This is a genomic window from Flavobacterium lacisediminis (genome assembly GCF_025909975.1).
Lineage (GTDB): Bacteria > Bacteroidota > Bacteroidia > Flavobacteriales > Flavobacteriaceae > Flavobacterium > Flavobacterium lacisediminis.
In genome coordinates this window covers 403,701-519,043 of the sequence record NZ_JAPCIO010000001.1, presented here as the reverse complement: position 1 = coordinate 519,043, position 115,343 = coordinate 403,701, and the positions used below count along the sequence as shown (strand labels likewise).

Genomic DNA, 115,343 nt, shown 5'->3' with positions numbered 1-115,343 from the left:
AACAATTCCATTCGGACCAAAAGATCTAGCTGCGGAAATGCCATTTTTAAACGTTTCATCTGATTTGACTAAATCTTTAGTTTTTAACTGTTGAGAAAAACCAAAAAAACCAGAAATCAACATAAAACATAATAGTAAATTTTGTTTCATAATAAGGTAGTTTTTAGGTAAAGAGCAAAGATACTAATTTTTAGATATTTAACAAATAACTTACGTGTTGTTTGATTTTTTTTAAAATAAATTCATTTAAAAAATTTTAATTCAAGCCCTTTACAATCAATACATGGTAAAAATCAAATAATATATATTAATTTCAAAACTATTTAAACAAGACAAAATACAAGTTAGAAAATAATTTTATTTATCTAAATTGCTACTAAATTTAACAAAGTCAAATTATATTTGCACAAACAATTTAATTTTGAAAACTCATTTTTCAGTATACACCTTCAAACCTTTAAAACCATCGATTATAACTATCGGTACTTTTGATGGTGTTCACTTAGGTCATCAATCAATACTAAAAAAAATAGTTGATGCTAAGAATTTAGAAAATACAGAAAGCGTATTACTTACTTTTTTTCCGCATCCTAGAATGGTTTTACAACAAGATGCTTCTATTAAATTGTTAAATACTATTGATGAAAAAGCGGAATTACTTGATAAATTCGGCATCGACAACCTAATTATTCATCCTTTTGATGCGGCATTTTCAAATTTATCTGCTGAAGAATTTGTGAAAGAAATTTTAGTTGACAAATTAAACATTCATAAAATTATTATTGGTCACGATCATCGATTTGGAAAAAACAGAACAGCTGATATTAGCGATTTAATTTCTTATGGAGAAAAATATGGGTTTGAAGTTGAACAAATTAGCGCTCAAGAAATTAACGAAATTGCGATTAGTTCTACTAAGATTAGAAAAGCTTTATTAGAAGGAGAAATTCAATTAGCCAATCAATATTTGGGCTATTCTTATTTTATTACAGGAAAAGTTGTTGAAGGAAAAAAAGTAGGCAGAACTATTGGATTTCCAACAGCTAACATTGAAATTAAAGAAAATTACAAATTACTTCCAAAAAACGGTGTTTATATTGTATCAAGCCAGATTAATGATGTGATGCATTATGGCATGATGAATATCGGCAACAACCCAACATTAGGTGAAAATGAACAATCAATTGAAGTACATTTTTTTGGAATAAATGAAGATATTTATAACGAAAAATTACAAATTTCGTTTTTAGAGCGTATACGCGAAGAACATAAATTTGAATCTATAGTAGAATTACAAGCCCAACTTGAAAAAGACAAAATCTTTTCTCTTGCATATATTCAAAATTTAAAATGAAAACATTATTCAAAGAAATAGATAACAGTCCATTAATTGTTTTCCGAATTTTCTTTGGATTTTTAGTTGCTTGTGAAAGCTTTGGCGCAATACTTACAGGATGGGTTAAACGAGTTTTGATTGATCCACAATTTACTTTTTCTTTTATTGGTTTTGAATGGTTACAACCTTTTCCTGGCAATGGAATGTATTTTTATTTCATTACAATGGGTGTTTTTGGATTAGCTATTATGCTCGGATATCGATATCGAATAGCTATCATTTCATTCACCATTTTATGGGCTGGTGTTTATTTCATGCAAAAAACAGCTTATAACAATCATTACTATTTATTACTTTTAATAAGTTTCCTGCTGATTTTTCTTCCAGCAAATCGATATGCTTCTATAGATGTAAAGCAACAAAGAGTGAAAGAGGAAAAAACAATGCCTTATTGGATTAGTCTTTTATTTATAGTTCAAGTTGCTATTGTTTATGTTTACGCATCCATTGCTAAATTTTATCCAGATTGGTTGGACGGCACTTTTACAAGAAACTTATTAGTAAATTCTACAGAAATCAGAGCCTTAAAAAAACTATTTATTCAAAAATGGTTTTATTTGTTTATTGCCTATATGGGAATTATTTTTGATTTACTAATTGTACCTCTTCTTCTTTTCAAAAGAACTAGAATTATTGCATTAATAGCTTCTTTATCTTTCCATCTTTTTAATGCAGTTTTCTTAGAAATTGGCATTTTTCCTTTCTTTGCTCTAACTTTTGCTTTATTTTTTTACGAACCTGAAACCATCAGAAGAATATTTCTTAAAAAGAAAACAAGTGTTGAAAATGAAAATTTACACCAAAATTTCTACGGAAAAAGAATTGTTTACTTTTTGATGATTCCTTATTTAATTATTCAACTTTTACTCCCACTTCGTCATCACTTTATTGAAGGGGATGTGCTTTGGACAGAAGAAGGGCACCGATTAAGCTGGCGCATGATGCTTAGAGAAAGAAACGGATACATTATCATTAGAGTAAAAGATTTAAAAACCGGAAAAGAATCAATTTATAATTACGGTAAAGAGTTAACAGAAAAACAAGCTCTGAACTTAGCAACCAAACCCGATTTCATTTGGCAATATTGTCAACGTATTAAAGAAAATTTCAAAGGAAAACCTATAGCTATTTACATCGATTGTAAAAACAGTATTAACAGAAAAGAATATAAAACACTTATTGATCCAAAATTTGACATGGCAAAAGCTAAATGGGATTATTTTGGTCATAATGAATGGGTTTTACTTCATTAAAACAAAAAATCCCGATTTTCATCGGGATTTTATTTTATTTATTCATTTCTGTGAAATATTTGTAGAATAACGGGATCGTTTCAATTCCTTTTAAATAATTGAAAACTCCAAAATGTTCATTTGGCGAGTGAATGGCATCACTATCTAACCCAAAGCCCATTAAAATAGTTTTACTCTTTAATTCCTTCTCAAATAACGCTACAATTGGAATACTTCCCCCAGAACGAACCGGAATTGCAGGAACACCAAAAGTTTCAGTATATGCTTTGTTTGCTGCTCTATATCCTACACTATCAATAGGCGTAACATAACCTTGTCCACCATGATGCGGTTTTACTACAACTTTCACTGATTTAGGAGCAATACTTTCGAAATGTTTTTTAAACAATTCTGTAATTTCTTCCCAATCTTGGTTTGGCACTAAACGCATCGAAATTTTAGCAAAAGCTTTGCTTGCAATAACCGTTTTAGCTCCTTCTCCTGTGTAACCACCCCAAATTCCATTTACATCTAATGTTGGACGAATCGAATTTCTTTCATTGGTAACATAACCTGCTTCTCCGTGAATATCTTCGATATCTAAGGCTTTTTTGTATTTCTCTAATGAGAAAGGCGCTTTTGCCATTTCGGCTCTTTCATCAGCAGATAATTCTTCTACTTTATCGTAAAAACCAGGAATCGTAATATGATTGTTTTCATCATGTAACGAAGCAATCATTTTGGTTAATACATTAATTGGATTCGCAACCGCTCCACCATATAATCCTGAATGTAAATCTCTATTTGGCCCGGTAACTTCAACCTCAACATAACTTAAACCTCTTAATCCAGTTGTGATTGATGGTTGTTGGTTAGAAATCATTCCTGTATCGGAAATTAAAATTACATCATTTGCTAATTTCTCTTGATTTCTTTCTACGAACCATCCTAAACTTTTTGAACCTACTTCTTCTTCACCTTCAATCATGAATTTTACGTTACATGGCAAGCAATTGTTTTGAATCATATACTCAAACGCCTTCACATGCATGTACATTTGACCTTTGTCATCACAAGCACCACGAGCAAAAATGGCTCCTTCAGGGTGAATTTCTGTTGTTTTAATTACAGGTTCAAAAGGTGGCGAAGTCCATAATTCCATTGGATCTGGTGGTTGTACATCATAATGTCCGTACACTAAAACCGTTGGTAAATTTTTATCGATGATTTTTTCTCCGTAAACAATTGGATAACCTGGTGTTTCGCAAAGCTCTACGAAATCGCAACCTGCTTTTTCTAAACTTGCTTTAACTGCCTCGGCTGTTAATACAACATCGTGAGCATAAGCGCTATCAGCACTTACTGATGGTATTTTTAAAAGTTCGATTAATTCGTTTAAAAAACGTTCTTTATTTTCTTGAACGTATTGTTTTATATTGTCCATTGTGATTGTTTGATAAAGTTCAAAAATACGAAATTGATTTTAAATGAAATAAAAAAAGCCCAATCTTTAATCGATTGGGCTTTTGAATAAAAGTATTTTGAATTTAAAAAACTATTTTCTTAGTTACTTTAGTTCCGTTTTCAAGTGTAACCTGAACTAATAAAGCAGTGTTGTTTTTTTGAATTTTAGACGTTTCAAATGTATTAGAACTCATAACATTAGAATCGAAAAGTAATTGACCTAAAACAGAATAAACTTTAACATTAGCAATTAGTGCTTTATTTGAAACTACTTGAATAGCATTGTTTGAAACCACCATTACTTCATTACTTGAAACAAAATCATTATTTCCTAATGTTTCATTGTTATATCGTAACACAAATCTATTATTCAATATACCTGCATTAGCTGAGAAAGAATATGGAGATTGTCTTAAATCATGAATAATATTTAAATCTTTATCCTCTAAATAAATTGGTAAATCAGAAGCAACACCATCTAATGCAGCAATTGCAATTGAATAATTACCGTTTGCTACGATATTAACCCCTAAAGCCACTCTATCATTTGTGTCAATTGGATACGATTTTCCTTGTATAGTTAACAAATCATCTTCTAACAAAGAATAAATTTTCATTGTTAGTCCAGCAGCAGTAACAGCATCAAAAAGACGATCTTTTGCTGCAGTTGCACCTTCAGCATATCCTACTAAAGTTCTATCTGAATTATTTTCATTATCTACAATATCTAACCAAATTCTTGAGGCTACTAAACTAGGATTGTCTTCTCCTTGAGCATTTCTATAAAACTGATTATTAGCATAAGAAGCACTTCTTAATGCATTATTAAAAGTAATATTTTGAGTTGCTGCAGCACCATCATTCATTTGAACAAAGAAACCTTGTCCACCAGCAATATAACCATTAAAGCCTACAGGACCACTTACTGTACCTAAACCATTATACGTTATATAATCTGCAGGTGTATAATTTGATGGAGAAGTTCCATAAAAAGGAGAAGAAATTGCTGAAGACGGCAAACTTGTATGCGTCCACAAACGTACTGCTCCTTCAATATTTGTGTTCAAATTCAAGAAATCTAAAGCACGAATAGCTGATGGATATGGATTACCAACTAAATTCCAGTTATCATCAAACTTTGTTACCTGAGTTCCATTAGTTCCATTGTAATTTGCTCCAGTAAAACCACCTCTAGAAATAGGAATTGTTATTATACCGTTGTTAGGAGTACCATTATTAAAAGTTGCAGTAAAATTTTGAGCTACATTTGTAAAACTTTCTGGACCTTTAACGATATATCCTTTTCCTAAAACCATAGTTTCTCCACTTCCTGAAACCCAATTTCCAAAACCACCATTAGTATTAACAATGGTTGGATTCCATTTAAAAATAAACAAAGTATTTGTCAAGGGAGAAACTCCATTTACATTGAAAGCGCTAATTGGTGATGACCAATATACATAATCATTTTTACGAATAGAAACCGTTCTCTCATATGAAATATTTCCAGTATTAACAGCGGCGTCATCAATTTGAACCAATGATCCATTATTTAAAACATTCAAAGTTCCATTTACTGTGATATTACCCGAAACAGTAATATAATTATTAGCTCCAATATTAGCAGTTCTACCTGCATTTACAGTTAAACTACAACATTCAAAACTTCCGTTTGTTGCTGTATTATAATTCCCGTCAATAACAACTACTTTCTTTTTATCTGGCGCTCCATTACTCCACGCTGCACCATTCCAAGTAGTAGTTGAACTTCCACAAGTCCAAAACTCACCAGTAAACATGCCTCTTCCAAAAGTTGCCGCTAAAATTGTATTATCTGAGCTTCTATAATCAAAAGATAACACCTTAACATCTTTCATTCCATTATTTGATCGAACCCAGTTTGGAGACGCTGCATTAAAATTTGTAGTAGCCCAAACTCCTAGTTCTGTCCCAACAATTACCTCATTTAAAGCGAAAGGGTTTTGTAAAATACATTTAACTGGTAAATTAGGTAGATTCCCTTCTTTGTTTTGCCATGTCGTTCCACCATCTGCAGTGTACCATACACTAACTACACCATAATTATGAAACGTAACAAAAATATCGTTTTCAGATTGTCCATAACGAATATCAGAAATCGCACCCAACCAAGCTCCATTTCCAATAGATGCCCACGTTGGTGTCCCATTCGCACTATTTAATCTTAACAATCTACCATTAGCAAGTCCAACCAAAAGTCTATTTGCAGTATATGGCGAAGGTTGTAAATACGTAGGAATATCATTTAATAAAGCATCAGACAAAGTAGCCTGCGTTGTTAAAGTAGCGCCTGAGAATCTGTATATTCTATAATTTGTACCATTTGTACCATTTGTGTATAAGATATTAGAATTACTATCATACCCACTTTGGTTAACAAAATCTCCATCTGCCGTATTATTAACAATAGTATTTAATGCAGCACCATTCATGTCTTTTCTATAGTAAACATTATATACGTAAGAAGAAATCATAAAATCATCTTGCTTATCGATAAAAACCCAACATCCATCTCCACCAGAAACAGCAACTGAAGAAGCTGGTGATCCAGGAGCGTTATTAATAAACTGCGAACCATTATCCTGAGCTCCAGCTAATAATTTTTGTGTAGCACCTGTTTGATTAATAGCTGCTTTATAAAACTGTGTAATGTTTAAACCGTTATTTCTTGATGCAATTGAAGCAGCTCCAACAGCCCCAGTGTTTGAATAAAACACACCACCATCGTTTCCTAATACCAATCGAGATGAATTTGCAAAAGCAATACAATGATGATCCGCATGTACCAATGGCACGTTTAGTGCAGCTAAGTTATTATTGTTAGACCATTTTGAAATTTGAGTAAAATTAGTCCCTCCATCAGCAGTTCTAAATAAGTCGATTCCACCAATTATCAATGTATTATCATCATTAGGGTCAATACCTATTAATAAATCATAAAAACTTTGTCCTCTTGTAAAATCATTTGCTGGGATTCCGGTATCAACGTCATCTGGAATTGCTCTAAAAGTTGGAGCAGTAGCAAAACCATCTGTTGTTACGGCAAAACGAGCTAAATCTCCAGCTCCAGATCTATTTTCCAATAACACATATAGCTTATTAGCGGTTTGCTTTGATGCTACAATTTCCACTCTACCATTGTTACCTAAATTTCTAACATTTGTCCAAGTACCACCATTAGTAGTAGAAAACACCATTCCGCCAGCAGCTCCAAAAGCATAACTGTATTTTGTTCCCATCCATAATTTCCCATCGGCACCAATTGCGAATTTATTTGGGGCATAAAATTGATTAGATGCATTTTTAAGCACTGCAACATTTAATCTTGCAAAATTTGTTCCATCTGTACTTCTGTATAAACCTATTGAATTAGACCCTAAATAGGTAAACCCTGCTGTCCCACCAGAAGCCGCAGTAACCTCTTCTGTATATGCCATAGCATCAACACCAATAAAAACTTCCGTTTGATTTGTTCCTGGGTTATTCCAAGCTACTATATCTTGAATGTAAACTATATTATCCGCCACATTCGCTGTTGCTGCACCAAAAATATTTACCCAGTTTAGGCCGCCATCTGTAGATTTATAAACACCATTCCCGTTTACAGCACCCCATGTATATACTTCACCAGTGCCTAAATACATGATATTTGAATTATTTGGATCAACAGTAATACACGAAACCGCCAAATTTCCTGGAACTCCATTAACTTGTTGCCATTGAGTGGCTGCTGAAGTTATATCATTATTAACCCATAAGCCGCCACTTACTCCACCTGCAAAAACCTTGGTAGTGCTTCCTGGAGCAAACATAAGAGTACGAACTCTTCCTCCAACATTGTTTGGACCTCGTTCTACCCAAGCGTTATCTACAGCATCTCCCGGAACTCTATTCGTAAGTTCAAGTGTTTTTAATCTTTGTTGTAACTGTAACGTTGCTTCTGGCTCTGGTCGCTCTAAATGTGGATTAGCAGTATATAACCATTCCTGCTCATAAAAAGCATTAGGAGGTAAAGACAACTCTTTTCTTTCACTCTTAGATAATTGTTTCGTCTTGGCAAAAGGGTGATTACGAAGAAAAGATGCGTATTTCCTTTTTAACTCTTCAATGGAGTCTAAATCTTTTAAAGAAGAGTGATTCTCAATCGTATTTTCAACAGTCGTTGATTGTTTTGATTGATTTTTTAAAGAACCATTTTTAGAATTATGTCCTTCTAAAATTTTAGATTCTTCGATTTTTAAATCTGATTTTATACTAGAAGTATTAATTACAGATTTTTCAATTCTTTGTTTTTCAGTTTTTTGTTGCTCATTATTATTTGAGCTTAAAAAAGCAAACGCAACAACAACTATTACAAAAGCTGAAGCGTAAAGTAATTTTCTTTTCATTTTAGGTAAGATTGGGGATAACAAATATAATAAAATAACCTAAAAAACAACTTTTATTAAAAAGAAAAAGCGACTATATCTAGTCGCTTTTTCTTTTTAATCTTTAATTTATTTAGTAAATAAGTTTCTTAGATACTTTTTTACCATTTACCAATGTTACTTGAATAATTAAAGGTGCATTATTTTTTTGCAAAGTATTAATTTCAAATACCTCTGAATCGATATCGGTTTTGTTTATTAATAACTGACCTAATACATTGTGAACTTGAACACTTTGAATGCTCTCATTATTCGAGTACACTTTGATTATATCTGTTGACGAAACTAAAACATCTGAATCATTATTAAAATCTTCGCTACTTAATGTTTCATTTGTATATCTAATAACAAAACGATCACTAAAAATTCCTGCATTTGACACAAAAGAATATGGTGATGCAGATAAATCATGAATAACATTTAATAATTTATCTTCTAAATAAATTGTTTGACCTTGTGCAAATATCCCATCTGCTTTTCTTATAGCAATTGTAACATTACTGTTAACACCAACACTTAATCCCATAGGAACTTTATCATTAATATCAAACGGGAGACTTCTACCTTGAATAATGAAAGGCTCTTTGTTAATTAATGAATAGAAACTAATAGTTGTATTCGGTTTATGAATACAATCGTAGAAATGATCCCTTCCATAAGTTGCATTTGAAGCATACCCTAATAATGTTCTATCAGATTGACCTGTGGTTGTATTAACAACATCTAACCACATTCTGTGCTTTTCCTGATCTTCAAATGATTCAGCAACAGATGAATTTCTAAAGAAATCACTATTGTTATAATTTGCATACCCTACACCAGTTCTAAAACTATTATTAAAATCGATTGTATTTGGTGTAGAAGCAACATGCAACATATTAACCATAAACCCTTGTCCAGAAGCAATTTTTCCAGCAAAAGTATCAGGATCTGTAGAACCTAAACCGTTATATTTTATATAATCAGTTGCAGAGTAATTGTATTGATAGTTGTTATAGAATGGATCAGTAATAGATGTTGGCAACAATCCATGTGTCCAAACCCAAACAGCACCTTCAATTTTTGTTTGATTTGCTACTAAAAACTCTTCTGCGTCAATAGCAGAAGGATAAGGGTTTCCAACTAAATTCCAGTTATCATCATATTTAGTTGTTAATACGTTGTTAGTATTGGCCGGCTCCGCATCATAATCAGCTCCATCAAAAATTCCTCTTTGAATAGGTAAAGTAAATGCGCCGTTATTTGGTTTACCAGAAAAAATAAGATTCATTGCTTGAGCTGTTGCAGCACCATTAGACGCTCTTGCTATATATCCTTGTCCTTTGGTCATGTTACCAGATGCATTTGCCCAATTCCCTAATGTACCATTCGCATTTGCTGCTAAAGTATTCCAATAATAGCGGTATGCATTTGGTAAACTCGCCACTGCAAAATTCTCAACTGGCGAACTCCAAAATACATAATCCAAATTACGTACTTGTGCCGTTCTATTTACTTGGAATTTTGTTCCCGTGTAAACACCATCATTAGTATCGGTTTCGTTTACTTGAATAAATTGACCATTATTTTGAATGGTTAAATCACCATTATGAGTTAATCTATTATTTACTCTAACATAACCAGTGCCATCAATATTTAAAACTCTTCCTGAATTAATTACTAAATTTCCTTCCGCAACTAAATCATTGGAAACACTAGTGTCAAAAGAATTATTTAATATGACATTATAGAAAACTTCCGTTCCTAATGGTGTTACGTTATTTATTATTTGCGGAGCTGTTCCCGTAAAGTAAACGGTTCCATTTCCTTCTGAAAATGCTGCATTTCCAACACTATTTGTCCAATCTCCAAACAAATATAACTGACCATCAGCAGTGCCAGCATTACTGTCGTCCATATCTAAAACTCCAGATCCTGAAATTTGAAGATTTCCATGAACTTCTAAAACATTATTTGAAGATGCTTGTATTTGAACTGTACTTCCAGAAATATTTAAATGATTTGAATACGCAATATCTGAATACTCATTTGAATATGGTGCTGTGTAATCTATAACTGCAATATTCATTGCTGTTGCATCAACCGTAACATCTGTAGTAACACTTGGAACTGATAAACCTTCCCAGTTTGCACAATTAAACCAGTTCGTATCTACATTTCCTACCCATTGTCCTGAAGGATTGCTTGGGCCAATTTGAAATGTTTTTCCAGCTCTATTTGCAGCACTACTTGTGGCATCTAAAGTATATCTTCCTGTGCTTAAAGTCCAATTATTTGTAACATCAGATATTCCTTGCACAATTTGTCTTACAGTTGCAATACCATGTTGTTTATCATTCTCATAATATCCACTAATTGCAGAAGTACTAGCACTTTCAACATTAAAACAAGTTAATGCTGCAGGCAATCTCGATTCTCTTGAATTTCCTCCAGAAGCATCTCCATTACAAGCACTAGTAATAGGAACCCAAGCCGCACGATTCGTTAATCCGTGTAAAAGTGTTCCACTTAAATAATAATTTGCTTGTCCTATATCTAACGTACCATCAAAAGTAAACGCTCCTTGTGCTAAATACATTTGATCAGAACCACTTGTAGTAATGTTTGGCGAAAAGAAAACACCATTTAAAACGCTTCCTGAAAAATCTGCTGTTCTGTTTGTTGTAGTAACTCCTGTTATTATATTAACACTTCCGAACCAATTAATTGTTCCATTGGTTCTAAACACTAAAACAGAACCTGCCGGAATATTTGCAGCACCCGTGTAAGTAATTGTTGCTTGATAAGGCTGTTCATCAGCGTTATCTCCTCCACCTCCCCATTTATCGGTTCTAACATTAGCTGCTGCACCCGCTTCATATCTTGAGTTTACAATTAAAAAAGACGTTCCTGGTGCAATATCAACCAAAGTTGCAACTAAATATTCATCTTCAGCCCCTGCACCTAAACATTGACCATCATACCCTACAAACACCAATTCTCCTGGTTTAAATACAGTTCCCACTGCTGGATTAACTGTTAATGTAGCAGCGTTGGAATTCAAATTACTACATGGAGCAGAAGCAATTACAATGCAACGATATTGATAACCACTCATAGCTAATGTAGCAGCCGAAATATTCAACGTTGCAGTAGTAACATTTGAATAAGGCGCAATATTTGATAAATTGACAAAACCACTTCCGGTATCTACTTGCCATTGATAAGTTAAACCTGAGCCTGTTGCAGCAACTGTAAAACTTGCATTTGCATTAACAATAGTTGATGCATTAACCGGCTGAGTAGTAATAACTGGTGTATTATTTATGGTTACAGCATATGGACCGATAGCATTTACTGACCAACACATTGCTACTGAATCATAAGCTCTTACATAATAATTACCTGATGTAGTAACATTTAAATTGGCATTTGCATTATTTGTTTGACTAATTCCTATAGCTGTTGTTTGCCAATAATAAACAACTGGTGCAGTAGCATTACCTGAAAAACTCAATGTTGTACTATCACACGCTGGAGTTGTTCCAGAAATAGTCCCAGTTGGATCGGCTGGTGGGGTACACAATAAACCACAGTATACTTTAAAATCATCAATAGTTCTTTGAGCGGTACCCGAAGATCTGCTATCTAAAAGTCTTATGTAGTATGTTCCGATATTGTATGCAGTTAAATCAATAGTTTCTAATTGACACGTTCCTGTAATTGTATTGATAGTAGCAACATTTGTCCACGGTCCTGCATTACTAGTAGAAACTTCAACATTTAAAACCCACGCATCAGTTGTTCCACTTCTTCTCTTGTAGAAAGTAAGTGTTTGTGGATTTACAATAGCAGGTGAAACAACAAAATCTCCTGTATTGTTAAAAACCACACCTTGGGCTCCTTCACAAAATTGACCACCTAAAATTGTTCCGCTATTTATCCAAGTTCCTGGTAAACCAGACTCAAAACCTTCACTTAAACATGGCCCAACCGCTAATGTGATTACCAATGTTTGAGTATCTGTTCCCGCAGCATTTGCAGCAGTAATAGTTACATTAAAAGTTCCTGTCACTGTTGGTGTACCAGAAATAATTCCTGTCACCGTATCTATAGATAAACCTGCCGGTAAACCAGTTGCATTATAACTCGTTGGCGAATTAGTTGCTGTAATTGTATAGGTAAAAGGCGAACCTTGATTACCAGAAGCAGTTAAGCTACTTGTAATTACGGGCGCACTTATTCCATTTCCTTGAATAGCGAAAGTATATGGGTTTTCATTGCTATCATTATTTGCAATGCTTAAAGTTGCCGTTCTTAAACCATCTGCTGATGGATCAAAAGTGATTTGAAAAGTTGTGCTTCCAGAAGCTGCGATACTATTTGACGGTATTGCAGTAACAGTAAAATCAGCTGAATTAGTACCTGAAATAGTAATGAATGGACTAACCCCTGTTAAACTTAAAGTAGCGTTTCCTGTATTTTGAATAGTGAAAGTCCTAACTATAGTTCCAGAGGTAGTTGCAACAGAACCAAAATCCGTATGGTCAGCTAAAGCAGGTGTTGCATCTCCTGAAACTATTGAAACTGCATTTCCTTGTAAATTTATTTCTGGAGCTGTTACTGTAAGCACACCATTTACATTGGTAGTACCATTCCAAAATCCGCCATTAAATCCACCATAACGGAAAGCGCCTGTACCTAATTGAAATCTTGAAGCGTAATAGTACGTTCCAGCTGGTAATGCCGAACCTATTTCTGCTTGATATTCATCATTATTTCCTGATTGTACATTGAATGTAGCTGGAATCCATGTCCAACCAACCGTACTTGGGTCATTATTGGTTGTATTATAACCTATCCAACCTTGAATTCCTGCTCCTTGACCAGCTGCTTCAGTAACACCCGGCTCATAAACTTGCGCATATACTGTAAAAGTTCCACCTGCTAAAATAGTTCCTGTAGCTGGAAATTGAACGTTACAAAAATCAACTACTGATGGATTAACAGTTAAAACACCATTCACGTTAGTTGTACCATTCCAAAAACCTCCATTATAACCTCCATATCGAAACGGACCTCCATTTAATTGAAAACGTGAAGCATAGTAGTAAGTCCCTGGCGCAAGTGCAGAACCAATATCCGCAACCAACTCATCATTATTTCCAGATTGCACATTAAATGTTGCAGGTACCCACGTCCAACCAGCTATACTTGGATCATTATTGGTTGTGTTATATCCTATCCAACCTTGAATTCCTGTCCCTATACCAGCAGCTTCTGTTACTCCTGGCTCATAAGTTTGTGCATATACATTAAAAACTCCTCCTTGAGTAATTGTTCCATTTGCTGGTGATTGTAAATTACAGTAATCAACTGCATCGGTCAAAACTGCACTAGTCGTTCCATTTAATTGAACATTTACTGAATTAGTTGAAGTATCAAAACCACCAGTTCCTCCTGTTCCAGTTGCTCCATATCCATAAATCCTAAAAGTAGTAGTAACTGTTATATTCGACAACCCGCTTATTGTTATCGTATTCGATGTACCAATTGCTGCTGTTGGCGCAACAATTCCAATATTACTAGCAAATCCATCTACAGAAGATCTTAAAACTACATTTTGAGGACCAGTCCCTGACTTATCCCAGTTAAAAACTAATGATGTTGGAGTAAAAGAAAAACCAGCGTTTGGAGTAACTATAAATTGTATATAATCATTTCCAGCTACAGCCTCTGCTATAGTATTTCCTGCAGCTGTATTCCCAGTATTAAACCATCCTGTACCACCAAATCTATTTGCATTAGCAGCAGGAGTTATAGTACCTTGAGTAAGATTTGATGCAGCGACATTAACATTATTGAAGACACTTGGCTCAGTTGTCTCAGTACCAGTATTACCAAAGGTATTCCATTGTAACAACTGAGAATACGAATCCTGATTTTTTAAAAATCCTGACACTAGAATAAGCGTAAATAGTAATTTTAATTTCATAACTTTGAATGAAAATATTAGATTTGGTTAAATTTTACCTTCTTTGATTAAAAAAAAGCCTACAAAGATAAATCATAATTTTTTGATTTTAAAATATTTACTGCATTATTAAATTGTTAACGAATTGAAAACTAATAAATCCGCTTTTTCCTTGAAAGAAATCTATGCTAAGATGGAATACTATTGCGCCTATCAGGAGCGATGTTACAAGGAAGTAGAAGAAAAATTATACTCGTTTTCTGTTAGTCAATCTGAAAAAGACGAAATTTTGACTTATCTTATTGAAAATAATTTTATTAACGAAGAACGCTTTGCACAAAGTTTTGTTCGTGGCAAGCACAATTATAAATTTTGGGGTAAAAATCGCATCGTAAACGAACTAAAATTTCGAAATATCTCTTCTCGAAACATTCAAACCGCATTAAAGGAAATCCCAGAAGCTACTTATTTGCATAACTTTCACACCTTGGCAGAAAAGAATTGGGAAACCTTCGCAGCACCAAAAGGACAAAAAAGAAATAAAAAATTCGTTGATTTCTTACTTCGTAAAGGATATGAAACGAGTTTGATTTATGAGAAGTTGAACGAATTGACTAAAGATTAGATTGCTTCGTGTCTCGCAATGACTATCTTTGCAAAAAAAATAATCAATGTTAGAAAATAAAGACCAGTCAAGAACCAGCTTATCACAATTAGGCGAATTTGGTTTAATTGAACACTTAACTAAAAACTTTAGTATTACTCACGAGTCTACACTTAAAAGCATTGGAGACGATGCTGCCGTTTTAGATTTTGGAGATAAAAAAGCGGTAATTTCCACCGATTTATTAGTGGAAGGCGTTCATTTTGATTTGGCTTACATGCCGTTAAAACACTTAGGATACAAAGCGGTTGTTGCCAATGTGTCTGACATTTGTGCGATGAATGCTACTCCAAAACAAATTACAGTTTCGATAGCGGTTTCAAATCGTTTTCCTTTAGAAGCTTTGGAAGAATTATTTGAAGGAATTACGTTAGCCTCAAAAATTTACAATGTAGATGTAATTGGTGGCGATACGACTTCTTCCCAAAAAGGATTAATTATTAGCATTACCGCTATAGGTGAAGCGAATTTAGAAGATATCGTATATAGAAACGGAGCGAAAGAAAACGATTTATTAGTGGTTTCGGGTGATATTGGTGCTGCTTACATGGGATTACAAGTTTTGGAACGCGAAAAACAAGTATTTCAAGTAAATCCAAACAACCAACCGGTTTTAGATGATTACACGTATTTAATTGAACGTCAATTAAAACCAGAAGCACGTAACGACATCAAAGAATTATTGGAGAAATTGGAAATCAAACCAACATCAATGATTGATATTTCGGACGGTTTGTCGTCGGAGATTTTACATTTGTGTAAGCAAAGTAATGTAGGTTGTAATTTATACGAAGAAAAAATCCCAGTTGATCCGCAGTTGATTAATGTGTGTGAGGAATTTAATTTAGACATCACAACTGTAGCATTAAGCGGTGGCGAAGATTACGAATTGCTTTTCACTATTAAAATGGAAGATTTTGACAAAATCAAAGGCAATCCAAACTTCACCGTAATCGGACATATGGTTGCGGCTACCGAAGGAAATCATTTAATTACAAGAGCAAATACTAAGATTGAATTAAAAGCTCGTGGTTGGAATGCGCTTTCTGAATAGTTTACAGTCTCAGTATTCAGTCTCAGTATTAATAACTTTAAAAAGTAAAACCCCAGATTTCAATTGAAATTTGGGGTTTTTATATTTACTTTGAGCTTTTTACTTCAAAACTACATTTTCATCAACCAATTTCTCATGGAAACTTCATTATTGATGATATCTCGTAATTCTGAAATTTTCACTCTGTCTTGTTGCATCGAATCTCTGTGACGAATAGTTACCGTTTCATCTTCTAATGTTTGATGATCAACCGTAATACAGAATGGCGTTCCAAGAGCATCTTGTCTTCTGTAACGTCTTCCTACCGCATCTTTTTCATCATATGCTACATTGAAATCCCATTTTAAATCTTCTATGATTTTGTTAGCAACTTCTGGCAAACCGTCTTTTTTAACTAAAGGCAAAACAGCTGCTTTTGTTGGTGCTAAAACAGAAGGCAAACGTAAAACGGTTCTTGTCGAACCATCTTCTAAGGTTTCTTCTTGTAACGCTTTAGAGAAAACAGCTAAGAACATTCTATCTAAACCAACTGAAGTTTCTACCACATAAGGCGTGTAATTTGAATTGGTATCGTTATCAAAATATTGTAATTTTTTACCTGAGAATTGTTCGTGCGCTTTCAAATCGAAATCAGTTCTTGAGTGAATTCCTTCCAATTCTTTGAATCCGAATGGGAAATTAAATTCGATATCAGCAGCTGCATTAGCATAATGAGCTAATTTTTCGTGGTCATGGAAACGATAATTTTCTTTTCCTAAACCAAGTGATAAATGCCAATTTAAACGTGTGGTTTTCCAGTATTCGTACCATTTCATTTCTTCACCTGGTTTCACGAAAAACTGCATTTCCATTTGTTCAAATTCGCGCATACGGAAAATAAATTGTCTTGCTACGATTTCGTTTCTAAACGCTTTACCCGTTTGAGCAATCCCGAAAGGAATTTTCATACGACCGGTTTTTTGAACGTTTAAGAAGTTTACGAAAATACCTTGAGCAGTTTCTGGACGAAGATATAAATCCATTGCGTTTTCAGCAGAAGCACCTAATTTTGTTCCGAACATTAAGTTGAATTGCTTTACATCAGTCCAGTTTTTTGAACCGCTATCTGGACAAGCAATTTCTAATTCTTCGATTAAAGCTTTTACATCAGCAAGGTTTTCTGTCTCTAAAGAGCGAGCCATTCTTTCTAGAATTTCTTTCTTTTTAGACAAATATTCCATCACACGTGGATTGGTTGTTTTGTATTGCTCTTCATCAAATGAAGCACCAAAACGCTCACGAGCTTTGTCAATTTCTTTTTGTGCTTTTTGATTTAATTTCTCGGCATAATCCTCAATTAAAACATCGGCACGGTATCTTTTTTTAGAATCTTTGTTGTCGATTAATGGATCGTTAAAAGCATCAACGTGACCTGAAGCTTTCCATGTCGTTGGATGCATTAATATTGCAGCATCTAAACCTACAATATTCTCGTGCATTTGCACCATTGCTTTCCACCAGTATTCACGGATGTTTTTCTTTAACTCCACACCATTTTGAGCGTAGTCATATACTGCGCTTAAACCATCGTAAATTTCGCTTGACGGAAATATAAATCCGTATTCTTTTGCATGCGAAACTACATTTTTAAAAATATCATCTTGTTTTGCCATACTGCAAAAGTAAAAATAGGAATGAAATAAAGAAAAGAAATTAAGGAATAAAAATAAGAATTATTAATATTCGAAAATTGTAGTGCCAATTTTAACAAAATCGTGGTAAATATTAATTTTATATTTACCTTTTATAGTTTTCTTTTGCTCCAAATTAACATAAGTACAAACATCAGTGTCTTGTTTTTGATAGTTTGCGTTTACTGAAGCACTATATTGTAATTTAACATTAGTATCTGATTCTACAGAAGTATTTCCTGATGAAATAATTTGATTTTTAGGATTTACTACCTGAACATAAATAGTTTTATTACCTGAATTAACCAATTGGTTTTCTTCCAAAGTAAAACAAACTCTTAACTGTTGAATTTTAGACTCACTTAAATTATAGCTATCAGAATAAATTTTAACCCCTTTTGCATTTACATTTAATGCTGACAATTGAGAAGTTTTAGGAGCTGTTTTAGAATTAGAAACTACTAAAGGATTCGTATTAGTGTTTGAACCAATACTTTTTTCATTTTGCTTTTGTTTTGCAAAGAAAACTATTGAATCTTCGATCGAATTAAATTTTGAGTCTTTTCTCTCTGATTTATTACCAGATTTAACTAAACTAAACTCTTCATTAAAACGAATACTATCTATTTTATTTTTAGCACTAACCGAATCGTATTTATGCAAAATCTCGGTTAACTGACTTTCAAGAACTTTGTTTTCTAAATCAGAGCTCTCCACATAAGCATTAAAATCGTCTGAAATTTTATAATATTTGACACCTAAAAACAACGACAATAGCATCAATATCAAGATGCTAATTTTTGTTATTTTATTTTTTCTACGTGTCATTTTATAAACTTTTTTATAAATTTATTTAAAAATGTTAATGTTGCTATAATTAATCGATAAAATGCTAAAATATCTGATAAACTTACTTTTTCCAAAACTTTGCATGGGTTGTGACTCATTATTACTTCAAAATGAAAAAATCATTTGTACAGAATGTAATCACAATTTACCTTTTACCAATCATCATATTTTGGAGGGCAATGATACAACAAAAAAATTTTATGGCATAATTCCGATTGAATTTAGTGCATCAATGCTTTATTTTCACAAAAAAGGAATTGTTCAAAACTTAATCCATAATCTAAAATACAAAAAACATCAAGAAATTGGAACCCTTTTAGGAAAATGGTACTCAAAAGATTTAGAATCAATTGCAAAGATAAAAACAGTTTCTGAAATAATTCCAGTTCCACTTCATAAAAAAAGATTAGAAGAAAGAGGTTATAATCAAGTTACGACTTTTTGCGAAGCGCTTTCAAATGAACTTAATATTCCACATAATACTTCTTTACTATATAGAAGCAGATATTCTAAAACACAAACAAAAAAAGACAGAGAAAACAGAAAAGAAATAACTAAAGCCTTATTTGATGTAAATTTCACTGAAGCAGACTACAACAAACATTTTTTGCTTGTAGATGACGTAATGACATCAGGCGCTACCCTAGAGGCTTGTGCAAAAGCATTATTAAAAATACCAAACAGTAAAGTGAGTATTGTGACCATTGCTTATACGCTATCATAAAAATTACTAAAAGTTGTATGTTTGTACTAATTATAGTCGTTATTTTGCAACACCATTATTTAAGAAAATGACAAAATTTAAACACATAGCCTTTTTACTGGCAAGTCTTTTATTATTAACTAATTGTGCAAAAAGAGGCACTATTACTGGTGGCGACAAAGACACAATTGCGCCTAAAATCATCAATAGTTCACCTGATAATTTTACTACCAATTTCAAAGGAAATGAAATCAAAATCAATTTTGATGAATTAATTAAAGTGAAAGACATCAACAAACAATTGATTATTTCGCCTCCAATGAAAAAACAACCTATAATTGTACCGCAAGGAAGTGCAAGTAAATATATTTCAATTAAAATTCTGGACTCTTTAGCACCTAACACAACTTACAGTTTCAACTTTGGGCAAAGTATTACGGATAACAATGAAGGAAATCCTTACTCTCAATTCAAATATGTATTTTCAACTGGAAGTTATGTAGACTCATTAACAGTTGTAGGAAAAGTTAAAGACGCTTATGAACAAAATCCAGATAGTTTTGTTAGTGTTATGCTGTATGACGCTAAAACATTTACTGATTCAACAGTATATAAAGAAACACCTCTATATATCACAAACACTTTAGATAGTTTAAAAGCGTTTTCTCTTGAAAACTTAAAAGAAGGCTCTTATAAGATTGTTGCGTTAAAAGACAAAGCAAACAACAACAAATACAATCCAGATACTGATAAAATTGGGTTTATCGACTATCCAATTACTGTTCCAACGGCAGATATGTTCGAATTGGAATTATTCCAAGAAAAGAAAGCATTTAAAGCTGTTAAACCAACACAAGAAAGCAATAATAAACTTTTCTTAGGTTATGAAGGAGATTTTAAAAACACTTCTATCACGGCCACATATAACAACAAAGAAGTGCCTATTAAAATTAGTAAATTCCCATCAAAAGATAAAGATTCTGTTCAAATTTTTTATCCAAATGTAAAAATGGATTCTATCCAGATTGCTGTCAAAAATGGAGCTTATTCTAAAAATTTTACCTCTAAACTCAAAAATTTAAAAGAATCAGACTCTTTAGATATTGAAAACAAAACAGGTGCTGTATTAGCATTTAGAAACACTTTCGTTTTGAAAACAACTACACCTATTTTAACAATTGATGAGTCGAAAATTATATTGAAAAATAAAGATTCTGTAGCAGTAAAGTTTACCTCAAAATACCATGATTTTGATCAAGAAATTTCTTTTGATTTCAAAAAAGAGGAAGACGAAAAATACACAATAGAATTGCTTCCGGGTGCTATAAAAGACTTTTATGACAAAGCAAATGATTCATTAAAATTCAATTTTGCCACCAAACAACTTTCCGATTATGGGAACTTAAAAATCAATTTAACAAACGTAAAACGTTTTCCTTTTATAATTGAATTGTTAGATAAAAATGAAGTTTTATATACCGCTAGTTCTGCAAAAGAAACGAGTATTTCTTTTGAAACCATTGAACCAAGATTATACACTATCCGAATTATTTATGACGACAATGCTAATAACGAGTGGGATACTGGAAATTATTTAGCCAAAAAACAAGCGGAAGAAATCATTTACTTTCCAAAAGTAATTGATGTTAGAGCCAATTGGGATGTAGAGCAAGATTTTATTTTGGATTAGAGAATAGTAAAACCATCTCTATCATTTAAAAAATTCAATTTTTGACGGGTTTCTTGTTGAGCATTTTTGTCTAATTCGAAGATAAAAACTCCTAATTCATCTTCGCAATCCAAAATTGTATTTCCTAAAAAATCAATCGCTTTAGAATGACCAGGATACTCCAAATGATTAGCATCTTCACCTATTCTGTTAACTCCAATGGTGTAGCACATATTTTCTATGGCACGAGCTTTCAACAGCGCATCCCAAGCATTAATACGTGGTTTTGGCCAATTGGCAACGTATAATAACAAATCGTAATTCTCAACATTTCGAGCGAAAACTGGGAAACGTAAATCGTAACAAATTTGTAGGCAAATGTTCCAATTGTTATAATTTACAATTACTTTATCATTCCCTTTTGTATATACTTTTTCTTCCCCAGCTAAAGTAAACAAATGGCGTTTGTTGTAAAACTGCACTTCTCCAGATGGAAAAACAAAAACCATTCGGTTATAGAAATTGTCATTCTCTTTAATGACTAAACTTCCCGTTATGGCACAAGTTTTCTTTTTAGCTAGTTCTTTTAACCAATTAATTGTTTCGCCTTCCATGGTTTCTGCAACAGCGGATGGATTCATGGTAAAACCTGAAGTGAACATTTCAGGTAACACAAATAAATCAAACGATTCGTCTTCGTTAAGAAAATATTCTTCAATAAATGTTCGATTGATTACAGGATTTTCCCAAGCTAATTTGGTTTGAAAAAGGGCTACTTTCATCAGATTTGAATTTGGTTTAAAAATACAAAAAAACGCATCCAAATGAATGAATGCGTTTTATTATTTTGAAGTTTCAATGAATTATTTCAAAGAAGCTTTTAAGTATTCTCTGTTCATACGAGCGATATTCTCTAACGAAATTCCTTTTGGACATTCTATTTCACATGCTCCAGTATTCGTACAATTTCCGAAACCTTCTTCGTCCATTTGACGTACCATGTTTAAAACACGTTGTGTAGCTTCAACTTTACCTTGTGGTAATAAAGCATATTGCGATACTTTAGCTCCAACGAATAACATCGCTGAACCGTTTTTACAAGTCGCCACACAAGCTCCACAACCAATACAAGCTGCTGCTTCAAACGCTTTATCTGCATCAACTTTAGGAACTGGAATTGAGTTAGCATCAATTGTATTTCCAGAAGTGTTTACCGATACGAAACCTCCAGCTTGCTGAATTCTATCGAAAGCACTTCTATCAACCACTAAATCTTTGATTACAGGGAAAGCTTTACTTCTCCATGGTTCGATGTAAATTGTATCACCATCGTTAAACATTCTCATATGTAACTGACACGTTGTAATTCCAGTATCAGGTCCGTGAGCACGTCCGTTGATGTATAAAGAACACATGCCACAAATACCTTCACGACAATCGTGGTCAAATGCTACTGGCTCTTTCTTTTCGTTAATTAATTGCTCGTTTAATTGGTCTAACATTTCCAAAAACGAACTTGCAGTAGAAACATTATCTAATTTATAAGTTTCCATGCTACCTTTAGAACTAGCGTTCTTTTGACGCCAAATTTTAAGGTTTATATTGATATTTTTTGCTGCACTCATAATATTTTATTTGTAATTTCTAGCTGCAATTTTAATTTCTTCGTATTTCAATTCTTCTTTGTGAAGTTCTTCTTTATTGATGTCATCACCTTTGTATTCCCAAGCTCCAACAAATTTGAAGTTTTCGTCATCACGTAATGTTTCACCTTCTGCATCTTGATATTCTTCACGGAAGTGACCTCCACAAGATTCTTTACGTTGTAAAGCATCCATTGCCATTAATTGACCTAATTCGATGAAATCGGCAACTCTTAATACTTTTTCTAACTCAGGATTTAATTCATCTGCACTTCCCGGAACGTAAACATCTTTGTAGAAATCTTCTTTTAATTGAGCGATTTCAGCAATAGCTTCTTTTAAACCTGCTTCATTTCTTCCCATTCCAACTTTATTCCACATAATTAAACCTAATTTTTTATGGAAATAATCAACCGATTTTGTACCGTTGTTGTTTAAGAATTTGCTAATTGAATCTTTAACTCTAGCTTCTGCTTCTATGAATTCTGGAGAATCTGTTGAGATTTTTCCAGTTCTAATTTCGTCAGCTAAATAGTTAGAAATTGTATAGGGTAACACAAAATATCCATCTGCTAAACCTTGCATTAAAGCCGAAGCTCCTAAACGATTAGCTCCGTGGTCAGAGAAGTTAGCCTCACCAGCAACGAAACAACCTGGAATTGTAGATTGTAAGTTATAATCAACCCAAACACCACCCATAGTATAGTGAACAGCAGGGTAAATTTTCATTGGTGTTTCATAAGGATTTTCATCCGTGATTTTTTGATACATAGTAAACAAGTTACCATATTTCTCTTCTAACCACTGTTTTCCTAAAGCAGTAATTTCTTCTGGAGTTGGATTATGATTTCCTTTCGCGTAAGCAGATTGTTTTCCTTTAGTTTGAATTTCTGTTGAGAAATCTAGGTAAACTCCTTCGTTAGTATCATTTGCTTCGATACCGTGTCCAGCGTCACAAACTTCTTTTGCAGCTCTTGAAGCCACATCACGAGGAACTAAATTTCCAAAAGCTGGATATTTTCTCTCCAAATAATAATCTCTATCTTCTTCTGCAATTTGAGTTGGTTTTAACTTACCTGCTCTGATTGCTTCTGCATCTTCTTTTTTCTTTGGAACCCAAATACGCCCTGAGTTACGTAACGATTCAGACATCAACGTTAATTTTGACTGATTTGTTCCATGAACTGGAATACATGTTGGGTGAATTTGTACATAACATGGGTTTGCAAATAATGCTCCTTGTTTGTGGATTTTCCATCCAGCCGTTACATTACTTCCCATTGCGTTTGTAGAAAGGAAATATACGTTTCCGTAACCTCCAGAAGCAATAACAACAGCATGTGCTGAATGTCTTTCGATTTCTCCTGTAATCAAGTTACGAGCGATAATTCCACGAGCTTTCCCATCTACTTTAACCAAATCTAACATTTCGTGACGGTTGTACATTTTTACACGACCTAACCCGATTTGTCTTGATAAAGCTGAATATGCTCCTAATAATAATTGTTGTCCTGTTTGTCCAGCAGCGTAGAAAGTACGTTGTACTTGTGTTCCACCAAATGAACGGTTATCTAACATTCCACCATATTCGCGTGCGAAAGGAACTCCTTGCGCCACACATTGGTCGATAATATTTCCTGAAACTTCTGCTAAACGGTGAACGTTTGCTTCACGCGCACGGTAGTCACCACCTTTAATTGTATCATAAAAAAGACGGTAAATACTATCACCATCATTTTGATAATTTTTTGCTGCATTGATACCTCCTTGAGCTGCAATTGAGTGCGCACGACGAGGAGAATCTTGAAAACAGAATGCTTTTACGTTGTATCCCATTTCTCCAAGAGAAGCGGCAGCAGAAGCACCTGCTAAACCAGTTCCTACCACAATAATATCAATTTTTGGTCTATTATTTGGAGCAACTAATTTCAAGTGATTTTTATGATCGGTCCATTTATCTTTTAATGGACCAGCTGGTATTTTAGAATCTAACTTCATAATATATACTGATGTTGATTATTTTTTAAGATGTAAGAAAACTGGAATAATTGCAAACAATAGTGGAACTATAATTGCAAATGCTCTTCCGAAAAACTTAATAGCCGGTGTAAACTTATTATTAACACCTAAAGATTGGAAGGCACTTTGAAAACCATGCCACAAGTGAAATGCTAAAGCTAACATAGCTAAAACATAACCAATTGTAAAATACAATCCGTATTTTGCATCTTTGAAGAAATCTACCGTTAATTTGTGTAAATCTTTATAACCGATAAATACAACTTCACCTGTTTTCTTATTTACAATTTTAGTCATGTCCTGAACTTCCAAATCGTATTGACCTTGTGTCTGTGCTTTAATCATCTCGAAAAACTCTTTAGAAAGTTTTCCTGTTTGATCTAATTGCATAAATGGCATTTGAGAATCTTTTGTACCAACTAACTGAATTTGTTTTCCGCCCATTCCATTGTCAATTTCTTTTTGAACCAAAGGCATGTTTTTATCAAAATGCATTTTTGCCCAAAAATTCACCATGTGAGTAGCGATGAAAACCAAAATCACAGTTCCTAAAACAGCCATATTTCTTGAAGCTAAACTACTTGAAGAACCATCTGTTTTAGCATAACCAATTGGTCTTGCTTTTTTGTTTTGAATAGTCAACATAATCCCATCAATAGCATGGAATATAATTGAAATGTAAGTAACATAAGAAAGTAACTTAACTGCAGGATTGGTGGTCATGAATAATGCATATTCATTGAATTGCTGACTGGTTCCGAAAATCAATTGAAGATTTCCTGCCAAATGCCCCGCCAAAAACAAGCATAGAAATAAACCTGTAAGAGCCATCCAGTATTTTTTTACGATAGATGACTTTAATAGTGCCGATTTTGCCATAATTTTTATTTGATTGTACTAGTTTAATAAAAAATCAAACAAAAATAAGGCTATTTGAAATTAACTACAACCTTTTCGAGCTAATTTATAATGATTTTAAAATGAATTTAACTATCGTTGAATATCAAGGGATTAAAGCAACTGAGTCATGTAAATATATACTATATTAGCAAATATATTTATTTTACATAAGAAGGTATCAATCCTCTTAGCCCCATATCTACTACATTTTCCCCTATTGAAGGTTCATATTTACCATCTGCAGTTACTTCTTGCCATTCAAAACTATTATTAGTAGAAAGTGATAAAGTAATAACAACATCACGAGTTTCATTTCCGTTAATTACTAAGTTTTGAGCAAATTTACGCGTTACCACACACGACCCTGGTGGAATTGGCGAAGTAGCAGCAATAGGGTTTGGAACTGTTGTAGCGCCAGCAGGGGCTTGGCCTGATGTTGCGTATGGAAAATCATTTAAAGCAAAAGCCCAGTATCCTTGCAAGCGATTCCCGTTTACTGGAAACGAATTGTTTCCTATGGAATGTGTTGTAATATAAGTATTATACCCAACAAAACTTGCTAACTTCCCTAAATAATCATTCCCTGCATTTCTAACCGAAATAGTATATTCTTGATACGCTAAAGAAACTCTTACATATTCATAATTTCCTTGCGCCACTTGACTTAATGGAATTCTTAAAAAAGCTTCACCTTCTCCTACAATGACAGCCTTACTGAAATCAATTGCTACTGAACCTCCCTGAGTAGTTTCATCTGCATGATATAATATTGTTCCATCTCCTAATTGTGTGAAAGCTGTAGGCGCCAATTCAAAATAATGAGCACTTATTTTTTTAAAATCCGGAGATTGAGCAGCATGACCCGTTGGAATTGCAGCTGGTTGACCCAAATTATTCAAACGCACTTGATCAGGATCAAACTTAAATTTAATAATTAAAGAAGGTTCTTCAGCAGCAGTATTATCTTCGTTTTCACAAGAAAAAAAAGAAACAACCGAAACAAGAACCAAAAACATTCCAACTATTTTTTTCATGACACTAGTTTTATGTGTAACCGAACACTCCTATTCGAATCACTTTATCTTAACGAAAAATTAACAGCAAATAGTATGCCTTTTTTACTATTTTTTTGAATTTAAAATTTCAAATGATTTACTTTCCGATGACTTATCTTTAGAAATAGTTAGCTTGTACTTCCCAACGGGTAAATAAAACTTCTTATTTTCAGCTTCTTTGATTTTGATATTTTTATCTTTTTTATTCCAATTATCAGCTACATTTTTAGTCATTGAATAATCAAATTCAAATGTATTCAATCCTTTTTTTGCAGCTACTTTTTGAGTATGAACTACTATTCCTGCTTCATTTGTAACAGAAACATTTACCATTCCATCAGCGTTTGAATAAAACCAAATTGTTTGCGAAGGCTCACTTGGTTTCCCCCACGCGTAATTTTGAGTTCCCCATCGGTCTGATTTTGTTCTATCATTTACTTTAAATAAATGTAGACTTTTAGCCAAAACGTCTTTAGTCAATTCCTGAACTTTAGAAATATCCATTTTATAAACCGAACGACCATGAGTTCCAACAATTAATTCTTTTGCTTTCGTTTGAATTACCGCATCATGAACCGCAACATTCGGCATTCCGTTTGAAAAATCTTGCCATGTGATACCTTTGTCTATTGAAATGAATAAACCATTATCCGTTCCAATATATAAAATGTTTTCATTTGCAAAATCTTCAACTATGACATTTACCGCTTGTGTTAATCCATTCGAAATTGAAGTCCAAGTCGCACCAAAATCTTCCGAAACATAAGCATAGCTTACAAAATTATCGTTTCTATACCCATTCAAAGTCACATAAACTCTTTCTTTTTTATGAGACGAAGCGACAACTCTTGAAACCCATAAATTTTGAGGCAAATTACCCGAAATCAATTGCCAAGAAACACCGCCATCTTTTGAAACATGAATTTTTCCATCATCGGAACCTACATAAAGTAATCCAAATTGGAATTTACTTTCTGAAATAGTCGAAATAGTTCCAAAAGCTACATTTCCTTCTTTAGCTCCGTTTGTTAAATCACTTGAAATTCTTTCCCAAGTTTCGCCTTGATTCATAGAACGGTGTAAAAACTCAGAACCCATATACAAAATATCTTGATTGTGCGAAGACAATAAAATAGGTGTTTGCCAATTGAAACGATATGGTTTTTCTCCTTTTGGTGCTTTTGGCGTGATGTAATCAAACTTACCTTCTTTCTGGTTGATTCTATAGTAGTTCCCAAATTGATAACCTGTAAAAACCACATTTGGATTGCGACTATCTATTTGAATTTGCATACCATCGCCACCAATTAATTCCTGATACGGATATCTCCCTTCTTGATGCCAACCAACACTTTTCTCATAATTATTATTTCCAAACCAAACACCATTATCTTGCAAACCTCCATATACATTGTAATTTTCTTGATAGTCCACATTCACCGCATATAATTGGCCTAATGCTTCATTATTGCATTTTATCCAATGTGCTCCGTTATCATACGAAATATTTACACCGCCATCATTTCCGTTAATAATATGATTTGGGTTTTCAGGATTTACCCAAGTAACGTGATGATCCGCATGCACATTTTCTTTTGAAATTACAGTAAATGTTTTTCCACCATCTTCAGAAAACAATAATGGAACACCACCAATATAAACACGATTTTGATTTTTCTCATCTACCGAAATGTTCGCAAAATAGTATCCGTAAGTATAAAACATGTCGTCAATATACTTTTCATGTGTTCGCTTCCACGACTTTCCACCATCTTCTGACTTGTATAACTCACAACCTATTACTTCTGTTTGAAACAAAGCTTCGTTAGCGTCTTTTGGCTTATCAACTTTACTATTTGGCCTTTTATTTTGATTATCTACAATCGCATAAATCAAGTTTTCATTAATCATTGCCAAACCAATTCTTCCCACACCTTCATTCGATGGAAATCCGCTTTCTTTGGTTGAAATTAATTTCCAAGAAGTTCCGCCATCTTCACTTTTATAAATGCCTGATTTTTCTCCATCACCATCAAAATGCCACGCTTTTCTATCTTTTTGCCAAGACGCTGCAAACATGATTTTTGGATTGTTTTTAGAAACGGATAAATCAATAATTCCAGTATCTTCCGCAACAAACAATGTTTGTTTCCAAGATTTACCACCATCAGTTGATTTATAAATACCTCGTTCTTTATTCGTTGTATATAAATGACCAACAGCTGCTACTACAATTTCATTCAAGTTACTTGGGTTGACCCAAATTCGGCTAATATGATGCGAATCTTTTAATCCTAAATTTTCCCAAGTTTTTCCTTTATCCGAAGATTTTAAAACCCCAACTCCAGAATAAGACGAACGCGAAGCATTCACTTCACCAGTTCCTACCCAAATTGTTCCCGAATTCCAATCCACAGTAACCGAACCACAATTAACCGTTTCTGCCGAATCCATCAATGGAGTGAAAGAAGTTCCGTTATTATTGGTATACCAAAGTCCGCCTGTAGCATACGCAACATAAAATTCAGTAGGATTTTTTGGATTTACTGCTAAATCTACCACACGACCACTCATAATCGTTGGTCCGATATTCTTAGCTTCTACTTGATTAAACAAAGAATTTTGAGCGATTGTAGATTGCACAATCAATAAAAACAGGATAGTAATTTGCTTCATCTTGAAAAAATTTGTTGAAAATTAGCCAAAACATTGCACTTCTACAAAATTTCTAAAGTATTTAACAACTTTTCATTTTTATCTTTTTATTTTTGGAAATCGAAAAAAATCATAAACCATGAAATACCATCAAATAGACCGCGATTTATACGTTAAAAACAGAGCTAAGTTTACAGCTCAAATGAAACCTAACAGCGTTGCGGTATTCAATTCAAACGATATTTATCCGGTAAGTGCTGATAGTACTTTGCCTTTTGCACAACATAGAGATATTTTATATTTATCGGGAGTGGATCAAGAAGAAAGTATTTTATTGCTTTTTCCTGATGCGCCTTACGAACATTTGAGAGAAATTTTATTCTTAAAAGAAACAAACGAGCATATTGCTATTTGGGAAGGTGAAAAACTTACTAAAGAAAGAGCTTTTGAGGTTTCTGGAATTAAATCGGTGATTTGGTTACAAGATTTTCACAAGACTTTGAAAGAAATCATGGCGTATGCCGATACGATTTACATCAATACTAACGAACATTATAGAGCCGTTATTGAAACTGAAACTCGTGAAGCGCGTTTTATCAAATGGTGGAAAGAAAATTATCCTGCACATAAAGTAGAAAAATCGAATCCTATTTTACAAAGATTGCGTTCGGTAAAAGAAAGCGAAGAATTGGATTTAATCCAAAAAGCATGTGATATTACTGAAAAAGGTTTTAGAAGAGTATTACAATTCGTAAAGCCAAACGTAATGGAATACGAAATCGAGGCTGAATTTGCGCATGAATTCTTAAGAAATCGTTCGAAAGGTTTTGCTTACACGCCAATTATCGCTTCTGGAAACAATGCAAATGTGTTACATTACATTGAAAACAACCAACAATGTAAAGCCGGTGATTTGATTTTATTAGACGTTGGTGCAGAATACGCTAATTATTCAAGCGATATGACGCGTATGGTTCCAGTTTCTGGTCGTTTTACAGACAGACAAAAAGCGGTTTATCAATCGGTTTTAAATGTGAAAAATGAAGCCACTAAAATGTTGGTTCCAGGAACTTTATGGAAACAATATCATGTAGAAGTGGGTAAAATCATGACTTCTGAATTACTTGGTTTAGGGTTAATCGACAAAGCCGATGTACAAAACGAAAATCCAGATTGGCCAGCGTATAAAAAATATTTCATGCACGGAACAAGTCACCACATGGGATTAGACACTCACGATTACGGATTATTACACGAACCTATGCAAGCCAATATGGTATTCACCGTTGAGCCAGGAATTTACATTCCGAAAGAAGGTTTTGGTATTCGTTTAGAAGACGATATGGTGATTCAAGAAAAAGGTGCTGCATTTAATCTAATGCGTAATATTCCAATTGAAATTGAAGAAATTGAATCGATAATGAATAGTTAGTTTTCAGTCTCAGTTTACAGTATAGACGGTTTGCAGAAATGTGAGCCGTTTTTTATTCTTATTTGTCAAGCTGAACTCGTTTCAGCTTCTCATCCTCATTTAAAGATTCTGAAATCGAAGATTCAACGAAGTTAAACGAGTTCAGAATGACAGAAACTAAACCGAAGGAATTATTTCCACCACCATTTCATTCCCGGCTTTGTCGTAATAACTGCAAATCATTTTATCCATTACTACAATCCATTTTTCAACACCTGATTTGGCGCAGTCGTTTAAAAAAGTCATATAATCAGTGTTGCCTTGTTGGTGCGATTTTAAGTCTAATTTGAATTGCTCAACGTTACTTTCATCAACAATAGTTAAGGTTTCTGAAAAACCTTCTGAAGATATTTGAAAATCATTAGCACCATAATAATTAGTATGATTATCAAACACAAACGTTTCGAAAGAAGTCACACCAAGTGCAATAATGTCTTGCATGTATTTTGGAAAATCGGCACCACTTTTTACTTTGGCGTGTGCTTCGTGGATTTGTTGGATGGTGAACATGGAGGATGATTTTATAGTGCTAAAATACGTTTTTTTACACAATTATGTCATTCTGTAGGAATCTCTTAAAGAGATGCTTTCAATATGACAAACTAATCGGAAAAACTTAGCGCACTTCGCGAAAAAACTTTGCGCCCTTTGCGTTTAAACTTTACCTTTGCCCACATGAAAACCACGAACTTCAAAAACACTAAAATCAGTTACACCGACCAAGGAAAAGGAACGGCAGTGGTTTTATTGCATGGTTTTTTGGAAAATCAATCGATGTGGAAAGCGTTTATTCCTGAATTAGTTAAAAAGCATCGCATCATTACTATTGATTTATTAGGTCATGGTGAAACAGAATGTCTAGGTTATGTCCACACGATGGAAGACCAAGCCGATATGGTGCATCATGTGTTGCACGAATTAAAAATCAGGAAAGCGGTTTTGATTGGACATTCGATGGGCGGTTATGTGGCGTTGGCTTTCGCCGAATTATATCCCGATAATGTTAAAGGAATTGTATTACAAAATTCCACTTCAAGAGCTGATAGCGACGAACGAAAAACAAATCGCGACCGTGCTATTGTGGCGGTGAAGCAAAATTATTCGGCTTTTATTCGCATGAGTATTGCTAATTTATTTAGCGAAGACAATCGCGAACGCTTAGCAGATATTATTGAAGAAGTAAAATTAGAAGCTTTAAAAACACCACTTCAAGGTATTGTTGCTGCGTTAGAAGGTATGAAAATTAGAAAAGACCGTGAAGTTATTTTACATTTTGCTCCATATCCAATTCAACTAATTTTAGGCAAAAAAGATCCCGTTTTAAATTACGATGACAATCTAGAACAAATCGAAGGTACACAAGTGCAACTCACCACTTTTGAAGACGGCCATATGAGTCATTTTGAAAACCAAGCGGAATTGTTAGGAGTTTTGAGTGGTTTTTTGAAAAGGGTTTAATTTAACCGCAAAGCACGCAAAGTTTTTTCGCAAAGTTCGCAAGGTTTTATTTCAATTATACTTTTTCTTTAAACGGAATTTCAGCATTAAAAATTTCCAAAATCAAAGTTTCTAATTCTGCTTTAAAATCTTCTAAAATTTCACTAGAAATAGCTAATTCGGTGTCTTTTCCTTTTCCTAATCCAAAAGGTAAAAAACCACTTTTCATGTTTTTGAACGAAACAATTCCCGCTGAAACTTCTCGGTTTTGTTTTAATTCGTGATTTTCAAACATCAACGCATAACACAACAACTGAATAATTTTTTCATTTTTAATATCCGAAGTCAAATCAGTAAAATCGTTAATTTTTAAGCTATTGCCCAATACTTTACCCGTTTTGTAATCGATAATTCTGATAGTTCCATCTCGCTCTTCAATTCGGTCGACTTTACCTGCAATTTTTATTGGAAAGGGTAATGATTTCACTTCTATTTCACAAGACAAACTCGCTTCTAACAATAGTACTTTTATCGCTTGACCTTCTTCGATATCTTTCTTTTCTATTTGTAGAAAATTGTAAACATTTCGTTTCGCCACTTCAAAAGCTAACAGGTTTTTACCTTTTGTTATTTCACCTTCTTTGTATATTTCTTTGAAATGTTTTAGAATAACCTCGTCAATTTTTGTTTCCATCGCTTCAATATGATGCAATGCCAAATACTGATTCAAATAAGGTGTATACAATTCTTCCAAAGCATTGTGAATGATGGTTCCCAACGTATTCACTGCGATATTTTCCTCCACTTCATCGGCTTCATTAATACGTAAAATACGTTGCATGTAAAACTGTAATGGATTTCGAATATAATTCGTTAAAGACGATGGCGAAAACCCTTTATCCGTTGCGATTTCGTGTAAACGGGTTAAGATTTTATCTGTTTTTGGAATGGTTACGGGTTCGTATGCTTTTTCAGGTAAAACGGCATTATAAATTGTGCTAGTGATGTTGTGTTTTGGTTGTTTCTCGATTTCCAATTGGGTAATGAAACGGCTTTTTTCACCCGCATCAATTCCTTCATTGTCGGTATTATAAAGCAACCAAACATTTTTCGCGCGCAACAACAAATGATAAAAGTGATAGCAATAAATCGCATCTTTTTCTTTGTACGTTGGTAAGCCAAGTTCTTTCTTCACATCATAAGGAATGAATGAATTCTGTGATTTCCCAGCTGGAAATTTACCTTCGTTTACTGAAGTGATTATCACGTTTTCAAAATCCAATACGCGGCTTTCTAAAACACCCATTACTTGAAGACCACTCAAAGGTTCGCCTTCGAAAGAAACTTCCGCTAAATCGATAATTTGCTTATAAATTGCCTGAAGTGATGGCAAACTTTCGATTTGATTATAGGTTTCGTGATAATTGGTTAATTTATTTATCGTTTTAAACACTGAATACACGAAAGCTTTTGTTACTTTCTCTTCACTATCATCGTTACTTAAATAGAATTTTATGGTTAGTAAAATCGAATTCAAATTCGCTAAAATATCGGAAATTGAATCATCCCAACGTGTAAATAATAATTTGAAGAATTTGTTTTCTGTGTTTGGATATTTTTCTTCGAATAAACTGAATAATTTTTGATTGGAAAAGAAAGTGAAATTGTTGTTGTTAATCACTTTTACAACTTCTTCCACTTTACAATAGGGTTCCACCAAAGGATGATTTAAAATATCTAAAACTTCTTTGTAATAGAAGGTGTAGCTTTTTTCGTTTCGTTGTTTGGCATTGGTATGCAACTTGAACAACTTACTAATCAACAGATGCGCCGGATTATTTTTACTTGGATAACCCATTGTAATATTCAACGCCTCAACCGATTCTGGCAAACCATATAAAACAGGAAGCAGCAGGTTTTCATCCCCAAGAACAACAGCTGTTTTTTCTAAATTTGGGTTTTCAGATTGAATTTTTTCAATAATGGTTCCTACAATTTTAGCTTGACCGATGCTTTTTGGCGTACCAATAATTTCGATATTTTTTTCCTCACTAAAGTGATTCACTACCCATTCAAAATCTTGATTAACGAAAGTCATCCATTCTTTTTTGAACTTTCGAATGAATAGACCAGCGTCATGATAGGAATCATTCAAAAACACCTCATCGATATCCCAATAAATTTTGGCTTTGTTTTCGTTAGCTAGGTGCTTGAATATACGTTCTTCCGCTTGATTTAAAGCATTGAACCCAGCGAAAAAGATTTGATTGGTAATGGTTGTGGTAAACGTAGCTAGATTTTTAACTGCTTCTCTATATAATAACCCTTGATAACCGATTCCTTTTTTTAATAAATGATTATAAAAAGATTCGTAGTATAAAGGTAATTTAGCCCAAAACTCTAAATGTGTATCTATTAGTTTGGTGGTATTTGATGGTTCTAAATTCCAACGTTTCAAAGCTTCAATATCTTCTAAATAAGAAAACACATGGCTTGGATCTAATAGATATCTATCGATTTCATTAAAATCTTGAATAGCAGTTTTTGCCCAAGTAGCAAATTCTTCAAATGTTTGTTGTTTGGCTTTTTCGGTAACGGAGAGATAGACTTCGTAGAATTCAAATAACAATTCAATAGGATCAATCGTGCGAAAACGAGAAATTTCTTGAATAAAATCTTCAATACTTATTATAGTTGGCGCAAATGAAGTGGTTTCTAATTGATTTTTTAAACATTCCAAAAGAAACACTTTGGCTCTTTTATTAGGTAAAACAATCAAACAATTCGATAATTGAATATCAGATTGCGATAAAATAGTTGCACTTAACTTATCTAAAAAAGTATTTTGTTTCATTTTATAAAAATAAAAAAACGCCCCGATAAATCGGGGCGTTTCCTATTATTTTTTTGAAAGAAATTATTTAACTAATTTCACTTCTACTCTTCTGTTGTTAGCTTTACCTTTAGAAGTTTTGTTAGAATCTACTGGCATAGACTCACCAAAACCTTTAGAAGATAATCTAGAAGCATCAATACCGTTTTCAACTAAGAAGTTTTTAACAGCAGCAGCTCTATCTTCAGATAATTTTTGGTTCATTGCATCTTTACCATCTGAATCTGTATGACCTTCTAATGAGAATTTAGCAGTTGGGTACTCTTTTAAGATAGCAGCCATTGCTTGTAAAACTGGGATTGTTTGTTTTTGGAAAGAAGCTTTACCAGAGTTAAACAAGATAGTTTTACCATAGTCATTTAATTTTTTCATTGTATCGTCAGATACTTCTGGACAACCATTGTTAGCAACAGTACCAGCTACAGTAGGACATTTGTCATCTTTATCAGCAACACCGTCACCGTCAGTATCAGGCCATGGACAACCAGCGTTATCTTTAGCTCCAGCTACAGTAGGACATTTGTCATCTTTATCAGCAACACCGTCACCGTCAGTATCAGGCCATGGACAACCAGCGTTATCTTTAGCTCCAGCTACAGTAGGACATTTGTCATCTTTATCAGCAACACCGTCACCGTCAGTATCAGGCCATGGACAACCAGCGTTATCTTTAGCTCCAGCTACAGTAGGACATTTGTCATCTTTATCAGCAACACCGTCACCGTCAGCATCTGGACATCCATTCATCATTTTAGTACCTTTCTCATCAATACAAGAATCTTCTTTGTTGATAATACCGTCTCCGTCGTTATCAGGACAACCGTTTAATTCTTTAGTACCTGGCTCGTCAATACAAGCATCTTCTGAATCTTGAATACCGTCTTTATCTGTATCAGGACATCCTTTGAATTCTGGTAAACCAGCAACCTCTGGACATGCATCATCTTTGTCATAAATACCATCACCATCTGTATCTTTACCTCCAAATTTGAAAGTTAAACCAGCAAAATGTTGGATATGAGTTGGGATATCAGCGTTTGGCGTTCTATTATCATCAAATGAATGTTTGTAAGTAGATTGGAATTGTAAACCAACTCCTTCAGTTAACCAAAAAGTTAAACCTAAACCTCCATTTACAGTACCTGCAGAAGCATCACCAATAAAGTTATAACCTCCACCAATGTTGATAGATGGATCTAACCATTTAGATTTTAACAAATCCATGAAGCTGTATTTAACCACAGCATCAAAAGCATAATAAGATAAGTTTCCTGGGTTAGAAACAACATCAGTTCCTTCAGTTCCTGGAACTCTAGTAACCCATTTGTCGATTCTGTTTACAGAACCTGTTAATCCGAAAGAAAATCCATCTCCAACGTATCTAGATACGTTTAAGTAAGAAACTGAAGGTAAAATGTTCCAGTTTTTTTCTACGTTAATTAATTGGATGAATTTTGGACTGTCATTACCAACAGCACTAACTTTAGTGTCAACTCCATTTACCCCAAAAGACACTGCCCATGGGTTGTTGCTATCTTGTGCTTGTGATGTTAAACCAGCAAACAACAAAGCTGCAGCAAATAATTTGTTAAGATGTTTCATACTTGTTTTATTTAATTACAATGCGTTATAATTGGAACAAAAGTAATACGTTTTTTTTAACTACAAAAAGTTTTGTTAAAAAAAATTACTTTTTTATAGGATTTTACTTGATTATCCCTAATTTTTTGGCAACTTCTGTAAAAGCTTCAATAGCTTTATCTAAATGTTCTTGTGTATGTGCTGCTGATAATTGTACGCGAATACGAGCTTTATCCTTTGGAACAACTGGAAAGAAAAACCCTATAACATAGATTCCTTTTTTTAACAGTTCTTCCGCCATTATTTGCGATAATTTGGCGTCATAAAGCATAACTGGCACAATTGCAGAGTCTCCATCAATAAAATCAATACCTGATTTTCTTAATCCAGCTTTGAAATAATTCGTATTCCATTCTAGTTTATCTCTTAAAGTCGTGTCTTTTTCTAATAGCTCAAAAACTTTTAATGAAGCTCCTACAATAGATGGCGCTAAAGAGTTTGAAAATAAATATGGACGCGAACGTTGGCGTAAAATTTCAATCACTTCTTTTTTTGCCGTTGTGTAACCACCCATTGCGCCACCTAAAGCTTTACCTAATGTTCCTGTAATGATATCTACTCTTCCCATTACGCCTTTAGCTTCTAGTGTACCTTTTCCAGTAGCACCTATGAAACCAGCTGCGTGACATTCGTCAACCATTACTAAAGCATCATATTTATCTGCCAAATCGCAAATTTTATCTAATGGCGCTACTAATCCGTCCATTGAAAAAACGCCGTCAGTTACAATTAATTTAAAACGATGACCTGCTTCAGTTGCTTTGATTAACTGTTGTTCTAAGTCTTCCATGTTATTATTTTCATAACGGTAACGTGCTGCTTTACACAAACGAACTCCATCGATAATCGAAGCATGATTTAAACTATCAGAAATAATACAATCTTCTTCTCCTAATAAAGGTTCAAAAACTCCGCCGTTAGCATCAAAAGCTGCTGCGTATAAAATTGTATCTTCTGTTCCGTAAAAATTTGCGATTTTTTGTTCTAATTCTTTGTGGATATCTTGAGTTCCGCAAATAAAACGCACTGATGACATTCCGAAACCATGAGAATCTAAAGCATCTTTCGCCGCTTGAACCACTTCTGGATGTGATGACAATCCTAAATAATTGTTCGCACAAAAATTCAAAACCGTTTCGCCAGTTGAAATTGTAATTTCCGCTCCTTGTGGAGAAGTAATAATGCGTTCTTTTTTAAATAATCCGTTATCTTGAATCGTATTTAATTCGTTTTGTAGGTGTTGTTGGATTTTTCCGTACATAATATATTAATCGTTTATGGTTGTGTTAATGGTTACAAAGTTACTATTTCTATACTTTCTCCTATATATATGAGTGCTTTTTTTGCAACTGTAAAATTCATTTCTTGTAAAGCCAATTCATATTCTTCTAATTGCGCTTTGTGTTTGTTGTGTTTTTCTCCTGTTTTATAATCTAACAAATACGCTAAATTATTTTTAATTACAACCCTATCTGGTTTGCTGTTTTTATTGGCTTTTTTAATGATATTTTGCTCATTAAACACTTTGGCATCAGGTTCAAAATATTCTTTTAATTCCGAATGATTGACAATGTTTTGAATCGTTTCTTTGAAAACTTCTTGTTGAGAAAACGTAATCAATCCTAATTCAGTTGATTTTTGAATGGCCAAATCCACATCGTCTTTCGTATGAATAAACGCCATGATTTCATGCAAGATATTACCGAAATTAATCGCATCTTGCTGAATGGTTCCCCACATTAAAGCTTCGCGTTGTGCAATTTTGATATTTTTTGGATTTAACTTATGGGTTACAATACCAATTTGATTGTTTTTACCTTCGTGAGCTTTGTTGGTTGAAATTCGGGTTGGATTTCCGAATTCGTATTCCAATTTTGTATCTTCGTATTTGCCTGAATTCTGTAAAAACTCTATAAAATAATACGATAAATTATTGGTAACCAAATCGCCTTTTTTGGTTGTAAGTTTATTCGAAATCACATACAATTGTTCTTCAGCTCTCGTTAATGCTACATATAAAACGTTAATCGTATCTAAAACTTCTTCTTGATTTTTGGTTTGAAAAATGCTTTTAGCTTCGTTCCCGTAACTTTCGACTTCTTTTCTGTTATTGATTAACGCTTTTGGCAAATCAATATTCGAATCTTCAAGCGGAATCCATAATTTGTCTTTAATTTTTCTCGAAAAATCTTCTTCGGCAAACGGAAAAATCACAACCGGAAATTCTAAACCCTTCGATTTATGAATCGTCATTATACGAACGGCATTGGTTCCCTCTGGTGACGGAATACTTTTTTGGTAGCCAATTTTGTCCCAATATTCCAAGAAATCAGCAATGCTCGATTGTACTTTTACATCTTTTTCCAACACCAAATCCAAGAAATATTGCAAATACGAAGTATTCACTTTGTCATTTAAAAACGTCGCAATCAAAATTTCGACTGCTTCATACAACGATTTTTTCTTGCAATTTTTGAACGAAATTTCAATACCAATGGTTTTCAAAAACGTTTCTAATTCTTCCGAATTTTTATCTTTTGCAGTCAAAATAAAATCATGAATTGCTACTTCCGATTGCAGATATTTCGCAATAAAATACAAGAAATAGACTTTTGACTCATCATCTTTTGGATTTTTTAAATAGCGAAGCAATGCAATCAACAACTTTACTTCAGTCGCATTTTGAATCAATAAAGTTTCCGAAGATAAAATCGGAATGCTGTTTTCGGTTAAGAAATTCGCCAACTTAATTCCAGGTGCTTTTGTTCGCGTAAGCAAAACGATATCTTTGTATTCAAATCCGTTTGCGATACATTTTTCAATAGTTCTTAACGTTTGATTCAAGTAAAATTTATCTTTTACCGAAATCGAATCGTTGTCTGAATCAAAACCTTCAACTTCGGTTTCATCTTCTGGCACTTCGATAAACGACAAATTCACATAACCTCCGTTTTTGGAATTGATTTCTTGATGTGAAAGATTTTCGTATAAATTTTTATAATCTGGATTTTCAAATTTATCTGATAATTGCTTAAAAAACGCATTGTTAAACTGAATGACTTCGCTGTAACTTCGGTAATTCGTTCCTAAACGAAGTGTTTCTTTGTCTTTATTAGAAAACGGATTGTGTTTTTTATCTTCTTTAGCTAAATCGATAAATTGTTCGGCTTTTCCGCCACGCCAACGGTAAATGGCTTGCTTTGGATCGCCCACCAACATCAAAGTTCCTTGCTGACCAAAATCGTCTTGACCTGATAAAGCATTATCGATTAACGGAATCAAATTTTGCCATTGCATTACCGAAGTGTCTTGAAATTCATCGATAAAATAATGACGGTATTTTTCGCCCAAGCGCTCATAAATAAAAGGCGCTGGCTGATTTTGTATTTCGTTGTGAATAATTTTATTGAAATCGGAAATCGAAACTAAATTTTGTTCTTCCTGAATTTGTTTGAATTCTTGATAAATCGTGTTTAGTAACGAAAGTGGATTTAGGTTTTGCAGAAAAGCTTCGTACATTGAAATTTTTCCTGATTTTTCATTGATTGAAATAACCGAAGCTAAAATTTCGGAAGCGTTTTCATCAATAAAATCTTTATCGGATTGTGGAACGGTTTTGGAATAACCACTTTCTGAACCATCTAAATATTTGATTACAGTTTCATTAATCGCAATTTTCTCATCAACGATTTTCTCTAAAAAATTAGGAACCAAACTTCTGTAAAACGATTTTCGAGAAACACCATTCGTATCAATTTTATCCAAAATAGTTTTAGCAACAGCTTTACATTCCGATTTTAACTCTTTAATTTCTTCCTGCAATTTCTTTTTGATGACACCAAAATCAGCCAAACTCTTATCAGCCATTTCTTTGATTTCTTCCGAATTATTTTCGTTTGTAATCAGTTGGGCAACCTTTAATAATTCGGCAGAAATATCCCAATTTTTATCGTCGTCGGTTTTTTCTTTTGAAAATTCGATTAATAATTTAGTCAGATTTACATCATCTCCGGCTTTAGAAATTACCAAATCAATGGCTTCTTGCAAAAGCGAATCGGTTTCCAATGAAACTTCAAAATTCGGAGGTAAATTCAAATCTTGTGCAAACGTTCTGATGACTTTATGCGTGAATTTATCAATCGTAGAAATATCAAACGCCGCATAATTATGAATGATATTTTTGATTATGGCTTTCGATTTATCTTTTAAGGTAGCGATGCTTAATTTGGTTTCCGAGGCAACATCTTTTAGCAATTCCATCGCTTTATCGGAAGTGGTATCAATGGAAAACTCGTACAAACTGGAAACAATTCGGCTTTTCATTTCTTCCACCGCTTTGTTGGTAAACGTAATGGCGAGAATTTTTCGATACGCATCATCATTAGTGGCTAAGAAAAGAATTTTTAAATACTCTTTCGTTAGCGTATAGGTTTTTCCAGAGCCAGCCGAAGCGTCGTATATAGTAAATGCTGCTGTTTTCAAATGTTATATTTATCTTAATAATAGTGGTATAGAAACTATCTATTTTTGATTCCGAAGTTTAATTTGTAAATTTGGTGAAAATATTACTAATCTAAAAATAAAATATCATGGCTTTTGAATTACCACAATTACCTTATGCATACGATGCATTAGAACCACATATTGATGCAAGAACAATGGAAATTCACCATTCTAAGCACCATAATGCTTACGTTACTAACTTAAACGCTGCAATTGCCGGAACAGATTTAGAAGGAAAATCTATTGAAGATTTAATGAAGAATTTAGATATGAACAATATGGCAGTTCGTAACAATGGTGGTGGACATTATAATCACACAATGTTTTGGGAAATTATGTCGCCAAATGGTGGTGGATTACCAACAGGTGATTTAGCTAATGCTATTGATGCTGCGTTTGGTTCATTTGATGCTTTTAAAGCAGAATTTTCTAAAGCGGGAGCTACTCGTTTTGGTTCAGGATGGGCTTGGTTATGTGTTAAAGATGGAAAATTAGAAATTTGTTCTACTCCAAACCAAGACAACCCAATTATGCCAGGTGTTGCTTGTGGTGGACAACCAATCTTAGGAATGGATGTTTGGGAACACGCTTATTATTTAAATTATCAAAACAGACGTCCTGATTATATGGAAGCATTCTTTAATGTAATTAACTGGACGGAAGTAGCAAAACGTTTTGCTGCAGCGAAATAATTCAGAATAAATAAAATTAAAAAAGGCGAGGATTAAAAATCCTCGCCTTTTTTGTTACCAAGTTTATTATAATAAAAAAGGTGAAATTGCTTTCNAATAAAATTAAAAAAGGCGAGGATTAAAAATCCTCGCCTTTTTTGTTACCAAGTTTATTATAATAAAAAAGGTGAAATTGCTTTCACCCTTTTTGCCCCAAATCTACCATAAAACTTAACCTACTAATTTTCTGGTAGGGCTAAAGTAGTATAAGATGTTAAGTAAGCATAAAAAAATTGTTGAATAACACAAAAAGTCGATGAAATGCATCTAAAAAAACAAAACAGTTATTTTTTTAATTTTTTATAACAAATTCGATGTGTTTAAGGTAAAAAAAAGGCACGCATTGCGTACCCTTTTTGCCCCAAATCTACCATAAAACTTAACCTACTAATTTTCTGGTAGAGCTAAAGTAGCACAAGATACTATGCTTGCATAAAAAAATTGTTAAACGAATAAAAAAGTCGACGAAATGCAATTTTTATTAAAATACTTATATCATCAAGCTAAAAACTTAGTTTTTGGGCAAAAAAAAAGGCACGCATTGCGTACCCTTTTTGCCCCAAATCTACCATACAACTTAACCTACTAATTTTCTGGTAGAGCTAAAGTATGGTGAGATTTTGTATTACTATAAAAAAATTGTTAAACGAAATAAAAAGTCGATGAAATGCGTTTTTTAATACGCTCTAGCATCTTTTCCTTCATAAAAATTCATGAATGCTCGGTTTACTACACGATTTCCTCCATCAGTTGGATAATCTCCTGTGAAATACCAATCGCCTAAATTCTTCGGACAAGCAATGTGTAAATCTTCAACTGTTTGATAAATGATTTTTACTTCAGCTTTTGTGTCTTCTGGCGTAAGCATTTCGGCAATTTTATCAGAAATTTCTTGATCAGTAAATGGTGCATAAATTTCTTTTACATAATTCACTACATCAGCATCACTAAAATCTTCTTGTGCTTTCGATTTTTGGTAGACTTCTTCTACTATATGATATAAATTGCGTTCTTTTAATAAATCTAAGGCCGCTCTAAACGCTACTAAGCCTTCTAATTTAGCCATATCAATTCCGTAACAATCTGGGTAACGAATTTGAGGTGCAGATGAAACTACGACGATTTTCTTTGGATGCAAACGATCCATCATTTTAATGATACTTTGTTTTAAGGTAGTTCCTCTCACAATACTATCATCAATAATTACCAAATTATCAGTAGGTTTCACAACGCCATACGTTACATCATATACGTGCGCTACTAAATCATCGCGACTGCTATCTTCAGTAATAAACGTTCTTAATTTGGCATCTTTAATTGCGATTTTTTCCGTTCTGATTTTAACTGAAAGCAATTCTTTCAAGGTATCTTCAGTCAATGTATCTTTTTGCTCGATAATCATTTTGGCTTTTCTCTGATTTAAGAAATCTTGAGCCGCTTCTGACATTCCGTAAAAAGAAGTTTCTGCTGTATTTGGAATAAACGAGAAAACGGTATTATCGGTATCGTTATCAATTGCTTTTAGAACACTTGGAAAGATTAATTTTCCTAATTCTTTACGTTCTCTGTAGATTTCAGCATCGCTACCGCGAGAAAAATAAATGCGCTCAAACGAACATGCTTTTTTGATTAATGGTGTTCTTACTTCCTGAATAGAAACATTTCCGTTTTTCTTGATGATGATAGCGCTTCCTGGAGTTAATTCTTGTACTTTTTCGAAAGGTACATTGAAAACCGTTTGAATTACCGGACGTTCTGAAGCGACTACTACAATTTCATCATCTTCGTAGAAATACGCAGGACGAATTCCGGCAGGATCGCGCAAAACAAACGAATCGCCATGACCAAAAAGTCCAGCCATTGCATAACCTCCATCGAAATTACGAGAAGCACGTTCTAAAATGCGTTGTACATTTAATCGTTCGCCAATAATTGGAGAAGCTTCTTGTTTAGAAAAACCTTCTAATTTGCATTGTTTGTATAATTCGGTAACCTCATCATCTAAGAAATGTCCGATTTTTTCCATTACGGTAACGGTATCGGCCATTTGTTTTGGATGTTGTCCTAAGTCAATTAAGTTTTGAAACAACTCCTTTACGTTAGTCATATTGAAATTTCCCGCAACAATTAAATTTCGGTGCATCCAATTGTTTTGACGTAAAAATGGGTGAACACTTTCGATACTATTTTTACCGAAAGTTCCATAACGAACGTGACCTAAAAACACTTCTCCCAAATATGGGATATTTTGCTTTTGAAGTGCCACATTGTTTTGATATTCTGGATGTTCTTCTAACTCGCGACTGATTCTGTCGTTAATTTGAGCGAAGATATCCTTAATAGGTTGCGGGTCGTTTGAACGAATACGGCTGATGTATCTTTCGCCTGGATTTACATCCAATTTAATACTCGCTAATCCAGCTCCGTCTTGACCGCGGTTGTGTTGCTTCTCCATAAGTAAGTACATTTTTTGTACACCATAGAAAGCGGTTCCGTATTTTTCTTTATAGAATTCTAACGGTTTTTTTAATCGTAGTAATGCAATTCCACATTCGTGTTGTATAGCGTCACTCATAAGTTGTTGTGTTGTTGTAGGTTGTTGTATTTTCTTTTTTTAACACATAGATTCATAGTTAAACTTAATGTAAAAAAGTCGCTTCACTCGAAATAGATGACATAGCTATGTGTGAAATTTATTTCTTGTAATCAACTAATTCATAAAAACTTAAACTATCTGCCTATGTGTTTTTATATTTATTTTTGAAACAAAAAATGCCCCGAAATTTCGAGGCACGTTTTTATTCTTCTAATTCTATTTCAAATTGTGTTAAGGCTTTGAATTGTTTCAAACGCGCATTCACTTCATTTTTATCTAAATTCTCCATTCGTTCTGTTCCAAATTTCTCCACACAGAAAGAAGCTAAATTTGAACCGTAAATAATAGCGTTTTTCAAATTGCTAAACGAAATGTTTTCTGATTGTGCAATGTAGCCTGCGAAACCACCTGCGAAAGTATCACCAGCTCCTGTTGGATCAAACACTTCTTCTAATGGTAAAGCTGGAGCAAAGAAAACCTCTTTGTTGTGGAACAATAATGCACCATGTTCTCCTTTTTTGATAACCACATATTTTGGTCCCATGGTATGGATTTTAGCCGCTGCTTTTACCAAAGAATATTCTCCTGATAACTGACGCGCTTCTTCATCGTTGATGGTGATAACATCTACGCGTTTGATAACGTCTAATAATTCTGGTAAGGCACAATCCATCCAAAAGTTCATTGTATCTAAAACAACTAACTTTGGTCTTTCAGACATTTGGTTTAAAACACCTGATTGTACAATTGGGTGTAAGTTTCCTAATAAAACTACATCCGAATTTTTATACGCTTGTGGCACAACTGGATTAAAATCAGCCAAAACGTTTAATTCAGTAACTAAAGTATCTCGAGAATTTAAGTCGTTGTGGTATTTTCCACTCCAAAAGAAGGTTTTTCCACCTTTTACGATTTCGATTCCTTCTATATTTACTCCTTTATTTTCTAATAAATCTAAATATTCCTTTGGAAAATCTTCACCAACCACAGAAACTACTGCTGCATCTACATTAAAAAAGTTAGACGCTAAACCAATGTAAGTCGCGGCTCCACCTAAAATTTTGTCTGTTTTTCCGAAAGGTGTTTCAATAGCATCAAAAGCTACTGTTCCTACTATTAATAGTTTGTTCATTAAATTGAATTTGAAATAAGGTGCAAAGATAAGTTTTTGTTTAGAAGTTTAAAAGTTTATGAGTTTAAAAGTTTAAAAGGTTTTGAAGGTTAGGATTTTGCGCATATTTATGCTCAAAAACCTTATTCATAAATTAATTTTATGACTATCATAATTTAATACTTTCTAATTTTTTAACAATTTTAATAGCTAAAGAATATTTTTGAAAAATTTTAATAAATAAAAAATATGAAAAAAATTAAATTATTAATGCTTTTTGCACTTTTCACAGTTTCTGTAAACGCGCAAGACTATGTTGATATTTTTAAATTATCTTTAAATAATGCGACATTAGGAAATGTAGACAATGACTACGAAACAAGTGTAAACAATCTAAATATGGAAGTTTACTATCCTAAAAAGTTATCTGAAAAAGCTGTTTTATTAACTGGATTTACGGTTGAAAACACACGATTAAATTTTTCCCAAGCTTCAGAAAGAACTAGTTTAACTATGACACGTTTAAACTTAGGAATGAAATACCAACATTCTGAAAAATGGTCGGGTACCTATGTTTTTCTTCCAAAAATAGCATCAGATTTTGATAATATTGGTTCAAATGATTTCCAATTTGGAGGATTAGCTGTTTTAGATTATCAATACAATGAAACTTCAAAAGTTAAATTTGGATTATATGCTTCGTCAGAAAACCATGGTTCTACTATTACACCATTAATTGGTATTTGGCATCGATCAAAAAACAATAAATTTTACATAAATGCTACTTTACCAATTCGTATGGATGCAAATTACGCATTAACTAAAAAATTTAGTGTAGGTACTGACTTACTTACCTCAATTAAATCCTATAATTTATCAGAATTTAATTCAGACTTTTATACCCAAGAAGTATCGATTCGTTTTGCTATGTATGCAGCACTTGGGTTAATGGAAAACTCAATCATTTTGAGAGGAAAAGTTGGATTTGACACAACAGATTATGGTGTGTACAGCAGTAACGAAAAAGTGGGGGCGCAAGTGTTAACATTTCCATTAAGTACTGATAAAAGAAACCGACTAAATTCGGAATTTGATTCTTCTATATATCTAGGATTTGATGCGATTTACCGATTCGATTTAACAAAGGAAACTAAATAATTACAAGGAGCTGAAAAGCTCCTTTGTTTTATAATTGATTTAAAAGGTGAAACAAAATTATTTAGAAAATTGTAGATTTGAATTTTACAAAATCGATGAAAGCACACCAAATAAATATTATCAATTTAAGAAAACTCTATTTACTTGCTTTAATTGGAGTAATAATTTCAATCTTCACATTGATTTTATTAATATCAGTTATAGTTTATTTGTTTCCAAAATTTGATTATATCAGTTTGCTTATAGTGATTTATTCAGTTATAATAGGTAATTTAATATCCAAAATCATAACAAATAAATCCTCGAAATTGATTGAAATTAAAATCAATAAGTCAAAATTAGAAATTGGTGATGAACAATTTTTACTTGAAGCAATTGACAAAATTAAAATCAACAACTTTATATTTACTTATTATCCAAAATTAACAATCATTTTTTTTGACAATAAAAAATTTACAATCAGAATTGACAGAAGTGAAAAAGACTATTCGAAACTTTTATTCAATTTAAAGGAAATAATAATTAATGGAAGAAAAATTATGTGAAAATCTACGACAACTTCCCTTCTTCTCTTTCGTAAAACTCGTCTATAGATAATTTTTCTTGTTGCGATGCCATAACTGCTAATTCATCGCAGCGCTCGTTTTGAGGATGACTGTTGTGTCCTTTTACCCATTGAAAATCGACTTGGTGTTGGCGATATATTTTTAAGAAGCGCATCCATAAATCGGGGTTTTTCTTGGCTTTGAAGTTGATTTTTTCCCACTGAAAAACCCAACGCTTTTCTACCGAATCCACCACATATTTGGAATCGGAAACGACTAAGACTTTAGTTTTTGGGTTTTTTAATTTTTCTAAACCTACAATTACCGCTAATAATTCCATTCTATTATTGGTAGACAATCGGAAACCTTCGTAAAATTCTTTTTTATACGGAGTTCCTACCATTTCCATCACCACGCCATAGCCAGCCGGACCAGGATTTCCCTTGGCAGCGCCGTCTGTATATATGTGGACTTCGTGACTCAAGTGAATAGTAATTAGTGATTAGTGATTAGCTTTCCTATTACTTCAGGAAAATACTGATGTTCTAATTCGTGGATTTTATGCGCAATTTCTTCCGCGGTTTTGCAATCTTCGATATTTACTGATTTTTGAAAAATAAATTCGCCTTCATCGTAATGTTCGTTTACATAATGAATGGTAATTCCGGTTTCTTTTTCATTATTTTCTAAAACTGCTTGATGCACATTCATGCCATACATCCCTTTTCCGCCGTATTTTGGCAACAACGCAGGATGAATATTAATCACTTTTGGATATTCTTTTAATATAGACTCAGGAAATTTTAGTAGAAATCCGGCTAAAACAATTAAATCAGGTTGAAACTGATGTAATTTTTCCAAGACGAAACCTTCATTTAATTGCGCTTTGTTAAAAACCACTGAAGAAATGTTATGATTTTTTGCTCTATCTAACACTTTGGCATCTGGTTTGTTAGAAAAGATGGCGACTACAGTTCCTTGGTTATTTTTTTTAAAATACCTGATTATTTCTTCGGCATTTGAGCCATTTCCGGAAGCAAAAAGCACAATATTCTTCATTTTCTATTGATTTCTTCCCACAAAAAAAAGAATAAAAATTGGTAAAAAATAAAAAAAAGAGGCCTTTGTGAATTATTTTTTTTAAATTCGTGGTCACATTTAGTAACAAAAAGGTTGTTTTAAAATAAAGTTTTTTATTTTTGCCAACAAATTAAATTAAAAATTAAAAGATTATGTCAGACATTGCATCAAGAGTAAAAGCGATTATCGTAGACAAATTAGGTGTTGACGAAAACGAAGTTGTAACAGAAGCTAGCTTCACAAACGATTTAGGAGCTGATTCATTAGACACTGTTGAGCTTATTATGGAGTTCGAAAAAGAATTTGATATTCAAATTCCAGACGACCAAGCTGAAAACATTGCTACTGTAGGTCAAGCTATTTCTTACATCGAAGAAGCTAAAAAATAATAAATAAAACGCCCGTGTGCATTTTTTTGCATGCGGGTTTTTATTATTTTAAGAAATTAGACTATTTTTGATTGAATTTCAATCACATTATATTGAAATACCCTTGTCTCTTTACTATTATAAACTAAAGAAAACACGGGTATTATTTGTTTAAACGATATTTTAAAAATAAGGATATGCAATTAAAGCGTGTTGTTGTAACTGGCCTTGGAGCATTAACCCCAATTGGAAATTCCATTCAAGAATACTGGGATGGTTTAATTAATGGGAAAAGTGGTGCTGCACCCATAACGTATTACGATACAGAAAAACATAAAACAAAATTTGCGTGCGAAGTAAAAAACTTCAACATCGAAGATTATATGGATCGTAAGGAATCGCGCCGATTGGATAAATTTGCTCAATATGCCATTGCTGCAAGTGACGAAGCGATTAAAGACGCTGGAATTACTTCAGATAATGTAAACAAACATAGAGTAGGTGTAATTTGGGGTGCTGGTATTGGAGGTTTAGAAACTTTCCAAGATGAAGTAATATATTATGCTAAAGGTGATGGAACGCCAAAGTTCAATCCTTTCTTTATTCCTAAAATGATTGCCGATATTGCTCCAGCTCATATTTCTATGAGAAATGGCTATATGGGTCCTAATTATACCACTGTTTCAGCTTGTGCTTCTTCGGCTAATGCCTTAATCGATGCCTTCAACTACATTCGTTTAGGAATGTGCGATGTTATCATTTCAGGTGGATCTGAAGCGGCTGTAACCATTGCAGGAATGGGTGGATTTAATTCTATGCACGCCTTATCAACAAGAAACGAAAGTCCAGAAACAGCTTCAAGACCTTTTGATGCTACTCGTGACGGCTTTGTACTTGGAGAAGGTGCGGGTGCATTAGTTTTAGAAGAGTACGAACATGCAAAGGCACGTGGTGCTAAAATTTACTGTGAAATTGGTGGTGGAGGAATGTCTTCTGACGCTTACCATTTAACAGCTCCACATCCAGAAGGAATTGGAGTAATTGCAGTAATGGAAAACACATTGCGTGATGCTGGAATGTCTCCAGAGCAAGTTGATCACATCAACACACACGGAACTTCTACACCTTTAGGTGATGTTGCCGAATTAAAAGCAATTAGTCATGTTTTTGGCGCTCATGCTAAAAATATTAATATCAACTCAACTAAATCGATGACAGGACATTTACTTGGTGCTGCTGGTGCAATCGAAGCAATTGCTTCTATTTTAGCTATGCAACATAGTATTGTTCCTCCAACGATTAACCATACTGTTGTAGATGAAAACATTAACCCAGAATTAAACTTAACTTTAAATAAAGCGCAAAAACGTGAAATTAAAGTAGCAATGAGCAATACGTTTGGTTTTGGTGGACACAATGCTTGTGTATTGTTTAAAAAATTGGAAGACTAAACACATGCGTCGTTTATTTAATAAAATAAGAAAAAACTCCCGTTCTCCAGAAGACGGGATTTTTTTTGAAAAAATTACCAAAATACTAGGTTTTGAACCTATAGAGCTTAGATATTACAAAAAAGCATTTACGCACCGCTCTACCAACAAAGTAGACGAGAAAGGAAATCCGTTCAATTATGAGCGTTTAGAATTTTTAGGCGATGCCATGCTAGGTAGCGTAATTGCTGCTCATTTATATAATGAAGTACCATCGGGAGACGAAGGGTATTTAACTAAAATGCGTTCAAAAATTGTCAGTAGAGAGCATTTAAACGAACTTGGACGTGATTTTAACTTGCTTCAATTTGTAGAAAGTAAAATCAATTCAAATCAGTTTGGTGATAATATTCACGGTAATTTATTTGAAGCATTTATTGGTGCTATTTATTTAGACAGAGGTTTTACATATTGCGAAAAGTTTATCCAAAATAAAATCATCAAACAATATGTAGATATTGCCAAATTAGAAGGAAAAGTTATCAGCTACAAAAGTTTAATCATTGAATGGTGTCAGAAAGAAAAAATGTCCTTCTTTTTTGATTTTGTGGAAGATAACGGTATCGAAGGCCAGAAATATTTTGGGGTAAAATTGCTTATCGACCAAAAAATTATTGCCCGAGCAAGAGCTACTTCTAAGAAAAAAGCAGAAGAAAAAGCATCGCAACGTGCTTATTTTGCTTTACAAGAAAAAATTTCAAAAAAATAACCCAGTACTAAAACGTTTTCGTTACTAAATTAACGTTAAGAACACGTAAATGGGTACTTTTTAATAGATTTTAGTCTTATCTTTACAACTTAAATTCTGGTAATGGCCATTCATAAAATTCAAATAAACGATTTTGTTTCAGATGATTATGAGCTTATTGCCGTGCATTCATCTTTAGATGATTACAAATTGGCTTATATGCTGAACAAGGAATTAGGCATTCAATTAAGTAAAAATCTTGCTTATGTAGAAATTGCCATTCCCGAAGGAAAAAGCGCTTTTAGTAATTACATTTTTGATGATGAAAAAAACGATGTTGTTTGGACGTTAATCGAAAACAAAACCACGATTATCAATTCCAACAAACAAACAACCTCATTATTTGAGCAAGTAGACATCACTGTTTTTTTACTACCCGAATTTAAAAAAGCCGATTACCTTATTAAAATTGAAAATATCGATTACGGATTTGACTCAGAATCCATAGTTGATAAAATTCAAGAGATTAAAAATGTAACTACGGCTTACACGATTGATATCACGAACTTAAAATCTAAAAATAATTTAATTTTTTAATTAAAATGCCAACAAACAAAAAGACTAAAATTGTAGCTACGCTAGGCCCAGCCTGTAGTACAAAAGAAGTAATAAAAAAAATGATTGATGCCGGAGTTAACGTATTTAGAGTTAACTTTTCGCATGCTGATTATACTGATGTTACCGAACGCATTCAAATGATTAGAGAGCTAAACGAAGAGTTTGGCTATACAACTTCAATTTTAGGCGATTTACAAGGTCCAAAATTACGCGTAGGTGTAATGAAAGAAGATGTAGTAGTAAGCAAAGGCGATATTATTACCTTCACTACTGCAGAAGACATCTTAGGAACAGCTTCGAGAGTATACATGAACTACAAAGAATTTCCAAAAGATGTAAATCCAGGAGAAAGAATTTTATTAGACGACGGAAAATTAATTTTTGAAGTTACTAAAACCGATAAAAACACCGAAGTTGAAGCAGTTGTAGTGCAAGGTGGTCCTTTGAGATCAAAAAAAGGAGTAAACTTACCTAACACTAAAGTTTCGTTACCTGCTTTAACTGAAAAAGACATTCGCGATGCGATTTTTGCGATTGAAAATAAAGTGGATTGGATTGCTTTATCCTTTGTAAGAACGCCAAAAGACTTAGAAGATTTACAAGATTTAATTGCAAAACATTCCGATCATAAAATTCCAATTATTGCCAAAATTGAAAAACCTGAAGCGGTTGAAAACATTGACAAAATCGTAGCGTTTTGTGATGGTTTAATGGTTGCTCGTGGTGATTTAGGTGTGGAAGTTCCAGCGGAAGAAGTGCCTTTGATTCAGAAAAAATTGATTCACAGAGCAAAAACAGCTCGTATTCCGGTAATCGTGGCAACACAAATGATGGAAACTATGATTACGTCTTTAACTCCAACACGTGCCGAAGTAAACGACGTAGCCAATTCGGTTATGGACGGAGCGGATGCCGTAATGTTATCAGGAGAAACTTCAGTAGGAAATTATCCTGTGGAAGTTATTGAAACTATGACCCGTATTATTGAAAGCGTGGAAGATTCACCACTTATTAAAGTGCCTATTTCGCAACCACAAATAAAAAACAGTCGTTATATTACCAAATCGATTTGTTATCACGCGGCTCAAATGGCTGATACCATTAATGCAAAAGCGATTACAACCTTAACAAATTCTGGTTATACTGCGTTTCAAATTTCGGCTTGGCGACCAAAATCGCATATTTTAGTATTTACTTCTAACCGAAGAATTTTAACGCAATTGAACCTTTTATGGGGTGTAAGAGCATATTTCTATGACAAATTAGTAAGTACAGATGACACGATTGATGACATCAATACCATTTGTCAAGAAAAAAAATACGTTAGAAAAGGTGATATGGTAGTTAACTTAGCTGCAATGCCTATCGTAGCGAAAGGAATGGTAAACACATTAAGAGTTTCTGAAATAGAATAATCTCATTGCTACATAAAAAAACGAGTGCTAAAGATATTTTTAGCACTCGTTTTTGTTTTATATATGTTCGTTTTAAGCTGCTATTTTTTCAAACGCAATAAAATTAGTTACTTCTCCTTTGTGATTGAAAATTGGAAATCCTTTGATGTGACATTTATACAACGAACCATCTTTGCAATAATTAATTACATTTTTCTCAAACGGTACTTTGTTTAAAATGGCATTTCTGATTTCGTTGCTCACTTGTAAATCGGTTTTGGCGCCTTGAAACATTTTTGGTGAGTTCCCAATGACTTCTTGTGCTTCGTAACCGTTCATTTTTTTGATGTTTTTACTAGCGAAAACAATTTTTAATTGGGCATCAGTAACCACAATTACGGTTTCGTCTTGTAAACTTTCTTTATAATCCCAAACTGATTTCCATTGATTTTTATTAGCTATTTGATGTAACGAATTTACATCGTGAAGCAATACATTAGTTTGCAACAAATACTGAGAATAAATATCCCAAGACACTAGCGGCATTGCTTTTATAGCGCCATTTTCATGCTGTTTTGCAAACGCAGCATCGTAAACTTTGAACTCCATAACGATTGTAATTTGGGATAAAACTAAAAAGAAAAATGAATCAATAGCTTAGAAAAGACAACTTTAACGCTTGTTTAAGTGGGGAAAAGGAATGAAAAAACCTCCGTTTTGAATTGAAAACGGAGGTTATGTTTTAGCTATTTGGTTGCTAGCGCTAGCTGGGGGAGAGGTTAATTCACTTTTGTTAAAACAATGTTCATTGGTACTGAAAAATTTTCACCTGAATGAAGTGGTCTAACGCTTTTCACTGTCCAATGTGCATTTAAAGGAGTATTTCCTAAATTTGTAATTTCCATTTTTACATTTCCTTCTAAAACCCCGCTTCCTCCATTTGCGCAAGTATCTTCTAAATATGCACCATAAACTGTTGAATTATATGGGGTGCCAAATATTGACCATGTTGATGTTATATCGTTTTGTGGAAAATATTTTACTGAGTTATGAATGATAATTTCATTTGGTAAATCAGCATTTTGTATTATTTGAAATTTTCCATACAGTCTATCCATAAAACTATTATTTTCTGTTACTAAAGGTTTCATGCTTTCTTTCCATAAAATAACTCTAAATGTTATATCTCCTGTTGTATTTTCCCATGTCCCCACAAAGTTTGTAAAATTATTATCTAAATCCTTAAAATATTTATTGGTATTATCACCTATATTATAAGTATTTATATTAACTATTGTTTGTGCTTTACAACTTATAAAAGTAAATAGTATTAAAATTTTAAATATATTTTTCATAGTAATTAATTATTTTAAAGACAAGGTTGTTTATCAATGTTTCCTGTTGTTTGATTAAATGTAACTTTTTCAAAGCTTGTAAAAGTTGAATTTGATTCTAAAAGAGATAGTCCTAGATTATTATTCTGTAATAAGTTTAAAAAAGCTATTTCATCATTTAGTGGTGTTGTATTATAATCAATAATTGGAGATGGATTGGGAACAAGTTCACCATAATATTTAGAAGCTAGTTCCACCCTTTTAGTTGCAATATTCATATCAAATAAAGGGTCTCCTTTAACCGCGAAAAATTTTAAGAAATTTTGCGTATTTTCAATAGTTAAAGCATAATATGTACCATCAGCAGTTGCTAAAAAGGCAACAAAATTATTTGTGTCTATTTTATTCTTTTTTAACAAATCTGCTAGCGCAACCAAATCAGTCCAAGAAAAAACGGAGTATGTTGTAGAAGCAGGACTATTATGTGTATGTGCCATGAAAACATATTGTCCTGATGTGGGCATTGGAAAACTTACTTCTCCTGAACTTGTTGAAGGAGGAGTTTGTATTACAGATGCTGAAGTTAACTTATAACGACCCCATTCGTTTGGATCAGATACTTTATTACTCATATTGGATAATTCCGTTTGAATATTGGCAATTGATTTTAAATCGTTGATTTTATCACAAGGAGTTCTTTGATATGCAGGAGGACAAGTTCTACAATTATTTAGAGGAGTTGTCGTGGTTGAACCACTACCTGAGCCTCCGCCACCATATTGCCCAGAGCCACTACTAGTGCCACCACCTCCACCATCATCACAAGGAACTAATGAAGATTGCCAAGTCCATGTCCCAGACGTTGCTGTATATGTCCCATTACTGTAATAAGTACACTGATCCCAAGCTCCGATGTGTGACAAAACATAGCTTAAATCATGAATGCCTTCTGGACAAGTATTACCTGGTATATAAACTGGATTATCTTCATAGCAACTACCATTGTAATAATATTTACCTGTTACTTCACTTGCAATTATTGAATTTTCAAGAAATATTTTGTTTATTTTACCGTTTAAATCTACAAATTCTCCGTTGTCAATCATATCTAATTCTTGTTGAGTAATGTTGTATTGAAATAAAATTGTTTCATATTCCACTTCATTCTTTTTGCTTACAACCACATTTTCTAATAAAAAATCACTTCCATTAGGTCTAGTAATTTTGAATGTATAAGAATTATAATTACCATCTTCAATAAATATACCATTATCGGTTTCAATAGAAAAATTATTTATGGTATCATTAATAATTCTATCAGAAGATGAATTGGTTTTAAATCTACTTTTTGGATTTGTTAATTTTTCAAAAGCCTTTTGATTTGTAATTACATTATTTATAGAGATTGGCTTTACCTTGATTTTTGAATGATTATGATTATGTTCATGAATTTCATAATCTTCACTACAGCTAAAGATAATAAAAGCAATCAAGATGAAAGCAAATGGAATGATTTTCTTGAGTTTGTGTTTCATTTGCATACGTTGTTTTAGTTAATAATTATTTTAATTTATTTATAGTTTCAAAAATTCTGATTTAAAGAATCTAATCAAAAATCTCTTACAACTTATTTATAACATAAAGTTTATGCTATTTTCAAGGCGCAATTTAAAACAACTTATTAAACCCGTTGCTGTAGTTTTTCTGCAGTTTATGTTAAAATTTCAACTTTTTTTAAAACTCAAACTTCAATTGCACCGAAACACTTTTTTGAGGTAAAGTGGTTTTGGTTTTTTCTTCGTTGTTTAAATTGTGGATGGAAATTCCTAGTAATCGAACGGAGTTTCTCAAACGCTCTTGATAGAGTAAATCTTTAGCAACGTCTAAAATGATGTTCTTGTCGTTTACAAAATACGGCAATGTTTTGCTTCGGGTTTGTAAAGTGAAATCGGAGTATTTTATTTTTAGGGTGATGGTTTTTCCTGATATTTTACTTTTTTGGAGGCGTTTTTCTAATTCTTTGGCAATACTTAGCAAGCGTTCTTCCATGAAAATTTCTGAGGATAAATTTTCACCAAAGGTGCGCTCCGCTCCCACTGATTTAATTTTTCGGTTGGGTTTTACCGCACTATTATGAATGCCACGCACAATTTGGTAGTAATGCAAACCGCTGTTTCCAAAATGCTTTTCGAGATACTCTAACGGTTTTTGCTTTAAATCATAACCTGTAAATATGCCTAATTGATACATTTTTTCAGCAGTAACTTTGCCTACACCATAGAATTTTTTAACGTCTAATTTTTCTAAAAAGGCTTCTACTTCATCTGGATTTACCGTTTTTTGTCCGTTAGGTTTGTTGTAATCGGAAGCGATTTTGGCTACAAATTTATTTACGGAAATTCCTGCCGAAGCTGTGAGACCAACTTCTTCAAAAATGCGTTTTCTGATTTCTTGAGCAATTAAAGTCGCGCTGGGATTGCCTTTTTTGTTTTCGGTTACGTCTAAATAGGCTTCATCGAGCGATAGCGGTTCGACTAAATCAGTATAATCAAGGAAAATTTTTCTAATTTTCTTCGAAATTTCTTTGTAACGGTCAAATCGTGGTCGCACAAAAATTAAATCGGGACACAATTTTTTTGCTTGAATGCCACTAATTGCACTTCGAACACCAAATTTTCTAGCTTCGTAACTTGCTGCTGAAACCACACCACGAACTTCGCTTCCACCTACCGCCAAAGGTTTTCCTTTCAGCTCAGGATTGTCCATTTGCTCTACCGATGCATAAAACGCATCCATGTCAACGTGAATTATTTTTCGGTAGTGCTCGCTCATAAATTATTCGGTAGGAAAAAAGAAACTCATTGGTTTTCTAAAGAAATGTTGTTTGATAGACGTAATAATTGGTCGTAACTCCGCCAACGGAATATTGCGCGAACGAAACGCCAACCCAAGCGACAAACTAAAACTCACAATAAAGTTGATAAAACCAATAATTCCGATGCCTAAAATACCCCAAAATAACATCACATTATCTACCATATAATCGGCACCGTAAATGGCTAAAGCTAAGTTTCCGCTGGCAAACGTAATATGTCGGATGTCTAAATTCAACCCTAAAAACAATCCAACCGAAGCCGTACTTCCTAAGAAAACACCAAACCAAAAGTTGGAAATGATTCCTGCCCAATAGCGTTCGTACCATTTTGAAATTTTTTCAGCTCTGGCTTTTCCGAAGTTTAATTTTAACAACGGATGTTCTTGAATTCGGTAATACACATCAAAATGTTTATCACGATTCGCAATACTTCCTGAGATAATTCCAGATAAGAACAAGAAAAATCCAGCAATAGCAGCATGAAAAATCGCCATAGAATGTATCGGACTTAAATCGGTAACTAATTTTTGCCATTTGGTTTCGGCAATATTGTAATCAAACGCTAAATCGATTAACCAAATTCCTAAAAGCGCTACTGGAAAAGCCATCACGACATTTCCCACAAAGGCAATAAACTGCGAACGAAACAATCGGGCGAATAAAACAGCAAAACTGTTGTGCTTTTCTCCATCTCCGCTGGCTTGCTTTTTCAAACCATCTTCCAAAGCGCTAATTAACGCTGCAGCCGTCATAGCAGGCTGTTTTGTAGCTAACGTAAATCCTAAAACATAAATCGCAATAAAACCAAACGAATAATTCATACTATAGAAAAAAGCATGACCAAAGTCAGATGCTTCTACTTTTGACAATAGTAATTTTATAATACACAAAAAACCCACAATCAAACCACCGCCAAGCGCTGCGTATAACATTTTGAAATATTCGGTTTTCGATTCGGTAATATAATGTTCGCCTGTTTTTGCGGTGTGTTGCGTAATTTCGTAAGACAACAATTGCGTGCTTTCGGCAAATAATTTTCTAACGTTGGTTTTTAAACAATTGTATTTAATTAGTTTGATGGCTAATTCTATCGATTTTGATTTCTTTTCTTCGGGTTTATCAATCACTAAAAGCGGCATCAAAACACCAATGCGATACAAATGTTGTTTTATGCTTAATAGGTTTTGGTTCACACGTAACGAAATTCCGTATTTAGAAGAGTTTTGAAAGGCTTTCTCGACAAATTCGTTACATTGTTTATATAACACCAATAATTGCTTGAAATTGATATCTGATGAAGTCGTATGAAATTCCGATTCCTTGTTTCGGATGGTTTTTTCAATAGCGTATAATTCTTTTTCAAAAGCCGCAAACGGACTTTCTAAACCAGAATATTCGGGCACCATTTTCATTACATCGGTTTCTAAAGCTTTTCCACTGGTACGTTGCGACAATAAATTAATCGCTTCCATTACTTCGTATAAAGGCGCATTAGGTTCCACTGATTCGTAAATGGTTTCAAATTGAAACAAATCGAATAGTGTTTCTAATTCTGCTTTCGGAATTTTATTAATCCAAATTGGATCAGAATCAGCATAAAAAATCTGATTTAAAACGTATTGTAAAGTATCTTTTGGTGCTTGATAAGGTAAGATTTTAGCGAAAATTCTCTTTTTTACTTCATAAAAGAAATCGATGTCTTGTAAAATTCCTGCATCGGTTAAAATGGCATCGAAATTTTTATTTTGCAACACAGTTTTTAAATAGGCTACAAAATTTTCTCTTTCCGTTTGATGATTCGTAAAGAACTCAATTATAGGGAAAATACTAAATTTTTCAAGTTTTTTCGGGTTTTTCGGACGAATAGCATTCACCAATTGAACCAATATATCGATATCGTTCTCTTCGTTTTTCCAAAGCTGCAATTCATTAAAATAATTTCTAATGATGGCGTCGGGTGTTGTATTCGTTTTTCTTCGTAGCATCTTCCTGATTTAGGTCTAATATGGGTAAAGATACAAATTGAAAGGTTTTTTTCGTAATTTAGATGCCTAAATAAATATTAAATTTTGGTAGAAATAGAACGCAAATTCCTCGTTAACAATCGCGATTTCATCTCAGAAAGCAGCGAAAACTTTAGAATTGTTCAAGGTTATCTGAATTCAAATGCTGAACGAACCGTTAGAGTTAGAATCAAAGGTGACAAAGGCTTTTTAACCATAAAAGGTAAAGGAAACGATTCGGGCATGAGCCGATTTGAATGGGAAAAAGAAATTGCTATTTCGGAAGCCGAAGCTTTATTCTCACTTTGTGAAAAAGGAGCTATTGATAAAATTCGATATAACGTAATGCATGAAAACCATCTTTTTGAAGTCGATGTTTTTTTTGGCGAAAACGAAGGTTTAATTGTTGCCGAAATTGAACTACAATCGGAAAATGAATCTTTTTCTAAACCCAATTGGTTAGGTGAAGAAGTCACTTCTGACGAACGTTATTACAATGCTTATTTGAGTAACCACCCTTTTAAATCTTGGTAAAATGAAAGTACTTTTTGGAATACTTGCACTAGTATTATTGTTTGCTTGCGGTTCAAACACTGTTGTTTATCCAGACAAACCGAAAACCAATCACGAAACCTTTAGTTACAAAGAAGGCGATACTACGTATGTGATGCAGAAATATTTCTTGGTCATGCTAAAAAAAGGTCCGAATCGCGAACATTCGAAGGAAGAAGCGGCGGAAATTCAGAAAAAGCACATGGAACACATCAATTGGTTAGCTAAAACCAATAAAATCAGTATTGCAGGTCCGTCTGATAAACACGAAACTATTGCGGGATTTTTACTTTTTAATACCGAAACCATGAAAGAAGCGGATAGCTTAGCAAATCTGGATCCAGCCGTAAAAGCAGGAAGATTGGTTGTTGAAACGGTGCCTTGGTGGGCTTCGAAAGGAAGTAAATTGAAATAATTATTCTACGATTTCTAAACTCACACGTAAAAGCGAGCGTCCGTTATTGTGCGAAATATCTAAAAATGGACGTTTTGCCAAATCGATTTCTCTATTTCGAGTATGTGGTCCTCTATCGTTGATGGTTACGATAACGCTTTTGTTATTGGCTAAATTGGTGACTTTAACTTTCGTTCCAAATTTTAGCGTTTTATGAGCGGCCGTGTATTTTTTGTTACTAAAAACTTGTCCGCTTGCGGTTCTTCTTCCGTTTAATTTGTCAGAATAATGCGAAGCTTCAACATTTTTCTTGTATAGTTTAGTTTTTAGATTGGCTATAGAATCGGCTACTCGAATAGAGTCTGATTTTTTTATCGAATCTAAAATTTGAAGCGAATCTTTTTTCTTAACCGTATCATTTAAAGAAGCTTTTCTAACGAAACCTGATTTTGTTCCATTAGAAAAGCTTACTAATGCAGTAACAAGTAATACAAACGATATTATTAGGATATTTTTCTTCATAATTTTATGATTTTGCAAACTTATTACCAAAGATTGTACCAAAGACTAGTTGAACCAATTAGCCCAAGGAAGTCTTGATAAGATTAACACTAAACCTAATGTATAGAAAACGGCAATCTTTTTGAATTTTCCGTTGTTACTTTCTTCTTTTTTATGTTTCGACCATCCGATTGTGATTACTGCTAATGCAATAATGTTAACTAAAGGATGCTCTAACGAAGTCAAACGCATAGCAGCGTCTTTCATGTTTCCTAATTGCCCAGCGCCAAGTGGAGAAACAAAATACAAAATCAATCCAATTAATAATTGAATGTGACAAATAATCAAGGTAAATAAAGACAAGCGTAAATCTTTGTCTGTAAATATTTTTTTAGAAGTTAATCCAAAAATGGCATTAATAGAAGCCAATAACAATAAACCTAAAGCGGCATACGCTAAAATAGAGTGAACAGATTGAATAGTTTCGTACATACCTAATTTTTTTAAAGTGAATTACAAATATAGGAAATTAAAAAACCTCTTACTCAAAAAAATGAATAAGAGGTTTTTATATAATGTATTACCAAAACTTATTCCAAATAGGCTTTCAACAAAAATGATGTTGAACTATCGTGATTTTTAACCTCTTTTGTTACGATTTCATCTAAGATAGAATTCGCTAGTTGTTTCCCTAATTCCACACCCCATTGGTCATAACTGAAGATGTTCCAAATGATACCTTGCACGAAAATTTTGTGCTCGTACATGGCTACCAAAGCTCCTAATGTTTCTGGAGTTAATTTATTAATAAGAATGGTATTCGTAGGTTTATTTCCCGAAAACACTTTGAAAGGCAATAGAAAATCGGCTTTTTCACCTGAAATGTTTTGTTTCTCGAATTCTGCTTTTACTTGCGCTTCCGTTTTACCCATTAATAAAGCTTCGGTTTGCGCAAAGAAATTCGACATTAATTTGTCGTGATGGTCTTTGTTTCCGTAAAGCGATTGTTTGAATCCGATAAAATCCGTTGGAATTAATTTGGTTCCTTGGTGGATCAATTGAAAAAAAGCGTGTTGGGAATTCGTTCCTGGTTCACCCCAAATAATGGTTCCAGTTTGATAATTTACTGGTTTTCCATCTCTGCCAATACTTTTTCCGTTGCTTTCCATGATACCTTGTTGCAAGTAAGGTGCTAACTTCTGTAAATATTGGGTATAAGGAATTAAAGCTTCGCTTTCGGCACCAAAAAAGTTGTTGTACCAAATGCTCAATAAAGCTAAAACTACTGGAATATTTTTGTCGAAAGATTCGTTTTTGAAATGTTCGTCCATTTCGTTAGCACCTTTCAATAATTTATCAAAATTATCGAATCCAACTGCTAAACTTACGGATAAACCAACGGCACTCCATAACGAGAAACGACCTCCAACCCAATCCCACATTGGGAAAACATTATCAGGATTAATTCCGAATTCGGTTACTTTTTGGATATTCGTTGAAACCGCTACGAAATGCTTCGCTACATCCTCTTGTGAAGCTGATTGTAAGAACCAACTTCTGATAGTTTCAGCATTAGATAAGGTTTCTTGCGTAGTAAAGGTTTTAGAAACTACTACAAATAAAGTCGTTTCTGGATTTAATTTTTTGATTACTTCGTTAACGTGATCGCCATCTACATTGGAGACAAAATGAACGTTTAAATGATTTTTATAGAATTGCAAAGCTTCTACAATCATGGCTGGACCCAAATCAGAACCACCAATTCCAATATTTACGATATCGGTAAATGGTTTTCCTGTGAATCCTTTTCTATTTCCTGAGATAACTTCGTTAGAGAAGTTTTTGATTTTGTTTTTTACCGAATACACTTCTGGCATTACATTAATGCCATCGACCAAAACATTGGCTGATTCTTTCGCGCGTAAAGCGGTGTGTAAAACGGCTCTGTTCTCGGTTTGATTGATTATATCGCCTTGAAAACAACTGGTAATCGCTTGTTTTAAATTAACTTCGTTAGCTAAATTTAATAACAAATCTAATGTTTCTTGATTGACAATATTTTTAGAAAAATCAACTAAAAAATCATTCCATTGAATGTGAAATTTTTCAGCTCTATTTGAATCAGACGCAAACAAATCTTTCATTGAATTTGCTTGCATTTTCTCAAAATGTAATTGTATTTGCTGCCAAGCGGCAGTTTGTGACGGATTTACTTTTGGTAGTGCCATTATTCTTTAAATTTTACTGCAGTTATACTATCCAATTCTTTCTTTAAAGGAGCAATATGCGCTAAATATTTTTGTTTGTGTGATTCATTCATTGGTTCAGCATTTGGCAATTTCAGCCTAAGCGGGTCAACTTGCACACCATTTTTCCAGAAACGATAACAAACATGAGGTCCGGTTGCCAAACCTGTGCTTCCTACTTTACCTATTACTTGCCCTTGTGATACACGTTGTCCGTTTCTCACTGTTATCTTAGACATGTGGAGGTATTGTGTAGAATAAGTAGAACTATGACGGACTTTTACAAAATTTCCATTTCCTGCGGTGTAACCTGTTCGTTCTACAACTCCTGAAGCTGTTGTTTTAATTGGTGTTCCATGAGGTGCTGCGTAATCAGTTCCATTATGAGCTTTAAAACGCATTTGCACTGGATGAAAACGTCTGCCTGAAAAACGAGACGAAATTCTGAAATAATCTAAGGGTGCTTTTAGAAACATACTTTTTAAACCTTTTCCGTTTTCATCATAAAAATCTTCCTGTTTCTGATTTTCAGACAATTTATATGGAAAAGCAAAAATCTTTTTCCCTTTGTGTTCAAAATAAGAAGCCTCAATGCTTTCTACACCTACGTAAATAGAGTCATCAATATAACGTTCATTAATCGTAACCGCAAATTTATCGCCTTTTTGAATTTTAAAGAAATCGACTGTGTAAGCATAAATATTGGCTAATTTATTTGCTAAACCAGCGCTAACTCCTGCATTACCTAAAGTTTCAGACAATGAACCTTCTATTTCCGCTGCTACGACTCTTCTTCTTAAAGTAGTAGGTTTTTGTTTGTTAGATACAACAATAGAATCTCTAAAATCAACAACTGTATAATTAATTCTGTCTTCTATGTAAACTAAAGCTTGTAATGTATTTGGCTTTTCCTTGTCTAAAAATAAAATGTAAGGTTTCCCTGCTTTTATTCGTCGAACATTGAATGAATCCTTTACTTTTTCAGTAACATCGTGGATTCGTAAACTATCTTTTAATGGGAATTTTTCTAGTAATTTTCCAAACGTATCACCCGAACGAATAGTATCTCTAACCACTTTATAGTCGTTAAATGTAAATCCGAATTCTTTTATGATAGGTTCTTTTTTTACTGTTGCTTTTTTAGCTTTCTCTGCCTCATCTTTCGAATTACAAGCGGTAAAAAAAGTAACAAATAAAATGGCTAGTACTAAATATCTCAATGTTTTTTGTTTTGTGCGCTATGCGGTTATTCTCCCCAGTTATCTAATTCTTCTTTCGTCCATAATTCAGGGAAGAATATTCTTTTTTGGTATTTTGGTAACATGTATTTTTTCCAATCGCTTCCACCTGTAGCTTCGTGATTTCCTGGAACACTCTCGATGTATTTTTTAGCAGCGTTAAAGTGACCCATTACCCAAGTAATATTAACTGTTTTGTCATAATGACGCATAGCAGCTACTAATTCAGGATTTTGTTGGTCAGTTTCTGGCAATTGTTTGAATTTTCTCCACAAATTAATTGTGTTGTATTCTTCCATCCAATCTAAGAACACTTTTTTGTATTTTCTTTCGAATTCCAAAATTAAATACGATTTTTCACCAGTATGATAATCTTTTCCAGCCGCTTGCCAATACAAATGCTCAAAAGCGTGGTCATATGGAGTATTTCTATCTATGGTAGCTCTGAAACGGTTGTCAATTAAGTTGATTAAATCTGTAGAACTGAATTCGATTAAACGATATTGTGCCGATTGAAATCCACTCGCTGGTGTTAAAGTATTTCTGAATTTTAGATACTGTTCCGGCTCCATTCCGTCTTTCATGATATCGAAAGATGTGGTTAACATATCAAAATAACGACTAATTCTTCCTAATTTCTCGGTAAAATAATCAGTTGTTGGTTTTTCGTTATGACATAATTGGTTCATTTCCCATAGAATCATTTTGAACAACAACTCGTTTACTTGATGATACATTACAAAAACCATTTCGTCTGGCAAAGTGGTTCGTTGAGTTTGAAGACTCAAAAGCGCATCTGTTTGAATATAATCCCAATACGTGATGGGTTTAGCCCAAAGCAAACCTTCCAAATGAGTGGATGTATTTTGATTTATTGCTTCAAATTTATCATGAAGTTGATCTAATTGTTCTTGAATTTTAGGAGTTACTTCCATTATTTTTCTACTTTAACTTTGAATGAATTTTTTAAACCTTTAAAAGCTTCTAAATCGGCTTTTAAAGAACCTACTGCTAAACTTGCTTTTAAACGGATTGGAATTTTATTGTCATCATCTGAAATCCAAACTGTTAAGCTTTCTTCTTCTTTAAATACTCTACCTGCTTGAACATAGGGTTTAAATATCATACAAGAAACTTTTCCAAATTTAGTTTTTATATCTTCTCGACCAACAAATTTTAACTTAAACTTTGTGGTTTCATTATCAAAAAACATATCTATTGCAATGGATTCACCTACTTTTAATTTATCAATTTTTGGATGGTTTCTCAAATAGTAAAATGATGACACAATATCTTGTATGTCTTCTGGTACTGAAAATGTTTTTTCGGTTTTGTGTTTATAATCTTTAACTAAAACGGTATTTCGTTCTTGATTAAAAAAGCCTTCTTGATTTTTAGTATAGCCTCCTTCATTAATTTTTCTAACAAACTGATATGGTTTTCCCGTTTGTTTATCGAAATAACTTTCATAATTATCATCTACTTCAAAGAAAAACTTGGTCATTCCTACTGTCCAGCCTTTTCCTATAACGTGATGTACTTTTTTATTGTTTTTAACGGCGTCTTTGATTTCCAAAGTGGCATAGCCGGCATTAACCATTCCATAGTGAATTCGAAGTTTGAACCACTCTCCAGTTGTATATGCATTTTCTTGTACTACAAAGGAATTTGTAAACACAAATAAAACGAGAAGTAAGATAATTTTTTTCATAGTTTATTCATTTTTAGAAATGAAAATGCAATTTCTGTTCCAAAAATACTAAAACAAAAAAACCCAGTCAAAAATATGACTGAGTTTTTATGCTATTAACCAACCAAAAAACTATAAATTATGAAAATTTACTGTCAAAACAAGGCAAACTACCTCCCTGTTTTGCGAGTGCAAATGTAGAAATGTTTTTTGAGTTATTCTTAGTTAAATTTCAACTTTAACATATTTTTATCAAAAATGACACTACTACAACGTTATAATTTAATGAATTGTTAATAATTTATCGTTTTTATAATGTACCTCGCAATTCTTGTTCGCGTTCAATCGACTCAAAAAGGGCTTTAAAGTTACCTGCACCAAATCCTCTTGCACCCATTCTTTGAATAATTTCGAAGAAAAGCGTTGGACGATCTTCAACTGGCTTGGTAAAAATTTGCAATAAATATCCTTCTTCGTCAGCATCAATCATGATACCTAATTTTTGAAGTTCGTTGATATCTTCTTTAAATTTAGACATGTGGTCTTTTAATCTTTCAGGAATTGCATCATAATATGCTTGAGGAGGTGTACTTAAAAATTCAATTCCTCTTGCGCGCATTTCTGCAACTGTTGTTATAATATCATCTGTTGCAACTGCAATGTGCTGAACTCCTTCACCTTCATAAAAATCTAAATATTCTTCAATTTGAGAACGTTTTTTTCCTTCTGCTGGTTCGTTGATAGGAAATTTAATTCTACCATTACCATTAGACATTACTTTAGACATTAAGGCAGAATATTCTGTAGTAATTTGTTTGTCGTCAAATGAAAGGAAATTTACGAATCCCATAACATCTTCAAACCATTTTACCGCTTCGTTCATTCTGTTCCAACCTGTATTACCCACCATGTGGTCGATATATTTTAATCCTACTGATGTTGGATTATAATCAGAGTTCCATTCGCTATATCCTGGTAAAAAGATTCCGTTGTAATTTTTACGTTCTACAAAAATGAAAACCGTTTCCCCGTAAGCACCATAAATACCTGCGCGAACTACTTCTCCATTTTCATCTTTTTCAACTACAGGCTCAAAATAAGATTTTGCACCACGTTTAGTCGTTTCTTCGTATGAATGACGCGCATCTTCAACCCAAAGTGCGATAACTTTAACACCATCTCCGTGTTTTTTTACGTGCTCACCAATTGGCGAATCACTATTTAAAGCTGTAGTTAATACCAAACGGATTTTATCTTGTTTTAACACGTAAGACGCTTTATCTTTTACTCCAGTTTCCAATCCTGCATATGCTAATGATTGAAATCCAAAAGCGGTTTTGTAAAAATGCGCGGCTTGTTTTGCGTTACCTACATAAAACTCTACATAATCTGTTCCCATTAAAGGTAAAAAATCTTGTGCTCCTTCAAATATTTTTTCTAATCCGTATTCTACTGATTTTATTTCTTGTGACATAATTCTAATGTTTTTAAAAATGGTAATACATTACCAAAAGTTGTGTTTAATTTTTATTCTTCTAACCAAGATTGAAAGTACGTGTCATCTGCAATACCCATAGCATCTTCTGTAACCATTAATGGTTTGAAAGTGTCTACCATTACAGCTAATTCTAACGTTTCTTTTTTACCAATACTTCTTTCAGCTGCTCCAGGGTGCGGTCCGTGAGGAATTCCAGCAGGATGTAAGGAAATGTTTCCTGGTTTTACATCGTTTCTGCTCATGAAATCACCATCCACATAATATAATACCTCATCAGCATCAATATTACTGTGGTTGTATGGTGCAGGAATAGATAATGGATGATAATCGTATAACCTTGGTACAAATGAACAAATTACGAAAGCATTTGTTTCAAAAGTTTGGTGAATTGGTGGTGGTAAATGAATTCTTCCTGTAATCGGTTCGAAATCATGAATTGAAAATGCATACGGATAATTAAAACCGTCGTATCCAATTACATCAAACGGATGTGAAGCGTAAACCATTTCGAAAATTTCGTCTTTTTTCTTTACTTTAATTACGAAATCACCTTTTTCGTTGTATGTTTCTAATTCTTCTGGACGACGAATATCTCTTTCACAAAATGGCGAATGTTCTAAAAGTTGTCCGAACCAGTTTCTATATTGTTTTGGAGTGTAAACAGGTGAATGTGATTCAACGATAAACAAACGATTGTCTTCGGTATCGAAATCCATTTTATAAATCATTCCCCTTGGAACTACTAAGTAATCGCCATATTTGAAATCTAAATTTCCTAACATGGTTCTTAATTTTCCTGTTCCTTTATGAATGAAAATCACTTCGTCTGAATCCGTATTTTTATAAAAATAATCGGTTGTTGACTTTCTAGGTGCAGCTAAAACGATATGACAATCCGAATTTGTTAAAACAATTTTTCTACTTTCTAGAAAATCGTCTTGTGGCTCAATTTCAAACCCTCTTAATTTATAAGACTGAATGTTATTTGACTTTGCGATTTTTGGCGCAACACTATATTGTCTTCTGATTTCTTTAACCTGAGTAGGTCTTTGCTCGTGATACGAATTGGTTGACATACCGTCAAAACCAACTGTTCCGAACAATTGTTCATAATACAAATCGCCGTTTGGTTTGCGGAATTGTATATGACGTTTATGAGGGATATTCCCTAGTTTGTGATATATTGGCATTTTTTCTTTTATTAAAAGTTCTGTAATAGCTTAAAGCAAGATTATAAAATCTCACTATAAATCAAAAAGAAGTTATGCTCACTCAGGATTTCTCTTGATGAGGAACTTTAAATGCGAAAGTAAGTCTGTCCAATTTTTCATCATTACAAATATCGAAAAAAATATTTTAAAACCAAAATCCTACTGAGAACCATGTGTAATGATCTCTAGTTTCTGGCGACCATGAGTGTTTGATTTCTACTGGTCCAATTACTGTTTCCATTCCGTAACCTACAGAATAGCCTGAATAATTAGGCTTTACCAACCAAGTATCTAAAGTATCAAAAATCTTATCTCCAACATTAGCAAAGTTAGCAATAAAATTTAAATGATGCTTCTTAAAAATCTCATAATCTGCTGTTAATAAAAGTTTTACATAACTATCTCCAGCAATACTTAAAAAATCATAACCAAAAAAGGGCTTGATGTTATTTACTTGTTGAAATCCGTAACCTCCTAAAATAAAATCAAAATAAGAAACACTTCTTTCGCCTACTGCAAAACCACCTTCAGTTTGAAATTTAAGCGTCATATTTTTAAAAACGGTTTGTGCAACACCAAAATCAGCTTTTGCTACTGAAAATCGTTCAAAATTATTTTTATAATCAGATGAATAAACATAAGAACGTATCTCAGAATTAAAATTCCAGCCAGTTCTTGGAAAATACTTTTTATCAAATGAGTCATATTTTACAAAACCAAATACCGACAGATAATCACTACTATCAAAAACAGGATCTGTGTTTTCTAGTGTTTCCGATTCTAATCGTAAAAATTTAAATTCTAATCCGCCACCTAATGAAAATTTTTGAGCAAAAATGGTTTGCAAATACGCTTGGTTACTCAAGTCGAAAAAATCTACATTAATGGCACTTGCTGTGGTATTAAAAATAGCATCATCAGCAATGTTACTTGTAATGTTTCTATTAAATGTCGTTAACTTTGAATTGAACCCAAAACTCCAATGAAAGCCATTATCAATATAATAATCAAAATTATAACGAATATTATCACCTAAAATAACATCTAATGAAGCTACATCGTTTTTAGCTATTAGCCGCTTTTTAGTGTAGTTCAATAAAATTCCACTTTTAAACAAATCATCATAGTGCAATCCAAATTTCAAGAATGTATTGTTGTCATTTTCCTTTAATTGCAAAATTAATTTGTCGCCATCTTGCATTTTTTCAAATGAATAATTGATAGCGCTAAAATTTTGTGTAGCATTTAAATTTAAAATTCCCTTTTGCAATTGGGCATTAGAAATTTTGGTATTTCTTTTGAACTTTAATTTCCCTACAATGTATGCACGAGTATAATTATCCAGTTTATTAAACACAATATCTTTGATATAAATAGAATCTTGAAAGACTATTTTTTTATCATTTTTTGAATTTGAATTTCCATATGGTGCTAATTCCTTTATAAATTCTAACGCTTTTTCTTTCCCTTTTGCAATAATTTCATTGCCTTTTTCAAAATCTACAACGGTATAGCCTTTAATGTCTGGTTTGATGTAAATATCAGTTGCTTTTTGTTTTCCCTCCATTTTTTCAATCATGGAAAAATTATTAATCTGTGCTAAAACCGATGTTACCTCTTTCAATTCTTCTCTAGTCTTTAAACCATCCTGAACGTCAACACCAATTATAATATCCAATCCTCTTGCTTTTAGTTCTTCAACAGGATAATTATCTATAACTCCACCATCAATCAATAATCTTCCGTTCATTTCAACTGGGCTGTACAACGTAGGCAACGCACCACTGGCAATCATATTTTGAGCTAAAACCCCAGAATCCAAAACAATTTTTTCGCCAGTTTCAGCATCAGTTGCAATACATAAAAACGGAATGGGTAACTCGTCAAAATCTCTTATATGACTTACTTGTTGTGTTAAAGAAGAAATTAGATTGAAATTATAAAGGCCTTTAGATAAACCAGAAGGTAAACCTAATTTGAATTTATTAAACGGTAGCGTTAAGGCGTAAATCTCATCATTTCGTTTTTCGTAAAACGATTTTGATTCCCTAGGTGTGTAATCTTGAAGCAAGGCATCTACGTCAATTTTAGAAAAAATAGAATCTAATTGCTCTGCATTATATCCAGACGCGTACAATCCGCCCACGATGGCTCCCATACTGGTTCCAGCAATGTAATCTACCTTAATTCCGAGCGAATCAATTACTTTAAGAACACCAATATGTGCCAATCCTTTTGCACCACCTCCACTAAGCACAAGTCCTACTTTTGGTCGCTGATTTTCTTGTCCTAAGCTGATTTGGGTAAAAATTAGTAGGCTTACAAACAAGAGCAGTTTTTTCATTTCTTTTTATAGGGATTTATTCTTGTAAAAGTCGGAAATTTTTTTGGCTTTTGAAACACCTACAACTTCAGAAATTGCTTTTTCGTCGGCATTTTGCAATCTTTTAACACTTTTGAAATGTTTCATTAATGTAATCATAGTTTTTTCGCCAATTCCAGGAATGCTTTCTAAGCTATTCGTTAACGCTGATTTACTTCGTTTGTCGCGATGATGTGTAATTCCAAATCGGTGCGCTTCGTTTCTTAAAAACTGAATCACTTTCAAGGTTTCCGATTTTTTATCCAAATATAACGGAGCTGAATCGCCTGGATAAAACAATTCTTCCAAACGTTTTGCAATTCCGATAATGGCAATTTTGCCTCGTAATCCTAAATCATCAATACTTTTTAATGCTGATGATAATTGCCCTTTTCCACCATCAATAATAATCAATTGTGGCAACGGCTGATTTTCATCTAACATTCGTTTATATCTTCGGTACACGACTTCTTCCATCGAAGCAAAGTCATTTGGACCTTCAACCGTTTTGATATTGAAATGACGATAATCTTTCTTACTCGGTTTTCCATCTTTAAACACTACACAAGCCGAAACGGGATTCGTTCCTTGAATGTTCGAATTATCAAAACATTCAATATGTCTTGGTTCAACCGATAAACGCAAATCTTTTTGCATTTGCGCCATGATGCGATTGGTGTGTCGCTCTGGATCAACGATTTGAATTTGCTTTAATTGATCTAATCTGTAATATTTGGCATTGCGTTCTGATAATTCTAAAATTTGCTTTTTATCGCCCAATTGTGGAACAGTAACTTTAATATTTTCGCCCAAATCAATCACGAATGGAACCACAATTTCTCTGGAATTCAAATGAAAACGTTCACGCAATTCTACTACGGCTAATTCTAACAATTCTTCGTTGGTTTCGTCTAATTTTTTCTTCAATTCCAATGTATGCGAACGAACGATGGCTCCATGCGAAATCTGTAAAAAATTCACATACGCCATTGTTTCATCGGAAATAATCGAAAACACATCTAAATTGGATATTTTCGGATTCAAAATTGTGGAACGCGATTGGTAATTTTCTAAAACCTCGATTTTTTCTTTAATTTTTTGCGCTTCTTCAAACTTCATTTCCATTGCCAAATCAGTCATTAATTTCTTAAAATCTTTCAAACTTTCTTTGAAATTTCCCTTTAAAATTTGACGGATTTTTTCAATCTGACTTTGATAATGCTCCAAAGATTCATAACCTTCACATGGTCCTTTGCAATTTCCAATATGATATTCCAAACACACTTTAAATTTTCCCGAATCGATATTAGCTTTCGATAAATCGTAATTACAAGTTCTAAGTGGATACAATTCTTTAATTAAATCCAAAATCGTATGAACGGTTTTAAAACTAGTATAAGGTCCAAAATATTCCGAACCATCTTTAATCATTTTTCGAGTGGAAAATATTCTGGGAAAACGTTCGTTTTTGATACAAATCCAAGGATAGGTTTTGTCATCGCGAAGCAACACATTATAACGCGGTTGCAGCTTTTTAATTAAGTTGTTTTCCAACAATAATGCATCGGTTTCCGTTGGAACAACAATATGTTTTATCGCAACAATTTTCTTTACTAAAACCGATGTTTTATAATTATCGTGATTCTTTGTAAAATACGATTGAACGCGCTTTTTTAAATTTTTCGCCTTCCCAACATATAGAATTTTTCCATCCTTATCATAATACTGATACACGCCCGGATTATCGGGCAAAGTTTGGATTTGAAGTTCTAATGGTGTTTGCATTTTTAAAAAAGAGGTAAAGAACAAAGATAAGAGAATTGTTTTAATTCGCACGCGGATGAAACGGATGCTTTGCAGCGCTGATTGGAGCGTTATTTTTTACACAGAGATTCACAGAGCTTTTTTTGATTTTGATGCTTTTGAATAGAGTTACACAGAGACGCTTTACTTTAAACTTTTCATTTCTTCAATTTGTGTTCCAAAAAAATATTGATTTTTGAACTTGAACTTGCCCTTGTTCTTGAACTTTTCGTATTTTTAACACCTTAGAATCAACCAAATGACAGCCTCAAAACCACTTGTAATCCTTAAAGAAACCATTTTAGCTGGCGAAAGCAAAACCATTAACATGGAAATTGCCAAGTTGCACACCATGAATAAATTGAAGATTCCAATAATTGTGGAGCGTTCAAAAATTGATGGTCCAACAGTTTTATTCACCGCTTGCTTGCATGGTGATGAAATCAACGGAACCGAAATTGTGCGCCAGTTAATCATTCAAAAAATCAACAAACCTAAGCGAGGAACGATAATTTGTATTCCGATTATCAATATTTTCGGATTTGTAAATCAAACTAGAGAATTCCCAGATGGTCGCGATTTGAATCGGGTTTTTCCTGGAAGTAAAACGGGTTCTTTGGCAAGTCGTTTTGCGTATTATATTTTAAAAGATATTATTCCGCATGTAGATTACGCTATCGATTTTCATGCGGGTGGCGCCAGTCGTTTTAATGCTCCACAAATTAGAATTGTGCCAGAAAATCCAGAATTAAAAGAACTTTCCGATGTTTTTAATGCGCCTTTTACATTGTATTCGAAGAATATTTCGGGTTCGTTCCGAAATTCTTGCGATAAATTAGGCGTTAAAATGTTGCTTTTTGAAGGCGGAAAATCATTAGATATAAACCTTCAAGTTACTGAAGAAGCCGTGGAAGGAACCAAGCGTTTTTTAGATCATTTAGAAATGCTAAATCCGAGAAAAAAAGCAACAAAAAAAGACAACAAAACCATTTATATAGAAAAATCTAGTTGGATTAGAGCGAAATATTCCGGTATGTTTCATGGTTTAACTACGATTGGTAGTTTTGTTAAAAAAGGCGAATTATTGGCTACTATTTCTGATCCTTACGGAAAAGTAGAGCACAAAATGAAAGCGCCACATGAAGGTTATGTAATTAATGTAAATGATGCGCCTATTATTTACCAAGGCGATGCTATTTTTCACATTTCTACTCACTTAGAATCAGAAAGCTAACAATTATCATGTTTTTATTGAATTAGTACCTGTAATTTCGTCAAAATTTTTAGGTATGAACTTCTGGAAAAAACTTACACACGAAGAAAGAAAAGCCCGAATTGATAAGGCTTTGCATGATAATGTTAACTTCTCAAAAGATGCTTCTTTAGGCTATCCGGCTTCTAAGTTAGATAGTCGCGTTTTTTATGATGATGCGCCTTTTTTGAAAGATGCACCCACGCTTCAAACCTATGTTGCGAATCCAAATAACATTGGTTGTCACACTTTTGGCACTTCTGAAAAAGCATTTTATGGTACACAAGAAATTGAACGTGAAGTTTTAAATGTAATTGCTGTTGATATTTTCAAAGCTAAAGAAAACGAATTCGACGGCTACATCGCTCCTGGTGGAACGGAAGCTAATATTCAAGCCATTTGGGTTTTTAGAAATGAATTTCTACATAATTTTGATGCGAAATTAGACGAAATTGCCATTTTAGCATCGGAAGACACGCATTATTCGATTCCAAAGGCTTCTAATTTATTGCAAATCGATTGGTTGAAAATTCCAGTTGGGTTTGAAAACCGTGAAATTGATGTGAATGCATTGGATAACATCATTTCAGAAGCTAAAAATAATGGTAAAAAGTACTTCATTGCCGTTTCAAATATGGGAACAACCATGTTTGGTTCGGTTGATAATCCAGATGATTATACTTCGATATTAGAAAAACATAACGTTACTTACCGTTTGCACATTGATGGTGCTTATGGCGGATTTGTGTATCCGTTTAGCAATCAAAAATCGAATATCAACTTCAGCAATCCGAAAATAAGTTCAATTACGATTGATGCGCACAAAATGTTGCAAGCGCCTTATGGAACAGGTGTTTTTGTTTGTCGAAAAGGCTTAATCGAAAACGTATTGACCAAAGAAGCAGAATACGTAGAAGGCATGGATTTAACGCTTTGCGGAAGTCGTTCTGGCGCGAATGCCGTAGCGGTTTGGATGATTTTATTTACTTATGGCGCTTATGGTTGGTTTGAAAAAGTGAGTATTTTACAAATGCGCACGCAATTTTTATGTAACGAATTAGACCATTTAAACATTAAATATTTCCGTGAACCGTTTATGAATATCGTAACGATTCATTCGGAATCGATTCCAGAAAAAATTGCTGAAAAGTACGATTTGGTTCCGCAACAACACAACGAAAACAACAAATGGTACAAAATTGTGTTAATGGATCACGTAGAAGTAGAACATTTGACTAAATTTATAGACGAATTGAAAGCGTCTGTAAATGGATAAGAAATCGTTAAGGCAAAAGGCAAAAGCTGAAAGGCAAAAGTTAACTCAAGAGGAAATCGAAGACAAAAGTTTAGCGATTGCGAACCAATTGTTGCGAATGGACATTTGGGACAAATTGTATTATCATTTGTTTTTAACGATTGAAGAGCAAAAAGAAATCAATACCGAATATATTCTTCAAATTTTAGCGGGAAAAGATAAAGAAATCGTCATTTCGAAGTGCGATTTTGCTACTTTAGGAATGACGCATTTTTTATTGACCGATAATACCAAAATCAAAAAGAACAATTACAACGTTCCAGAACCGGTTGATGGTTTAGAAGTGCCTGATGCGAAAATTGATGTGGTTTTTGTACCGCTTTTAGCTTACGACAAGCAAGGAAATCGTGTTGGGTATGGAAAAGGCTTTTACGATAACTTTTTAAGTAAATGCAAGCAAGAAACAATTAAAATTGGGTTGTCGTTTTTTCCTCCAGAAGAAAAAATTGAGGATGTTTCGGAAAATGATGTGAAATTGGATTTTTGTGTGACGCCTGAGGAGATTTATAAGTTTTAATTTCATTAAAAACGATATTCTATTTTTAAAAGCAAATACCTTGGCATTAATCTATACTCTGTTTGATAAATAGTGATATCCGAAATACTATAATTTCTATATGTTTCAGTATTAAAAAGATTATTACCTGAAAGGGAAAATGTAAGTTTATTTTCTTTTACAATATATCGAGCTTCTAAATCTAAGAAATAGTATTTGTTGTTTTCTTTGTCTAAATTTCCAAAGAAATAATGTTCAGCTTGGGCTTGGATATTAAACTTATCACTAAACATAAACGACAAATCTAAAAAACTCATATTATCTGTAAAATCATTTTTAATGGTTGTTTCAACTTTATTGAAATTCCATTTTGAACCAATATGATAATTGAAGAAGCCTCTAAAACCTGAACGCAATTCAAAACCATAATTAGTGTTAATGTTTTTTACTTCACGTAAATTAGAATTATTTACAATGTTTTTAAAATTGGTTTTCGTTACGCCTAAATTAATTTTTAAATTCGATTTTATGGGTTTAAAATAATAATCAAAACTTGATGAAATTGATAAAAATCCACGGTCTTTTATTATGATTTTATCAGATTGCGAATAGTTTTGTGCTATAATAGAATTAGTACTATAAAAATCATTGTTTTTTGAATACATGATAAATGAATTTGCAAAAAACTTTTCTCCCCAACTACCATAAGTATAATTTATGACAGCACTTGAAGAATTTAATTGATTAAATTCTTCCAAACCTCTAGAAAAGGAACGATAACTGGTTTGAACATAACCAGAATAAACATCTAATACATTTGAATTTGTGGTATTGTATGTGTAAGATGTTACGATTTTATTTCTCTCGTTAATTTGCCAATCTAAACCAATTTTTGGAATAATAAAAAAAGGTTTCTGATTATATTCTACATCAAAATTTTCGAACTTGTTGAATAATTGATGAAAATCGGATTGAGTTAGTAACGTAAAACTATTTAACTTAAATCTATATTTAGCTGATAAGTATAAATCATTCGTAGTATATGTTAGATTATTTTGATAATCATTTGGAAATGATAAGTTATTTTGATTTTCTAATAATTCAAAACGAGTATTTAAATAATCTATTCTAATTTGATTACCTATTTTAACTTCTAACAAATCACCATTTTTCTTTTTATCTAATAAATGTGCTTCAACACCAGCAAATTGGATCTTATTTTCACTAAACTGCATCGTATTATTTGCGTTTTCTGAAAATAAATCTTCAAAAATGAATTGATTTACAGAATAATTTTGAGGAGTTTTTTCGTTTACATAACGGCTTGAAAGTAAAAATACTTTATTTTCTTTAAACTTATTTGTATAAACTAACTTTTGGTCAAAAAGTTGGTTATTTGAGTTTAAACGTTCATTAAGTAAATCGTTGTTGAACAATAATTCACTTCTGTTTTTTTCGTTTGTTTTGTTAAATTTCCCTATATATTCTATCGTTGTAGTTTTGGATACATCATAAGTTAAATCTACTTTTCCGAAACCAGTGATTTGAGTTTTTCTACCTATAAAATCTTCAATATTAGTAAATGTTGTATTGCCAACGGAAAACTGCTGGAGACCATTTCTAAAAAAATCATTTTCATCAGTGTTTAAAAAACCTAAAGTTTTAAGTTTAACTTTATCTGAGATTGTGAAAATACTATTTAAAGACAACATCTCAGTATTATTAAGGCTTACCCTTTTTTCCTTTAAATTTGGAGTGTCAAAACCAATACGCAACAAAGTATTAACGTTTTGGTTATCACCAATACTTGCAGGTTCATCAAAACGATATGGTCGAATTAAGTGATTGATGTCGCCAGTCGCATCATAACCGGTATTGTTTAGATTAGCAAGAAAGTAGTATTTAGATTTCTTACCAAAATTCATTAAATTAGCTTTTGCGTCATAACGATTCTCTGAAAACAAACCATAACCTAAACTTGTATTTCCAAACCAAGTGCGTTTATAATCATCTTTTAAAGTTAAATTAAGCGCAACTTTTTCACTATTTTCAATGCCTTTAAGGTGTTTATTATTAGAATAATTTTGTAGTAATTCTATTTTATCAATTGGATTAACAGGCATGTTCTTAGTAAGAATTTTATATCCTTTTTCAAACATATCATCACCATCAATCATTACTTTTTCAATTTCTTGATTGCCAACTTTTATGGTGCCATCACTATCAATATTTAATCCTGGTATTTTTCTTAATAAATCTTCAATTACTTGCTCATTACCTTGTTTGAAAGAATCTGCATTAAACACAACAGTGTCATTTTTAATTGATATTGGACGTGAATTCTCAATAATAACTTCATTTAATTCTGTTATTTTTGGTCTTAGCACAATGTTGATTGTTTTAATTTTGTTTCCAAAATCAAAACTAAACTCCTGTTTTTCTTCACTATATCCTAATAAATTTACAACAATATAATATGTCCCTTTTTCAAATATTTGAAATTCATAATTACCGTATTCATCTGTAAAAGTATATGCTATTAATTCTCTTTTATCATTCTCTAAAATAACACTTGCCTCAGATAGATCTTCATTATTCTTTGAACTTATTTTACCTTTTACTATTGATTGTGAAAATGATAAATTAGCTGAAATTAGAAATAAAATATTTACTATTAAATATTTTATCCGCTTAGAAAAAATGGCTGTAAAAAAACTATAATATGAAATTTTCATTAAAATGAAGATAAATTATTTGCAAAACTCTTCGAAAAATTATTTTATGACATATTAATTAAATGTTTTTCTCTCCCTAAATTCGTTTATAGGTTCTTTTTCTTGCTCTGTAGTATACTCAAAGCGAACATTAAAATCTCTTCCAGAATTTCTGGATTTAATAATTTCTATTTTTTCTTTAATTTTTTCAATTCTTTTTTTGTTAAAATCTTCAAATGATATTTTTTCAAATTTAGAATCATCTTTAACTTTTGAATTAATATTATATTTTGAATTAATGTATGGGTATGAAATTAATTTTGCTTCCCATTTATATATTCCTTCTTTATCTTCTGCCATTAAAATTACACCAGGTAGACCGTTGAGTTTCCATGGGCCAAGTGAAACGGGTATTTTTTCAGTATACCATGCTTCATATTTTCTTCCTCTAAATTCCGTAGTTGCTTTTTTACATTCATAGTTACCTATTTTTTTTATTTCGTTTAATAATTTCCACTTCATTTTTGGCAAACCTTCATATACAGCATATTTTTTTTTTAAAACAATATTGTCAAATAATTTTTCGGTTAGTATTTTCTTTTTTCTATCAATTATAATTTCAGATAATATTTCTTTAATATTATTTACTCCAACTGACTCACCATCATCAATCTTTTCTTTTTTAATTTTTTTTATCACTTTTGAGCTATAAAATGAGTAATCATTTGAAACAATTAAAGTACCTAAATCTAAATTGATTATTGATGGTGTAAATATCCTAAATTCATTATATTCAATTTTTAATAATTTATTTGGAGTTTTTTGACAAACAGAAAATTGTGTTACAATTAATGCTGTTATGATAAATATCTTTTTCATTTTTTTAGAATAAATAGTAAGGCAGTTTTATTTAAAAAACTGCCTTACTGATTAATAGTTTCATCTTAATATATTATGGATTTTGCGTTTGCCACACTTCAAGTGCCGCAGATAAGGCATTTGGACTACCACAATTAAAATTATCTGCCAAAACAATTACTTCAACATAGCCCAATGTTTGTCCTGTATTAGCATCGTAAATTCTATATCTGCAAGTTTTAACTACTTCTTCAATAATTGTAAATGAACTCAAAGAAATAAAAAATAAAATAATTACAGAAAACATTATTTTTTTCATTTGCTTAATATATTTTGCACCATTAAAGGACCTGTGCGGTTAGGTTTCGTCCAAACTTTCTTTATTTAGAGAGTTTGTGCAAGATTCTTATTTAAAATCTTGTTGTGCCCTCCATTCGTTTACCGGCTCCTTTTCTAAAAAAGTTGAATATTCATAACTAAATTTCATTCCATCACGATTAGCACTTCTTGATTTAATAAGTTCTATTTTAGCCTTAATAGCATCAATTCGTTTCTTATCAAAATCTTTGTATGAAATTTTTTTAAACTTAGGATTATCTTTAATAATTGTATTAAAATCAATTTCTTTCCCTTTGAAAGGATATTGAATACTTTTTACTTCCCATTTATAAACACCCTCAACATCTTCAACAGACAAAATCAATCCTGGCAATCCTGAAAACTTCCAAGGACCTGAAGAAACAGGTATTTTCTCAGTAAACCAAACTTCATAAGTTCTTCCTCTAAAAGTAGTTTTTGCTTTTTTACAATTATAATTACTTATTTTTTTTTGTTCATTTAAAATTATCCATTTCATTTGTGGTTTAGCCTCATTAACTGAATAATAATTTTTCAAAAAAAGATTTTCATATAATCTTTCAACAAGTGTTTTATTTTTATTATTTATTAATATTTCTGAAAAATCTTTATTTTTACCATTATTGATATTAATAACATCTGATTTTTTTTGACTTCCATTACTTTCAGTTTTAATAAATTCAGATTTATAAAACGTATAATCCTTAGAAAAATATAATTTTCCAGACTTTTTAATAATAATTTCACTATTCTGTTGAACAGTTTCATAATATTCAACTTTTAAACTATTATCTTGAGAAAAACAAAAAAAAGAAACAAATAGAAAACAAAAAAAAATTACACTTTTCATGTCAATCAATTATTTAAGGAAACATTTCATGATAAGCATTATAGCTTCCTATAGCATAATGCATTGCTGAACTACTTCCACAAGGAACATTGTCTGGCATACCACTCACTGTCCAATAACCAAGAAATTCACCGTTAGAATACATTGCATAAGTACAAGAATGCAGAACAACTCCATCCTCTAATATAACTGAAGTTGATTTTTCAATCTTAGCAGTAATTTGCTCCGTTTTCTCTAGTTTTGTTTTGGTATTAATAGTTACATTTGAAGCAAAAGTAAAGCTTCCTACTAGCATAAATACTAGTGATAAAAATGCTTTTTTCATGATTAAAAATTTTATAATTAATCTAACATAATTATAAAAATTTCACACCACTTACAACAACAATGTAATAAGTGGTACAAACAAAGTAATAAGTGGTAATTTTTAAGGTTGCTTTATACTAACAAACCATATTATTTCATTTTGAATTTATTACTCAGCCGAAACTTCCTCTTTATCCGCATGAGCAAACGCTCTTTTATTAAATACAATCAAAATCCCAACACCAGTTGAAATTGCCACATCAGCTACATTAAAAATGGCGTTGAAAAAAGTAAAGTGTTTGCCACCCCAAATTGGTAACCAAGAAGGTAAGTTTCCTTCCCACATTGGAAAATAGAACATATCTACTACTTCACCGTGAAACCAAGTACCGTATGGTTGGTCGGAAAAAGCTGTTGCTACTTGATGATAACTATCGTTAAAAATGACACCATAAAAAACCGAATCGATAATGTTTCCTAAAGCGCCAGTAAAAATCAAAGCAATAGCTACGATTAAATAATTTGATGCTTTTTTTCTTACTGAATCCCACAACCACCAAGCAATTCCTCCTACGGCTACGATACGGAATAAGGTTAAGATTAATTTCCCATGTTCGCCCGGAATTTCAGCACCCCAAGCCATGCCTTCATTCTCTATAAAATGAATTTGAAACCATTCTAAACCCATTACTTTTATGGATTCTCCAATAAAAAAATGCGTCTTGATATAGATTTTTGAAATCTGATCAATTAATAAAATAGCAATGATTAATAAATAGGCTTTCTTTAACGACATGTTCAATTTTTTTGCAAAAATAGTGTTTTTATTAAATAAAAAACGCCCCAAACGGAGCGTTAGTATAATTTTGTAAAAAGATTAACGTTGCAAGTTTTTTGCTTCGATACTCATAGTTGCATGAGGAACGATTTTTAAACGCTCTTTACTTATTAATTTGCCTGTAACTTTACACAAACCATAGGTTTTGTTTTCGATACGAATTAAGGCATTTTTTAAATCTCTAATAAATTTTTCTTGACGAATAGCTAGTTGTGAATTGGCTTCTTTACTCATTGTTTCACTACCTTCTTCAAATGCTTTAAACGTTGGCGATGTATCATCAGTTCCGTTATTTAAGTCATTCATGTAAGCACTCTTAATAAGCTCTAAATCACCTTTAGCCTTTTCTAATTTCGCTTGAATTAACGCTTTGAATTCAGCCAAATCAGCGTCTGAATATCTAATTTGCTCCTCTACCATAATTTCAATATTTTTTTATAGTTATACGTCGATTAAAAACCTTTCGGTTCTTATTTTGAAATTAATATACTTGTTTTTATATCATCAAACTCAATTTCCGTACCATTTTCAAGGTTTTCCACAAAAATTAACGATTCGGTTAAGGTTTCTGACTTAATATACGATTCATTAGCTAAAACGGCTTCCTCAACTTGAGCATTTTTTTCCATTTTAACGGTAATCTTGTCAGTTACTTCAAAACCAGAGTCTTTTCTGATATTTTGGATTCTGTTAATCAATTCTCTCGCGATACCTTCTTTTCTTAATTCATCGGAAATCGTAATGTCTAACGCTACCGTAATTCCGTTTGAATTGGCTACTAACCAACCCGGGATATCTTGTGAAGAAATCTCAACATCTTCTAGTGATAAAGTTATACTTTTTCCTGAAATATCCATAACCAGCTCCCCATCACGCTCTAATTTAGCAATTTCTTCCTGTCCAAAATTCTGTATCTCTTTGGAAATCAATCCCATATCCTTACCAAAACGTGGTCCCAATGTTTTGAAATTAGGCTTAATTTGCTTCACTAAAACACCAGAAGCATCGTCTAATAATTCAATTTCTTTCACGTTTACCTCAGCCATAATTAAGTCAGAAACTGCCTCAATTTCAGCACGCTGATTGTCGTCAAGTACTGGAATCATTACCTTTTGCAACGGTTGACGCACTTTGATCATTTCCTTCTTACGAAGCGATAAAACTAGTGAAGAAACCGTTTGTGCTTTCATCATTTTGCTCTCTAACGACTTATCAACAAAGTTTTCAACCGAAACTGGGAATTTCGCCAAATGTACACTTTCAAATGACTCAGAACCTGTAGCTTGTGTTAAATCTCTGTAAAGTTTGTCCATAAAGAACGGAGCAATTGGAGCTGAAAGCTTCGCAACCGTTACCAAACACGTATAAAGCGTTTGATAAGCCGCAATTTTATCTTGCGCATATTCGCCTTTCCAGAATCTTCTTCTACACAAACGAACGTACCAGTTGCTTAGGTTTTCCTGAACAAAATCAGAAATAGCTCTTGCTGCTTTAGTTGGTTCGTAATCTGCATACGCTTCATCCACTACTTGAATTAAAGTATGTAATTCGGATAAAATCCAACGGTCAATTTCTGGTCTTTCTTCTAATGGAACTTCCGCTTCAGAATAAGTAAATCCATCAATATTAGCATATAACGAGAAGAACGAATACGTATTATATAACGTTCCAAAGAATTTTCTACGAACCTCAGCCACACCTTCGATATCAAATTTTAAGTTGTCCCAAGGATTTGCATTCGAAATCATGTACCAACGAGTAGCATCTGGACCGTATTCTGCCAAAGTAGTAAATGGATCCACCGCATTTCCTAAACGTTTCGACATTTTCTGTCCGTTTTTGTCCAAAACTAATCCGTTTGAAACTACGTTTTTATAAGCGATTTTATCGAAAACTAAAGTTCCAATCGCGTGTAATGTATAAAACCAACCACGTGTTTGATCGACTCCTTCCGCAATAAAATCAGCTGGGAAAGCTTTATTTTCATCGATTAATTCTTTATTTTCAAATGGATAATGCCATTGTGCATAAGGCATCGCGCCTGAATCGAACCAAACGTCAATTAAATCGGTTTCGCGTTTCATTGGTTTTCCAGATGGAGAAACTAAAACAATTCCGTCTACTACATTTTTATGTAAATCCACCAAATCGTAGTTGGCTTCGCTCATGTCGCCAATTTTGAATCCTTTGTATGGATTTTCTGTTTGGAAACCTGCTGCGATTGCTTTTTCGATTTCGTTGTACAATTCTTCAACTGAACCAACTAACATTTCTTCGGTTCCATCTTCACTTCTCCAAATTGGTAGAGGAATTCCCCAATATCTTGAACGTGATAAGTTCCAATCATTCGCGTTTTTCAACCAATTCCCGAAACGACCTTCTCCTGTAGCTTTTGGCTTCCAGTTGATAGTTTCGTTTAAATCGAACATTCTATCTTTGATTTCAGTTACTTTGATAAACCAAGAATCTAATGGATAGTATAAAATTGGTTTGTCCGTTCTCCAACAATGTGGGTAACTGTGTACGTATTTTTCAACCTTAAAGGCTTTATTTTCTTCTTTTAATTGGATAGCGATTTCTACGTCAGCTGAACGTTCTGGCGCTTCACCATCGTTGTAATATTCGTTTTTAACGTATTTACCTGAAAAATCCCCTAAACCTTGGATAAATCTTCCTTGTAAGTCTACCAATGGTACCGGATTTCCGTTTTCATCTAAAACCAACATTGGCGGTACTTCTGGAGTTGCTTCTTTGGCAACTTTAGCGTCATCTGCTCCGAAAGTTGGTGCAGTATGAACAATTCCTGTTCCGTCTTCTGTAGTTACGAAATCCCCTGAAATTACTCTAAACGCATTTTCTGGGTTTTGATACGGTAATGCTAATGGTATTAATTGTTCGTAACGAATTCCTACTAAATCAGCACCTTTTGCTTCAACTAAAATTTGGTATGGAATCTTTTTATCATCTGATTTATAATTGGCAAAATCTGCTTCTGATTCCGCCACAAAATACTTTCCGCCGAATTGTTTTCCGACTAAGTTCTTCGCCAAAACCACATTTACTGCTTCAAAAGTATATTGATTGAATGTTTTCACTAAAACATAATCGATTTTTGGGCCAACAGTCAATGCTGTATTTGATGGCAACGTCCAAGGAGTTGTCGTCCAAGCTAAGAAATGAATGGTTCCAAAACCTTGTAAAAAGCTTGGTAAGGTTTCCTCTTTTGCTTTGAATTGAGCTACAATCGTTGTATCCGTAACATCACGATATGAACCTGGCTGATTCACTTCGTGCGAAGACAAACCTGTTCCCGCTTTTGGAGAATAAGGCTGGATGGTGTAACCTTTGTATAGTAAATCTTTGTTGTAAATTTGTTTTAGCAACCACCAAACAGTTTCCATATATTTGGATTTGTAAGTCACATACGGATCTTCCATATCTACCCAATAGCCCATTTTTTCGGTAAGGTCGTTCCATACGTCGGTGTAACGCATAACGGTTCTTTTACACGCTTCGTTGTATTCGGTTACCGAAATGGTTTTTCCGATGTCTTCTTTGGTGATGCCTAATTCTTTTTCGGTACCTAATTCTACAGGTAAACCGTGTGTGTCCCAACCTGCTTTACGCTTAACTTGGTAGCCTTTTTGAGTTTTATAACGACAAAAAATATCTTTAATAGCACGTGCCATTACGTGGTGAATTCCAGGCAAACCATTTGCTGATGGTGGTCCTTCAAAAAACACGTAAGGTGTAGCTCCTTCACGAGAAGTAACCGATTGTTCAAAGATGTGGTTTTTTTTCCAAAAATCAAGAACTTCTGATGCTACTGTTGGCAAGTCAAGTCCTTTGTATTCAGTAAATTTTGTGCTCATTTTGTCGCTTTCTTAAATCAATTTGCGAAAGTAATGATTTAAAGGTAAAAGGCAAAAGGTAAAAGGTAAAAGTTAAGACTTAGGAAAAAACTTCTTTTAAAACTTCTAACGATTTTGGTTTTTTGAAGCCATCAAGATGTAAGGTGTAGAAATCTAAGAGGATTTTTAGTAAAATTTGACGTTCAATACCGGCAAATACTTTTTGGTCAGCATCAAATTTTAAGTCTAATAATTTTTTGAACAAATGCGTTTCGTGTTCGGTTAACGAATTTACACTTTGAAAAGGCGTAAAATAACCTTCTTTAGTATCAAAAAAAGGAAAATCTATTTCGGTTACATCGGGATAAAAACCTAAGTATTTAGTAACTTCCATCATTAAAATGAGGTGAAAATTTGCCATTTCATCGTGCGTATCCAACCAAAGAAGCGCCGTTTCCAAAAACGAGAATAAATTTTGATTTTTCTCTTCTTCTTTGATGGCGTGATGTAAAATTTCGGAGAGAAAAATTACAATCGTACTTTTAACAATGTCTGTACTTATGGAATAATAGCTGTGTGCTAATCGGATTTCTTTAAAATGTTCGAGCGTTCCTTTATTCTTGTGATTAGCTTCGATTTCAATAATCGTTAATGGTTGAAAATAGGCGATTTTTTGATTGGCTTTTTTGTTAGAATAAGCGCTTTGTACAAAATAACTTTTTAAACCATCGGATTGTGTGAAACACTTTACAATCAAGCTTTTTTCTTGAAACTTTAAGGAAGAAAGTACGATGGCTTTAGTTTTGACTAGCATTGGATTATCTAATAATCATAACTTTCTTCACTGTTGAATCCGTTGCGTCTTCAGATGCTACAAAAATCATATAAACACCCGATGCAACTTTATGTTTTCCGAAAGCTTTGGTGTCCCATTCGATAGTTCCTCCTGATGAAGTGGTTTCATAAACTAAATTTCCTTCGATATCTGAGATTTTTATATTGGCTTTATCCGTTAATCCACTAATTTTTACTGTTCCCAAAAATTCTGGTCGAACCGGATTTGGATATACAAAAACATCGCTTAAACTATCACTTGGTTTGGTTGAAGTTCCTAAAAAAGACACCATTCCTTTGTCAGTAGCAAAAAACACTTCTCCTGAAACACCATCAATTTCAATATCGTTGATGTTATCACTTGGTAAAGGGGAATTGTTTTTGGTAAATCGATAAATCGTTTCTTGACCATCCGATGACACTAAGAAAACCCCACCATCAGCAATAGAAACCCATTTTCTATTGGCACCATCTACAGCAATATCTAAAATAGTTTGTTGGTAGAACAATTCTTGTGCTAAATCACCTTCTTGAATGATAATCGCATTTGTAGTTAACTCATCTGAAGAAACAAAACGATCAACAGAAACAGTTCTCAAACCTGCAAATGTTCCTATCCATAATTGATTTCTATTGTCAATAGCAACACAACGAACGTCATTGTCAGGTAAATTCCCATTGGTCGAATTAATTACAATAAATTTGTTATTGTAATTTTCATTAAATGCAATTAATCCATCGTTAATAGATGGCACCCATTTGGTTTTATTTTTATCTATCGCCATCGTACCATATCTACCCGTAGCAACTGTTGGTGCTACACCGGCAAGATTGTAGGATTGCCATTGTCCATTAGCGCGCAAAACCTTTATTGCTTTATCAACAAAAGCATTGGATACCCATAAATTTGCTTCTTTATCAAAAGCCGGACTATTGATCCGAATATCAACATAACTTGGATTTCCTGGCACAATTAAAGATTCCAAACCATTTGGACCTGTATTTGTATTGTTAAAAAGTTCAATGTTATCGCCTTCAATTTTAAGCAATCCCGAAAAATAAGAAGTAGCATATACCAGATTTGGATTGTTCGGATGAATTATAATATCGCAAATAGACTTGGCTTGAAACAAATCTTCGTAGGGAATTAATTCCCATCCATTATCTTTTGAATACTTACTAATTCCAAATTCATCTAAAGCATACGGATTATATTGACGCGTATAATCGCCATAAACCGCCCATAAATAATTAGGTGCTTTTTTTACTCTAAAAATATAATTTCTAACAGGCCCGTTAGGTGACATGGCTTCAAAAACAGTAGGATTTGTTAAAGAGGTAGAAAAAAGACCATCTTTTTCTGTTCCTATATAAATTATTCCACCAACCACTGTTGCTGCTTTAAAAACAACATTAAAATCTGGAATTTGTGTGATGTCTACTAAAACACTATAGGCTTGATTTAAAACGAATACATGATTTTGAGTAGTAACTATTAACTCTGTTCCATTTGTTTTGATTTTAAGTCCGGCTTGGTTTTGATTTAAAACTTGCTGAAACACTGAACCGTTGTATCTATAAGTTCTATAATTAGAGTTCATGGCTACCAATTCATTATTAAAGGTAACAATTCCTGTCCAAAAGCCAGCATCAAAAGTTTGCCATTGACTAAAATCATATAAATTAGGATTTGCTAAATCTCCTTTTCTAATACCAAAACTTCTAGTAACCGCATAAATTTGATTGTTTAGTACGGTAGTTTGTAGCACTTCTGTTTCTTCACCAGCTGTTCCAATAAAATAAGTTATAATGAATTCAGAAGTTACAACATCCATAACGGAAATTCCATAATCTGTGGCAATGTAAAGTTTGCCTTCGTGTTCAAAAAAATCGTTGATTCTCTTTTTATTTGGTGGTACAGGAACTTCGTTAATAATATCAACCTTTGTGGAAACTGAACCATCTGAATTGATAATTAACAACAACCCATTTGTATTTCCTGCGAAAGTTTTATTAGTGGTTGGTGAATGATGAATAGTGGTTATGGATTCTGGTTTTAATCCGTTAATAGAATTAAAAATTTTTAAATCACTTAAGGCAATTGCTTTAGAAAAAACCGCATTTTGAGTAGCTGCATATACAGCATCGGTTGCTGATTCCACATCAACAATTTCATTGTATGAAAAATATCCTTTCCATAACTGACTAGTCTGTTGCCCATAAAAAATTTGGGTAATTAAAAAGATATAAATGGAAATTGTCTTTTTCATTGCAAGTATTTAATACAAATATACTACAAACGTAATAAATTTTAGTTTTGATATATTTAGAAAAGAAAAAAGCTCTTTTAGTTTCCTAAAAGAGCTTTTTATATTTTGAAAATTGTTCTTAAACTACTCCTTGAGCTAACATAGCGTCAGCTACTTTAACGAAACCAGCAATATTGGCTCCTTTAACGTAATTTACATAACCATCTGCTTCAGTACCATATTTTTTACACTGACCGTGAATACCTGTCATGATGTCTTTTAAACGAGCATCTACTTCTTCACTTGTCCAGTTTAAACGAATAGAGTTTTGAGTCATTTCTAAACCAGATGCTGCTACACCTCCGGCATTAGCTGCTTTTCCTGGCGCAAATAATACTTTTGCATCTAAGAATTGTTTGATAGCATCTAAAGTACACGGCATGTTTGCTGCTTCTGTTACACACATAACACCATTAGCAATTAATTTTTTAGCGTCTTCTTCGTTCAATTCGTTTTGAGTTGCACATGGAATAGCTACATCCACTTTTGCTTCCCATGGACTTTTCCCTTTATGAAACACAGCACTTGGGAATTTTTCGGCGAAACTTTCTGCTCTATTGTTTCCACTAGCTCGCATTTCTAACATGTACTCTATTTTCTCTCCTGAAATTCCTTCAGCATCATAAATATATCCATCAGGTCCAGAAATAGTAACTAATTTTCCTCCTAATTCATTTACTTTTAACGCAACACCCCAAGCTACGTTACCGAAACCTGAAATAGCTACTGTTTTTCCTGATATATTTTGTCCAATAGTACTTAACATTTGTTGTGTAAAGTAAACAACTCCATAACCTGTTGCTTCAGGACGAATTAAAGAACCTCCATAAGCTAAACCTTTTCCGGTTAAAACTCCTGTAAATTCGTTTCTAATTCTTTTATATTGACCAAACATGTATCCAATTTCTCTTGCTCCAACACCAATATCTCCAGCTGGAACGTCTAAGTCTGGACCAATATGACGGCATAATTCTGTCATAAATGATTGGCAAAAACGCATTACTTCAGCATCAGATTTTCCTTGTGGATCAAAATCAGAACCTCCTTTACCACCTCCCATTGGAAGTGTAGTTAAACTATTTTTAAATACTTGTTCAAAAGCTAAAAACTTAAGTACAGATAAATTTACAGTTGGATGAAAACGAAGACCACCTTTATAAGGTCCAATTGCAGAATTCATTTGAATACGGAATCCTCTATTCACTTGAATTTCCCCTTTGTCGTCCACCCATGGCACTCTAAAGATTACTGAACGCTCTGGTTCAGCCATTCTTAAAAGTACATTTTTTCCATCATACTTTTTTTCGTTTGCAATAAAAGGCATTACTGTTTCAGCAAATTCTCTAACAGCTTGTAAAAATTCTGGTTCGTTTGGATTTTTGGCTTCTATAAGAGCCATAAAATCATTAATTTTTTGTTCCATTATACTATAAAACTTGTAGATAAACTAATTCGTTAAATATGTGTTTTTTTTCTTAAATTATGGATTTCGCAAAATTTAAGTCGACAAATATACATTTTAAAAATTACTTGGTATATTTTTAATAAAAATTTATAATGTGAGATGTGTCTTTTTTAATGAAGACTACCGATATTTTTTTTTATGCAAGAAAAACATTCTTTTTTTTTTGAAGTGAAGTTAGTTTTTATATATTTGTCCGATAATGGAAAAATTTTAGCGATGACTAAAAAAATTAAATACCTACTGATATTGCTTATAGGAGCAAATTTTTCGATGAATGCGCAATTTGGCTTCTCTCACGAAGTTGGAGCTTTTATTGGAGGAGTTGCTTTTCAATCTGATTTTGGTGTAAGACATGATTTTGAAACTAACGCAGGAAATACTGGAATTGGTGTTGGTTTAGTACACTACATGAACTTTGCTTATCGTGCGGAATGTAATTGTTACACTCCTGAAACTTATTTTAATGATCACTTCAAAGTTCGTTCTGAGTTATCTTACAACAGTACTAAATTAGAGCATTTTGGTAAATGGGCTGAAAAAGAAAGTCTTGCTGGTGCACAACTTAGAGCAATGAAAGGTGAAGCTAAAGTTACAGATGTTGGTATGCAATTAGAATACTTTCCGTTAAGTATTCGTGAATTTACCGCTACTGATGGAGCTTGGGCGCCATTTTTGGGTCTTGGTGCACATTACTCATTCTTTGACAACAACACGTATTCAACTTTACCAGGTGGATTAGATAATCCAAATAATGTTTATCCTAGATATTTACCAGATGGTTTTTCTTCGGAAGGAGGAAGTACTTGGTCTGTAGTATCTTCTGTGGGTACGCGTTACAAGTTAACTGAACTTTCGGATTTATTCTTTGAATTAAGATGGCAATACTACTTTTCTGACTGGGTAGATGGTTTAAATAAAAACCCAGACCTTTGGAAAGAAAACAAAGCTAACGATTGGAACTTATGGTTTCACTTTGGATACATTTATTATTTAGATTAATAAATTAATACAATAAAAAAAACCCGATTCTCACGAATCGGGTTTTTTGTTTTTAGTTGTTTCTACTATTTAAAAGCTTGTTCTAAATCTGCTAATAAATCTTCGATATCTTCAATTCCAACACTCAAACGAACTAAATCATCAGAAATACCCACTTCTTTTCTTTTATCTTCTGGAATAGATGCGTGTGTCATTAAAGCTGGGTGATTCGCTAACGATTCAACTCCTCCTAATGATTCTGCCAAAGTAAATACTTTTAAATTTTCTAAGAATTTAATCGCATCTTCTTTTTTACCTGACTTGAAAGTAAATGTTACCATTCCTCCAAAACCACTCATTTGCTTTTTAGCAATTTCATGAAATGGATGCGAAGCTAATCCCGGATAATATACTCTTTCTACTAAAGGATGATTGTCTAAATATGCTGCAACTTTTTCACCATTTTCACAATGACGTTGTACACGTAAGTGCAATGTTTTGATTCCTCTTAATACTAAGAAAGAATCCATTGGTCCTAAAGTTGCTCCCGTTGCGAATTGTTTGAAATGTAATTCTTCGCCCAATGTTTTGTCTTTAATGATTAACGCACCAGCAATAACATCTGAATGACCTCCTAAATATTTAGTTGCCGAATGCATTACAATATCAGCACCTAAATCAAGTGGTTTTTGTAAATATGGCGTTGCAAAAGTATTGTCTACAGCAAATAAGATATTGTGCTTTTTAGTAATCTGAGCAATCGCAGCTATATCCGCTAATTTCATTAATGGATTAGTCGGTGTTTCTACCCAAACCAATTTTGTGTTTTCATTAATTAACGATTGGAATTTCTCCAAATCATTCATATCTACAAAATGAAATTTGATACCGCTATCTTTGTATAATCTTGTGAACAATCGGTATGTTCCACCATATAAATCGTCCATTGCGATGATTTCGTCACCTGCTTTGAACATGCGTAACAAACAATCTGTTGCTGCTAATCCAGAAGAGAAAGCCAAACCTCTAGCACCGTTTTCGATACTTGCCAATGATTCTTCTAATGCGGTTCTTGTTGGATTTGCTGCTCTACTATATTCGTAATCGCCCACTGGTTTTCCAGGACTTGATTGAACGTAAGTCGAAGTTTGAAACACAGGAGGCATTACCGCTCCAGTTACTTTTTCATGATGTTGTCCACCATGTATCGTTTTCGTATTGAATTTCATTTTAAAAAATTTTTACAAAGGTAAATAAAAGTTGTTTGATGCTGCTTTTTGAATCGTTAACAATTCGCTAAATATATTTCTTAATCGACATCATAATTCCCAAATGAATGCCTTCATGATAATTATTAAATTCCATCGCTTCCTTTAATGTTCCCAAATGAAATCCCGTTTTGGTTTGATAGGGATGAAATTCTTTGAAAACGCCTGCTTCAAAATCAGATTTGGTTTTTTCAACCATTTCGGATAGTAATTGTTTGATTTCATCAACTTCTGCTTGAGTAGTTTTTCCATCTGGACGTGAACCGTTTTGGTATTTCTCAAAAAGGGAGTCTGGAATATGCATTGGTAAACCCGATAACGCATACACCAATTTCTGTTGGGAAACGATAACGTGACCTATGTTCCAAATCAAATTATTGCTCATTCCTTGTGGAATTGTATTCAATTGCTCTAAGGAATAGCTGTCTAAAAAATTTTGATATAATCCTCGGCTGGTTTGCCAAATTCTAAAAGTTGCTTCCATTACTTAATTTTTTATAAAATTACTGATTTTTAGAATTCAAAAGGCTGTATTTTTGTGCCAGAAAATGAAAAACTAATAAAATGAACAAAATATACTATTTGGCTTCGTGTGATACGTGCCGAAAAATCATCAAATCGTTGCCGAACTCTAATAAATTAACGTTTATTGATATTCGCCAAAATCCAATTTCGGAAAGTGATTTGGAAGAAATGTATCAACTTTCAGGAAGTTACGAAGCTCTTTTTAGCAAAAAAGCACAATTATATAAATCGTTAGGTTTAAAAGATAAAAATCTAACTGAAGCCGATTACAAAAAATATCTTTTAGAACATTACACGTTTTTGAGTCGTCCTGTTGTTCTTTTTAATAATGAGATTTTTATCGGGAACACACAACCCAATGTCCTTAAATTAACGAAAGCCCTTCAAAGTGTCTAAAAGAAGTTGGGCGTTATTTGCCGCTACATTAGTTTCCATCATTTACGGTGTAACCTTTACTATTGCGAAAGATGTTATGCCTAAATACGTTGACGCTTTCGGATTTATCGTTATGCGTGTTGGTGGTTCAGTATTATTATTTTGGTTGATTTCATTTTTTGGACCAAAAGAAAAAATCGCCAAAGAAGATTTTCCTCGAATTGTTGCTGCTGCGTTCTTCGGAGTAGCCTTCAATATGCTGACTTTTTTCAAAGGATTGAGTTATACTTCGCCCATTATGGGAGCCGTTTTAATGGTAACCACGCCCATGATTGTCCTCGTTTTATCCGCATTCATCATGAAAGAACGCATGGAAAACAGAAAAGTATTAGGAATCATTTTAGGATTAGCTGGGACAATAACTTTAATTCTTTACGGAAAATCTTTGATCAATGCGACCAATGCAAGTTTAGGAAATTTATTGGTTTTTGTAAACGCGGTTTCCTACGGATTTTACCTTATTATCGTGAAGAAATTAATGGATAAATACAACGCCTTCACCTTCGTAAAATGGATTTACACTTTTGGTTTTCTGATGGTATTACCTTTTGGTTGGGGCGAATTTCAAGCTATTGATTTCGCTAACTTACCAACGGATATCATCTGGAAAATTGGTTTCGTAGTCGTGTTTTCAACCTTCTTAACGTATTTGCTAAATTTAGTTTCCATGCGCGAACTAAAACCAACAACAGTAGCAGTTTTCATTTATTTACAACCACTTTTTGCCACTATTTTCGCCGTAAGTTTAGGAAAAGACGATTTGAGTTTAGTAAAATTGATTTCAGCGGTGTTGATATTTGTCGGAGTTTATCTTGTTACCCAGAAAAAGTAGGCAGTCTCAGTTGACAGTCTCAGTATAGGACTGAAAACTGAGACTGTGACTGAAAACTTTTTCATATCTTTGAAGACATTTTTATAACAATATGATACAATCCATGACGGGTTTTGGGAAAGCTTCTTTGCAATTACCAACCAAAAAAATTACAGTAGAAATCAAATCGCTAAACAGTAAAGGTTTAGACTTAAATACTCGAATGCCATCGGTTTTTCGTGAAATGGAATTGGGTTTACGCAATCAAATTTCGCAACGTTTGGAGCGTGGAAAAGTAGATTTTTCGCTTTATGTGGAAGTAACTGGCGAAGAAACGACTTCAAAAATCAATGTACCAATTATAAAAGGGTATATCAACCAAATGAAAGCCGTTATTCCAACAGCAGATGAAACGGAATTAATGAAAATGGCGGTTCGTATGCCCGATGCATTAAAAACCGAGCGCGACGAAATTGATGAAAACGAATGGAAACAAATCCAAACCGTGATTGATGAAGCCTTGGAAAACATCGCTAATTTTAGAAAAGATGAAGGTGCTTCTTTGGAAAAAGAATTCCAATTGCGCATTTCAAACATCAATAATTTAATGAACGAAGCGGTTTCTTATGATGCTGAACGCGTTGAAACTGTAAAGACTCGTTTACGTACTGCTTTAGATGAATTAAAAGTAAATGTTGATGAAAATCGTTTTGAACAAGAATTGATTTTTTATCTTGAAAAATACGATATTACCGAAGAAAAAGTGCGTTTGGGCAACCATTTGAACTATTTCTTAGAAACATTAAATGGAACGGAAGCTAACGGAAGAAAATTAGGTTTCATCACACAAGAAATGGGAAGAGAAATCAATACCATGGGTTCTAAATCCAATCATACCGAAATGCAAAAATTGGTGGTGATGATGAAAGATGAATTGGAGAAAATTAAGGAGCAAGTTTTGAATGTATTGTAATCGGATAAGATGGGAATTATTCTATTGTTTTATTTTATTATCATTTTTGTAATTATAGGATTATCCATTTTACAGATTTTTAAATTGAGAAAAGAAATCAATTTTAATAAAACAATATTTTACAGCATTTTAGTATCAATACTTTTTTTACTCATTACCGATTTAAAATATGCAAATTCAAAGGAAGTATATGCTTTCGAACCTTTTTTTCTGATTCCATTTATGACAATAGTTATTCCTTTTGTTTTGGGAGCTATTCTAAATGTTTTAAAAAAAGAAAAATTAAAAATTATTTCTAATTCATTAATAATTAGTATTTTAATTTCAATTATAGTAATGATAATTTTTAATGAATATTTAGATGTAATCGAAAGGTTTAACTTGAAAATTTATTATTAAACACGCAACACAATGAACAACGGAAAATTATTAGTATTCTCTGCGCCATCGGGTTCAGGAAAAACCACTATAGTACGACATTTATTAGCCCAACCCGATTTGAATTTAGAATTTTCAATTTCATGTACAACACGCGAACCACGTGGCGAAGAAGTACACGGGAAGGATTATTATTTCATCTCTTGGGACGAATTCAAAAAGCATATTAAAGCAGAAGATTTCGTGGAATGGGAAGAAGTATATACCGATAATTTCTACGGAACTTTAAAAGCCGAAGTAGAACGAATCTGGGCTTTAGGAAAACACGTAATTTTTGATATTGACGTAGCAGGCGGATTGCGTATTAAAAGCAAATTTCCAAACGAAACATTAGCGGTTTTTGTAAAACCACCAAGTGTCGACGAATTAAAACGTCGCCTAAAACAACGTTCTACAGAAAGTGAAGACAAAATTAACATGCGTATTGCAAAAGCATCAGTAGAATTAGCAACCGCACCACAATTTGACACTATCATCAAAAATTATGATTTAGATGTAGCTAAAGAAGATGCATACAAATTGGTAAAGGATTTTATTAGTAAATAAAAAGTAGAGCACAAAGTCTCACTAAGTTTTGCACCATGTAGCACAAAAAACTTCGTGAATCTCTGTGTAAAACTTCGTGAAACTCTGTGTAACAAAAATGAAAATCGGATTGTATTTCGGAACATTCAACCCAATTCACATTGGGCATTTAATTATTGCCAATCACATGGCAGAGCATTCCGATTTGGATCAAATTTGGATGGTGGTTACACCACACAATCCGCACAAGCAGAAAAGTTCGTTGTTAGATGATTACCATCGTTTGCACATGGTGCATTTGGCAACGGAAAACTTTCCAAAAATCCAACCTTCGGATATCGAATTCAAATTACCGCAGCCGAATTATACCGTAAATACCTTAGCGCATTTACAAGAAAAATTTCCAAAACACGAATTTTCTTTAATCATGGGCGAAGACAATTTGAACTCGCTTTACAAATGGAAAAACTACGAAGTTATTTTGCAAAACCACAATATTTATGTCTATCCGCGACTAAATTCAGGTGAAATTGATGAGCAATTTGTTAATCATCCTAAAATTCATCGTGTAGGCGCGCCTGTAATAGAATTATCCTCAACCTTCATTCGCGAAAGCATTAAAAAAGGTAAAAATGTAGTGCCGATGTTGCCTAATAAAGTTTGGGAATATGTGGAGCATAATATGTTTTATAAGAAGTAATTATCTCTTTTTCTTATTTACACTTATTACGTAAGTACACAGATAATCTTCATTAATTTTTATATGTAGATCAAAATTACCTTTTTGATAAAAATTATATTTTATTTCAACAATGTCATCTTTCAAACTAATTAATATTGGAACTTCAGTTTTTTTATAATTTCCTGACACTATCTCAATTCTAATCGCATCTAAATCAATTGTTTTATCTTTTTTTAATTGAAAAATTATCTCATCCCCTTTTTGTACTTCCAAGTTCATATTTAATGGAAAGACAGGAATTAGATTGTTTTTAAATGATTCCCCATAAATTAAGGGTAACTCTGAAAAGTCATAAAAATTTAATTTCTCTTCATTAAGTTGCCATTTAGAATCAAAAGGGAAATGATTTTTTATAAAATCTTTTGGATTGGTTAAAAAATAACCATCATTATAATTCAAATTAAATGTATTTCTATTTAAATCAAAAGACCCGCTAGACCATGTTGCATCACATAAATACCACTTTGAATTCAATTCTACCGCATTCCATGAATGATTTTGATCATTAGATTTTTTAAAATCAGTTTCTGCTGTCCGACCATAACCATTAATTATTTCACACTTTATATTTGCTAAATTAGTTAGTTCTTTTAGTAAATAGGCGTAACCTGTGCAAACCGTTTTCTTTTGTTTTATTAATCTTTTAAAAGTCTCTTTACTAATCTCCTTATTCCATTCTAAAAGTTTAAAGCTATCATTTTTAAATTTGTCTCGTTTTCTACTGTTCTTTTCAAATAAGTAGTAATCATTTTCCACATTAGTACAGACCCAAATATATATAGCTCTAAATTTTTCAACATCACTTGATAATGATTTTGTTAAGTTATAAGATAATTTGGGTAAGTCATTTAGATTTTCACCTTTAAGTTCATAAGCTATCTTATCGGCTTTATTGAAGCTTATGTTTTTAAAATCATCGATTTGCGAGAATGAAGAACAACTTAATAAGACAAAAAAAAGAAATTTTAATTTAATCATTTAAAAAATATCTTTAATTCTCTGAAAAAATGTTTTTTTAGATTTATAAACTTTTTTCACATCGACTTCTCCCACCATAATTAATTCTCCAGAATACGAATCCATAGCAATATCTATTTTCATTAAATCTGAAATTGTAAATTCTTTAGTTTTGAATCCAATATAACTTACTATTATTACATCTCCTACATTTAATTTCTTATTAAAAATAAAATTCCCATCGAAATCTGTACTTGTAGATAAATTAGTGTTTTTTACAGTTACACTTGCGCCTGCTATTGGGCCTAATTCGTCAAAAACAAACCCTTTAGTTATTTCTTGCTCAGCTATATTTTGTTTAGAATTTTTTGCCTCAATATTCTTTATTTCATGATTAATTGTTTCTTTTTCAGTAGTTTGACTAAACCCTTCATTAAATGTAAATAATGACAAAAATGAAACCCCAAGTAAACTTTTATAAAATACTTTTTTACTTTTATGGTTACTATCTAAATAACTTTCGCAGTAATTTTTAAGTTGTTTTTCTAAAAAAACACCACAAGTTTTTTGTTGATTTTTACTAAAAAAATCAACAATTTCATTATCTGTGAAATTTCTAAAGTCAAGAACTTCCTTTCTGCAAGAATTACAATAACCACCTTTGTCAGTTCTTTCAAAATTTTCAAATTTTTGACTACAGGGTCTATTTATTGAGATATTCACTTTGTCTTTAATCATTTGAAATAAAAAATTAATTTATAACCAATATCAGATCAACCAAAAATACTAAATAATTATCATTAATTTTTATAATTTATTTTGCCTAAGTTAACATTCCTTTACCATTCGTTCCCAATCCCATTGCGTAACTTTGTCGAGATGCTGAACTAAATTCAGCAAGACAATTATTATGTTAAACTTCGAATTATACAATCCTGTAAATTATGTCTTTGGAAAAGGACAAATTGCTAAACTAACTGATTTAGTTCCTTCAAATACTAAGATTCTGCTTGCTTATGGTGGCGGAAGTATCTTTAAAAATGGTGTTTATGACCAAGTAAAAGCCGCTTTACCCAACCATGATATTGTAGAATTTGGTGGTATTGAACCGAACCCTCGTTTTGAAACCTTGATGAAAGCAGTTGAAATTATTCGTGCTGAAAAAATTGGTTTCATCTTAGCTGTTGGTGGCGGAAGCGTGATTGATGGCGTGAAATTTATTTCGGCAGCCGTTAATTTTGAAGGTGACGAAGCCGATATTTTAAAAAAACGTATTTTATTTAAAGATGTTTCTAAAGTAATCCCTTTTGGAACAGTTTTAACCTTGCCAGCAACAGGTTCAGAAATGAATTCAGGAGCAGTAGTTACAATTGAAGCTACTCAAGAAAAACTTACTTTGGGCGGAAGTGCTTTATTTCCAGTATTCTCAATTGTAGATCCAACAGTCATTACTTCGTTACCAAAAAGACAGTTACAAAACGGAGTTGTGGATGCGTTCACACACGTAATGGAACAATATCTAACGTATACACACGATGCTTTACTACAAGACCGAATTTCAGAAAGTATTTTACAAACATTAATTGAAATTGGTCCTGATGTAGTGGAAAATCCTAGCGATTATAAATTGGCTTCTAACTTTGTTTGGAGTGCCACCATGGCATTGATCGGCTTGATTCAAAAAGGTGTTCCTTCGGATTGGGCAACACACATGATTGGTCATGAATTAACCGCTTTATACGAAATTGACCATGCGAGAACGCTGGCTATCATTGGTCCAAATTTATACCGCGTGATGTTCGACACGAAAAAAGACAAATTAGCACAATACGGTCAACGCGTTTGGAACATTCAAGGCAATTCAACTGAAGAAATTGCAGAAAAAGCGATTGAAAAAACGGTTGATTTCTTCCACAAAATGGGCATGAAAACCAAAATTTCAGAAAACGCAGAAAATATCGAAAAAACAGCCGATTTTATCGTAAAACGTTTCGAAGAAAGAGGTTGGAAAGCTATGGGTGAAAAGCAAAACATCACTTTAGAAAAAGTGAGAGCTATTGTAGAAATGAGTTATTAAAAAATACCTATTCATCATAATAAAGGCGCGGAGTTTTTCTTCGTGCCTTTGTATTAAAAGAGTTTCGCAAACGTTTTTTGTAAATCCTTTTTAAATGACTATTTTTGATGTTCTAAATTAAATCGTAAAATGGAAAAAAAGCCAAAATTTGCAGTCATTGGAGGGGGAAGTTGGGCTACTGCAATTGCGAAAATGCTTTGTGAAAATCAAGACGAAATTGCTTGGTACATGCGAAGTACTTATGCTATTGAGCATTTAAAACATCAAAAACACAATCCAAATTATTTGAGTTCGGTTGCGTTTGACACCAATAAATTAAAACTTACAAATGACATCAACGAAGCTGTTGCTTATGCTGATTATGTGATTTTTGTAGTTCCTTCTGCTTTTTTGAGCAAAGAATTAGAAAGTTTAACCGAAAGTTTGGAAGGAAAAGTTATTTTCTCTGCGATTAAAGGAATTGTTCCAGAATCGAGCTTAATTGTTGGCGAACATTTTCATACCAAATACGATATTCCATTTGATAATATTGGGGTAATTACGGGTCCGTGTCATGCGGAAGAAGTGGCTATGGAACGTTTATCTTATCTTACAATTGCTTGTAGCGATAGAAAAAAAGCCAAATATGTGGCTAAAAATCTGAGCTCACACTACATCAAAGCAAAAACTACGGATGATATTATTGGAACAGAATATGCAGCCGTTTTAAAAAACATTTATGCTATTGCTGCCGGAATTGCGCATGGTTTAGGCTATGGCGATAATTTTCAAGCAGTTTTGATGAGTAATGGTATTCGTGAAATGAAGAAATTCATTCGAAAAGTACACAAAATGAAACGAAACATTAATAATTCGGCTTATTTGGGCGATTTATTGGTTACTGGATATTCGGTATTTTCTCGAAATAGAATGTTTGGAAACATGATTGGAAAAGGCTACACCGTAAAATCAGCACAAATGGAAATGAGCATGGTGGCCGAAGGATATTACGCTGTAAAAAGTGCCTACAAATTAAACAAAGAATACGGAGCTGATACTCCGATTATCGACGCCGTTTACGAAATTTTATACGAAAACAAAGACGCTAAAGCCGTTTTTAAAGAACTAACAGATAAATTAAACTAATACATGCTATCATTAAAAACAGGTTCAATCGATCATTTAATTGATCATCCTGGTATTATTACGGCTTTTACAATTACCATCATTGCGATGTTGGTTTTAGATTTAGGAGTTTTAAACAAAAAAGGTCACGTAGTTTCCAATAGAGAAGCGGCTATTTGGTCGGTAATTTGGATATCTTTAGCCATGGGATTCAGTGGTATTATTTATCACTACATGGGTGCCGAAAAATTCATGCAATTCCAAGGCGCGTATTGGATTGAAAAAGCGCTTTCAGTTGATAATTTATTCGTGTTTATCTTGGTATTTGGTTACTTCAATGTTGCAAAAGAAGCCCAACACAAAGTATTATTTTGGGGTGTAATTGGCGCTTTAGTTTTTAGAGCAATCTTTATTTTTACTGGAGTTTGGTTGCTAAATTATACGTATTTACCCGAAATGGAGCTTTTTGGTCAAGTGGTGAAAATCAACTACCTTTTAACTATCTTCGGATTAATTTTAATTGTTGCTGGAATCAAATCGGGCTTTAGTGATGAAGAAGATGAAGGTAGTAAAGATTTTAGTAAAAGTGCCGGTTCTAAATTTGTACATAAGTTTTTTAAAGTAAGTCCAAATTTTGATGGTGATAAATTTTTCACTGTTCAAAACGGAATCAGAATGGCAACCCCTTTATTTGTGGTGGTTACTATTGTTGAATTTACCGATTTATTATTTGCTGTAGACAGTATTCCAGCTATTTTTGCTATTGCACCAGACGATCCATTTATTTTGTATACGTCTAATATTTTTGCAATTTTAGGATTACGTTCGTTATATTTCCTTTTGGCGAATTTTATGTACATGTTTAGTAAATTGAAATACGGATTAGCATTTATCTTAGCCTTTATTGGTGTAAAAATGATTGTAGCGCCGTTTTATCACATCGAAACTTCTTATTCTTTAATGGTGGTAGGAAGTGTTTTAATCTTGTCTGTAATCGCTTCTTTGTTGTTTCCTGATAAGGATTAATTTCAAAACATATATCAAATAAAAAAGGTTGTCTATTAAGACAACCTTTTTTATGCTTAAGCTTTACTTTATCGTAATCTCATCAACAAAAATAAACGCATCACCACCAGCGCCTTGATGCCATTCTGGTAATTTACCGAAGTTTTTTGCGATGACTTTTACGTAACGTGCTTTTTTACCTTTGGTTTCGTTTGATGTGAAATTTAGAATCGTATTTTCTTCTAATTTTGGATCTAACGTATTGTTTACCGAACCGAAATACGTAAAATTCACATTATCATCTGAAATGTAATAATCGACTTTTGTTGGCATTAAAATCCAAGAACGTTGGTCTTGTAAAAAACGTGCTGAAATTTCATTAATATTTTTCACTTCTTTTAAATCCACCACCGCTTCAAAATCTTGACTTTGGTAGCCTTGCCAATCGCCTTTTCTCCAGTTTTCGGTTCCTAAAATACCATCTAACAACCCTTCTGGACCACCCGCATGATATTGCGGATTGTATTTTGACTTAATTTCAATTGTGTAATTGTTTGGTTTTTTGAAGAAGGTTGCGGAAATTCTTTGACTTGTATAGTTTGGTTTAGGCTCAACTAACCTTTTTGGCATAGTTTGAGCAAAAATTATCTGTGAACTATTAATTTCAATTGGATATTCATACTTTTTAAATGGAAGAATTCTATTGCCATTTAAATCTTCAGAATAGAAATACATATCTATGTTGTCTTTATTGTATAATGAAATAGTTAATTTATCCTTAAAAGCCTTGCTTTCCGCTTGAATTACAGGAACTGGGATTATTTCTTCAATAGCATAAGCTGAATTCCAATCAATTTCTTCAGAAGATTCAATTTCTTTCTCTTGTTGAATCGCTTTTTGTTTATTGATTTTTCTTTGCTCTTCAGTAATTACAGCCTTCTCACCACTTTCAAGGTTTACAAATATTTTATCAAAATATAAATCGTTTTCATAATGATGAATAATACTTCCAGGACAAACTGGATATTCACTCATAACACTCAACACATACCAAGCGCTCATTTGACCGCAATCTTCGTTTCCAATTAAACCATCTGGCGTATTAGTATAAAAATTGTCTAAAATATATTTAACTTTTGCATTCGTTTTTTCTGGTTTTCCCACATAATTGTACAAATATGCCATGTGATGACTTGGTTCGTTTCCGTGAGCATATTGACCAATTAAACCCGTAACATCGACTTGTTCTCTACCGGTAGTTTTGCTTTCGCTGTTGAACATTTCGTCTAATTTGGCTTCAAATTTTTCGGGTCCGCCATAAGCTTGAATCATTCCCTCAATATCTTGTGGTACGAAAAACGAATATTGCCATGAATTTCCTTCGGTAAAATTATTATTGACTTCTCTTGGATCGAAAGGTTTGTCCCAACCTCCATTTTTCTTTGGACGCATGAAACCCGTTTCCCAATCAAAAATGTTTTTCCAATTTTGAGAACGTTTCATGAAATACTCGTAATCCTTTGGTTTATTTAAAATTTGCGCCATTTGAGCAATACACCAATCGTCATAAGCATATTCTAAGGTTTTAGAAACGCTTTCGTGTTCGTCGTCAATAGAAATGAAGCCGTTTTTCTTGTACGCATCCAAACCTAAAACATCACGCATCGCTGAGGCTTTACTGGCTTCAAAGGCTTTTTCGTAATCAAAACCTTTTATCCCTTTTACCATTGCATCTGCAATAACCGAAACAGAATGATAGCCAATCATACAATCGGTTTCATTGGAAGCTAATTCCCAAACCGGTAATCTGCCCCCTTGTTCGTATTGTTTGATGAAAGTATTAATGTAATCGGCAGTTCGTTTTTTATCAATCAAAGTATACAACGGATGCGCGCCTCTAAACGTGTCCCAAAGCGAAAATACCGTGTAATAATCAAACCCTTCGGCAATATGAATTTTATTGTCTCTACCACGGTATGTTCCATCTAAATCTTGTGCGATATTCGGTTGCATCATGGTGTGATACAATGCTGTGTAGAAAATCGCTAATTTATCTTTATCATCAGAAGTAACTTCAATTTTTGATAATTCTTTGTTCCAAAGTGCGATGGCTGCTTTGTGCGCTTTATTGAAATCCCAATGTTTGATTTCGGAACTGTTTAATTTGGCTCCTTCATAACTGGTTGGCGAAAGCGATACTTTTACGAGGATTTTTTCGCCTTTTTTGACTTTTTTTGAGAAACTAGCTTTTGTAATATTTCCTAAATATTCTGAACTAGCAATAGCTTTAATCATTTCTAAAGGCACATTAAATTCTATTCGAGCATACACATATTGATCTCGTGCCCATGCCTCACTTCTTCTTAAAATCTCAATAGTTTTATTATCGATAACACGAATTTTTCCATCTAATAATTTATCTCTATGATGTAAATCGATAATAATATTCGCATTTCCAGCTTTATTAAACGTATATTCATGAAAACCAACACGAGTTGAAGTCGTTAAACGCACATCGATATTGTGTTTGTCTAATTTCACGGAATAAAATCCAGCGGAAGCTTTTTCATTATCATGTGAAAAAGTAGAAGAATACACTTTATTATCAAACGAAGGTTCTCCCATTGTCGGCATCAACATGATATCTCCATAATCTGAAACACCTGTTCCATTCAAATGCGTGTGGGAAAATCCGTAAATCAAATTGTCGGAATAATGATAACCGCCACAGCCATCCCAACTGCCATCGATTCTTGTATCTGGAGACAATTGCACCATTCCGTATGGCACCGTTGCGCCTGGAAAAGTGTGTCCGTGACCGCCTGTTCCTATAAATGGGTTGACGTGTTTGGCGAAATCTTGTGCTTGGGAAATAGTAGTAGTTAAAAAGGCTAAAGCAATAAGAAATGGTTTCATGTTGTGTTGTTGAAAAAATTTCTTAAAGGTAAAAATATTTTCTTTTTTAACGAATGATAACTCAGATTTACACAACTTTTAAAAATAAATTATTTTTATTGGTTTCCTTTTTCAGCAGAATTAATCATTTTTATAGCTGCCTTGGCTATTGAATTATTTGGAAATTCAGTAAGCAATCTTTCGTAATATTCTTTAGCCTTTTTTCCGTCACCAATTTGACCGTAAGCAAAGGCTATATTGTTTAAAGCCATTTCTCTATAACTTATTTTTGACGAACTTAACAATAATAAATAGCGATATTTGTCCAAATATTCATTTTGCTTGAAAAAATTATAGCTTTCCTGAAATGAATTAATTCCTTCTAAAAATTGATTTTTTTTAAATAAGGACAATCCTTTTCTATGACTTTTAGGTATAAAACTTCTCAAAATATAGCTAATTGACAAATAAGTTATGGCTCCAAATAAAACGGCATTTTTAGGAGAAATTTGATGAAATACAAGCAATAATAATCCCATAAATAAAAATTGTGGAATTACCGATATCCAAGCTGTTTGTCTAATTGTTGGTATTTCAGAAGCCATATTTAAAATCTAATTCGCAAAAACACCTCTTTTGTTGATGATTGGTAAATCGGCAGTGGCTTTTTCGTTGATGGTGTTTACTCGAAATACAAAGGTTTTATCATATAATTGACCGTTTGAAAAATACGACAGCATGAATTCGTTATTCAATTGTAAGACATTGTTTTCTAACAATTCTACTTTAACAGCGGTTCTTGGTTCTACTTTTGCAAACGCATGACGGAATGTTCCTGTTTTGCGTTCTTCGCCATTGATTAAACCATAAGCGCGTGAAACTACCATAGCCATTTCCAGCAAATCATCGGTATCGTTTATCAAGTAAGCATACCAAGAATTCTCCATGAAATCGTCGTTCCATTCTTGGAAAGCTACAATGTGAACGCCTTCTACTTTTGGGATGATAATGTCTTTTTTCATAGTAAGTGAGATTGCTTCGTTCCTCGCAATGACTAAATTGATGATTTGAATTGCTCTAAGAAACGTACGTCGTTTTCATAAAACATACGGATATCGCCAATTTGATACAACAACATCGCAATACGTTCTACTCCCATTCCGAAAGCAAAACCTGTGTGTTCGTCTGGATTGATACCACAGTTTTTCAAAACGTTTGGATCTACCATTCCGCAACCACCAATTTCTAACCAACCGGTTCCTTTGGTAATTCTATAATCGGTTTCAGTTTTTAATCCCCAATAAATATCAATTTCAGCACTTGGTTCTGTAAATGGGAAATACGAAGGACGTAAACGAATTTTTGATTTTCCGAACATTTCTTTCGTGAAATACAACAACGTCTGTTTTAAATCGGCAAACGAAACGTCTTTGTCAATATACAATCCTTCCACTTGATGGAAAATACAGTGTGAACGCGAAGAAACTGCCTCGTTACGGAAAACTCTTCCTGGAGAAATCGTACGAATTGGCGGCTTGTTGTTTTCCATATAACGCACTTGTACTGATGAAGTGTGTGTACGCAATAAAACATCAGGATTGGTTTGAATGAAAAACGTATCCTGCATATCTCTTGCTGGGTGATATTCTGGTAAGTTTAATGCGGTAAAATTGTGCCAATCGTCTTCGATTTCTGGACCTTCGGACACGTTGAAACCAATGGTTGAAAAAATATCAATCATTTGATTTTTTACAATAGAAATTGGGTGACGAGAACCAATGTTCATCGCTTCTCCTGGACGCGTAGTGTCGCCGTAAATTCCTTTTGCTTCTTCTTTATTTTCTAAAGCGTCTTGAATGGTTTTTACCTTTTCTTCTGCCGAAGTTTTCAATTCGTTGATTACTTGTCCAAATTCTTTCTTTTGTTCGTTTGGAACATTTTTGAATTCGGCAAAAAAGTCTTTCAACAAGCCTTTACTTCCTAAATATTTAATTCGGAAGGCTTCTAATTGTTCTTTATTATCGGTTTGAAAAGATTTTACTTCTTCAATATGGGCTTTAATCGTTTCTGTCATCGCTCGTTGTATAAAGGTGCAAATTTAGTTATTTTTAGTGATTAGTAAATAAAAAAGTGAATAGTAACTAGTAATTAGTGATTAGCAAAAAATACAAAAGAAGAAAAGCTAATTACTAATCACTCTTCACTAATTACTCTATCAATTCTTTCTCTAAAAAGTAACTCACAATCGCTTCTTTCATTAGCACGGCTTGTTCACCTGCTTTTAATGGTGGTAATTCTTCTTTTACTTTGTAATGCGGCCAACCTTCGTTATCAAAATACTCAAATTCGTAGTAGCCGTAAGGTTCTAACAAACGACAAATGGCAATGTGCATTAGGTTTACTTTTTCATCTTTTTTGAAAGTAGCATGAATTTTTCCCAATTCTTGCACGCCAATTAGGTAGATAATTCCTTCTAAATCAAGGTCTTCTCCGCCTGAAAATTTATCTGATAATATGTTGACAACGCTTTCCCAACGCTGTTTTAATTGTTCGTCTCTTGACATGTTTTTGAGGTTAAGGGTTAAGGATTAAGGGTTAAGGTTTCACCTAATTACCATTTACCTAACACTAAATTTCTGCAAAGATAACAACAGAAAGCTACTTTCAACAATTCTTTTATCTTTGTTCTTTATTCTATTTTCTTTAATATGAGTTTTATTGATATTGTTTTTGCGGTTTTATTAGGTTTTGCGGTTTATAAAGGATTGAAAAACGGACTTTTTGTGGAAGTCGCCTCTCTATTAGCCTTGGTTGCTGGAATTTATTTAGCGATTAAGTTTTCGAGTTTAGTAGGTGCGATTTTTACTGGAATTGTCCCAAGTTGGAATCCGAAATATATTGAAATAACCGCTTTTATCATTACATTTTTGTTGGTGGTGATTGCAATTCATTTAAGCGCAAAAATTTTAACCAAATTAGCTGATTTTGCTTTTTTAGGTTGGATTAACAAATTGGCTGGTGTAATTTTTAGCTTGTTGAAAACGATTTTAGCGTTGAGTGTTGTGCTTTTTATTTTTGAGAAAATCAACATCAATAATATGCTACTTTCAAAAGAAACGCAAGACAATTCGATTTTTTATAACCCGATTCAGAATATTTCAAAAGCGATTTATCCTACGATTGAAGGTTGGTATGAGGAGTTAAAGAAAGGTGTTTCCGAAGAAAAAACTAATTCTTAGCTTTCACTTCCTTAATCGCTTCTTTGTCAATCCACGCTTTGGTTTTGTCGGTTAGTTCTACTTGTTTCCAATTGCCTAACTCTTCTAAAACGAAAACTTTTGTGCCTTCGTGAAGCGTTACTACATCTTCAGAACTATTTTTGGGTTCAGCTTTTAAAGTCGTTGATTCTGCAAAAACAATGGCTGGATTGTAATTTGCATCAAATTTCTTCTGTAAAAATGCTGAGAATACGGTTATGCCAATTCCGACTAAAAACAATAGAAATAAACTGAAAAACGTTCGTTTTAGAAACACGGTATTTCCAAAATAATACCCTAAAAAAGAAAGTAAACTCAAGAAAGCGATAAAAACGGCAATCCAAGCCCAAGTATCGTAATGAAGTTTGGACGTGAATTCTTTTACCACCTTCTTAAAACCTACTTCTGGAAGGATTTTAATGTCGTCTATTGCCGTTTTTTGAGCAAATGATAGATTGGTTTGAATAGCTTCGTCATATGGGTTTAAAAGCAATGCTTTTTCGTAATTGTAAATGGATGGCGCTACTTTGCCTAATTTGTAATAGCAATTGGCAATATTAAAATACAAATCGGCCGATTCGTTGCCTTGGTTTACAATGCTTTCAAAAGATTTCAACGCTTGTTCGTAATCACCTTTGTTATATAAATCGTTTGCTTTTTTGAAGGTAGCATCGATTGATTCGCTTGCATTAGCAAATGAAACCAAAAACAAAAGGAAAAGTATAATCTTGTTTTTCATTATTTCAATTGTTTTTCAAGTTCTGAAATTCGTTCAACAGCTCGTTCAAAATCATTTGTCATGGCAATATCTGTTGCTGGTGCATATCTTGCAAATTCGCAATCGTTCATTAATTCCATGAATTGAGAAATACTTTGTTCAGAAGCGTTTCTTTGTTGTAACAATTCGATGATATTGTCTTTGCTCATCTCCACAGTTTCAATGTGTAATTTCGCTTTTAAGAAATTGTGTAAGGCTTTCTCCATTGCCATATAAAACGGAACTTTGTCGCCCATTTGTTTTTTAGCTTCGGACAAATATTTCTTCACTAATCGGTTATTATTTCTAACTCGGTTTCCTACAACATCGGCATCTTTTGCTTCTTTTTGTTTTCTAGCAATCATCACAATCGGAATCAATAATAATGGTGCAAATAACAAACTATAAAACAATCCTGAACCTAAGAAATCTTTTCTAGAAGCAGAAATAAACTCGGTTTTCAACTTATTGAATTGGAATACTTCTTTTTTCTGAATGGCTTGTTTATTAGTGCTTGGTGTATTGGCTACAAATGTTCCGTCACCTTCCGCTACATCAATGGTAATTTCTTTTGAAGTGATAGTTTTATATGATTTACTTGCCAAATCGTAGTACGAAAACTCCATTGGTTTAATCGTATATTTTCCTTTAAATTGAGGAATAATGGTGTATTTGTCCGAAATTTTTCCGGTCATACCTGTAACTGGAGTTTGTACATTTTCGGTATGAGCTGGTTCGAACATTTCTAAAGCGCTTGGAACCACAGGTTTTGGTAATGTAAATAATTTTAAGTTTCCTTTTCCTGAAACACTAACTTCTAAATCTAAAGATTCGCCCGCTTTTAAAGCAGTTTTAGATGGTTTTACTACAAAATCAAATTTTCCAACCGCACCTGTAAATCCAGCTGGTTTTCCATTTTCGGGAAGTGGTTTTACATTGATGGTTTGCATTCCTGTAGAAAGCGATTTTTGAATTACACGCATTTCGTATTCGCCAAACCAATCGCGACGGCCTGTTGGCACCTCAGCATCTAAATCAATTTTGAATGGTTCTATAGTTTTTGCTCCAGCTTCTAATGGATATAAAATTACTTTGCGAAGCACCACCATACTGTAATCTTTTCCGTTGTACTTTCCTCGTTCTGCAGTTAATTGCTTCATGTCGATATACTGGCTCCAGAAATCATTGTATTTTGGTGCTTTGAAATTTCTAAAATTACCAACGGTTGATCGAGGTTCGAAATATAGTTTATAAATTACAGTAACAGGTTCGTTTACATATGGATTTTTAGTTGACATTTCAGCTACCAAATGAATTCCTTCTCCAAAATTCGCATTGTTCTGCTGACCTGGATAGCTTGGCATTTGAATAGGATCAGTTATAGTGATTTTTATAGGGGCCGATTTATAAACAGTTTCGTTGTATTCTATAGAAGCAGCACCAATGGTAAATGTTCCTTTTTTTGTAGGTGTTAAATAGTAAATTACTTGTGTAGAAATTTCTCTTTTTTGAGTAACCTTACCATTAATTATTGTAATTGACGTTTGGTTTCCTTTATTGATGAAAGGACCTTCGGCTTTAAATCCGGGAAACTTTGGCGGCACAAAATTATCGCCTTCGTTATTAATAGAAAACACCAATTGAATTCGCTCATTTAAACCATAAGAACTTCTTTCTGTTTGCGCTTCAAATTTTACTTGAGCGGAAACAGATGTATAAATTATTGAAATTAATAAAGCTAATATTATCTTTTTCATGAATTACCAATCTTTTTCATTTGAAACCGGACGCGCTTTTACTTTCTTCGCATTCACTTTGTCCTGCACTTTCTTCTCTGCATTATTAACCGCATCTAAAATATTATCAATGCGTTGTTTGTCGGCGCCACTTGGCTTTGGATTTTCGTTTTTATCTTCTTTTTTATCTCCGTCACCTTTTCCTTGTTGGTTATTGTCTTGTTTATCATTGTTATTCTGATTGTCTTTATCAGAATCTTTTTTGTCGTTTCCTTTATCTTTTGGTTGCGGTTTATTGTCTTGACCTCCTCCGCCTTTGTTATTTTTTTTATCTTTTGGTGGGGGTGGAGGTGGATTTTCTTTTTTCTTTCTTTTTGCTAATGCATAATTATAGCGCGTTTCTTCATCATTTGGATTATTGCGTAACGCATTTTTATAGGCTTCGGCTGCAGCTTCATAATTTTTTTCCAACATGAAAGTGTTTCCTAAATTATGATAAATTCGATGCTTTTCAGTTTTGGTTTTAGCTGTTTCTAAAGCTTGAATGTATTTAATTTTCGCTTCTCCTTGTTGGTTCTGACGGTACACGCTATTTCCTAAATTGTATCCAGCAACTGCTTTTTTTGGCCCTTTTTTAGATTGCGTAACTCGGTACTCGGCTTCTGCATCAGTATATTTTTTTTCTGTGAAAGACTGATTTCCGTTGTATAGATTTTTATCTTTCTCTTGACTGAAAAGCGTGATGCAATTCAATAATAGTAATATGTAAATTATCTTACGCATGTTTCTTTTCATTAAATAAGTTCAACTTTTGCACCCATGCTGTTTTTTTCTCCAAAAGGAAAATATCTACTAATAATAACAAAAACCCTAACGCTAAAAACCATTGATATTGCGATTCAAAATCGGCAATTTGTTGTGATTCAAATTCAGATTTTTCTATTTTATCTAATGATTTTTTAAGTTCTTCAACCACTTCTTTTGTTGATGTACCAACAATATATTTTGACTTGGTTTTATCGGCAATATTTTTTAAAACTTCAGGATATAATTTTGTTGTAACCGTTTGTCCTTCTTGGTCTTTTTTATAAGAAGCGATGTTTCCTTTATCATCTCGTAATGGAATTGGACCTCCTTTTTCAGTTCCCACTCCAATAGTCAAAATGCGAACGCCTTTTTCTTTTGCCATTTCTATAGCATCTTCTGCGCCTTCACCATGGTCCTCACCATCAGAAATCAGGATAATTAGCTTGCTAGTATCTTTCACATCAAAATAATCAACTGCTAATTGAATGGCATCGTTAAAAGCTGTTCCTTGAGAAGAAACCATGTTGGTATTCATGCTTTGCAAGTACATTTTAGCAATGCTATAATCGGTCGTCATCGGTAAAACTGGATAAGCGCTTCCGGCATAACCTACAATTCCTACACGGTCATTTCCTAATTGGTTGATGATTTGCGAAACGATTTGCTTGGTTTTTTCTAATCGGTTTGGTGCTACGTCTTCGGCTAACATACTTTTTGAAATATCGACCGCAAACACAATATCAATTCCTTGACGTTTTACGGTTTCCATTTTGGTTCCCATTTTTGGGTTTACCAAAGCAATTATAATGCAAGCCAATGCCAACAACAAAACACCTAATTTTAAAATTGGTTTGAATTTGGATTGTTCTGGAACTAATTGGTTGAATAATTCCAAATCGGCAAAAACAGCTTGTCTTTTTCTTTTCCAAAACAAATTGAATAGAAAAAGTGCCACTATTATGGGTAATAGCGCTAACAAATAAAAATATATTGGACTTTCTAATTCAAACATTTTTTCTTTTTCTAAACGATTCCTCTAAAAACTGAATTTCTCAACAATACCTCAACACCTAACAACACAAAAGCAATTAAAACAAAAGGTTTGTATTTTTCATCGTAATTGTAGAATTTCTTCTCGTCAATTTCCGTGGTTTCTAACTTATTAATTTCGTCGTATATGGCTTGTAATTTTTTATTCGATGTTGCTCTAAAATATTTCGCATCGGTTGCTTTTGCAATTTCTTTCATCAGTTTTTCATCAATTTCTACTGGCATCATTCTGAAAACTAATTTTCCATTGGCGTCTTTTGCCACAGGAAACATCGCTTGTCCGTTTGTTCCAATTCCGATCGTATATACTTTTATACCGTATTCTTTTGCGATTTCAGAAGCAGTTCTTGGGTCGATTGTTCCTGAATTATTCACACCATCTGTCAATAAAATGATGATTCTACTTTTCGCTTTGCTGTCTTTTATTCGGTTAATAGCTGTTGCTAAACCAACACCAATTCCGGTTCCATCTGCAATAATAGAATCATCGTATTCGATGGTTTTTAACGATTGTAAAATGATGGTTTTATCTGAAGTTACAGGAGTTCTCGTATAACTTTCCCCCGCATAAACAACTAAACCAATTCTATCGTTAATTCTATCTTGCACAAACGTTGAAGCTACTTTTTTCAATGCTTCTAGACGATTTGGTTTTAAGTCATTGGCCAACATACTACTCGAAACGTCGATTGCCATTACAATATCAATTCCTTTTGTGGTTTTCGATTTTGAAGTTACATCAACGCTTCTTGGTCTTGCTAATGCTATGATTATTGAACTTAATGCTATTATTCGTAACACGTATAAAAACGGTTTCGCTTTGGCTAAAAAAGTTCTGTTTTGTTTGAATGGTTCCAACGAACTCATTTTTACCGTTGCTGAAAGTTGGTTTCTTTTATAAAACAACCAAGCTATTGCAATCGGCAAAACCAAAAACAACCACAAAAATTCCGGATTTAAAAAGGTTACTTTCCCCATTATTTTGCTGCTTTTCTTAGTTCGATTGAATTCTGAATTTTCTCTATAATTTGTTTCGCATGTTCGTCTTCTTCTTTATAAATTAAGAAGAATTCCTGAGCGCCACCTGGTTGAGCTAAAACCATAATTTCATATTCCATTTTCACATCTTCTTCTCTCACAGGATCAAAAGCAGTAAATGTTCCGTAGGCTTTTTTACCCGAAAGTCCTTTTACATTTTCGAATTCGCCTGTTTTTACAATAATATTTTTAGCTCCAAATTTTTCTAATTCTTTTAAATCCGTTTCAAGAGCTACATCTAAATCTAGTTTTGTAGTGTCTTTAAAAGCGGTTGTGATTAAAACAATAGAAAAATTATCAATAATACTTCCATACATAAATCGACTATTCGATTTTACATTTTCAGGAAGGTTATTCTGAATTTTCTCATCGTTTTTACGTTTTAAAACTCTTGGAGTTGAAATAATAATTGCAGGTTCTCCATATTCTGACGTTATCCATTCTTTCTCTAACAATTCTTCGGTAGAATGTCCAATGTAATTGTCTTTGATGAAATCGAATCCAACTGTGTAACCGAAAATTACAACTGAAGCCACAAATAAAAACATCGAAATTCCGATAGACATCACTAAACGTTTGAACTTTTGTTTTTGCATTTCTTTCTTGCGAACTTCTTCTGCAAAAAGGATTGCAGCTTGGTCTTCGGTTCTTGGTAAAGCCTTATCGATTATTAACAAAAACTTATCGATGATTTTTTTATCGGTTTCAATTTCAAACAACATAGGTTGCGATTTAGCGAATTTTACTAAATCCGAATTTTCTAAAACGCGACTGAATTTTTCTAAATCTTCACGATTTACAAACATTTTCTTGTCTTTAATCGCTTTTTTTAGGGATTCTATTAATTCACTCGAAGTACTTTCCATTGCTGGAATATGAACCGATTCCTCGATGTACGTTCTGGTAATATCAGTCATTTCAGAATAGTATTCTTTGACATCACCGCGTTGTACTAATTGTTTTTTATCTAAGTTTTGAAGATACGCAATCGCTTTTTCAATTGGCGAAGCGAAAAATTCTTCTTTTTGTTCTTTGTCTTTTTGGAATCTTTTGATGATTAAGTACGAAGCAAATCCAGATGCGATAATCAACACCAATAAAATCAGTAATTTCCACCATTCGCTCATCGATTTTTCTTCGGTAGCGATGATATCTTTGATGTCGTACATTTGTTGTTTGGTAGTATCAACTTTTACATCGTTTACCAAAATCGAAAGCGAATCAGTACGAAATTCTTTTTGATTGATTTTTACCAATAATTTCGGAATCACATAGCGTCCCGAATCAAATTGGGTTAACCCGTATTTTTTGATTAATTCGTATTCATTGTCGTTTTTTATGGTGTCAATTGGATAGGATTCTAATATTTCTAAAGCACCAAAAAACTTTCCAGCAGGAAAAACCACTTTATCTTTTTCGTTTACTTTTGCTTTGATGGTTAAATTGAATTGCGATCCAATTTTAATTTGGGTAGAATCAATAGAAGACGAGATTTGTTGAGCAAAACCCAAAAATCCGAACAATAAAGCAATATATAAGTAAAGTTTCTTTTTCATTTTTCTTAATTACGCGCTTTAAAATAACCTAATAATTTGGTTACATAGCTTTCATCCACTCTTGAACTAATTGTTCCTGCTCCACATTTTGAAAAAATATCTTTGAAATAATTTACGTTTTCACGATAGTATTTTTCGTAA

Annotated in this window: 93 protein-coding genes (2 of these 93 cut by a window edge); 30 read left to right on the top strand and 63 right to left on the bottom strand. The window is 33.1% G+C overall.

What is annotated here, in order from left to right:
• Nucleotides 1-150, bottom strand: the 5' end (the start) of a protein-coding gene (locus OJ995_RS02440; protein ID WP_264367989.1) for a T9SS-dependent choice-of-anchor J family protein. 2,643 nt of this gene lie to the left of the window's left edge; 150 of the gene's 2,793 nt are visible here — the first part of the coding sequence; it begins with the start codon at nucleotides 148-150; the stop codon falls past the left edge of the window.
• Between the two features lie 271 nt (nucleotides 151-421).
• Between OJ995_RS02440 and OJ995_RS02435 the strand changes: the two genes are divergently transcribed.
• Together OJ995_RS02435 and OJ995_RS02430 are read left to right on the top strand one after the other, a co-directional pair.
• A complete protein-coding gene (locus OJ995_RS02435) occupies nucleotides 422-1,354 on the top strand; it encodes a bifunctional riboflavin kinase/FAD synthetase (protein ID WP_264367988.1) in 933 nt (310 codons plus the stop codon).
• Nucleotides 1,351-2,649 (top strand): HTTM domain-containing protein, encoded by a 1,299-nt coding sequence (locus OJ995_RS02430; RefSeq protein WP_264367987.1) that lies wholly within the window; start codon nucleotides 1,351-1,353, stop codon nucleotides 2,647-2,649. Before OJ995_RS02435 ends, OJ995_RS02430 begins: the two co-directional genes overlap by 4 nt.
• A 34-nt stretch (nucleotides 2,650-2,683) precedes the next feature.
• Here OJ995_RS02430 and OJ995_RS02425 read toward each other — a convergent pair whose 3' ends face one another.
• From OJ995_RS02425 to OJ995_RS02415, 3 genes are all read right to left on the bottom strand, one after another.
• On the bottom strand, nucleotides 2,684-4,072 hold the full coding sequence (locus tag OJ995_RS02425) for a dipeptidase (protein WP_264367986.1): 1,389 nt from the start codon (nucleotides 4,070-4,072) through the stop codon (nucleotides 2,684-2,686).
• Nucleotides 4,073-4,175: 103 nt separating this feature from the next.
• Nucleotides 4,176-8,519 (bottom strand): DUF8693 domain-containing protein, encoded by a 4,344-nt coding sequence (locus OJ995_RS02420; RefSeq protein WP_264367985.1) that lies wholly within the window; start codon nucleotides 8,517-8,519, stop codon nucleotides 4,176-4,178.
• A 112-nt stretch (nucleotides 8,520-8,631) separates the two neighbouring features.
• Entirely contained in the window at nucleotides 8,632-14,532 is a 5,901-nt protein-coding gene (locus OJ995_RS02415) for a DUF8693 domain-containing protein (RefSeq protein WP_264367984.1), read from the bottom strand.
• A gap of 124 nt (nucleotides 14,533-14,656) precedes the next feature.
• On the opposite strand from OJ995_RS02415, the gene OJ995_RS02410 reads away from it, so the two are divergent.
• Nucleotides 14,657-15,136, top strand: coding sequence for a regulatory protein RecX (locus OJ995_RS02410; RefSeq protein WP_349292868.1), 480 nt, complete (start codon nucleotides 14,657-14,659; stop codon nucleotides 15,134-15,136).
• A gap of 46 nt (nucleotides 15,137-15,182) precedes the next feature.
• Nucleotides 15,183-16,229 (top strand): thiamine-phosphate kinase, encoded by a 1,047-nt coding sequence (gene thiL, locus OJ995_RS02405; RefSeq protein ID WP_264367983.1) that lies wholly within the window; start codon nucleotides 15,183-15,185, stop codon nucleotides 16,227-16,229.
• A gap of 110 nt (nucleotides 16,230-16,339) precedes the next feature.
• Here the strand turns inward: thiL and OJ995_RS02400 are convergent, their stop codons facing one another.
• Together OJ995_RS02400 and OJ995_RS02395 are read right to left on the bottom strand one after the other, a co-directional pair.
• Nucleotides 16,340-17,881 (bottom strand): glycine--tRNA ligase, encoded by a 1,542-nt coding sequence (locus OJ995_RS02400; RefSeq protein WP_264367982.1) that lies wholly within the window; start codon nucleotides 17,879-17,881, stop codon nucleotides 16,340-16,342.
• Between the two features lie 63 nt (nucleotides 17,882-17,944).
• Nucleotides 17,945-18,727, bottom strand: a complete 783-nt coding sequence (locus tag OJ995_RS02395; protein WP_264367981.1) for a DUF8428 domain-containing protein — start codon at nucleotides 18,725-18,727, stop codon at nucleotides 17,945-17,947.
• A gap of 103 nt (nucleotides 18,728-18,830) precedes the next feature.
• Between OJ995_RS02395 and OJ995_RS02390 the strand changes: the two genes are divergently transcribed.
• Together OJ995_RS02390 and OJ995_RS02385 are read left to right on the top strand one after the other, a co-directional pair.
• Nucleotides 18,831-19,472, top strand: coding sequence for a ComF family protein (locus OJ995_RS02390; protein ID WP_264367980.1), 642 nt, complete (start codon nucleotides 18,831-18,833; stop codon nucleotides 19,470-19,472).
• A gap of 67 nt (nucleotides 19,473-19,539) precedes the next feature.
• The gene (locus tag OJ995_RS02385) at nucleotides 19,540-21,141 is read left to right on the top strand and encodes an Ig-like domain-containing domain (RefSeq protein WP_264367979.1); all 1,602 of its coding nucleotides are present in this window, start codon (nucleotides 19,540-19,542) and stop codon (nucleotides 21,139-21,141) included.
• Here OJ995_RS02385 and OJ995_RS02380 read toward each other — a convergent pair.
• The 6 genes from OJ995_RS02380 to OJ995_RS02355 all read right to left on the bottom strand — a co-directional run bounded on the left by OJ995_RS02380 (nucleotide 21,138) and on the right by OJ995_RS02355 (nucleotide 29,413).
• On the bottom strand, nucleotides 21,138-21,902 hold the full coding sequence (locus OJ995_RS02380) for a nitrilase family protein (protein ID WP_264367978.1): 765 nt from the start codon (nucleotides 21,900-21,902) through the stop codon (nucleotides 21,138-21,140). The genes OJ995_RS02385 and OJ995_RS02380 overlap by 4 nt on opposite strands.
• 81 nt (nucleotides 21,903-21,983) lie before the next feature.
• On the bottom strand, nucleotides 21,984-22,745 hold the full coding sequence (locus tag OJ995_RS02375) for a succinate dehydrogenase/fumarate reductase iron-sulfur subunit (RefSeq protein WP_264367977.1): 762 nt from the start codon (nucleotides 22,743-22,745) through the stop codon (nucleotides 21,984-21,986).
• Between the two features lie 6 nt (nucleotides 22,746-22,751).
• On the bottom strand, nucleotides 22,752-24,761 hold the full coding sequence (locus tag OJ995_RS02370) for a fumarate reductase/succinate dehydrogenase flavoprotein subunit (RefSeq protein ID WP_264367976.1): 2,010 nt from the start codon (nucleotides 24,759-24,761) through the stop codon (nucleotides 22,752-22,754).
• A gap of 18 nt (nucleotides 24,762-24,779) precedes the next feature.
• Nucleotides 24,780-25,661: a succinate dehydrogenase cytochrome b subunit gene (locus OJ995_RS02365; protein WP_264367975.1), complete on the bottom strand. Its 882-nt coding sequence runs from the start codon at nucleotides 25,659-25,661 to the stop codon at nucleotides 24,780-24,782.
• 179 nt (nucleotides 25,662-25,840) lie between these two features.
• Nucleotides 25,841-26,716 carry a hypothetical protein gene (locus tag OJ995_RS02360; RefSeq protein ID WP_264367974.1) on the bottom strand — a complete coding sequence of 292 codons (876 nt, stop codon included), beginning with the start codon at nucleotides 26,714-26,716 and terminating at the stop codon, nucleotides 25,841-25,843.
• An 87-nt stretch (nucleotides 26,717-26,803) separates the two neighbouring features.
• Entirely contained in the window at nucleotides 26,804-29,413 is a 2,610-nt protein-coding gene (locus tag OJ995_RS02355) for a VPS10 domain-containing protein (RefSeq protein WP_264367973.1), read from the bottom strand.
• A 118-nt stretch (nucleotides 29,414-29,531) separates the two neighbouring features.
• Between OJ995_RS02355 and OJ995_RS02350 the strand changes: the two genes are divergently transcribed.
• Complete coding sequence (locus tag OJ995_RS02350) at nucleotides 29,532-30,824, top strand: aminopeptidase P family protein (protein WP_264367972.1); 1,293 nt, start codon at nucleotides 29,532-29,534, stop codon at nucleotides 30,822-30,824.
• Between the two features lie 156 nt (nucleotides 30,825-30,980).
• Here the strand turns inward: OJ995_RS02350 and OJ995_RS02345 are convergent, their stop codons facing one another.
• On the bottom strand, nucleotides 30,981-31,373 hold the full coding sequence (locus OJ995_RS02345) for a DUF1398 domain-containing protein (RefSeq protein WP_264367971.1): 393 nt from the start codon (nucleotides 31,371-31,373) through the stop codon (nucleotides 30,981-30,983).
• 165 nt (nucleotides 31,374-31,538) lie between these two features.
• On the opposite strand from OJ995_RS02345, the gene OJ995_RS02340 reads away from it, so the two are divergent.
• Nucleotides 31,539-32,321 carry an alpha/beta fold hydrolase gene (locus tag OJ995_RS02340; protein WP_264367970.1) on the top strand — a complete coding sequence of 261 codons (783 nt, stop codon included), beginning with the start codon at nucleotides 31,539-31,541 and terminating at the stop codon, nucleotides 32,319-32,321.
• 55 nt (nucleotides 32,322-32,376) lie between these two features.
• On the opposite strand, the gene OJ995_RS02335 is transcribed toward OJ995_RS02340, so the two are convergent.
• From OJ995_RS02335 to OJ995_RS02320, 4 genes are all read right to left on the bottom strand, one after another.
• A complete protein-coding gene (locus tag OJ995_RS02335; RefSeq protein ID WP_264367969.1) occupies nucleotides 32,377-35,154 on the bottom strand; it encodes a PD-(D/E)XK nuclease family protein in 2,778 nt (925 codons plus the stop codon).
• Nucleotides 35,155-35,217: 63 nt separating this feature from the next.
• On the bottom strand, nucleotides 35,218-36,795 hold the full coding sequence (locus OJ995_RS02330) for an OmpA family protein (RefSeq protein WP_264367968.1): 1,578 nt from the start codon (nucleotides 36,793-36,795) through the stop codon (nucleotides 35,218-35,220).
• A 103-nt stretch (nucleotides 36,796-36,898) separates the two neighbouring features.
• Nucleotides 36,899-38,095 carry a glycine C-acetyltransferase gene (gene kbl / locus OJ995_RS02325; protein ID WP_264367967.1) on the bottom strand — a complete coding sequence of 399 codons (1,197 nt, stop codon included), beginning with the start codon at nucleotides 38,093-38,095 and terminating at the stop codon, nucleotides 36,899-36,901.
• 32 nt (nucleotides 38,096-38,127) lie between these two features.
• Nucleotides 38,128-41,316, bottom strand: coding sequence for a UvrD-helicase domain-containing protein (locus OJ995_RS02320; RefSeq protein WP_264367966.1), 3,189 nt, complete (start codon nucleotides 41,314-41,316; stop codon nucleotides 38,128-38,130).
• Between the two features lie 107 nt (nucleotides 41,317-41,423).
• Between OJ995_RS02320 and OJ995_RS02315 the strand changes: the two genes are divergently transcribed.
• Nucleotides 41,424-42,029, top strand: coding sequence for a superoxide dismutase (locus tag OJ995_RS02315; protein WP_264367965.1), 606 nt, complete (start codon nucleotides 41,424-41,426; stop codon nucleotides 42,027-42,029).
• 715 nt (nucleotides 42,030-42,744) lie between these two features.
• On the opposite strand, the gene OJ995_RS02310 is transcribed toward OJ995_RS02315, so the two are convergent.
• Nucleotides 42,745-44,643, bottom strand: a complete 1,899-nt coding sequence (locus OJ995_RS02310; protein WP_264367964.1) for an amidophosphoribosyltransferase — start codon at nucleotides 44,641-44,643, stop codon at nucleotides 42,745-42,747.
• A gap of 223 nt (nucleotides 44,644-44,866) precedes the next feature.
• Nucleotides 44,867-45,796 carry a PfkB family carbohydrate kinase gene (locus OJ995_RS02305; RefSeq protein ID WP_264367963.1) on the bottom strand — a complete coding sequence of 310 codons (930 nt, stop codon included), beginning with the start codon at nucleotides 45,794-45,796 and terminating at the stop codon, nucleotides 44,867-44,869.
• 228 nt (nucleotides 45,797-46,024) lie between these two features.
• Here OJ995_RS02305 and OJ995_RS02300 point away from each other — a divergent pair, with 228 nt between their 5' ends.
• On the top strand, nucleotides 46,025-46,933 hold the full coding sequence (locus OJ995_RS02300; protein ID WP_264367962.1) for a DUF6268 family outer membrane beta-barrel protein: 909 nt from the start codon (nucleotides 46,025-46,027) through the stop codon (nucleotides 46,931-46,933).
• A gap of 549 nt (nucleotides 46,934-47,482) precedes the next feature.
• On the opposite strand, the gene rnhA is transcribed toward OJ995_RS02300, so the two are convergent.
• Together rnhA and purN are read right to left on the bottom strand one after the other, a co-directional pair.
• Nucleotides 47,483-47,962 (bottom strand): ribonuclease HI, encoded by a 480-nt coding sequence (rnhA, locus tag OJ995_RS02295; protein WP_264367961.1) that lies wholly within the window; start codon nucleotides 47,960-47,962, stop codon nucleotides 47,483-47,485.
• A gap of 11 nt (nucleotides 47,963-47,973) precedes the next feature.
• Entirely contained in the window at nucleotides 47,974-48,537 is a 564-nt protein-coding gene (purN, locus tag OJ995_RS02290) for a phosphoribosylglycinamide formyltransferase (protein WP_133609272.1), read from the bottom strand.
• Between the two features lie 173 nt (nucleotides 48,538-48,710).
• On the opposite strand from purN, the gene OJ995_RS02285 reads away from it, so the two are divergent.
• From OJ995_RS02285 to pyk, 5 genes are all read left to right on the top strand, one after another.
• Nucleotides 48,711-48,947, top strand: coding sequence for an acyl carrier protein (locus tag OJ995_RS02285; RefSeq protein ID WP_007137004.1), 237 nt, complete (start codon nucleotides 48,711-48,713; stop codon nucleotides 48,945-48,947).
• A 176-nt stretch (nucleotides 48,948-49,123) separates the two neighbouring features.
• The gene (fabF, locus tag OJ995_RS02280; RefSeq protein WP_133609270.1) at nucleotides 49,124-50,377 is read left to right on the top strand and encodes a beta-ketoacyl-ACP synthase II; all 1,254 of its coding nucleotides are present in this window, start codon (nucleotides 49,124-49,126) and stop codon (nucleotides 50,375-50,377) included.
• Nucleotides 50,378-50,381: 4 nt separating this feature from the next.
• On the top strand, nucleotides 50,382-51,125 hold the full coding sequence (gene rnc, locus OJ995_RS02275; RefSeq protein ID WP_264367960.1) for a ribonuclease III: 744 nt from the start codon (nucleotides 50,382-50,384) through the stop codon (nucleotides 51,123-51,125).
• Nucleotides 51,126-51,227: 102 nt separating this feature from the next.
• Nucleotides 51,228-51,701, top strand: a complete 474-nt coding sequence (locus tag OJ995_RS02270; protein WP_264367959.1) for an IPExxxVDY family protein — start codon at nucleotides 51,228-51,230, stop codon at nucleotides 51,699-51,701.
• A gap of 5 nt (nucleotides 51,702-51,706) precedes the next feature.
• Nucleotides 51,707-53,137, top strand: a complete 1,431-nt coding sequence (gene pyk, locus OJ995_RS02265; protein ID WP_264367958.1) for a pyruvate kinase — start codon at nucleotides 51,707-51,709, stop codon at nucleotides 53,135-53,137.
• Between the two features lie 72 nt (nucleotides 53,138-53,209).
• Here pyk and OJ995_RS02260 read toward each other — a convergent pair whose 3' ends face one another.
• From OJ995_RS02260 to OJ995_RS02240, 5 genes are all read right to left on the bottom strand, one after another.
• Entirely contained in the window at nucleotides 53,210-53,725 is a 516-nt protein-coding gene (locus tag OJ995_RS02260; protein ID WP_264367957.1) for a PAS domain-containing protein, read from the bottom strand.
• 170 nt (nucleotides 53,726-53,895) lie between these two features.
• Complete coding sequence (locus tag OJ995_RS02255) at nucleotides 53,896-54,471, bottom strand: DUF6705 family protein (RefSeq protein WP_264367956.1); 576 nt, start codon at nucleotides 54,469-54,471, stop codon at nucleotides 53,896-53,898.
• 14 nt (nucleotides 54,472-54,485) lie between these two features.
• The gene (locus OJ995_RS02250) at nucleotides 54,486-55,985 is read right to left on the bottom strand and encodes a TopoII/MutL transducer domain-containing protein (protein WP_264367955.1); all 1,500 of its coding nucleotides are present in this window, start codon (nucleotides 55,983-55,985) and stop codon (nucleotides 54,486-54,488) included.
• Nucleotides 55,986-56,184: 199 nt separating this feature from the next.
• Nucleotides 56,185-57,282 carry a DNA polymerase IV gene (gene dinB, locus OJ995_RS02245; RefSeq protein WP_264367954.1) on the bottom strand — a complete coding sequence of 366 codons (1,098 nt, stop codon included), beginning with the start codon at nucleotides 57,280-57,282 and terminating at the stop codon, nucleotides 56,185-56,187.
• A gap of 3 nt (nucleotides 57,283-57,285) precedes the next feature.
• Nucleotides 57,286-59,310 (bottom strand): site-specific recombinase, encoded by a 2,025-nt coding sequence (locus tag OJ995_RS02240; protein ID WP_264367953.1) that lies wholly within the window; start codon nucleotides 59,308-59,310, stop codon nucleotides 57,286-57,288.
• A gap of 84 nt (nucleotides 59,311-59,394) precedes the next feature.
• Between OJ995_RS02240 and OJ995_RS02235 the strand changes: the two genes are divergently transcribed.
• The gene (locus tag OJ995_RS02235) at nucleotides 59,395-59,862 is read left to right on the top strand and encodes a CYTH domain-containing protein (RefSeq protein WP_264367952.1); all 468 of its coding nucleotides are present in this window, start codon (nucleotides 59,395-59,397) and stop codon (nucleotides 59,860-59,862) included.
• A gap of 1 nt (nucleotide 59,863) precedes the next feature.
• Complete coding sequence (locus OJ995_RS02230; protein ID WP_264367951.1) at nucleotides 59,864-60,295, top strand: YciI family protein; 432 nt, start codon at nucleotides 59,864-59,866, stop codon at nucleotides 60,293-60,295.
• Here OJ995_RS02230 and OJ995_RS02225 read toward each other — a convergent pair whose 3' ends face one another.
• The 10 genes from OJ995_RS02225 to uvrC all read right to left on the bottom strand — a co-directional run bounded on the left by OJ995_RS02225 (nucleotide 60,296) and on the right by uvrC (nucleotide 72,805).
• A complete protein-coding gene (locus OJ995_RS02225; protein WP_264367950.1) occupies nucleotides 60,296-60,796 on the bottom strand; it encodes a septal ring lytic transglycosylase RlpA family protein in 501 nt (166 codons plus the stop codon).
• 45 nt (nucleotides 60,797-60,841) lie between these two features.
• Nucleotides 60,842-61,267 (bottom strand): hypothetical protein, encoded by a 426-nt coding sequence (locus tag OJ995_RS02220; protein ID WP_264367949.1) that lies wholly within the window; start codon nucleotides 61,265-61,267, stop codon nucleotides 60,842-60,844.
• 98 nt (nucleotides 61,268-61,365) lie between these two features.
• The gene (gene pgi, locus OJ995_RS02215) at nucleotides 61,366-63,003 is read right to left on the bottom strand and encodes a glucose-6-phosphate isomerase (RefSeq protein WP_264367948.1); all 1,638 of its coding nucleotides are present in this window, start codon (nucleotides 63,001-63,003) and stop codon (nucleotides 61,366-61,368) included.
• Complete coding sequence (locus OJ995_RS02210) at nucleotides 63,003-64,241, bottom strand: M23 family metallopeptidase (RefSeq protein ID WP_264367947.1); 1,239 nt, start codon at nucleotides 64,239-64,241, stop codon at nucleotides 63,003-63,005. Before OJ995_RS02210 ends, pgi begins: the two co-directional genes overlap by 1 nt.
• A gap of 26 nt (nucleotides 64,242-64,267) precedes the next feature.
• Entirely contained in the window at nucleotides 64,268-65,194 is a 927-nt protein-coding gene (locus OJ995_RS02205; protein WP_133609243.1) for a tryptophan 2,3-dioxygenase family protein, read from the bottom strand.
• Nucleotides 65,194-65,970, bottom strand: coding sequence for a DUF3108 domain-containing protein (locus tag OJ995_RS02200; RefSeq protein WP_264367946.1), 777 nt, complete (start codon nucleotides 65,968-65,970; stop codon nucleotides 65,194-65,196). The genes OJ995_RS02205 and OJ995_RS02200 overlap by 1 nt, the downstream gene beginning before the upstream one ends.
• Nucleotides 65,971-66,259: 289 nt before the next feature.
• Entirely contained in the window at nucleotides 66,260-67,423 is a 1,164-nt protein-coding gene (gene hppD, locus OJ995_RS02195; protein ID WP_264367945.1) for a 4-hydroxyphenylpyruvate dioxygenase, read from the bottom strand.
• A gap of 53 nt (nucleotides 67,424-67,476) precedes the next feature.
• Nucleotides 67,477-68,637 (bottom strand): homogentisate 1,2-dioxygenase, encoded by a 1,161-nt coding sequence (locus OJ995_RS02190; RefSeq protein WP_264367944.1) that lies wholly within the window; start codon nucleotides 68,635-68,637, stop codon nucleotides 67,477-67,479.
• Between the two features lie 166 nt (nucleotides 68,638-68,803).
• Complete coding sequence (locus tag OJ995_RS02185) at nucleotides 68,804-71,002, bottom strand: patatin-like phospholipase family protein (protein WP_264367943.1); 2,199 nt, start codon at nucleotides 71,000-71,002, stop codon at nucleotides 68,804-68,806.
• Between the two features lie 6 nt (nucleotides 71,003-71,008).
• Nucleotides 71,009-72,805, bottom strand: a complete 1,797-nt coding sequence (gene uvrC, locus OJ995_RS02180) for an excinuclease ABC subunit UvrC (RefSeq protein WP_264367942.1) — start codon at nucleotides 72,803-72,805, stop codon at nucleotides 71,009-71,011.
• 277 nt (nucleotides 72,806-73,082) lie between these two features.
• Here uvrC and OJ995_RS02175 point away from each other — a divergent pair, with 277 nt between their 5' ends.
• From OJ995_RS02175 to OJ995_RS02165, 3 genes are read left to right on the top strand one after another with little or no spacing between them, the layout of a single operon-like run.
• Entirely contained in the window at nucleotides 73,083-74,057 is a 975-nt protein-coding gene (locus tag OJ995_RS02175) for a succinylglutamate desuccinylase/aspartoacylase family protein (protein WP_264367941.1), read from the top strand.
• A 55-nt stretch (nucleotides 74,058-74,112) separates the two neighbouring features.
• Nucleotides 74,113-75,351: an aminotransferase class I/II-fold pyridoxal phosphate-dependent enzyme gene (locus tag OJ995_RS02170; protein WP_264367940.1), complete on the top strand. Its 1,239-nt coding sequence runs from the start codon at nucleotides 74,113-74,115 to the stop codon at nucleotides 75,349-75,351.
• Entirely contained in the window at nucleotides 75,344-75,907 is a 564-nt protein-coding gene (locus OJ995_RS02165) for a 5-formyltetrahydrofolate cyclo-ligase (RefSeq protein WP_264367939.1), read from the top strand. Before OJ995_RS02170 ends, OJ995_RS02165 begins: the two co-directional genes overlap by 8 nt.
• Nucleotides 75,908-75,912: 5 nt before the next feature.
• Here the strand turns inward: OJ995_RS02165 and OJ995_RS02160 are convergent, their stop codons facing one another.
• From OJ995_RS02160 to gdhA, 11 genes are all read right to left on the bottom strand, one after another.
• Entirely contained in the window at nucleotides 75,913-78,621 is a 2,709-nt protein-coding gene (locus OJ995_RS02160) for a carboxypeptidase-like regulatory domain-containing protein (protein ID WP_264367938.1), read from the bottom strand.
• Nucleotides 78,622-78,675: 54 nt separating this feature from the next.
• Nucleotides 78,676-79,479, bottom strand: a complete 804-nt coding sequence (locus tag OJ995_RS02155) for a GLPGLI family protein (protein ID WP_264367937.1) — start codon at nucleotides 79,477-79,479, stop codon at nucleotides 78,676-78,678.
• 73 nt (nucleotides 79,480-79,552) lie between these two features.
• Nucleotides 79,553-79,777, bottom strand: coding sequence for a hypothetical protein (locus OJ995_RS02150; RefSeq protein ID WP_264367936.1), 225 nt, complete (start codon nucleotides 79,775-79,777; stop codon nucleotides 79,553-79,555).
• A gap of 87 nt (nucleotides 79,778-79,864) precedes the next feature.
• On the bottom strand, nucleotides 79,865-80,665 hold the full coding sequence (locus OJ995_RS02145; protein ID WP_264367935.1) for a GLPGLI family protein: 801 nt from the start codon (nucleotides 80,663-80,665) through the stop codon (nucleotides 79,865-79,867).
• Between the two features lie 13 nt (nucleotides 80,666-80,678).
• The gene (locus OJ995_RS02140; protein WP_264367934.1) at nucleotides 80,679-80,960 is read right to left on the bottom strand and encodes a hypothetical protein; all 282 of its coding nucleotides are present in this window, start codon (nucleotides 80,958-80,960) and stop codon (nucleotides 80,679-80,681) included.
• 180 nt (nucleotides 80,961-81,140) lie between these two features.
• The gene (locus OJ995_RS02135; protein WP_264367933.1) at nucleotides 81,141-81,767 is read right to left on the bottom strand and encodes a lipoprotein signal peptidase; all 627 of its coding nucleotides are present in this window, start codon (nucleotides 81,765-81,767) and stop codon (nucleotides 81,141-81,143) included.
• A gap of 81 nt (nucleotides 81,768-81,848) precedes the next feature.
• Nucleotides 81,849-82,229, bottom strand: coding sequence for a TraR/DksA family transcriptional regulator (locus OJ995_RS02130; RefSeq protein ID WP_073581819.1), 381 nt, complete (start codon nucleotides 82,227-82,229; stop codon nucleotides 81,849-81,851).
• A 50-nt stretch (nucleotides 82,230-82,279) separates the two neighbouring features.
• Entirely contained in the window at nucleotides 82,280-85,681 is a 3,402-nt protein-coding gene (gene ileS / locus OJ995_RS02125) for an isoleucine--tRNA ligase (RefSeq protein WP_264367932.1), read from the bottom strand.
• 79 nt (nucleotides 85,682-85,760) lie between these two features.
• A complete protein-coding gene (gene recO, locus OJ995_RS02120; protein ID WP_264367931.1) occupies nucleotides 85,761-86,474 on the bottom strand; it encodes a DNA repair protein RecO in 714 nt (237 codons plus the stop codon).
• A 4-nt stretch (nucleotides 86,475-86,478) separates the two neighbouring features.
• Nucleotides 86,479-88,764: a type IX secretion system anionic LPS delivery protein PorZ gene (gene porZ, locus OJ995_RS02115; RefSeq protein WP_264367930.1), complete on the bottom strand. Its 2,286-nt coding sequence runs from the start codon at nucleotides 88,762-88,764 to the stop codon at nucleotides 86,479-86,481.
• Nucleotides 88,765-88,882: 118 nt separating this feature from the next.
• The gene (gene gdhA / locus OJ995_RS02110) at nucleotides 88,883-90,226 is read right to left on the bottom strand and encodes an NADP-specific glutamate dehydrogenase (RefSeq protein ID WP_264367929.1); all 1,344 of its coding nucleotides are present in this window, start codon (nucleotides 90,224-90,226) and stop codon (nucleotides 88,883-88,885) included.
• Between the two features lie 258 nt (nucleotides 90,227-90,484).
• Here gdhA and OJ995_RS02105 point away from each other — a divergent pair, with 258 nt between their 5' ends.
• Entirely contained in the window at nucleotides 90,485-91,267 is a 783-nt protein-coding gene (locus tag OJ995_RS02105) for a THC0290_0291 family protein (protein WP_264367928.1), read from the top strand.
• 65 nt (nucleotides 91,268-91,332) lie between these two features.
• On the opposite strand, the gene OJ995_RS02100 is transcribed toward OJ995_RS02105, so the two are convergent.
• Nucleotides 91,333-92,475 (bottom strand): cystathionine gamma-synthase, encoded by a 1,143-nt coding sequence (locus OJ995_RS02100; protein WP_264367927.1) that lies wholly within the window; start codon nucleotides 92,473-92,475, stop codon nucleotides 91,333-91,335.
• Nucleotides 92,476-92,542: 67 nt separating this feature from the next.
• Nucleotides 92,543-92,998, bottom strand: coding sequence for a DinB family protein (locus OJ995_RS02095; RefSeq protein ID WP_264367926.1), 456 nt, complete (start codon nucleotides 92,996-92,998; stop codon nucleotides 92,543-92,545).
• Nucleotides 92,999-93,078: 80 nt separating this feature from the next.
• Between OJ995_RS02095 and OJ995_RS02090 the strand changes: the two genes are divergently transcribed.
• The 5 genes from OJ995_RS02090 (at nucleotide 93,079) to nadD (ending at nucleotide 96,921) form a co-directional block, all read left to right on the top strand.
• Nucleotides 93,079-93,435: an arsenate reductase family protein gene (locus OJ995_RS02090; protein WP_264367925.1), complete on the top strand. Its 357-nt coding sequence runs from the start codon at nucleotides 93,079-93,081 to the stop codon at nucleotides 93,433-93,435.
• The gene (locus OJ995_RS02085) at nucleotides 93,428-94,306 is read left to right on the top strand and encodes a DMT family transporter (RefSeq protein ID WP_264367924.1); all 879 of its coding nucleotides are present in this window, start codon (nucleotides 93,428-93,430) and stop codon (nucleotides 94,304-94,306) included. Before OJ995_RS02090 ends, OJ995_RS02085 begins: the two co-directional genes overlap by 8 nt.
• 91 nt (nucleotides 94,307-94,397) lie before the next feature.
• Complete coding sequence (locus tag OJ995_RS02080) at nucleotides 94,398-95,258, top strand: YicC/YloC family endoribonuclease (protein WP_264367923.1); 861 nt, start codon at nucleotides 94,398-94,400, stop codon at nucleotides 95,256-95,258.
• A 411-nt stretch (nucleotides 95,259-95,669) separates the two neighbouring features.
• On the top strand, nucleotides 95,670-96,242 hold the full coding sequence (gene gmk, locus OJ995_RS02075; RefSeq protein WP_153199974.1) for a guanylate kinase: 573 nt from the start codon (nucleotides 95,670-95,672) through the stop codon (nucleotides 96,240-96,242).
• Between the two features lie 97 nt (nucleotides 96,243-96,339).
• Nucleotides 96,340-96,921 (top strand): nicotinate (nicotinamide) nucleotide adenylyltransferase, encoded by a 582-nt coding sequence (gene nadD / locus OJ995_RS02070; protein ID WP_264367922.1) that lies wholly within the window; start codon nucleotides 96,340-96,342, stop codon nucleotides 96,919-96,921.
• On the opposite strand, the gene OJ995_RS02065 is transcribed toward nadD, so the two are convergent.
• Entirely contained in the window at nucleotides 96,922-97,941 is a 1,020-nt protein-coding gene (locus OJ995_RS02065) for a transglutaminase domain-containing protein (RefSeq protein WP_264367921.1), read from the bottom strand. It lies immediately after the preceding gene.
• Nucleotides 97,942-98,658, bottom strand: a complete 717-nt coding sequence (locus tag OJ995_RS02060; protein ID WP_264367920.1) for a carboxypeptidase-like regulatory domain-containing protein — start codon at nucleotides 98,656-98,658, stop codon at nucleotides 97,942-97,944.
• Nucleotides 98,659-98,830: 172 nt separating this feature from the next.
• Between OJ995_RS02060 and OJ995_RS02055 the strand changes: the two genes are divergently transcribed.
• The 3 genes from OJ995_RS02055 to OJ995_RS02045 all read left to right on the top strand — a co-directional run bounded on the left by OJ995_RS02055 (nucleotide 98,831) and on the right by OJ995_RS02045 (nucleotide 102,127).
• Nucleotides 98,831-99,997, top strand: coding sequence for an iron-containing alcohol dehydrogenase (locus tag OJ995_RS02055; protein ID WP_264367919.1), 1,167 nt, complete (start codon nucleotides 98,831-98,833; stop codon nucleotides 99,995-99,997).
• Between the two features lie 129 nt (nucleotides 99,998-100,126).
• A complete protein-coding gene (locus OJ995_RS02050) occupies nucleotides 100,127-101,122 on the top strand; it encodes an NAD(P)H-dependent glycerol-3-phosphate dehydrogenase (RefSeq protein ID WP_133610258.1) in 996 nt (331 codons plus the stop codon).
• 27 nt (nucleotides 101,123-101,149) lie between these two features.
• The gene (locus tag OJ995_RS02045; RefSeq protein WP_264368017.1) at nucleotides 101,150-102,127 is read left to right on the top strand and encodes a TerC/Alx family metal homeostasis membrane protein; all 978 of its coding nucleotides are present in this window, start codon (nucleotides 101,150-101,152) and stop codon (nucleotides 102,125-102,127) included.
• Nucleotides 102,128-102,190: 63 nt separating this feature from the next.
• Here the strand turns inward: OJ995_RS02045 and OJ995_RS02040 are convergent, their stop codons facing one another.
• The 5 genes from OJ995_RS02040 to OJ995_RS02020 form a co-directional block, all read right to left on the bottom strand.
• Complete coding sequence (locus OJ995_RS02040; protein WP_264367918.1) at nucleotides 102,191-105,022, bottom strand: GH92 family glycosyl hydrolase; 2,832 nt, start codon at nucleotides 105,020-105,022, stop codon at nucleotides 102,191-102,193.
• Between the two features lie 95 nt (nucleotides 105,023-105,117).
• Entirely contained in the window at nucleotides 105,118-105,606 is a 489-nt protein-coding gene (locus tag OJ995_RS02035; RefSeq protein WP_264367917.1) for a tetratricopeptide repeat protein, read from the bottom strand.
• Between the two features lie 9 nt (nucleotides 105,607-105,615).
• Complete coding sequence (locus OJ995_RS02030; RefSeq protein WP_264367916.1) at nucleotides 105,616-106,023, bottom strand: hypothetical protein; 408 nt, start codon at nucleotides 106,021-106,023, stop codon at nucleotides 105,616-105,618.
• 32 nt (nucleotides 106,024-106,055) lie between these two features.
• Nucleotides 106,056-107,075: a phenylalanine--tRNA ligase subunit alpha gene (pheS, locus tag OJ995_RS02025; RefSeq protein WP_133610264.1), complete on the bottom strand. Its 1,020-nt coding sequence runs from the start codon at nucleotides 107,073-107,075 to the stop codon at nucleotides 106,056-106,058.
• A 133-nt stretch (nucleotides 107,076-107,208) separates the two neighbouring features.
• Nucleotides 107,209-107,565: a hypothetical protein gene (locus tag OJ995_RS02020; protein ID WP_264367915.1), complete on the bottom strand. Its 357-nt coding sequence runs from the start codon at nucleotides 107,563-107,565 to the stop codon at nucleotides 107,209-107,211.
• Between the two features lie 144 nt (nucleotides 107,566-107,709).
• Between OJ995_RS02020 and OJ995_RS02015 the strand changes: the two genes are divergently transcribed.
• Complete coding sequence (locus tag OJ995_RS02015) at nucleotides 107,710-108,240, top strand: CvpA family protein (protein WP_264367914.1); 531 nt, start codon at nucleotides 107,710-107,712, stop codon at nucleotides 108,238-108,240.
• Here OJ995_RS02015 and OJ995_RS02010 read toward each other — a convergent pair.
• The 7 genes in view from OJ995_RS02010 to OJ995_RS01980 are tightly spaced (at most 11 nt apart) and all read right to left on the bottom strand, a layout consistent with a single transcriptional unit that may run on beyond the window.
• Complete coding sequence (locus OJ995_RS02010; RefSeq protein WP_264367913.1) at nucleotides 108,230-108,997, bottom strand: tetratricopeptide repeat protein; 768 nt, start codon at nucleotides 108,995-108,997, stop codon at nucleotides 108,230-108,232. The genes OJ995_RS02015 and OJ995_RS02010 overlap by 11 nt on opposite strands.
• On the bottom strand, nucleotides 108,997-110,772 hold the full coding sequence (locus OJ995_RS02005) for a BatD family protein (protein ID WP_264367912.1): 1,776 nt from the start codon (nucleotides 110,770-110,772) through the stop codon (nucleotides 108,997-108,999). Before OJ995_RS02005 ends, OJ995_RS02010 begins: the two co-directional genes overlap by 1 nt.
• A 3-nt stretch (nucleotides 110,773-110,775) precedes the next feature.
• Nucleotides 110,776-111,534 carry a tetratricopeptide repeat protein gene (locus OJ995_RS02000; RefSeq protein ID WP_264367911.1) on the bottom strand — a complete coding sequence of 253 codons (759 nt, stop codon included), beginning with the start codon at nucleotides 111,532-111,534 and terminating at the stop codon, nucleotides 110,776-110,778.
• Nucleotides 111,527-112,570, bottom strand: coding sequence for a vWA domain-containing protein (locus tag OJ995_RS01995; RefSeq protein WP_264367910.1), 1,044 nt, complete (start codon nucleotides 112,568-112,570; stop codon nucleotides 111,527-111,529). The genes OJ995_RS02000 and OJ995_RS01995 overlap by 8 nt, the downstream gene beginning before the upstream one ends.
• Before the next feature lie 11 nt (nucleotides 112,571-112,581).
• Nucleotides 112,582-113,586, bottom strand: a complete 1,005-nt coding sequence (locus OJ995_RS01990) for a vWA domain-containing protein (RefSeq protein ID WP_264367909.1) — start codon at nucleotides 113,584-113,586, stop codon at nucleotides 112,582-112,584.
• Complete coding sequence (locus tag OJ995_RS01985; RefSeq protein ID WP_264367908.1) at nucleotides 113,586-115,202, bottom strand: BatD family protein; 1,617 nt, start codon at nucleotides 115,200-115,202, stop codon at nucleotides 113,586-113,588. Before OJ995_RS01985 ends, OJ995_RS01990 begins: the two co-directional genes overlap by 1 nt.
• Before the next feature lie 5 nt (nucleotides 115,203-115,207).
• Nucleotides 115,208-115,343, bottom strand: partial view of a DUF58 domain-containing protein gene (locus tag OJ995_RS01980; protein WP_264367906.1) — the end only. The gene runs 731 nt beyond the window's last position; only the last 136 of its 867 coding nucleotides appear in the window; its start codon lies off the right edge, out of view; its stop codon occupies nucleotides 115,208-115,210.

Bases quoted from the DNA above. Each gene is read 5' to 3' on its own strand.
- OJ995_RS02430 (WP_264367987.1), top strand. From the start codon at position 1,351: ATGAAAACATTATTCAAAGAAATAGATAACAGTCCATTAATTGTTTTC.
- OJ995_RS02425 (WP_264367986.1), bottom strand. From the start codon at position 4,072: ATGGACAATATAAAACAATACGTTCAAGAAAATAAAGAACGTTTTTTA.
- OJ995_RS02420 (WP_264367985.1), bottom strand. From the start codon at position 8,519: ATGAAAAGAAAATTACTTTACGCTTCAGCTTTTGTAATAGTTGTTGTT.
- OJ995_RS02415 (WP_264367984.1), bottom strand. From the start codon at position 14,532: ATGAAATTAAAATTACTATTTACGCTTATTCTAGTGTCAGGATTTTTA.
- thiL (WP_264367983.1), top strand. From the start codon at position 15,183: ATGTTAGAAAATAAAGACCAGTCAAGAACCAGCTTATCACAATTAGGC.
- OJ995_RS02400 (WP_264367982.1), bottom strand. From the start codon at position 17,881: ATGGCAAAACAAGATGATATTTTTAAAAATGTAGTTTCGCATGCAAAA.
- OJ995_RS02395 (WP_264367981.1), bottom strand. From the start codon at position 18,727: ATGACACGTAGAAAAAATAAAATAACAAAAATTAGCATCTTGATATTG.
- OJ995_RS02390 (WP_264367980.1), top strand. From the start codon at position 18,831: ATGGGTTGTGACTCATTATTACTTCAAAATGAAAAAATCATTTGTACA.
- OJ995_RS02385 (WP_264367979.1), top strand. From the start codon at position 19,540: ATGACAAAATTTAAACACATAGCCTTTTTACTGGCAAGTCTTTTATTA.
- OJ995_RS02380 (WP_264367978.1), bottom strand. From the start codon at position 21,902: ATGAAAGTAGCCCTTTTTCAAACCAAATTAGCTTGGGAAAATCCTGTA.
- OJ995_RS02375 (WP_264367977.1), bottom strand. From the start codon at position 22,745: ATGAGTGCAGCAAAAAATATCAATATAAACCTTAAAATTTGGCGTCAA.
- OJ995_RS02370 (WP_264367976.1), bottom strand. From the start codon at position 24,761: ATGAAGTTAGATTCTAAAATACCAGCTGGTCCATTAAAAGATAAATGG.
- OJ995_RS02365 (WP_264367975.1), bottom strand. From the start codon at position 25,661: ATGGCAAAATCGGCACTATTAAAGTCATCTATCGTAAAAAAATACTGG.
- OJ995_RS02360 (WP_264367974.1), bottom strand. From the start codon at position 26,716: ATGAAAAAAATAGTTGGAATGTTTTTGGTTCTTGTTTCGGTTGTTTCT.
- OJ995_RS02355 (WP_264367973.1), bottom strand. From the start codon at position 29,413: ATGAAGCAAATTACTATCCTGTTTTTATTGATTGTGCAATCTACAATC.
- OJ995_RS02350 (WP_264367972.1), top strand. From the start codon at position 29,532: ATGAAATACCATCAAATAGACCGCGATTTATACGTTAAAAACAGAGCT.
- OJ995_RS02345 (WP_264367971.1), bottom strand. From the start codon at position 31,373: ATGTTCACCATCCAACAAATCCACGAAGCACACGCCAAAGTAAAAAGT.
- OJ995_RS02340 (WP_264367970.1), top strand. From the start codon at position 31,539: ATGAAAACCACGAACTTCAAAAACACTAAAATCAGTTACACCGACCAA.
- OJ995_RS02335 (WP_264367969.1), bottom strand. From the start codon at position 35,154: ATGAAACAAAATACTTTTTTAGATAAGTTAAGTGCAACTATTTTATCG.
- OJ995_RS02330 (WP_264367968.1), bottom strand. From the start codon at position 36,795: ATGAAACATCTTAACAAATTATTTGCTGCAGCTTTGTTGTTTGCTGGT.
- kbl (WP_264367967.1), bottom strand. From the start codon at position 38,095: ATGTACGGAAAAATCCAACAACACCTACAAAACGAATTAAATACGATT.
- OJ995_RS02315 (WP_264367965.1), top strand. From the start codon at position 41,424: ATGGCTTTTGAATTACCACAATTACCTTATGCATACGATGCATTAGAA.
- OJ995_RS02310 (WP_264367964.1), bottom strand. From the start codon at position 44,643: ATGAGTGACGCTATACAACACGAATGTGGAATTGCATTACTACGATTA.
- OJ995_RS02305 (WP_264367963.1), bottom strand. From the start codon at position 45,796: ATGAACAAACTATTAATAGTAGGAACAGTAGCTTTTGATGCTATTGAA.
- OJ995_RS02300 (WP_264367962.1), top strand. From the start codon at position 46,025: ATGAAAAAAATTAAATTATTAATGCTTTTTGCACTTTTCACAGTTTCT.
- purN (WP_133609272.1), bottom strand. From the start codon at position 48,537: ATGAAGAATATTGTGCTTTTTGCTTCCGGAAATGGCTCAAATGCCGAA.
- OJ995_RS02285 (WP_007137004.1), top strand. From the start codon at position 48,711: ATGTCAGACATTGCATCAAGAGTAAAAGCGATTATCGTAGACAAATTA.
- fabF (WP_133609270.1), top strand. From the start codon at position 49,124: ATGCAATTAAAGCGTGTTGTTGTAACTGGCCTTGGAGCATTAACCCCA.
- rnc (WP_264367960.1), top strand. From the start codon at position 50,382: ATGCGTCGTTTATTTAATAAAATAAGAAAAAACTCCCGTTCTCCAGAA.
- OJ995_RS02270 (WP_264367959.1), top strand. From the start codon at position 51,228: ATGGCCATTCATAAAATTCAAATAAACGATTTTGTTTCAGATGATTAT.
- pyk (WP_264367958.1), top strand. From the start codon at position 51,707: ATGCCAACAAACAAAAAGACTAAAATTGTAGCTACGCTAGGCCCAGCC.
- OJ995_RS02260 (WP_264367957.1), bottom strand. From the start codon at position 53,725: ATGGAGTTCAAAGTTTACGATGCTGCGTTTGCAAAACAGCATGAAAAT.
- OJ995_RS02255 (WP_264367956.1), bottom strand. From the start codon at position 54,471: ATGAAAAATATATTTAAAATTTTAATACTATTTACTTTTATAAGTTGT.
- OJ995_RS02250 (WP_264367955.1), bottom strand. From the start codon at position 55,985: ATGAAACACAAACTCAAGAAAATCATTCCATTTGCTTTCATCTTGATT.
- dinB (WP_264367954.1), bottom strand. From the start codon at position 57,282: ATGAGCGAGCACTACCGAAAAATAATTCACGTTGACATGGATGCGTTT.
- OJ995_RS02240 (WP_264367953.1), bottom strand. From the start codon at position 59,310: ATGCTACGAAGAAAAACGAATACAACACCCGACGCCATCATTAGAAAT.
- OJ995_RS02230 (WP_264367951.1), top strand. From the start codon at position 59,864: ATGAAAGTACTTTTTGGAATACTTGCACTAGTATTATTGTTTGCTTGC.
- OJ995_RS02225 (WP_264367950.1), bottom strand. From the start codon at position 60,796: ATGAAGAAAAATATCCTAATAATATCGTTTGTATTACTTGTTACTGCA.
- OJ995_RS02220 (WP_264367949.1), bottom strand. From the start codon at position 61,267: ATGTACGAAACTATTCAATCTGTTCACTCTATTTTAGCGTATGCCGCT.
- pgi (WP_264367948.1), bottom strand. From the start codon at position 63,003: ATGGCACTACCAAAAGTAAATCCGTCACAAACTGCCGCTTGGCAGCAA.
- OJ995_RS02205 (WP_133609243.1), bottom strand. From the start codon at position 65,194: ATGGAAGTAACTCCTAAAATTCAAGAACAATTAGATCAACTTCATGAT.
- OJ995_RS02200 (WP_264367946.1), bottom strand. From the start codon at position 65,970: ATGAAAAAAATTATCTTACTTCTCGTTTTATTTGTGTTTACAAATTCC.
- hppD (WP_264367945.1), bottom strand. From the start codon at position 67,423: ATGTCACAAGAAATAAAATCAGTAGAATACGGATTAGAAAAAATATTT.
- OJ995_RS02190 (WP_264367944.1), bottom strand. From the start codon at position 68,637: ATGCCAATATATCACAAACTAGGGAATATCCCTCATAAACGTCATATA.
- OJ995_RS02185 (WP_264367943.1), bottom strand. From the start codon at position 71,002: ATGAAAAAACTGCTCTTGTTTGTAAGCCTACTAATTTTTACCCAAATC.
- uvrC (WP_264367942.1), bottom strand. From the start codon at position 72,805: ATGCAAACACCATTAGAACTTCAAATCCAAACTTTGCCCGATAATCCG.
- OJ995_RS02175 (WP_264367941.1), top strand. From the start codon at position 73,083: ATGACAGCCTCAAAACCACTTGTAATCCTTAAAGAAACCATTTTAGCT.
- OJ995_RS02170 (WP_264367940.1), top strand. From the start codon at position 74,113: ATGAACTTCTGGAAAAAACTTACACACGAAGAAAGAAAAGCCCGAATT.
- OJ995_RS02165 (WP_264367939.1), top strand. From the start codon at position 75,344: ATGGATAAGAAATCGTTAAGGCAAAAGGCAAAAGCTGAAAGGCAAAAG.
- OJ995_RS02160 (WP_264367938.1), bottom strand. From the start codon at position 78,621: ATGAAAATTTCATATTATAGTTTTTTTACAGCCATTTTTTCTAAGCGG.
- OJ995_RS02155 (WP_264367937.1), bottom strand. From the start codon at position 79,479: ATGAAAAAGATATTTATCATAACAGCATTAATTGTAACACAATTTTCT.
- OJ995_RS02150 (WP_264367936.1), bottom strand. From the start codon at position 79,777: ATGAAAAAAATAATGTTTTCTGTAATTATTTTATTTTTTATTTCTTTG.
- OJ995_RS02145 (WP_264367935.1), bottom strand. From the start codon at position 80,665: ATGAAAAGTGTAATTTTTTTTTGTTTTCTATTTGTTTCTTTTTTTTGT.
- OJ995_RS02140 (WP_264367934.1), bottom strand. From the start codon at position 80,960: ATGCTAGTAGGAAGCTTTACTTTTGCTTCAAATGTAACTATTAATACC.
- OJ995_RS02135 (WP_264367933.1), bottom strand. From the start codon at position 81,767: ATGTCGTTAAAGAAAGCCTATTTATTAATCATTGCTATTTTATTAATT.
- OJ995_RS02130 (WP_073581819.1), bottom strand. From the start codon at position 82,229: ATGGTAGAGGAGCAAATTAGATATTCAGACGCTGATTTGGCTGAATTC.
- ileS (WP_264367932.1), bottom strand. From the start codon at position 85,681: ATGAGCACAAAATTTACTGAATACAAAGGACTTGACTTGCCAACAGTA.
- recO (WP_264367931.1), bottom strand. From the start codon at position 86,474: ATGCTAGTCAAAACTAAAGCCATCGTACTTTCTTCCTTAAAGTTTCAA.
- porZ (WP_264367930.1), bottom strand. From the start codon at position 88,764: ATGAAAAAGACAATTTCCATTTATATCTTTTTAATTACCCAAATTTTT.
- gdhA (WP_264367929.1), bottom strand. From the start codon at position 90,226: ATGGAACAAAAAATTAATGATTTTATGGCTCTTATAGAAGCCAAAAAT.
- OJ995_RS02105 (WP_264367928.1), top strand. From the start codon at position 90,485: ATGACTAAAAAAATTAAATACCTACTGATATTGCTTATAGGAGCAAAT.
- OJ995_RS02100 (WP_264367927.1), bottom strand. From the start codon at position 92,475: ATGAAATTCAATACGAAAACGATACATGGTGGACAACATCATGAAAAA.
- OJ995_RS02095 (WP_264367926.1), bottom strand. From the start codon at position 92,998: ATGGAAGCAACTTTTAGAATTTGGCAAACCAGCCGAGGATTATATCAA.
- OJ995_RS02090 (WP_264367925.1), top strand. From the start codon at position 93,079: ATGAACAAAATATACTATTTGGCTTCGTGTGATACGTGCCGAAAAATC.
- OJ995_RS02080 (WP_264367923.1), top strand. From the start codon at position 94,398: ATGATACAATCCATGACGGGTTTTGGGAAAGCTTCTTTGCAATTACCA.
- gmk (WP_153199974.1), top strand. From the start codon at position 95,670: ATGAACAACGGAAAATTATTAGTATTCTCTGCGCCATCGGGTTCAGGA.
- nadD (WP_264367922.1), top strand. From the start codon at position 96,340: ATGAAAATCGGATTGTATTTCGGAACATTCAACCCAATTCACATTGGG.
- OJ995_RS02065 (WP_264367921.1), bottom strand. From the start codon at position 97,941: ATGATTAAATTAAAATTTCTTTTTTTTGTCTTATTAAGTTGTTCTTCA.
- OJ995_RS02060 (WP_264367920.1), bottom strand. From the start codon at position 98,658: ATGATTAAAGACAAAGTGAATATCTCAATAAATAGACCCTGTAGTCAA.
- OJ995_RS02055 (WP_264367919.1), top strand. From the start codon at position 98,831: ATGTTAAACTTCGAATTATACAATCCTGTAAATTATGTCTTTGGAAAA.
- OJ995_RS02050 (WP_133610258.1), top strand. From the start codon at position 100,127: ATGGAAAAAAAGCCAAAATTTGCAGTCATTGGAGGGGGAAGTTGGGCT.
- OJ995_RS02040 (WP_264367918.1), bottom strand. From the start codon at position 105,022: ATGAAACCATTTCTTATTGCTTTAGCCTTTTTAACTACTACTATTTCC.
- OJ995_RS02035 (WP_264367917.1), bottom strand. From the start codon at position 105,606: ATGGCTTCTGAAATACCAACAATTAGACAAACAGCTTGGATATCGGTA.
- OJ995_RS02030 (WP_264367916.1), bottom strand. From the start codon at position 106,023: ATGAAAAAAGACATTATCATCCCAAAAGTAGAAGGCGTTCACATTGTA.
- pheS (WP_133610264.1), bottom strand. From the start codon at position 107,075: ATGACAGAAACGATTAAAGCCCATATTGAAGAAGTAAAATCTTTTCAA.
- OJ995_RS02020 (WP_264367915.1), bottom strand. From the start codon at position 107,565: ATGTCAAGAGACGAACAATTAAAACAGCGTTGGGAAAGCGTTGTCAAC.
- OJ995_RS02015 (WP_264367914.1), top strand. From the start codon at position 107,710: ATGAGTTTTATTGATATTGTTTTTGCGGTTTTATTAGGTTTTGCGGTT.
- OJ995_RS02010 (WP_264367913.1), bottom strand. From the start codon at position 108,997: ATGAAAAACAAGATTATACTTTTCCTTTTGTTTTTGGTTTCATTTGCT.
- OJ995_RS02005 (WP_264367912.1), bottom strand. From the start codon at position 110,772: ATGAAAAAGATAATATTAGCTTTATTAATTTCAATAATTTATACATCT.
- OJ995_RS02000 (WP_264367911.1), bottom strand. From the start codon at position 111,534: ATGCGTAAGATAATTTACATATTACTATTATTGAATTGCATCACGCTT.
- OJ995_RS01995 (WP_264367910.1), bottom strand. From the start codon at position 112,570: ATGTTTGAATTAGAAAGTCCAATATATTTTTATTTGTTAGCGCTATTA.
- OJ995_RS01990 (WP_264367909.1), bottom strand. From the start codon at position 113,586: ATGGGGAAAGTAACCTTTTTAAATCCGGAATTTTTGTGGTTGTTTTTG.
- OJ995_RS01985 (WP_264367908.1), bottom strand. From the start codon at position 115,202: ATGAAAAAGAAACTTTACTTATATATTGCTTTATTGTTCGGATTTTTG.